Origin of the sequence: Pseudomonas sp. BNK-44-b (assembly GCF_047456245.1) — a bacterium.
Taxonomy (GTDB): domain Bacteria; phylum Pseudomonadota; class Gammaproteobacteria; order Pseudomonadales; family Pseudomonadaceae; genus Aquipseudomonas; species Aquipseudomonas machongensis.
Genome location: NZ_CP179908.1, coordinates 5454934 through 5566105, shown reverse-complemented (window position 1 = coordinate 5566105; position 111172 = coordinate 5454934). Strand labels below are relative to the sequence as shown.

106 protein-coding genes and 1 tRNA gene (2 of these 107 running past the window's edge) are annotated in these 111172 nt (G+C 64.0%); 56 read left to right on the top strand and 51 right to left on the bottom strand.

Annotated features, from left to right (window positions below; translation table 11 throughout):
* The 4 genes from ACMGGG_RS25250 to ACMGGG_RS25235 form a co-directional block, all read left to right on the top strand.
* Positions 1-293, top strand: partial view of a Tex family protein gene (locus ACMGGG_RS25250; protein WP_414154625.1) — the 3' portion only. The gene continues 2032 nt to the left of window position 1, outside the view; only the last 293 of its 2325 coding nucleotides appear in the window; its start codon lies off the left edge, out of view; the stop codon is at positions 291-293.
* Positions 293-676, top strand: a complete 384-nt coding sequence (locus ACMGGG_RS25245; protein ID WP_054891671.1) for a PaaI family thioesterase — start codon at positions 293-295, stop codon at positions 674-676. Before ACMGGG_RS25250 ends, ACMGGG_RS25245 begins: the two co-directional genes overlap by 1 nt.
* A gap of 271 nt (positions 677-947) precedes the next feature.
* Positions 948-2525 (top strand): glutamate--cysteine ligase, encoded by a 1578-nt coding sequence (gene gshA, locus ACMGGG_RS25240; RefSeq protein WP_414154624.1) that lies wholly within the window; start codon positions 948-950, stop codon positions 2523-2525.
* Complete coding sequence (locus tag ACMGGG_RS25235; RefSeq protein ID WP_414154623.1) at positions 2525-3157, top strand: TetR/AcrR family transcriptional regulator; 633 nt, start codon at positions 2525-2527, stop codon at positions 3155-3157. The genes gshA and ACMGGG_RS25235 overlap by 1 nt, the downstream gene beginning before the upstream one ends.
* 90 nt (positions 3158-3247) lie before the next feature.
* Here the strand turns inward: ACMGGG_RS25235 and ACMGGG_RS25230 are convergent, their stop codons facing one another.
* The 8 genes from ACMGGG_RS25230 to ACMGGG_RS25195 form a co-directional block, all read right to left on the bottom strand.
* Positions 3248-3463: a TOBE domain-containing protein gene (locus ACMGGG_RS25230; RefSeq protein ID WP_003255829.1), complete on the bottom strand. Its 216-nt coding sequence runs from the start codon at positions 3461-3463 to the stop codon at positions 3248-3250.
* Positions 3464-3493: 30 nt separating this feature from the next.
* Positions 3494-4306, bottom strand: coding sequence for an aliphatic sulfonates ABC transporter ATP-binding protein (ssuB, locus tag ACMGGG_RS25225; protein WP_063542212.1), 813 nt, complete (start codon positions 4304-4306; stop codon positions 3494-3496).
* Entirely contained in the window at positions 4303-5100 is a 798-nt protein-coding gene (ssuC, locus tag ACMGGG_RS25220) for an aliphatic sulfonate ABC transporter permease SsuC (RefSeq protein ID WP_414154622.1), read from the bottom strand. The genes ssuB and ssuC overlap by 4 nt, the downstream gene beginning before the upstream one ends.
* A gap of 10 nt (positions 5101-5110) precedes the next feature.
* Entirely contained in the window at positions 5111-6259 is a 1149-nt protein-coding gene (gene ssuD, locus ACMGGG_RS25215) for an FMNH2-dependent alkanesulfonate monooxygenase (protein ID WP_112897126.1), read from the bottom strand.
* Positions 6260-6319: 60 nt separating this feature from the next.
* Positions 6320-7285 carry a sulfonate ABC transporter substrate-binding protein gene (locus tag ACMGGG_RS25210; protein WP_414154621.1) on the bottom strand — a complete coding sequence of 322 codons (966 nt, stop codon included), beginning with the start codon at positions 7283-7285 and terminating at the stop codon, positions 6320-6322.
* A gap of 95 nt (positions 7286-7380) precedes the next feature.
* Positions 7381-7974 carry an NADPH-dependent FMN reductase gene (gene ssuE, locus ACMGGG_RS25205; protein ID WP_054891664.1) on the bottom strand — a complete coding sequence of 198 codons (594 nt, stop codon included), beginning with the start codon at positions 7972-7974 and terminating at the stop codon, positions 7381-7383.
* Between the two features lie 254 nt (positions 7975-8228).
* Positions 8229-8867, bottom strand: a complete 639-nt coding sequence (locus tag ACMGGG_RS25200) for a peroxiredoxin (RefSeq protein ID WP_054891663.1) — start codon at positions 8865-8867, stop codon at positions 8229-8231.
* 165 nt (positions 8868-9032) lie between these two features.
* On the bottom strand, positions 9033-10385 hold the full coding sequence (locus ACMGGG_RS25195) for an OprD family porin (RefSeq protein ID WP_054891662.1): 1353 nt from the start codon (positions 10383-10385) through the stop codon (positions 9033-9035).
* Positions 10386-10869: 484 nt separating this feature from the next.
* Between ACMGGG_RS25195 and tauA the strand changes: the two genes are divergently transcribed.
* The 4 genes from tauA to tauD all read left to right on the top strand — a co-directional run bounded on the left by tauA (position 10870) and on the right by tauD (position 14483).
* Positions 10870-11841 carry a taurine ABC transporter substrate-binding protein gene (tauA, locus tag ACMGGG_RS25190; protein ID WP_414154620.1) on the top strand — a complete coding sequence of 324 codons (972 nt, stop codon included), beginning with the start codon at positions 10870-10872 and terminating at the stop codon, positions 11839-11841.
* Between the two features lie 58 nt (positions 11842-11899).
* Positions 11900-12691: a taurine ABC transporter ATP-binding subunit gene (tauB, locus tag ACMGGG_RS25185; protein ID WP_414154619.1), complete on the top strand. Its 792-nt coding sequence runs from the start codon at positions 11900-11902 to the stop codon at positions 12689-12691.
* A complete protein-coding gene (tauC, locus tag ACMGGG_RS25180; protein WP_054891659.1) occupies positions 12688-13527 on the top strand; it encodes a taurine ABC transporter permease TauC in 840 nt (279 codons plus the stop codon). The genes tauB and tauC overlap by 4 nt, the downstream gene beginning before the upstream one ends.
* Before the next feature lie 122 nt (positions 13528-13649).
* The gene (gene tauD, locus ACMGGG_RS25175; protein WP_063542204.1) at positions 13650-14483 is read left to right on the top strand and encodes a taurine dioxygenase; all 834 of its coding nucleotides are present in this window, start codon (positions 13650-13652) and stop codon (positions 14481-14483) included.
* Between the two features lie 69 nt (positions 14484-14552).
* On the opposite strand, the gene betT is transcribed toward tauD, so the two are convergent.
* Together betT and epsC are read right to left on the bottom strand one after the other, a co-directional pair.
* Complete coding sequence (gene betT, locus ACMGGG_RS25170) at positions 14553-16514, bottom strand: choline transporter BetT (protein ID WP_176717885.1); 1962 nt, start codon at positions 16512-16514, stop codon at positions 14553-14555.
* 312 nt (positions 16515-16826) lie between these two features.
* The gene (epsC, locus tag ACMGGG_RS25165) at positions 16827-17765 is read right to left on the bottom strand and encodes a serine O-acetyltransferase EpsC (protein ID WP_054891656.1); all 939 of its coding nucleotides are present in this window, start codon (positions 17763-17765) and stop codon (positions 16827-16829) included.
* Positions 17766-18048: 283 nt separating this feature from the next.
* Between epsC and tcyJ the strand changes: the two genes are divergently transcribed.
* From tcyJ to ACMGGG_RS25120, 9 genes are all read left to right on the top strand, one after another.
* A complete protein-coding gene (tcyJ, locus tag ACMGGG_RS25160) occupies positions 18049-18843 on the top strand; it encodes a cystine ABC transporter substrate-binding protein (protein WP_414154618.1) in 795 nt (264 codons plus the stop codon).
* Positions 18840-19508, top strand: coding sequence for a cystine ABC transporter permease (tcyL, locus tag ACMGGG_RS25155; protein ID WP_054891654.1), 669 nt, complete (start codon positions 18840-18842; stop codon positions 19506-19508). The genes tcyJ and tcyL overlap by 4 nt, the downstream gene beginning before the upstream one ends.
* A gap of 2 nt (positions 19509-19510) precedes the next feature.
* Positions 19511-20272 (top strand): L-cystine ABC transporter ATP-binding protein TcyN, encoded by a 762-nt coding sequence (gene tcyN / locus ACMGGG_RS25150; protein WP_065864450.1) that lies wholly within the window; start codon positions 19511-19513, stop codon positions 20270-20272.
* A gap of 331 nt (positions 20273-20603) precedes the next feature.
* Positions 20604-21845, top strand: coding sequence for an SfnB family sulfur acquisition oxidoreductase (locus ACMGGG_RS25145; RefSeq protein ID WP_414154617.1), 1242 nt, complete (start codon positions 20604-20606; stop codon positions 21843-21845).
* 161 nt (positions 21846-22006) lie between these two features.
* Positions 22007-23188 (top strand): SfnB family sulfur acquisition oxidoreductase, encoded by a 1182-nt coding sequence (locus ACMGGG_RS25140; RefSeq protein WP_414154616.1) that lies wholly within the window; start codon positions 22007-22009, stop codon positions 23186-23188.
* Positions 23188-24576 (top strand): LLM class flavin-dependent oxidoreductase, encoded by a 1389-nt coding sequence (locus ACMGGG_RS25135; RefSeq protein ID WP_054925365.1) that lies wholly within the window; start codon positions 23188-23190, stop codon positions 24574-24576. The genes ACMGGG_RS25140 and ACMGGG_RS25135 overlap by 1 nt, the downstream gene beginning before the upstream one ends.
* Positions 24569-25369 carry a MetQ/NlpA family ABC transporter substrate-binding protein gene (locus tag ACMGGG_RS25130; protein WP_112897119.1) on the top strand — a complete coding sequence of 267 codons (801 nt, stop codon included), beginning with the start codon at positions 24569-24571 and terminating at the stop codon, positions 25367-25369. The genes ACMGGG_RS25135 and ACMGGG_RS25130 overlap by 8 nt, the downstream gene beginning before the upstream one ends.
* 1 nt (position 25370) lies before the next feature.
* Positions 25371-26480 (top strand): methionine ABC transporter ATP-binding protein, encoded by a 1110-nt coding sequence (locus ACMGGG_RS25125; protein WP_414154615.1) that lies wholly within the window; start codon positions 25371-25373, stop codon positions 26478-26480.
* On the top strand, positions 26470-27114 hold the full coding sequence (locus ACMGGG_RS25120) for a methionine ABC transporter permease (protein ID WP_054891647.1): 645 nt from the start codon (positions 26470-26472) through the stop codon (positions 27112-27114). The genes ACMGGG_RS25125 and ACMGGG_RS25120 overlap by 11 nt, the downstream gene beginning before the upstream one ends.
* 15 nt (positions 27115-27129) lie before the next feature.
* On the opposite strand, the gene dibA is transcribed toward ACMGGG_RS25120, so the two are convergent.
* On the bottom strand, positions 27130-29025 hold the full coding sequence (gene dibA / locus ACMGGG_RS25115; RefSeq protein ID WP_063542190.1) for a phosphodiesterase DibA: 1896 nt from the start codon (positions 29023-29025) through the stop codon (positions 27130-27132).
* 252 nt (positions 29026-29277) lie between these two features.
* On the opposite strand from dibA, the gene desA reads away from it, so the two are divergent.
* Both desA and ACMGGG_RS25105 read left to right on the top strand, forming a co-directional pair.
* The gene (desA, locus tag ACMGGG_RS25110) at positions 29278-30462 is read left to right on the top strand and encodes a delta-9 fatty acid desaturase DesA (RefSeq protein WP_063542188.1); all 1185 of its coding nucleotides are present in this window, start codon (positions 29278-29280) and stop codon (positions 30460-30462) included.
* A gap of 140 nt (positions 30463-30602) precedes the next feature.
* Positions 30603-31592 (top strand): GGDEF domain-containing protein, encoded by a 990-nt coding sequence (locus ACMGGG_RS25105; protein ID WP_054891729.1) that lies wholly within the window; start codon positions 30603-30605, stop codon positions 31590-31592.
* Between the two features lie 10 nt (positions 31593-31602).
* Here ACMGGG_RS25105 and ACMGGG_RS25100 read toward each other — a convergent pair whose 3' ends face one another.
* Positions 31603-32928, bottom strand: coding sequence for a response regulator (locus tag ACMGGG_RS25100; RefSeq protein ID WP_063542186.1), 1326 nt, complete (start codon positions 32926-32928; stop codon positions 31603-31605).
* Positions 32929-33173: 245 nt separating this feature from the next.
* Here ACMGGG_RS25100 and ACMGGG_RS25095 point away from each other — a divergent pair, with 245 nt between their 5' ends.
* Positions 33174-37925 carry a dermonecrotic toxin domain-containing protein gene (locus ACMGGG_RS25095; protein WP_414154614.1) on the top strand — a complete coding sequence of 1584 codons (4752 nt, stop codon included), beginning with the start codon at positions 33174-33176 and terminating at the stop codon, positions 37923-37925.
* 67 nt (positions 37926-37992) lie between these two features.
* On the opposite strand, the gene gabT is transcribed toward ACMGGG_RS25095, so the two are convergent.
* From gabT to ACMGGG_RS25075, 4 genes are all read right to left on the bottom strand, one after another.
* On the bottom strand, positions 37993-39270 hold the full coding sequence (gabT, locus tag ACMGGG_RS25090) for a 4-aminobutyrate--2-oxoglutarate transaminase (protein WP_063542182.1): 1278 nt from the start codon (positions 39268-39270) through the stop codon (positions 37993-37995).
* Positions 39271-39449: 179 nt separating this feature from the next.
* On the bottom strand, positions 39450-40892 hold the full coding sequence (gene gabD / locus ACMGGG_RS25085; RefSeq protein WP_054891643.1) for an NADP-dependent succinate-semialdehyde dehydrogenase: 1443 nt from the start codon (positions 40890-40892) through the stop codon (positions 39450-39452).
* A 332-nt stretch (positions 40893-41224) separates the two neighbouring features.
* Complete coding sequence (locus ACMGGG_RS25080) at positions 41225-42901, bottom strand: aryl-sulfate sulfotransferase (RefSeq protein WP_414154613.1); 1677 nt, start codon at positions 42899-42901, stop codon at positions 41225-41227.
* 17 nt (positions 42902-42918) lie between these two features.
* Positions 42919-45258: a TonB-dependent receptor gene (locus ACMGGG_RS25075; RefSeq protein ID WP_414154612.1), complete on the bottom strand. Its 2340-nt coding sequence runs from the start codon at positions 45256-45258 to the stop codon at positions 42919-42921.
* Positions 45259-45450: 192 nt separating this feature from the next.
* Between ACMGGG_RS25075 and ACMGGG_RS25070 the strand changes: the two genes are divergently transcribed.
* The gene (locus tag ACMGGG_RS25070) at positions 45451-46365 is read left to right on the top strand and encodes a LysR family transcriptional regulator (protein WP_414154611.1); all 915 of its coding nucleotides are present in this window, start codon (positions 45451-45453) and stop codon (positions 46363-46365) included.
* An 86-nt stretch (positions 46366-46451) separates the two neighbouring features.
* Here ACMGGG_RS25070 and ACMGGG_RS25065 read toward each other — a convergent pair whose 3' ends face one another.
* Both ACMGGG_RS25065 and ACMGGG_RS25060 read right to left on the bottom strand, forming a co-directional pair.
* Entirely contained in the window at positions 46452-47357 is a 906-nt protein-coding gene (locus ACMGGG_RS25065) for a TauD/TfdA dioxygenase family protein (RefSeq protein WP_054891639.1), read from the bottom strand.
* A gap of 21 nt (positions 47358-47378) precedes the next feature.
* On the bottom strand, positions 47379-48419 hold the full coding sequence (locus ACMGGG_RS25060) for an ABC transporter substrate-binding protein (RefSeq protein WP_414154610.1): 1041 nt from the start codon (positions 48417-48419) through the stop codon (positions 47379-47381).
* Positions 48420-48717: 298 nt separating this feature from the next.
* Between ACMGGG_RS25060 and ACMGGG_RS25055 the strand changes: the two genes are divergently transcribed.
* Entirely contained in the window at positions 48718-50298 is a 1581-nt protein-coding gene (locus ACMGGG_RS25055) for an ABC transporter permease (RefSeq protein WP_414154609.1), read from the top strand.
* Positions 50295-51158, top strand: coding sequence for an ABC transporter ATP-binding protein (locus ACMGGG_RS25050; RefSeq protein WP_200603132.1), 864 nt, complete (start codon positions 50295-50297; stop codon positions 51156-51158). Before ACMGGG_RS25055 ends, ACMGGG_RS25050 begins: the two co-directional genes overlap by 4 nt.
* A gap of 88 nt (positions 51159-51246) precedes the next feature.
* On the opposite strand, the gene ACMGGG_RS25045 is transcribed toward ACMGGG_RS25050, so the two are convergent.
* From ACMGGG_RS25045 to ACMGGG_RS25010, 8 genes are all read right to left on the bottom strand, one after another.
* Entirely contained in the window at positions 51247-51522 is a 276-nt protein-coding gene (locus ACMGGG_RS25045) for a DUF971 domain-containing protein (protein ID WP_054891636.1), read from the bottom strand.
* Positions 51522-52487, bottom strand: coding sequence for a HEAT repeat domain-containing protein (locus ACMGGG_RS25040; RefSeq protein ID WP_414154608.1), 966 nt, complete (start codon positions 52485-52487; stop codon positions 51522-51524). Before ACMGGG_RS25040 ends, ACMGGG_RS25045 begins: the two co-directional genes overlap by 1 nt.
* Positions 52484-53341, bottom strand: coding sequence for an ABC transporter ATP-binding protein (locus tag ACMGGG_RS25035; RefSeq protein ID WP_414154607.1), 858 nt, complete (start codon positions 53339-53341; stop codon positions 52484-52486). The genes ACMGGG_RS25040 and ACMGGG_RS25035 overlap by 4 nt, the downstream gene beginning before the upstream one ends.
* The gene (locus ACMGGG_RS25030; protein WP_065861707.1) at positions 53341-54123 is read right to left on the bottom strand and encodes an ABC transporter permease; all 783 of its coding nucleotides are present in this window, start codon (positions 54121-54123) and stop codon (positions 53341-53343) included. The genes ACMGGG_RS25035 and ACMGGG_RS25030 overlap by 1 nt, the downstream gene beginning before the upstream one ends.
* A gap of 24 nt (positions 54124-54147) precedes the next feature.
* Positions 54148-55554 (bottom strand): ABC transporter substrate-binding protein, encoded by a 1407-nt coding sequence (locus ACMGGG_RS25025; protein WP_063542164.1) that lies wholly within the window; start codon positions 55552-55554, stop codon positions 54148-54150.
* Between the two features lie 120 nt (positions 55555-55674).
* Positions 55675-55920: a ferredoxin family protein gene (locus ACMGGG_RS25020; protein ID WP_008096634.1), complete on the bottom strand. Its 246-nt coding sequence runs from the start codon at positions 55918-55920 to the stop codon at positions 55675-55677.
* A 156-nt stretch (positions 55921-56076) separates the two neighbouring features.
* The gene (locus tag ACMGGG_RS25015) at positions 56077-57801 is read right to left on the bottom strand and encodes a fumarate reductase/succinate dehydrogenase flavoprotein subunit (RefSeq protein ID WP_054891631.1); all 1725 of its coding nucleotides are present in this window, start codon (positions 57799-57801) and stop codon (positions 56077-56079) included.
* Positions 57798-58547: a GntR family transcriptional regulator gene (locus ACMGGG_RS25010; RefSeq protein ID WP_054891630.1), complete on the bottom strand. Its 750-nt coding sequence runs from the start codon at positions 58545-58547 to the stop codon at positions 57798-57800. The genes ACMGGG_RS25015 and ACMGGG_RS25010 overlap by 4 nt, the downstream gene beginning before the upstream one ends.
* 634 nt (positions 58548-59181) lie before the next feature.
* On the opposite strand from ACMGGG_RS25010, the gene ACMGGG_RS25005 reads away from it, so the two are divergent.
* From ACMGGG_RS25005 to ACMGGG_RS24985, 5 genes are all read left to right on the top strand, one after another.
* On the top strand, positions 59182-59430 hold the full coding sequence (locus tag ACMGGG_RS25005) for a hypothetical protein (protein WP_414154606.1): 249 nt from the start codon (positions 59182-59184) through the stop codon (positions 59428-59430).
* A gap of 10 nt (positions 59431-59440) precedes the next feature.
* Positions 59441-59686 (top strand): DUF3077 domain-containing protein, encoded by a 246-nt coding sequence (locus ACMGGG_RS25000; protein ID WP_153772492.1) that lies wholly within the window; start codon positions 59441-59443, stop codon positions 59684-59686.
* Between the two features lie 131 nt (positions 59687-59817).
* A tRNA-Arg gene (locus tag ACMGGG_RS24995) sits at positions 59818-59894 on the top strand.
* Between the two features lie 156 nt (positions 59895-60050).
* Positions 60051-61781 (top strand): dipeptidase, encoded by a 1731-nt coding sequence (locus ACMGGG_RS24990; protein WP_414154605.1) that lies wholly within the window; start codon positions 60051-60053, stop codon positions 61779-61781.
* Positions 61782-61937: 156 nt separating this feature from the next.
* A complete protein-coding gene (locus ACMGGG_RS24985) occupies positions 61938-62375 on the top strand; it encodes a CBS domain-containing protein (RefSeq protein WP_054891626.1) in 438 nt (145 codons plus the stop codon).
* A gap of 9 nt (positions 62376-62384) precedes the next feature.
* Here ACMGGG_RS24985 and ACMGGG_RS24980 read toward each other — a convergent pair whose 3' ends face one another.
* The 5 genes from ACMGGG_RS24980 to ACMGGG_RS24960 all read right to left on the bottom strand — a co-directional run bounded on the left by ACMGGG_RS24980 (position 62385) and on the right by ACMGGG_RS24960 (position 66734).
* Positions 62385-63023 carry a hypothetical protein gene (locus ACMGGG_RS24980; protein WP_054891625.1) on the bottom strand — a complete coding sequence of 213 codons (639 nt, stop codon included), beginning with the start codon at positions 63021-63023 and terminating at the stop codon, positions 62385-62387.
* A 70-nt stretch (positions 63024-63093) separates the two neighbouring features.
* The gene (locus ACMGGG_RS24975; RefSeq protein ID WP_054891624.1) at positions 63094-63336 is read right to left on the bottom strand and encodes a DUF2789 domain-containing protein; all 243 of its coding nucleotides are present in this window, start codon (positions 63334-63336) and stop codon (positions 63094-63096) included.
* Between the two features lie 134 nt (positions 63337-63470).
* Positions 63471-64103: a LysE family transporter gene (locus ACMGGG_RS24970; protein ID WP_054891623.1), complete on the bottom strand. Its 633-nt coding sequence runs from the start codon at positions 64101-64103 to the stop codon at positions 63471-63473.
* Positions 64104-64236: 133 nt separating this feature from the next.
* Positions 64237-64824, bottom strand: a complete 588-nt coding sequence (locus ACMGGG_RS24965) for a mechanosensitive ion channel domain-containing protein (protein ID WP_063542150.1) — start codon at positions 64822-64824, stop codon at positions 64237-64239.
* Positions 64824-66734 (bottom strand): ATP-binding cassette domain-containing protein, encoded by a 1911-nt coding sequence (locus tag ACMGGG_RS24960; protein WP_414154604.1) that lies wholly within the window; start codon positions 66732-66734, stop codon positions 64824-64826. The genes ACMGGG_RS24965 and ACMGGG_RS24960 overlap by 1 nt, the downstream gene beginning before the upstream one ends.
* A gap of 70 nt (positions 66735-66804) precedes the next feature.
* Between ACMGGG_RS24960 and ACMGGG_RS24955 the strand changes: the two genes are divergently transcribed.
* On the top strand, positions 66805-67287 hold the full coding sequence (locus ACMGGG_RS24955; RefSeq protein WP_414154603.1) for a TIGR02444 family protein: 483 nt from the start codon (positions 66805-66807) through the stop codon (positions 67285-67287).
* Here the strand turns inward: ACMGGG_RS24955 and ACMGGG_RS24950 are convergent.
* Complete coding sequence (locus ACMGGG_RS24950) at positions 67263-68390, bottom strand: AlgP family protein (protein WP_414154602.1); 1128 nt, start codon at positions 68388-68390, stop codon at positions 67263-67265. The two genes, ACMGGG_RS24955 and ACMGGG_RS24950, sit on opposite strands and share 25 nt — an antisense overlap.
* Positions 68391-68615: 225 nt before the next feature.
* Between ACMGGG_RS24950 and ACMGGG_RS24945 the strand changes: the two genes are divergently transcribed.
* The gene (locus tag ACMGGG_RS24945; protein ID WP_414154601.1) at positions 68616-69281 is read left to right on the top strand and encodes an FKBP-type peptidyl-prolyl cis-trans isomerase; all 666 of its coding nucleotides are present in this window, start codon (positions 68616-68618) and stop codon (positions 69279-69281) included.
* 9 nt (positions 69282-69290) lie between these two features.
* Here the strand turns inward: ACMGGG_RS24945 and rsd are convergent, their stop codons facing one another.
* From rsd to ACMGGG_RS24910, 7 genes are all read right to left on the bottom strand, one after another.
* Positions 69291-69761: a sigma D regulator gene (rsd, locus tag ACMGGG_RS24940; protein ID WP_414154600.1), complete on the bottom strand. Its 471-nt coding sequence runs from the start codon at positions 69759-69761 to the stop codon at positions 69291-69293.
* 221 nt (positions 69762-69982) lie between these two features.
* Positions 69983-70483, bottom strand: coding sequence for a disulfide bond formation protein B (locus tag ACMGGG_RS24935; RefSeq protein WP_153772498.1), 501 nt, complete (start codon positions 70481-70483; stop codon positions 69983-69985).
* Positions 70484-70750: 267 nt separating this feature from the next.
* Complete coding sequence (locus ACMGGG_RS24930; protein WP_414154599.1) at positions 70751-71992, bottom strand: heme biosynthesis HemY N-terminal domain-containing protein; 1242 nt, start codon at positions 71990-71992, stop codon at positions 70751-70753.
* Positions 71989-73089 carry a uroporphyrinogen-III C-methyltransferase gene (locus ACMGGG_RS24925; protein WP_414154598.1) on the bottom strand — a complete coding sequence of 367 codons (1101 nt, stop codon included), beginning with the start codon at positions 73087-73089 and terminating at the stop codon, positions 71989-71991. The genes ACMGGG_RS24930 and ACMGGG_RS24925 overlap by 4 nt, the downstream gene beginning before the upstream one ends.
* 46 nt (positions 73090-73135) lie before the next feature.
* Entirely contained in the window at positions 73136-73903 is a 768-nt protein-coding gene (locus ACMGGG_RS24920) for a uroporphyrinogen-III synthase (RefSeq protein WP_414154597.1), read from the bottom strand.
* Entirely contained in the window at positions 73900-74841 is a 942-nt protein-coding gene (gene hemC, locus ACMGGG_RS24915; RefSeq protein ID WP_414154596.1) for a hydroxymethylbilane synthase, read from the bottom strand. Before hemC ends, ACMGGG_RS24920 begins: the two co-directional genes overlap by 4 nt.
* A gap of 115 nt (positions 74842-74956) precedes the next feature.
* Positions 74957-75697 (bottom strand): LytR/AlgR family response regulator transcription factor, encoded by a 741-nt coding sequence (locus ACMGGG_RS24910; RefSeq protein ID WP_054891613.1) that lies wholly within the window; start codon positions 75695-75697, stop codon positions 74957-74959.
* A gap of 310 nt (positions 75698-76007) precedes the next feature.
* On the opposite strand from ACMGGG_RS24910, the gene argH reads away from it, so the two are divergent.
* Entirely contained in the window at positions 76008-77402 is a 1395-nt protein-coding gene (argH, locus tag ACMGGG_RS24905) for an argininosuccinate lyase (protein ID WP_414154595.1), read from the top strand.
* A 117-nt stretch (positions 77403-77519) separates the two neighbouring features.
* Here the strand turns inward: argH and ACMGGG_RS24900 are convergent, their stop codons facing one another.
* A complete protein-coding gene (locus tag ACMGGG_RS24900) occupies positions 77520-78179 on the bottom strand; it encodes a glutathione S-transferase (protein WP_125931013.1) in 660 nt (219 codons plus the stop codon).
* Between the two features lie 146 nt (positions 78180-78325).
* On the opposite strand from ACMGGG_RS24900, the gene ACMGGG_RS24895 reads away from it, so the two are divergent.
* From ACMGGG_RS24895 to ACMGGG_RS24885, 3 genes are all read left to right on the top strand, one after another.
* Positions 78326-78631, top strand: a complete 306-nt coding sequence (locus tag ACMGGG_RS24895; RefSeq protein WP_054891610.1) for a hypothetical protein — start codon at positions 78326-78328, stop codon at positions 78629-78631.
* Between the two features lie 47 nt (positions 78632-78678).
* On the top strand, positions 78679-78924 hold the full coding sequence (locus ACMGGG_RS24890; protein ID WP_054891609.1) for a TIGR02647 family protein: 246 nt from the start codon (positions 78679-78681) through the stop codon (positions 78922-78924).
* A gap of 226 nt (positions 78925-79150) precedes the next feature.
* Complete coding sequence (locus tag ACMGGG_RS24885) at positions 79151-82009, top strand: class I adenylate cyclase (RefSeq protein ID WP_112897098.1); 2859 nt, start codon at positions 79151-79153, stop codon at positions 82007-82009.
* Positions 82010-82019: 10 nt separating this feature from the next.
* Here the strand turns inward: ACMGGG_RS24885 and rnk are convergent, their stop codons facing one another.
* From rnk to cyaY, 3 genes are all read right to left on the bottom strand, one after another.
* On the bottom strand, positions 82020-82430 hold the full coding sequence (rnk, locus tag ACMGGG_RS24880; protein WP_414154594.1) for a nucleoside diphosphate kinase regulator: 411 nt from the start codon (positions 82428-82430) through the stop codon (positions 82020-82022).
* A gap of 131 nt (positions 82431-82561) precedes the next feature.
* A complete protein-coding gene (locus tag ACMGGG_RS24875; RefSeq protein WP_054891606.1) occupies positions 82562-82783 on the bottom strand; it encodes a DUF1289 domain-containing protein in 222 nt (73 codons plus the stop codon).
* Between the two features lies 1 nt (position 82784).
* Complete coding sequence (cyaY, locus tag ACMGGG_RS24870; protein WP_054891605.1) at positions 82785-83117, bottom strand: iron donor protein CyaY; 333 nt, start codon at positions 83115-83117, stop codon at positions 82785-82787.
* A gap of 211 nt (positions 83118-83328) precedes the next feature.
* Here cyaY and lptM point away from each other — a divergent pair, with 211 nt between their 5' ends.
* From lptM to ACMGGG_RS24840, 6 genes are read left to right on the top strand one after another with little or no spacing between them, the layout of a single operon-like run.
* Positions 83329-83532 (top strand): LPS translocon maturation chaperone LptM, encoded by a 204-nt coding sequence (lptM, locus tag ACMGGG_RS24865; protein WP_054891604.1) that lies wholly within the window; start codon positions 83329-83331, stop codon positions 83530-83532.
* Positions 83533-83541: 9 nt separating this feature from the next.
* A complete protein-coding gene (gene lysA, locus ACMGGG_RS24860) occupies positions 83542-84789 on the top strand; it encodes a diaminopimelate decarboxylase (protein ID WP_414154593.1) in 1248 nt (415 codons plus the stop codon).
* A 4-nt stretch (positions 84790-84793) separates the two neighbouring features.
* Complete coding sequence (gene dapF / locus ACMGGG_RS24855; RefSeq protein ID WP_063542120.1) at positions 84794-85624, top strand: diaminopimelate epimerase; 831 nt, start codon at positions 84794-84796, stop codon at positions 85622-85624.
* A gap of 13 nt (positions 85625-85637) precedes the next feature.
* The gene (locus ACMGGG_RS24850; RefSeq protein WP_112897095.1) at positions 85638-86348 is read left to right on the top strand and encodes a DUF484 family protein; all 711 of its coding nucleotides are present in this window, start codon (positions 85638-85640) and stop codon (positions 86346-86348) included.
* Positions 86348-87247 (top strand): tyrosine recombinase XerC, encoded by a 900-nt coding sequence (xerC, locus tag ACMGGG_RS24845; protein WP_063542116.1) that lies wholly within the window; start codon positions 86348-86350, stop codon positions 87245-87247. Before ACMGGG_RS24850 ends, xerC begins: the two co-directional genes overlap by 1 nt.
* A complete protein-coding gene (locus ACMGGG_RS24840; protein WP_200603147.1) occupies positions 87244-87939 on the top strand; it encodes an HAD family hydrolase in 696 nt (231 codons plus the stop codon). Before xerC ends, ACMGGG_RS24840 begins: the two co-directional genes overlap by 4 nt.
* Positions 87940-88030: 91 nt before the next feature.
* On the opposite strand, the gene sutA is transcribed toward ACMGGG_RS24840, so the two are convergent.
* The 3 genes from sutA to glnK all read right to left on the bottom strand — a co-directional run bounded on the left by sutA (position 88031) and on the right by glnK (position 90519).
* Positions 88031-88360 (bottom strand): transcriptional regulator SutA, encoded by a 330-nt coding sequence (sutA, locus tag ACMGGG_RS24835; protein WP_054891598.1) that lies wholly within the window; start codon positions 88358-88360, stop codon positions 88031-88033.
* A gap of 438 nt (positions 88361-88798) precedes the next feature.
* Positions 88799-90133, bottom strand: a complete 1335-nt coding sequence (locus ACMGGG_RS24830; RefSeq protein ID WP_054891597.1) for an ammonium transporter — start codon at positions 90131-90133, stop codon at positions 88799-88801.
* Positions 90134-90180: 47 nt separating this feature from the next.
* Complete coding sequence (gene glnK, locus ACMGGG_RS24825) at positions 90181-90519, bottom strand: P-II family nitrogen regulator (RefSeq protein WP_002555808.1); 339 nt, start codon at positions 90517-90519, stop codon at positions 90181-90183.
* 411 nt (positions 90520-90930) lie between these two features.
* Here glnK and ACMGGG_RS24820 point away from each other — a divergent pair, with 411 nt between their 5' ends.
* Entirely contained in the window at positions 90931-91194 is a 264-nt protein-coding gene (locus ACMGGG_RS24820) for an accessory factor UbiK family protein (RefSeq protein WP_063542112.1), read from the top strand.
* Positions 91195-91576: 382 nt separating this feature from the next.
* Here the strand turns inward: ACMGGG_RS24820 and ACMGGG_RS24815 are convergent, their stop codons facing one another.
* Complete coding sequence (locus ACMGGG_RS24815) at positions 91577-91759, bottom strand: hypothetical protein (protein ID WP_414154592.1); 183 nt, start codon at positions 91757-91759, stop codon at positions 91577-91579.
* Between the two features lie 335 nt (positions 91760-92094).
* Between ACMGGG_RS24815 and mgtA the strand changes: the two genes are divergently transcribed.
* From mgtA to ACMGGG_RS24800, 3 genes are read left to right on the top strand one after another with little or no spacing between them, the layout of a single operon-like run.
* Positions 92095-94809: a magnesium-translocating P-type ATPase gene (gene mgtA, locus ACMGGG_RS24810; protein ID WP_414154591.1), complete on the top strand. Its 2715-nt coding sequence runs from the start codon at positions 92095-92097 to the stop codon at positions 94807-94809.
* A gap of 20 nt (positions 94810-94829) precedes the next feature.
* Entirely contained in the window at positions 94830-95216 is a 387-nt protein-coding gene (locus ACMGGG_RS24805; RefSeq protein ID WP_063542109.1) for a DUF2493 domain-containing protein, read from the top strand.
* On the top strand, positions 95206-95376 hold the full coding sequence (locus ACMGGG_RS24800) for a hypothetical protein (RefSeq protein WP_186667362.1): 171 nt from the start codon (positions 95206-95208) through the stop codon (positions 95374-95376). Before ACMGGG_RS24805 ends, ACMGGG_RS24800 begins: the two co-directional genes overlap by 11 nt.
* Before the next feature lie 237 nt (positions 95377-95613).
* On the opposite strand, the gene ACMGGG_RS24795 is transcribed toward ACMGGG_RS24800, so the two are convergent.
* Positions 95614-96123: a hypothetical protein gene (locus tag ACMGGG_RS24795; RefSeq protein WP_414154590.1), complete on the bottom strand. Its 510-nt coding sequence runs from the start codon at positions 96121-96123 to the stop codon at positions 95614-95616.
* A gap of 422 nt (positions 96124-96545) precedes the next feature.
* Between ACMGGG_RS24795 and ACMGGG_RS24790 the strand changes: the two genes are divergently transcribed.
* From ACMGGG_RS24790 to ACMGGG_RS24755, 8 genes are all read left to right on the top strand, one after another.
* The gene (locus tag ACMGGG_RS24790) at positions 96546-96794 is read left to right on the top strand and encodes a hypothetical protein (protein ID WP_054893665.1); all 249 of its coding nucleotides are present in this window, start codon (positions 96546-96548) and stop codon (positions 96792-96794) included.
* A gap of 27 nt (positions 96795-96821) precedes the next feature.
* Positions 96822-97073, top strand: a complete 252-nt coding sequence (locus ACMGGG_RS24785) for a DUF3077 domain-containing protein (protein ID WP_054893666.1) — start codon at positions 96822-96824, stop codon at positions 97071-97073.
* Between the two features lie 314 nt (positions 97074-97387).
* The gene (locus ACMGGG_RS24780) at positions 97388-97852 is read left to right on the top strand and encodes a hypothetical protein (protein ID WP_054893667.1); all 465 of its coding nucleotides are present in this window, start codon (positions 97388-97390) and stop codon (positions 97850-97852) included.
* A 93-nt stretch (positions 97853-97945) separates the two neighbouring features.
* Positions 97946-98716, top strand: coding sequence for a hypothetical protein (locus tag ACMGGG_RS24775; protein WP_414154589.1), 771 nt, complete (start codon positions 97946-97948; stop codon positions 98714-98716).
* Between the two features lie 72 nt (positions 98717-98788).
* Positions 98789-99490, top strand: a complete 702-nt coding sequence (locus ACMGGG_RS24770) for an ABC transporter ATP-binding protein (protein ID WP_414154588.1) — start codon at positions 98789-98791, stop codon at positions 99488-99490.
* Positions 99483-100697: an ABC transporter permease gene (locus ACMGGG_RS24765; RefSeq protein WP_414154587.1), complete on the top strand. Its 1215-nt coding sequence runs from the start codon at positions 99483-99485 to the stop codon at positions 100695-100697. Before ACMGGG_RS24770 ends, ACMGGG_RS24765 begins: the two co-directional genes overlap by 8 nt.
* A gap of 28 nt (positions 100698-100725) precedes the next feature.
* Positions 100726-102168: a TolC family protein gene (locus ACMGGG_RS24760; RefSeq protein WP_414155843.1), complete on the top strand. Its 1443-nt coding sequence runs from the start codon at positions 100726-100728 to the stop codon at positions 102166-102168.
* Positions 102161-103420 carry an efflux RND transporter periplasmic adaptor subunit gene (locus ACMGGG_RS24755; RefSeq protein WP_186710900.1) on the top strand — a complete coding sequence of 420 codons (1260 nt, stop codon included), beginning with the start codon at positions 102161-102163 and terminating at the stop codon, positions 103418-103420. The genes ACMGGG_RS24760 and ACMGGG_RS24755 overlap by 8 nt, the downstream gene beginning before the upstream one ends.
* A 177-nt stretch (positions 103421-103597) precedes the next feature.
* Here ACMGGG_RS24755 and leuA read toward each other — a convergent pair whose 3' ends face one another.
* Positions 103598-105295, bottom strand: a complete 1698-nt coding sequence (leuA, locus tag ACMGGG_RS24750; RefSeq protein WP_414154586.1) for a 2-isopropylmalate synthase — start codon at positions 105293-105295, stop codon at positions 103598-103600.
* Between the two features lie 365 nt (positions 105296-105660).
* Between leuA and ACMGGG_RS24745 the strand changes: the two genes are divergently transcribed.
* The 4 genes from ACMGGG_RS24745 (at position 105661) to ACMGGG_RS24730 (ending at position 110603) form a co-directional block, all read left to right on the top strand.
* Positions 105661-107148 carry a YifB family Mg chelatase-like AAA ATPase gene (locus tag ACMGGG_RS24745; protein ID WP_414154585.1) on the top strand — a complete coding sequence of 496 codons (1488 nt, stop codon included), beginning with the start codon at positions 105661-105663 and terminating at the stop codon, positions 107146-107148.
* A gap of 143 nt (positions 107149-107291) precedes the next feature.
* Positions 107292-107546 (top strand): DUF2790 domain-containing protein, encoded by a 255-nt coding sequence (locus ACMGGG_RS24740; protein WP_414154584.1) that lies wholly within the window; start codon positions 107292-107294, stop codon positions 107544-107546.
* Between the two features lie 33 nt (positions 107547-107579).
* Positions 107580-108596 (top strand): alpha/beta hydrolase, encoded by a 1017-nt coding sequence (locus ACMGGG_RS24735; protein ID WP_153772508.1) that lies wholly within the window; start codon positions 107580-107582, stop codon positions 108594-108596.
* A 219-nt stretch (positions 108597-108815) separates the two neighbouring features.
* Positions 108816-110603, top strand: a complete 1788-nt coding sequence (locus tag ACMGGG_RS24730; protein ID WP_112897087.1) for a monovalent cation:proton antiporter-2 (CPA2) family protein — start codon at positions 108816-108818, stop codon at positions 110601-110603.
* 90 nt (positions 110604-110693) lie between these two features.
* Here the strand turns inward: ACMGGG_RS24730 and ACMGGG_RS24725 are convergent, their stop codons facing one another.
* Together ACMGGG_RS24725 and ACMGGG_RS24720 are read right to left on the bottom strand one after the other, a co-directional pair.
* Positions 110694-110978 (bottom strand): HigA family addiction module antitoxin, encoded by a 285-nt coding sequence (locus ACMGGG_RS24725; protein ID WP_414154583.1) that lies wholly within the window; start codon positions 110976-110978, stop codon positions 110694-110696.
* Between the two features lie 11 nt (positions 110979-110989).
* On the bottom strand, positions 110990-111172 hold the 3' portion of the coding sequence (locus ACMGGG_RS24720) for a type II toxin-antitoxin system RelE/ParE family toxin (protein ID WP_414155842.1). The gene runs 96 nt beyond the window's last position; 183 of the gene's 279 nt are visible here — the last part of the coding sequence; its start codon lies beyond the right edge, outside the window; its stop codon occupies positions 110990-110992.

The following is a 111172-nucleotide window of genomic DNA, read 5'->3' as shown; positions in this document are numbered from 1 at the left end:
TCTCGGCGCTGTCGGAGAAGTTCGTCAAGGATCCGCGCGAAGCGGTCAAGGCCGGCGACGTGGTCAAGGTCAAGGTCATGGAAGTGGACATCCCGCGCAAGCGCGTAGGCCTGTCCATGCGCATGAGCGATACCCCAGGCGAGAAGGTCGAAGGCAACCGTGGCGGCCCACGCGGCAACGGCGGCAACCGTTCGCAACAGGCACCACGCCCGCGCGAAACCGCCACCGCCGTGCCGGCCAACAACGCCATGGCCGCGCTGTTCGCCAACGCCAAGCAGTTGAAGAAGAAGTGATGGACGTCCCGAAGGAATACGTCGAAAGCGCCTTCAGCCAGCTCCTGGGCTGCCGCCTGCAACGCCTGGACACAGGCGTTGCCGAGGTGGCCCTGGCGCTGGAACCACACCTGCGCAACCGTGGCCAGAAACTGCACGGCGGGGCGATCTTCAGCCTGGTGGACATCGCCATGGGCCTGGCCTGCTCGGCCAGCCATGGCTTCGACCAGCAAAGCGTGACCATCGAATGCAAGATCAACTACATGCGCGCTGTCAGCGACGGCGAAGTGCTGTGCACCGCCCGGGTGATACACGCAGGGCGGCGCACGCTGGTGGTCGACGCCGACGTGCTCCAGGGCGACAAGCTGGTGGCCAAGGCACAGGGAACCTTCGCGGTTCTCTAGCTGCCCGAGTGATAACTGCGGTATTTTTGCCGGTATTGGTCGGGCGCTGTCACTGACCCTATCGCGGGACAAGCCCGCTCCCACAGGTGCCTCGGTGCTTTTGTGGGAGCGGGCTTGTCACGCGATGGGTTCGGCAAGGCCCCGAAGTATCTGCGCTACCAGCACCGGAACCGCGTAAACCAGGCGACAACGCCAGTTCCTTTGTCCCTACCCTTGTAGACCGTCATTTCTACCCCCATATTGGGGCGACTGACGCGTGAAGGAATCCATCTTGAGCGACCTCCTCAATCGCCGCCTGAGCTTGCTCGGCGCCAATCTCTCCCTGCTCAAGCAGTGCCTGCACGGCATTGAGCGCGAATGCCTGCGAGTGACCGACGAAGGTCGGCTGGCCCAGACCCCACACCCCGAAGCCCTGGGTTCGGCACTGACCAACGAGCAGATCACCACCGATTACTCCGAATCGCTGCTGGAGTTCATCACCCCGGCCCTGCCTGATCCGGCCAAGGTGCTCGAGAACCTCGAGGAGATCCACCGCTTCGTCTACACCAAGCTCGGCGACGAATACCTGTGGAGCCCGTCGATGCCGTGCGCGCTGCCCGCCGAGGAAGACATTCCGATCGCCGAGTACGGCAGCTCCAACATCGGCAAGCTCAAGCACGTGTACCGCAAGGGCCTGGCCCTGCGCTACGGCCGCACCATGCAGTGCATCGCCGGCATCCACTACAACTTCTCGTTGCCCGAGGCCCTCTGGCCCTTGCTGCGTGAAGCCGAAGGCAGCGAACAGGACGACCGTGACTATCAGTCGTCGGCCTACATCGCGCTGATCCGCAACTTCCGCCGCTACAGCTGGCTGCTGATGTACCTGTTCGGCGCCTCGCCAGCGCTGGACAAAGGCTTCCTGCGCGGCCGCCCGCACCAGCTCGAAGAGCTGGACGCCGACACCCTCTACCTGCCCTACGCCACCAGCCTGCGCATGAGCGACCTGGGATACCAGAGCAACGCCCAGGCAGGCCTGACGCCCTGCTACAACAATCTGTCCAGCTACACCGACAGCCTGCGCAAGGCCGTTGGCACGCCTTACCCACCCTATGTCGAAGTGGGTACGCACAAGGACGGCGAATGGGTGCAGTTGAACACCAACATCCTGCAGATCGAGAACGAGTACTACTCGAACATTCGCCCCAAGCGCGTGACCTACACCGGCGAACGTCCGATCCAGGCCTTGATCTCGCGCGGCGTGCAGTATGTCGAGGTGCGCTGCCTGGACATCAACCCGTTCCTGCCGGTGGGCATCGACCTCACCGAGGCGCGCTTCCTCGACGCCTTCCTGCTGTTCTGCGCGCTTGATGAGAGCCCGTCGCTGGACAACGGCGAATGCGGCCAGTGCACCAGCAACTTCCTCACCGTAGTCAAGGAGGGGCGCCGCCCAGGCCTGGAGCTGCAGCGCGATGGCCAGCCGGTCACCCTGCGCGAATGGGCCAGCGAGCTGATCGCCCGCATCGGCCAGCTGGCCGGACTGCTTGACCAGGCGCAAGGTGGCGACGACCACGCCAAGGCCCTGGAGGCGCAGCAAGCCAAGGTCGACGACCCTGAGCTGACACCTTCTGCACAGGTCCTGGCGCGCATGACCGAGCACGACGAAAGCTTCGTCGCATTCTCGCTGCGCCAGAGCAAGCTGCACGCCGAAACCTTCCGCGAGCAAGCGCTGCCTGGCGAGCGCCAGCACGCCTTCGAAACCCTCGCCCGCGACTCTCTGGCCGAACAGTCGCGCCTGGAGCAGCAGGAAGTCGGCGACTTCGACCTGTTCGTCGGTGCCTACCAGGCCAGCATCCTGGCGATCAGCAACTGATGAGCCGCACGCCCTCGCCGCGCAAGCCACGCGCCAGTAGCCAGGCCAGGATCGAAGCGATCCTGGCGGCCGCTCGCGAGCTGCTGGCAGGCGAAGGTGTGGCAGGGCTGTCGATCTACAGCGTGGCCGAACGGGCGCAGATCCCTCCGTCCTCGGTCTATCACTTCTTCGCCAGCGTTCCGGCGTTGCTCGAAGCTCTGACCGCAGATGTGCACCGCGCTTTTCGCGAGGCGCTGAGCGCGCCGATCGACGCCCACGCCTTCAGCACCTGGCAGGGCTTGTCACGTCTGATCGAGCAGCGCACGCTGGAGATCTACCGCCAGGACACCGCCGCCCGGCAGTTGATCCTTGCCCAGCATGGGCTGAGTGAAGTGGCGCAAGCCGACCGCCAGCACGACCTGGAACTCGGCAAGCTGATGCACAGCTTGTTCGACCGGCATTTCCAGTTACCCAGCATGCCCACCGACGTGGATGTGTTTGCCCTGGCGATGGAACTGAGCGACCGGGTCTATGCCCGGTCGATGCAGTTGCACGAACAGATCACGCCGCGCATGGCGGAGGAAGGGATGCGGGTCTTCGAAGCGTATCTGGGGCTTTACCTGCCGCCATTCCTGGCCAGACGCCCAAACTGAAACCTTCGCGGGCAAGCCCGCTCCTACGGGGAACCGTGGGAGCGGGCTTGCCCGCGAAGGCCTTCACAAGGGCCTGGGAGTCGAACGCCATCACAGCTTGGCGATAGACACCTCGGTCGATTTCACGAAGGCAATCACTTCACTGCCAACCTGCAGTTCCAGCTCGCGCACGGAACGGGTGGTGATCACCGAAGTGACGATGCCGGAGGCGGTCTGCACGTCGATTTCCGACAATACCGGGCCTTCGAGGATTTCTTTGACGGTGCCTTTGAACTGGTTGCGGACGTTGATCGCTTTGATGGTCATGGCTTGATTCCTTTGGTTGGCTTCGCAGATTCAGTGGGCCCAACGCAGTTGCGTGGGCAAAGGGGCTACAGGCTCCGGCTCGGGCGGGGTGCCAGGGACGGACAGGACACGGTTGAGCACTTCGCTTTCCAGCGCAGCCAGGCGGTGCGAACCACGCGCCCGCGGCCTTGCCAGGTCGACGGTAAGGTCCAGGCCGACCTCGCCGTCCTCGATCAGGATCACCCGGTCGGCCACGGCGACGGCTTCGTTGACGTCGTGGGTGACCAGCAGAACGGTGAAGCCGTGTTCGCGCCACAGGCGCTCGATCAGTTGCTGCATTTCGATCCGGGTCAGGGCATCCAGCGCACCCAGCGGCTCGTCGAGCAGCAGCAGGCGCGGTTGGTGGATCAGCGCTCGGGCCAGGGCGACGCGCTGCTTTTGTCCGCCGGACAGCGCAGCAGGCCATTCGTTGGCTCGATCGGCCAGGCCGACCTCCTCCAGCGCTTGCACCGCGCGCGGCCGCCAGTCACCGGACAAGCCCAGGCCGACGTTGTCGATCACCTTCTTCCAGGGCAGCAGACGGGCGTCCTGGAACATCAGGCGGGTTTCCTCGCGCGCATCGGCCAGCGGCGCAGCACCGGCGAGCAAATCACCGGCACTGGGTTGGTCCAGACCGGCCAGCAAGCGCAGCAAGGTGCTCTTGCCGCAGCCGGAGCGGCCGACGATGGCAACGAACTGACCGGCCGGGATGTGCAGGTCGATACCACGCAGCACTTCACGCTTGCCGAACGTCTTGCGCAGGCCGTTGGCGGCCAGCGGGATGCCACGCAGCAGGCGCGGCGGTTGTTCCTTGAGCACGGTCATGCGCCCTCCTTCTTCGCCACCTGGTAGGCGGGGTGCCAGCGCAGCCAGACACGCTCCAGGCCACGGGCGGCGAGGTCGGCGAGCTTGCCGAGCACGGCGTACATGACGATGGCCAGGACCACCACGTCGGTTTGCAGGAATTCACGGGCGTTCATCGCCAGGTAACCGATGCCGGCATTGGCCGAGATGGTCTCGGCAACGATCAGGGTCAGCCACATGAAGCCCAGGGCGAAGCGCACACCGACCAGGATCGACGGCAACGCACCGGGCAGGATCACCTGGCGGAACAGCGAGAAACCGGACAGACCATAGCTGCGCGCCATTTCCACCAGGGCCGGGTCTACATTACGGATGCCGTGGTAGGTGTTCAGGTAGATCGGGAACAGCGTGCCCAGCGCGACCAGGAAGATCTTCGCCGACTCGTCGATGCCGAACCACAGGATCACCAGCGGGATCAGCGCCAGGTGCGGCACGTTGCGGACCATCTGTACCGAGCTGTCGAGCAGGCGTTCGCCCCAGTTCGAAAGGCCGGTGATGAACCCCAGCAACAGGCCGATGCTGCCGCCAATCAGAAAGCCCACACCGGCGCGCCAGCCGCTGATCGCCAGGTGCGTCCAGATCTCGCCGCTGCGCACCAGCTCGACACCGGCGCTGACCACCGCGCTCGGTGCCGGCAGGATGCGCGTGGACAACCATCCAGCGCTGACCGCCAGCTGCCACACCGCCAGCAGCAACACGGGCAAGGCCCATGGCGCCAGGCGCTGTGTCAGGGTGGAAGAAGTTGCACGACTCATGGCCTGACCCTCAGCTCTGCGACACGGACTTGGGCAGGATGTCGTTGGCGACCATTTCACCGAACGGGCTCACATAGCCCCCGGTCTTGGCCTGCTCCGGGCGCTGCACGTCCAGGTGCGGGAACAGCAGCTCGGCGACGCGATAGGACTCTTCCAGGTGCGGATAACCGGAGAAGATGAAGGTATCGATGCCCAGGTCGGCGTATTCCTTGACGCGTGCCGCGACCGTCGGGCCATCGCCCACCAGTGCGGTACCGGCGCCGCCTCGCACCAGGCCGACGCCCGCCCACAGGTTGGGGCTGACTTCGAGCTTGTCGCGGTTGCCGTTGTGCAGCGCTGCCATGCGTTGCTGGCCAACCGAATCGAAGCGCGCCAGCGAGGCCTGGGCGCGGGCAATGGTGTCGTCGTCCAGGTGCGAAATCAGGCGATCGGCGGCAGCCCAGGCTTCTTCGTTGGTTTCCCGCACGATCACGTGCAGGCGGATACCGAAGCGCACCTCGCGGCCTTGCGCAGCGGCTTTCTCACGCACTGCGGCAATCTTCTCCGCTACGGCAGCCGGTGGCTCACCCCAGGTCAGGTACAGCTCGACCTGCTCGGCGGCCAGATCCTGTGCGGCCTCGGACGAACCGCCGAAATACAGCGGCGGACGCGGCTGCTGGATCGGCGGATAGAGCAGCTTGGCGCCCTTCACCTGGATGTGCTTGCCGTCATAGTCGACCACTTCGCCTTCCAGCACCTTGCGCCAGATGCGAGTGAACTCGACCGAGGCTTCGTAGCGCTCCTGGTGGTTCAGGTGCAGACCATCACCGGCCAGCTCGTCCGGATCGCCACCGGTCACCAGGTTGAACAGCGCACGGCCATTGGACAGGCGATCCAGGGTCGCTGCCTGGCGAGCGGCCACGGTCGGCGAAATGATGCCCGGGCGCAGCGCAACCAGGAACTTCAGGTTCTGGGTCACCGGAATCAGTGATGCCGCAACCAGCCAGGAATCCTCGCAGGAGCGACCGGTAGGGATCAGCACGCCACCGAAACCCAGGCGATCGGCCGCCTGGGCGACCTGGGTCAGGTACCCGTGATCGACGGCGCGTGCGCCTTCGGTGGTACCCAGGTACTTGCCGTCACCGTGGGTGGGGAGGAACCAGAAAATGTTAAGGCTCATTGGAGTTGTCTCCTCAAGGGTGGCTCAAGCCGCAGCGATGCTGCGGCGCAGGCGAATCGTTCAAGGTGCGCTGGCGACCTTGGCCGGTGGGGTCCAGATCACGTCCTTGATGCTCAAGGGCTTGGGAATCAGCTTCAGAGCCTGGAAGGTGTCGGCGATCTTCTGTTGCGCGGCGATCACTTCGGGCGTCAGCGGCGCAGCGCCGTAGCCCTGGCGCTTGACCGAGGTCAGGGTGATGTCGGCCGGCAAGCCGAGCAGCGGCGCGACCTGGTCGGTCACTTGCTGCGGGTTGGCCTGGGACCACTCACCCACGGCGCGCACCTCGTCGATCAGGGCGCTGATCACCGCCGGGTGCTGGGTCGCGTAGCTGCGGGTGGCCAGGTAGAACTGGTGGTTGTCGACCAGGTCCTTGCCATCACGCAGGGTACGGGCCTGCAACTGCTGTTCGGCGGCAGCCTGGTACGGGTCCCAGATCACCCAGGCATCGACGCTGCCACGCTCGAAGGCGGCGCGGGCATCGGCAGGCGGCAGGTACACGGGCTGGATGTCGCTGTATTTCAGGCCGGCGTCCTCAAGGGCGCGGACCAGCAGGTAGTGCACGTTGGAGCCTTTGTTCAGCGCGACTTTCTTGCCTTTGAGCTCCTTCACCGACTGGATCGTCGAGCCCTTGGGCACGAGGATCGCCTCGCTGTGCGGCGCAGGCGGCTCATAGGCCACGTAGAGCAGGTCGGCACCGGCGGCCTGGGCGAAGACGGGTGGCGTTTCGCCGGTGACACCGAAATCGATCGAGCCGACGTTCAGCCCTTCGAGCAGCTGCGGGCCACCGGGGAACTCGGTCCACTGCACGTCGATGCCCTGTTCCTTCAGGCGCTTTTCCAGCGAGCCCTTGGCCTTGAGCAGCACCAGGGTGCCGTATTTCTGGTAACCGATGCGCAGGCTCTCGGCCTGGGCTTGGGTGATGGCGCCGAAGGACACAGCCGCCGCAAACAGGGCGACCAGACCACGACGCAAGAAGACTGTGCGCATGGCGCTCTCCTGTGCGAATGAGGTTCGGGTTGCACCTGCTTGCCTCGTTGTCGGGCGAGTAAGGTGGAAAAACGGTGACGCATGTGCGGGGTCGTTCAGATGCTCCAGCGAGCACTGATCAGGCGTTCGTTGAGTACACCTGGAGCGACCGGCTTGGGCCGACGCGCCAGGGCACTGTGGAAGGTTTCCAGCGAGTCCAGCAGGCGGGCCTCCAGGGCCTCGGCCAACTGTGCCGGGCGATTGCCTTCGGCGTAAGCGACCTGGCTGTCGTCGGCGAAGATCCCTTGAAGGGTCTCCTGCGCCTTGAGTGCCGACAGCACAGGCTTCAATGCGTAATCGACCGCCAGCATGTGGGCGATGCTGCCGCCGGTCGCGATCGGCAGGACCACCTTGTGTTCCAGCGCGCGCTCGGGCAGCAGGTCGAGCAACGTCTTCAGGGCCCCGGCGAACGATGCCTTGTACACCGGGGTCGACACCACCAGCCCATCAGCCTGGGCTACCAGTTGCTGGAAGTGCTGCACCTGCGGGCTGTCGAAACGTGCGTGGAGCAGGTCCTCTGCCGGAAACTCGCGCACCTGGAAGGTCACCACCTCCACACCACGATCCTGCAACCACTGGCGCGAACGCTCGAGCAGCACGCCGGAGCGTGAACGGGTACTGGGGCTACCACCTATCGAAACAACCAGCATTGCAGCGCTTCCTTCAATTCGGTTCCGGGGTGTGGCCCCTGTGAATGACTCCGACATTAGCAGCTCGCCACATATATCTAGAAATCATATTTTTTCATTTGTTTATTCGTTATGGAGATATAGCTTTTCACCCTGAAGCGCGCCCTCTCATTCGCTTCACGGGGCAAGCCTGCCTGCACGAAGAGCAGGCATAAAAAAGGGCCGTCGAAACGGCCCGAAATCCCTGCTATGGCTAAGAGCAATGCAACGAGGATTCAACGATTGGGTTGCGGGGTGAGGCGCAGATAGGGTTTGACTGCCCGATAACCTTTCGGGAAGCGCTGCTTGATCTCGTCCTCATCCTTCAGCGAAGGCACGATCACTACCTCGTCGCCGTCCTGCCAGTTACCCGGGGTGGCGACCTTGTAGTTGTCGGTCAGCTGCAACGAATCGATCACCCGCAGGATCTCGTTGAAGTTGCGCCCGGTGCTGGCTGGATAGGTGATGGTCAGGCGTACCTTCTTGTTCGGGTCGATCACGAACAGCGAGCGTACGGTAAGCGTGTCGTTGGCGTTGGGGTGGATCAGGTCGTACAGGTCGGACACCTTGCGATCGGCATCGGCGATGATCGGGAAGTTGACCACGGTGTTCTGGGTCTCGTTGATGTCATCGATCCACTTGTGGTGCGAGTCGACCGGGTCCACCGACAGTGCGATAGCCTTGACGCCGCGCTTGGCGAACTCATCCTTGAGCTTGGCGGTCAGGCCCAGTTCGGTGGTGCACACCGGGGTGAAGTCGGCCGGGTGGGAGAACAGCACGCCCCAGCTGTTGCCCAGCCACTCATGGAAACGGATCTTGCCGGCGCTGGAATCCTGTTCGAAGTCGGGGGCGATGTCGCCGAGTTTGAGGCTCATGGAAGCGGCTCCTGTGCTGTGTCTGGCCTTGTGGGATTCAATGTGCCTGCTTCCGATTAAAAACAAAAAGAATAAATACTGATTTATTTATAACCGGAAGGAATACGGATTCGCAGGCACAAAAAAGCCTCGCACCAGGCGAGGCTCTTTCGTTGCAGCTACGACTTACATGAAGTTGTAAGTGTAGTTGAAGATCAGACGAGTCTGATCGGCATCGTTGATGCTCTCGCCGCCGCCACGGTAGGTGCCGTGACGCAGGCTGACGCCCAGGCCCTTGAGGGTGCCTTCCTGCAGTACGTAGTCGATACGCGCGTCGCGTTCCCACTCGCTGTAGGTGCCGCTGGTGCGGGCGTTCTTGATGTCATCACCGCGCAGGTAGGCCACGGATGCCTTCAGGCCCGGTACGCCCAGACGTGCGAAGTCATAGGAGTACTGACCGAAAGTGGTGTTCTCGCCAGCACGGGCGAACTGGTTGATCATGCTGTCGGTGAACAGGTAGAAGCTCGAGCCACCGTTGCCTTCCAGCGGCGAGGTGCTGCCGTCCTTGCGCACGTTACCCTGGTTCAGCCAGACGAAACCGCCGTCGTCGCCAACCTGTTGGTGACCCAGCATGATTGCGTGGCCGCCGATGGTGTAGGTGAACATCGCGGACCAGGTCTTGTTGTCGACCTCGCCTGCGTTCTTGGCGTAGCCACCGTTGTTGTTGAAGGTGTAGCCGGCTTCGCCGTTCTTGCCGTCGCTGCTGCTCTTGAACCAGCGCAGGTCGGTCTTGAACGACTGATCGTTGGCGATCTGGTAGACGTGGGTCAGACCCAGGAAGTGCTGCTTGTAGAAGTCTTCCAGGTTCGAGTAGTAGTACTGCAGGGTCAGGTCTTTGGTGACCTTCCAGTCGCCGCCGGCGAACTGGAACTTGTTGCTGTCGCGGTAAGCGCCGCCAACGGACAGGCCGGTGCGGTTGCTCGAGGCACGACCCATGGCGTGGGTCAGCTGACCCGCGTTGAGGGTAACGTTGTCGATTTCCTTCGACTGGACGGTACCGCCCTCGAAGGTTTGCGGCAGCAGACGACCATCGTTGGAGACCAGGATCGGCAGGTTTGGCGCCAGGGCGCTACCGTAGTGGACTTCGGTCTTGGAGAAGCGAGCCTTGGCGTTACCACCGATGCGAGCCCACTGGCTCACGGCAGAGCCGTCGCTGTCGCTTGGGAAGAAGGTGTTGTTATCCGGGTGACGGCCACGGCCGCCATCGAGGTGGATACCCCAGAGAGCTTGAACGTCGACACCGAAACCAACGGTGCCTTGGGTGAAGCCGGACAGGTAGTCGAGCTTGAAACCTTGGGCGGTTTCGCGCTGGTCACCGTTACGACCCTGAGCGTTCGTGCGAACTTCATGGTCGTCGTTGTTGAAGTACATGGTGCGCGAGCTGATGGATACCTTGCTGTCTTCGATGAAGCCAGCGGCGCCCGCTTGTTGGGCGAGAACCCCCAGTGCCACGGCCAGGGCCAGGCTAGACTTGTACATGCTTTGCTCCTCTACGTTCTAATTTTTGTACTCTCAAGGCGGAGGGATCTGCTGCCCCCCTCGCCACGGGTAAGCGATTTAGCACCAAAGTGTGACTGGTAAGTCAATCGTTACCAGAAATTTCACGACTTTGGTCTAATGCACCTGCGCTACAGGATAATGACAATCCTATAAATCCAAAATGACCGTTTTATGAAATCGTCAGATTTTTCCGGAATAACTACGGAACCTTAAGCGTCATTTGGTGTATGCACATCCTTCGCTCATAGCTTCCGGTTATCTGCACCCCTTTGCCAGAGGGCGCTCCGTGAAAAGTTGTGAAAGCGTAGCCTTTCACAAAAATTTCACAACCCTTCCTCTGACGGCGCCGATTTCTAAGCGTTTTGTCTCCTAAGCTAATTCTGAAAAGTTATTTATTTTGTAATTCTTAGATCATTTAGTCTTCACGTCATTCATCACCCGATGCCTGACGAGAGGTTCGATCATGATCCCCCACGCCCCCCTGCGCCTGTTCGCCGCGCTGACCCTGGCCAGCGCCAGCTGGTTCGCCCAGGCCGCCGACCTGACCGTGGCCTACCAGACCACCGTGGACCCGGCCAAGGTGGCCCAGGCCGATGGCAGCTACGAAAAAGCCAGCCACGCCAGCATCGACTGGCGCAAATTCGACAACGGTGCCGACATCATCGCCGCCGTCGCCTCCGGCGACGTGCAGATCGGCTACCTGGGCTCCAGCCCGCTGGCTGCCGCGACCACCCGCAAGGTGCCGGTGGAAACCTTCCTCATCGCCACCCAGATCGGTGCCGGTGAAGCGCTGGTCGCGCGCGACAGCATCAAGAGCCCACAGGACCTGATCGGCAAGAAAGTCGCCGTGCCCTTCGTCTCCACCGGGCATTACAGCCTGCTGGCGGCGCTCAAGAGCTGGAACATCGACCCGTCCAAGGTGCAGATCCTCAACCTCGCGCCACCGGCGATCATCGCCGCCTGGAAACGCGGCGACATCGACGCCACCTACGTCTGGGACCCAGCGCTGGGCGTGGCCAAGGAAAACGGCAAGGTGCTGATCACTTCTGGCGAACTGGCAAAGAAAGGCGCCCCGACTTTCGATGCCTGGATCGTGCGCAAGGACTTCGCCGAGAAGCACCCGGAGATCGTCAAATCGTTCGCCAAGGTCACCCTTGACGCCTACGCCGACTACCGCAAGGACCCGAAAGCCTGGTTGGCCAATCCAGACAACGTGAACAAGCTCGCCAAGCTGTCCGGCGCCAAGACCGGCGACATCCCGGGCCTGCTGGAGGGCAACGTCTACCCGTTGGCCTCCGACCAGACCGCGGCACTGGGCGCGCCCACCACCCAGGCACTGACCGACACCGCGACGTTCCTCAAGGAGCAGGGCAAGGTCGAGGCGGTGCTGCCGGATTACTCGCCGTACGTAACGGCCAAGTTCCTGCCCAACTGAAGCACCCGCCCAACCGATCGAACCCAGGGGCGCCCTGCGCCCCGAACCGGAGCCCATCATGGCCTTGCTCGAGCTGGAGCGCATCAGCGCACAGTACCCCGGCGCCACCACCCCGGTGCTGGATGACATCAACCTGACGCTGGGGCCACGCCAACTGCTGGTCGCCCTCGGGCCCTCCGGCAGCGGCAAGACCTCGCTGCTCAATCTCATCGCCGGCTTCGTCGCCCCCAGCGGCGGGCGCATCACCCTTGACGGCGCGCCCGTGCAAGGCCCAGGCGCCGACCGCGGCGTGGTGTTCCAGGATGACGCCCTCCTGCCCTGGCAGGACGTGCTCGGCAATGTCGCTTTCGGCCTGGAGCTGGCCGGCGTACCTCGCTCACAGCGTGAAGCCAAGGCGCGTGAGATGCTGGCACTGGTCGATCTGGCCGGGTTCGGCGACCGGCGCATCTGGCAGCTTTCAGGCGGACAGAAGCAACGCGTGGGCCTGGCCCGCGCCCTGGCTGCCGACCCCCGCGTACTGCTGATGGACGAACCCTTCGGCGCCCTCGATGCCTTCACTCGCGAGCAGATGCAAGAGCTGCTGCTGCAGGTCTGGCAGCGCACCGCAAAGCCGGTGTTCCTGATCACCCACGACATCGAGGAAGCCGTATTCCTGGCCAGCGAACTGGTGTTGCTGGCACCGAATCCGGGGCGCGTGGTCGAGCGCCTGCAACTGGACTTCGGCCAGCGCTATGCCGCGGGCGAACCGGCGCGGGCGATCAAGTCCGATCCACGTTTCATCGAAACCCGCGAGCATGTGCTGTCGCGAGTCTTTTCCCAACGTGCCGCCCGCCGCGAGGAGTCCGCATGAGCAGCCTGGACTTGCCGGTCGCCGGCAAAACCGACACCCGCACCGCGTCGGCGATCAAGGCCCGCCGCCCGCTGCCGACCCGCTGGATCAGCGCCCTGACCCTGGGCAGCCTGCTGCTGGCCTGGTGGCTGGTGACCGCTGCCGGCTGGGTCGAGCCACTGTTTCTACCCGCCCCCGGCGACATCGTGGCCAAGGCCTGGGTGCTGCTGACCCAAGGCTATATGGACGCCAGCCTCTGGCAGCACCTGGGCGCGAGCCTGGGCCGTATTGGCGTGGCGTTGCTGGCGGCAACCCTGACCGCGATTCCGGTCGGCATCGCCATCGGCTATAACCGCGTGGCCCGCGGCATCCTCGATCCACTGATCGAGTTCTACCGGCCGATCCCACCGCTGGCCTACCTGCCGCTGATCGTGATCTGGTGCGGGATCGGCGAGTTGTCGAAGGTGCTGCTGATCTACCTGGCGATCTTCGCCCCGATCGCCATCGCCACCGCCACCGGCGTGCGCACCGTCGACCCGGCCAAGCTGCGCGCCGCGCAGTCGCTGGGAGCGAGCAAGGTACAACTGATTCGCCATGTGATCCTGCCCAGCGCCTTGCCCGACATCCTCACCGGCATTCGCATCGGCCTCGGGGTCGGCTGGTCGACCCTGGTCGCCGCCGAACTGATCGCCGCTACCAGCGGCCTGGGCTTCATGGTCCAGTCAGCCGCGCAGTTCCTGGTCACCGATGTGGTGGTGCTGGGCATCTTGCTGATCGCGCTGATCGCCTTTGCCCTGGAGATGGGCCTGCGTGCCCTGCAGCGCCGTCTCGTGCCTTGGCATGGACAGAGTCACTGACCTTTCCGGCCTCATCGCGGGCAAGCCCGCTCCTACAAGTTCACAGAGCTACCTGTAGGAGCGGGCTTGCCCCGCGATGAGGCCCGCAACGACACCGCCAACCGCCCCCATTCGAGACCGACATGAGCCTGACCATCACCCCCCTCAGCCCGGCCCTCGGCGCGCAGATCAGCGGCGTCGACCTGTCCCGCGACATCACCGATGCACAGCGCGACGCCATCGAGCAGGCGCTGCTCGAGCACCAGGTGCTGTTTTTCCGCGAACAATCGATCGACCCCGCCCAGCAGGCTCGCTTCGCTGCGCGCTTCGGCGACCTGCACATCCATCCGATCTATCCCAACGTGCCGGAAACCCCGCAGGTGCTGATTCTCGACACCGCAGTCACCGACGTGCGCGACAACGCGATCTGGCACACCGACGTTACCTTCCTGCCGACCCCCGCACTGGGCGCGGTGCTCAGCGCCAAGCAACTGCCCGCCTACGGCGGTGACACCTTGTGGGCCAGCGGCATCGCTGCGTTCGAAGCCTTGTCGGCGCCCCTGCGCACCCTGCTCGACGGCCTCACGGCCACCCACGACTTCACCAAGTCGTTCCCGCTCGAGCGCTTCGGCACCACTGCCCAGGACCTGGAGCGCTGGGAAACCACCCGCCGCAACAACCCACCGCTGTCGCACCCGGTGGTGCGCACCCATCCGGTGAGCGGGCGCAAGGCGTTGTTCGTCAACGAAGGGTTCACCACGCGGATCAACGAGCTTGCCGACCACGAGAGCGAGGCGCTGCTCAAGCTGCTGTTCGCCCATGCCACACGACCGGAATTCAGCATTCGCTGGCGTTGGCAAGAGAATGACGTGGCGTTCTGGGACAACCGCGTGACCCAGCATTACGCGGTGGACGACTACCGGCCGCAGCGGCGCGTGATGCACCGGGCGACGATTCTCGGCGACGCGCCGTTCTGAAAGCATTCGCGGGCAAGTCGGAGCGGCGGTTCGGTGCTCCGACTTGCCCGCGAATGAAAGCGCCGCGCGTTACCTGACCAGGTGCAGGAACTGCATGTGCCGCTCGTACTGGTCGAGGATGTCGTTGATGATCTGCTCCTTGCTGTAGCCGACCAGATCATAGTTCTGGCTGCCTTCGGCCAGGTGCACCTCGGCGCGGTAGTAGCGGCGGTTCTTCAGCTCCTGCGTACCCAGCCCACCCAACGCGAACGACGGGGTGAAGTAGCCACGCATCTGCACCTGGTAGATGAACGGCTGCTCCTCGCCATGGCCGATCTTCAGGCTGACGTTGTCGTGGCTCGGGTCGTCCTGGGTGATCAGCGCCAGGCCCTTCTGCTCGAACACCTCGGTCACGTCGGCAATCGCCGGGCGCACCACGTCATCCATGAAGCGATACACCTCGTCGCGTGATGGGAAGTGCACGGCCTGGCTCAAACGCTGGCGCCAGCCACCGCGTCCGCGGCGGGACTGGGCGAACGGTGCCAGCGAATGCATCTGCGCGATCTGCCGCTGGCTCTCCAGGTAGAACGCCTTGTGCAAGCCCCACATCATGCACAGCAAGATCAGCGAGAATGGCAGCGACGTCAGCACCACCGCCGATTTCAGCGAATCAATGCTGCCAGCGAACAGCAAGCCGCTGGTGACCAGCGCAGTCATCGCGCCCCAGAAGATCCGCAGCCAGTTCGGCCCGTCCTCGTCGGCGTCGCCGCCTTTGGCAGAAAGCGTCGACAGCACCACGGTGCCGGAGTCGGCGGAGGTGACGAAGAACACGAAGCTGATGAACACGGTGACGGCAATCACCGTCTTGCTCCATGGATAGGTCTCCAGCAGCAGGTACAGGCTCATCGACGGGTTGTCCAACGCCGACTGCCCCAGCGCGGTCATGCCGTGGTTGATCACCTGGTCCAGCGCACTGTTGCCGAAGATCGACATCCACGCGAGGGTGAAGCCCAGCGGGATCAGCAGCACGCCGAAGACGAATTCGCGAATGGTGCGGCCACGCGAGATGCGCGCGATGAACAGCCCGACGAAGGGCGACCAGGCGATCCACCAGGCCCAGTAGAACACCGTCCAGCCGCCCAGCCAGTCGCGATTCTCGCCATAGGCATACACGTCGAAACTCTTGCGCGGCAGGGCGCCGAGGTAGTCGCCAAGGTTCTGGATCAGGGTGTTGAACAGGTGCTGCGTGGGGCCGGCGAAGAGCACGAACAACAGCAGCGCGCAGGCCAGGAACAGGTTGATGTCGCTCATCACCCGCACGCCCTTCTCCACCCCGGCAACTGCAACGGCCACCGCTGCACCCATCATCAGGGCGATCAGCAGCACCTGCACCCACTGGCTGTGATCGATGCCGAACAGGTAGTCGAGGCCGGCGTTGAGGTGCAGCACGCCAAAGCCCATGTCCGCACCCAGGCCGAACACCGTGGCGATGATGCCGAAGCCGTCCACTGCGTAGCCGATCGGCCCGTTGATGCGTTTGCCGATCAGCGGGTACAGCGCCGAGCGCAATGCCAATGGCAGGTTGTGGCGGTAGGCGAAGTACGCCAGGGCCATGCCGACGAAGGCGAACACGCCCCAACCATGCAGGCCCCAGTGCAGGAACAGGATCTGCATCGCCTGGCGCCCGGCCTCGGCCGTGCCCGCCTCGCCCTGGGGCGGCTGGAGCATATGGGTCAGGGGTTCGGAGACGCAGAAGAAGAACAACGTGATGCTGATGCCGGCAGCGAACAGCATGCCGGCCCAGGACAGGTAGCTGAACTCGGGCTCGTCATGGTCGGCGCCGAGCTTGATCTTGCCGTAGCCGGACACCGCAGTGACCACCACGAACACCAGGTACAGGGTCATGGCCAGCATGTAGTACCAGCCGACCGTGTTGGCCGCCCAGTTCTGTGCAGCCAGCAACCAGTCGCCCGCCGCTTGCGGGTTGGCGATGACCACCAGGCCGAAGATGAGGATGAAACTTGCCGCGAAGTAGAACACCGGGGGGTTCATGCGGATCTTGCCATTGGCAAGGGAAGGCGTCGGTGCACTCATGAAACGGGCACCTCTACAGCAGTGAAAAGGCTCGGATTGAACGGGTTCAGCAAAGGGAATCCTCCTGTTGAACACCGGCAGCGGACCAGCGTTTTAATTTGAACAAGCGTTCAAGTTAAACATGGATCGGATTTCAATGCGACCTGTGGTCGCTGGCGGGCGACCAGTTGACCTTTGCTCTTTGCCAGCAGTTCCGGCCCTATCGCGGGACAAGCCCGCTCCACTCTGTGGGAGCGGACTTGTGCTGCGATAGGACCCGCCGGGCCTACCTCACTGTTTGTCCTGGCAATCGAGTTGCAGGTTCGCCTGGGTGATGTTGCTCTCGGCCGGCACGCTGCGCGTCAGCCAGACATTGCCGCCAATGGTCGAACCCTTGCCGATGGTGATGCGCCCCAGAATGGTCGCACCGGCATAGATGACCACGTCATCCTCGACGATCGGGTGGCGCGCCAGGCCCTTGTGCAAGGTGCCCGACTCGTCCGACGGGAAGCGCTTGGCGCCAAGGGTCACCGCTTGATAGATGCGCACGCGCTCGCCGATGATCGCCGTCTCGCCGATCACCACGCCTGTGCCGTGGTCGATGAAGAAGCTCTGGCCGATCTGTGCGCCGGGGTGGATGTCGATGCCGGTGGCCGAATGCGCCAGCTCCGAGCTGATTCGCGCCAGCAGCGGCAGCCCGGCCTGGTAGAGGTGATGCGCCAGGCGGTGGTGGATGATCGCCAGGATGCCGGGATAGCACAGCAACACCTCGTCGACGCTACGCGCCGCGGGGTCACCGTGGTAGGCCGCCAGCACGTCGGTGTCGAGCAGTACGCGCAACCCTGGCAAGGCTTTGGCAAAGCCTTGGATCAAACCCAGTGCGTGGGCATCGACGTCCTTGGGCTCGACCTCGGTGTTGCCGTGCCGCGCGGCGTAGCGCAGTTCCAGGCGCGCCTGGTCGAGCAGTGCGGTCAGCGCCGCATCCAGGGTGTGGCCGACATAGAAATCCTCGCCCTCCTCACGCAGATCCACAGGCCCCAGGCGCATGGGAAACAACGCTCCACATAATTGCTCGAGGATCTCGCGCATCGCCTCGCGCGAGGGCAGTTCGCGCCCGCCCTGCTTGTTGCTGCAACGGCCATTGCGACTGCGCCACTGGTCACGGGCCTGGCGCAGTTCACTGACGATGCCCGGCAATTGCCAATGGCCGGTCGATGGATGTTCGCTCACGGTGTTCTCCTGGCTTGCGACGGTGTCGGTAGGTAGAGCCGCCACTTGTAGGAATTACTCTACGGCAAATTCTTCCCTTGGAAAAAACAACGCTTTATTCCATCCTGCACTAAGTCGGGCATAAGCAGCGATGACGGGGACCCGGTTCACGGCTACCCTCAAAACTGCGCTTCAGGGATGAAATAACAGAAAGGAATAATAGATAATTTTTTATTATTTCCTGAGCTATACAGCCCACCCTATAGTCGCCACCCACTACTTAAAACAAAGCGCGGGGACAGCCATGACCAAATTCACCAAGCCACTTCTCAATGCCAGCCTGGCCATCCTGCTGGGCACCGGCCTGTTCAGCCACGCCTTTGCGGGTGAGCAGCTCAAGACCATCCAGGAAAAAGGCGTGATCAACGTCGGCCTGGAAGGCACCTACCCACCCTTCAGCTTCGTCGACGAAAACGGCAAGCTGACCGGTTTCGAAGTGGAACTCTCCGAACTGCTGGCCAAGGAGCTGGGCGTCAAGGCCAAGGTCCAGCCAACCAAGTGGGACGGCATCCTCGCCGCGCTGGAATCCAAGCGCCTGGACGTGTTGATCAACCAGGTGACCATCTCCGAAGAGCGCAAGAAGAAGTATGACTTCTCCGAGCCCTACACCATCTCCGGCATCCAGGCGCTGATCCTGAAGAAGAAGGCCGAGCAGCTGAACATCAAGACCGCGCAGGACCTGGCGGGCAAGAAGGTCGGTGTGGGCCTGGGTACCAACTACGAGCAGTGGGTCAAGCAGGACGTACCCAAGGCCGACGTGCGTACCTATGAAGACGATCCGAGCAAGTTCGCTGACCTGCGCAACGGCCGTATCGACGCCATCCTGATCGACCGCCTGGCCGCCCTTGAATACGCCCAGAAGGCCAAGGACACTCAACTTGCCGGCGAAGCCTTCTCGCGCCTGGAAAGCGGCGTTGCCCTGCGCAAGGGCGAACCTGAGCTGCTCGCAGCAGTGAACAAGGCGCTGGACAAGCTCAAGGCTGACGGCACCCTGGCCAAGCTGTCCGAGAAATACTTCGGTGCCGACGTCACCAAATGATCTCTGAAAGCCTGCAACTCGTTATCGACTCTACGCCCTTCCTGCTCAAGGGCGCGGGTTACACGGTACTGCTCAGTGTCGGCGGCATGTTCTTCGGCCTGGTGCTGGGCTTTGCCCTGGCACTGATGCGCCTGTCGAAGATCCTGCCGCTGGACTGGCTGGCGCGGATCTACGTGTCGTTCTTCCGCGGCACGCCGCTGCTGGTGCAACTGTTCGTGATCTACTTCGGCATGCCACAGATCGGCATCGAACTCGATCCGATCCCCGCCTCGTTGATCGGCCTGTCACTGAACATGGCGGCGTACATCTGCGAAATCCTGCGCGCGGCGATCTCCTCGATCGACCGCGGCCAGTGGGAAGCCGCAGCCAGCATCGGCATGACACGTACCCAGGCCATGCGCCGGGCGATCCTGCCCCAGGCCATGCGCACCGCTCTGCCGCCGCTGGGCAACAGCTTCATCTCGCTGGTCAAGGATACCGCCCTGGCGGCGACCATCCAGGTGCCAGAGCTGTTCCGCCAGGCACAGTTGATCACCGCACGGACCTTCGAAGTCTTCACCATGTACCTGGCCGTGGCCGTCATCTACTGGATTCTCTGCAGTATCCTGGCGCACTTCCAGAACCGCATGGAAGCGCGGGTCAACCAGCATGACCAGGAGCACTGAAGATGATCGTAGTAGAAGGCCTGACCAAGCAGTTCAAGGGCCAGACCGTGCTCAAGGGCATCGACCTGACGGTCGAGGCCGGTGAAGTCGTCGCCATCATCGGCCCCAGCGGCTCGGGCAAGACCACCTTCCTGCGCTGTCTGAACCTGCTGGAAACACCCGATGCCGGGAAAATCCGCATCGGCGATATCGACATCGACGCCGACCGCCCGCTCGGCGGCCAGCAGAGCGCGATCCGCCGTCTGCGCCAGCAGGCCGGGTTCGTGTTCCAGAACTTCAACCTGTTCCCGCACCGCACCGCCCTGGAGAACGTCATCGAAGGGCCGGTGATCGTCAAGAAGACCCCGCGCGACCAGGCCCTGGAGCTGGGCCGCAAGCTGCTCGCCAAGGTCGGCCTGGCCGGCAAGGAAGACGCCTATCCACGGCGCCTTTCCGGCGGCCAGCAGCAGCGCGTGGCCATCGCCCGTGCCCTGGCGATGGAGCCTGAAGTGATCCTCTTCGACGAACCGACCTCCGCGCTCGACCCCGAGCTGGTCGGCGAAGTGCTGGCGACCATCCGCGGCCTGGCCGAAGAGAAGCGCACCATGATCATCGTCACCCACGAGATGAGCTTTGCACGTGATGTGGCGAACCGGGTGATCTTCTTCGACAAGGGCGTGATCGTCGAGCAGGGCGAGGCGAAGGCGCTGTTCGCCGATCCGAAGGAGGAACGCACCCGGCAGTTCCTGCGCAAGTTCCTCGGGACCACTGCTTCGCAAGACTGAAAAGCTCGGCTGGATCTTCGCGGGCAAGTCCCGCTTCCACAGGAGCCGCACCGGTGATGAAGCCTGTGCGGTTCTCTGTGGGAGCGGGCCTTGCCCGCGAAGAGTCCGGCACAGCCAGATAAATGCCTCTCTTCTATTCATATTCCAAAGAGTTAGTTCATAAACTTTTTATAAGCACATAAGGTATATAGACCGGACCACCGGACCCGCATACATCCGTCGCGACCAGCTGTAGCGACGCATCTACTTCGTGAGGTTCAGGAATGGTCAGGAACACAATCACCCCAGTGCGTAACGCCAGGGCATTGAGTGCAGCCAAGGAGCGGCACTGATGTCCAGCCAACCCAATACCCAATTCCACAGCGATATCGACAGCTCGCCCCTGCTGCTGCCGGCCAAGGTGTTGCGCAATGACGCCGAGGCCCTGCAAGCGGCCCGCGAACTGGCCGAAGTCGCGCGCCAGCAGGCTTCGCGCCGCGACCAGCAACGCAAGCTGCCGTGGGCCGAGATCGAGCTGTTCACCCGCTCGGGGCTTGGCAGCATCAGCGTGCCCAAGGCCCATGGCGGCCCGGATGTATCGTTCGCGACCATCGCCGAAGTCTTTCGCCTGATCAGCGCCGCCGACCCGGCGTTGGGGCAGATCCCACAGAATCAGTTCGGCCTGCTGCAACTGCTGCGCCTGACCGCCAGCGAGGCGCAGCAGGCGCTGATCTTCCGCTCGGTGCTGGACGGCTGGCGCATCGGCAATGCCGGCCCCGAACGCAGCACCAAAGACACCTTGACCCTCAAGGCACGCATCACCCGCGACGGCGACACCTACCGCATCAGCGGCGAGAAGTTCTACTCCACAGGCGCCCTGTTCGCCCACTGGGTGGCGGTCAAGGCCCTGGACGACGAAGGTCGCCAGCGCCTGGCCTTCGTACGCCGTGGCAGCCCTGGGCTGCGCATCGTCGACGACTGGTCCGGCTTCGGCCAGCGCACCACCGCCAGCGGCACGGTGCTGCTCGACCAGGTGCCGGTGGACGTGGACCTGGTGATCGACAACTGGCGCCAGGCCGACCAGCCCAATATCCAGGGCGCGGTCTCGCAACTGATCCAGGCTGCCATCGACGCCGGAATCGCCGAAGCGGCCATCGACGACGCCATCGCCTTCGTGCGTGACAAGTCGCGGCCGTGGATCGATGCCAAGGTCGAACGGGCCAGCGATGATCTCTACGTGATCGCCGACATCGGCCGTCTCAAGCTCGAGCTGCACGCCGCCGAGGCGCTGCTGCGCAAGGCCGCGCAGGTGCTGGACGAAGTCAATGCGGCGCCCATCGATGCCGCTGCGGCGGCGCGCGCCTCGATTGCCGTGGCCGAGGCCAAGGTGCTCACCACCGAGATTTCGCTGCAGGCCAGCGAGAAGCTGCTCGAACTCGCCGGCAGCCGCGCCACCCTCGCCGAATTCAACCTCGACCGCCACTGGCGCAACGCCCGGGTGCACACGCTGCACGACCCGGTGCGCTGGAAGTACCACGCGGTCGGCGCCTATTACCTCAACGGCACGCTGCCTGCGCGGCATTCCTGGATCTGAATTTTTGTCGGGGGCTGCTGTGCAGCCCAATCGCGGGACAAGTCGCAGCGGCGAACCGCCGCTCCTACAGGGACAGCACAGGTCTGTGGGACCGGCGGTTCGCCGCTGCGACCTGTCCCACGATTGGGCCGCATGGCGGCCCTACGGCCCCGGAGAACAACATGACAACATCCGTGATCACCAGCGACGCGCAGGCCATTGCCGTCGCTGAAGACATCGCCCGGCAACTGCAGCGCGACAGCGCCCTGCGCGACCGCGAGCGCCGCCTGCCGCACGCCGAACTGGAACTGTTCACCCGCTCCGGCCTGTGGGCGATCAGCGTACCCAAGGCCTTCGGCGGCGCCGAAGTATCGAACGTCACCCTGGCCAAGGTCATCGCCCGCATCGCCCAGGCCGACGCCTCGCTCGGGCAGATTCCGCAGAACCACTTCTACGCCCTCGAAGTGCTGCGCGTGAACGGCACCCTCGAACAGCAACAGCGTCTCTACGCCGAGGTGCTGGCTGGCAAGCGCTTCGGTAACGCCCTGGCCGAACTCGGCACCAGGACCTCCAGCGACCGTACTACCCGCCTGACCCGCGACGGCGACGGCTACCGCATCAACGGCCGCAAGTTCTACGCCACCGGCGCGATCTACGCCCAGCGTATCCCCACCTCGGTGGTCGATGACGAGGGCGTGCAGCAACTGGCGTTCGTGCCCGCCAACAGCCCCGGTGTGCAAGTGATCGACGACTGGAGCGGCTTCGGCCAGCGCACCACCGGCAGCGGTTCGGTGCTGTTCGACAATGTCCGTGTCGAGGCTACCGACCTGGTGCCCTTCCAGGCCGCGTTCGAACGCCCGACAACAGTCGGCCCATTGGCCCAGATTCTCCACGCTGCCATCGACACCGGCATCGCTCGCGCCGCCGTCGAAGACGCCCTGCACTTCGTGCGCAACCACAGCCGCCCATGGATCGACGCAGGTGTCGACCAGGCCTCGGCCGATCCACTGACACTCAACAGCTTCGGTCGCCTGAGCATCCGCCTGCACGCCGCCGAAGCACTGCTCGAGCGGGCCGGCGAAATCCTCGACCAGGCCCAGCGCGACAGCAACGCCAGCAGCGTGGCCGCCGCCTCCATCGCCGTCGCCGAGGCCCGCGCGATCAGCACCGAGATTTCCCTGTCCGCCGCCAGCACCCTGTTCGAGCTGGCCGGCAGCCGCGCCACCCTGGCCGAACACAACCTCGACCGCCACTGGCGCAACGCCCGGGTCCACACCCTGCACGACCCGGTGCGCTGGAAGTTCCACGCCATCGGCAACTACTACCTCAACGGCGAAAACCCACCGCTGCGAGGGACCATCTGATGAGCAAGCAGATCCTGCTCAACGCTTTCAACATGAACTGCATTGGCCATATCAACCACGGCCTGTGGACCCATCCGCGCGACACCTCGACCCGCTACAAGGACATCGAGTACTGGACCGACCTCGCGCGTCTGCTGGAGCGCGGGCTGTTCGACGGGCTGTTCATCGCCGACATCGTCGGCACCTACGACATCTACGGCGACTCGGTCGACGTCACGCTCAAGGAATCGATCCAGCTGCCGGTAAACGACCCGCTGCTGCTGGTCTCGGCCATGGCCGCGGTGACACGCAACCTGGGCTTCGGGCTGACCGCCAACCTCACCTACGAGCCGCCGTATCTGTTCGCCCGCAGGCTCTCGACCCTCGACCACCTGAGCAAGGGCAGGGTCGGCTGGAACATCGTCACCGGCTACCTCGACAGCGCGGCCCGTGCCATGGGCCTGGAACAACAGCCCGAGCACGACCGGCGCTACGACCAGGCCGACGAATACCTGCAGGTGCTGTACAAGCTGCTCGAAGGCAGTTGGGCGGACGATGCCGTGGTCGAAGACCGCAAGCAGCGCGTCTATGCCCGGCCCGACAAAGTGCGCAAGGTCGAGCACCGAGGCGAGTTCTACAAGGTCGAGGGCTATCACCTGTGCGAACCCTCGCCGCAGCGTACACCGGTGCTGTTCCAGGCGGGCAGCTCGGCACGCGGCCTGGCATTTGCCGGCAACCACGCCGAGTGCGTGTTCATCGGCGGCCAGACCCACTCAGGCACCCGTGCCCAGGTCGACAAGGTGCGCGCAGCCGCCCTCGCCGCAGGCCGAGACCCTCAGGCAATCAAGGTGTTCATGGGCATCACCGTGATCGTCGCACCCACCGAGGAGCAGGCCCGCGCCAAGCACGCCGAGTATTTGCGTCACGCCAGCGCCGAAGCCGGTGTGGCGCACTTTGCCGCCTCCACCGGCATCGACTTCGCTGCCTTCGACCTCGACGAGCCGATCAACGCAGGTCAGGGCAATGCGATCCAGTCCGCCACCAAGCTCCTGCAGGACAACGCCTGGACCCGCCGCCGCCTGCTGGAACAACACGCCCTGGGCGGACGCTACGTGACCCTGGTCGGTGCGCCTGATCAGGTCGCCGAGCAACTGATCGGCTGGATCGACGAGACCGGCCTGGACGGCTTCAACCTGGCACGCACCGTCACCCCGGAAAGCTACGAAGACTTCATCGACCTGGTGGTCCCCGAACTGCAACGCCGCGGCCGCTACAAGACCGCCTACGCCGAGGGCAGCCTGCGCCAGAAGCTGTTCGCCAGCCCTAGCGCACATCTGCCCGCCGACCATCCCGGCAGCACCTACCGCACCCCGACCAACGCCCCCACCGGAGCCGCGCATCATGCTTGAGAAACTCTATCGGCCCGTCGCGGCCGCCCTGCTGTCCCTGGGCCTTGCCGGCGCCGCGCTGGCCGCCGAACCCCTGAAGATCGGTACCACGGCCGCCTTCGCCATTCCGCTCGAAGCGGCCGTGGCAGAAGCGCACAAGCAAGGCCTGGAGGTAAAGCTGATCGAGTTCAGCGACTGGATCGCCCCCAACGTCAGCCTCAACAGCGGCGACATCGACGTGAACTACTTCCAGCACATTCCTTTCCTGGAAAACGCCAAGGCCGCAGCAGGCTTCAACCTGGTGCCCTATGCACCGGGGATCATCAACAACGTCGGCCTGTATTCGAAGAAGTACAAGCGCTTCGCCGAACTGCCCGAAGGCGCCAGCGTGGCCATCGCCAACGACCCGATCAACAGCGGGCGCGGCCTGCAGTTGCTGGCCAAGGCCGGGCTGATCACGCTCAAGCCTGGCGTGGGTTACAAGGCCACCGAAGACGACATCGTCGCCAACCCGAAGAAGCTCAAGATTCTTCAGGTCGAGGCCGTGCAACTGGTGCGGGCCTACGACGATGCCGACCTGGTGCAGGGCTACCCGGCCTACATTCGCCTGGCCAACAGCTTCGATGCCACCTCGGCGTTGCTGTTCGACGGCCTGGAGAACAAGGAGTACGTGATCCAGTTCGTGATCCGCCCGCAAAGCAAGGACGACCCGCGCCTGGCCAAGTTCGTCGATATCTACCAGCATTCGCCGGCCGTGCGTGAAGCCCTGAACAAGGCCCACGGCAGCCTGTACCAGGCTGGCTGGGAGGGCTGAGATGAGTAGCGCCAGCGCCCTCAGGGCGCCCGTCCCCCACGCCACGCCGGCCCCGGCGCGCGAGCAGGTATTGCGCCCGGAGGTGAACGAGGCTCATGTACGCTTCATCGGGTTGGGCAAGACCTACCCCGGGCAAGCTCACCCTGCCCTGCACGGCATCGACCTGAACATCCGCCGCGGCGAGATCTTCGGCATCATCGGCCGCAGCGGCGCCGGCAAGTCGTCACTGCTGCGCACCATCAACCGCCTGGAGCAACCCAGCGAAGGGCGCGTGCTGATCGACCAGGTCGACATCGCTCCGTTCGACGAGGATCGCCTGGTGTCGCTGCGCCGGCGCATCGGCATGATCTTCCAGCACTTCAACCTGATGTCGGCCAAGACCGTGTGGCAGAACGTCGAGCTCCCCTTGAAGGTCGCCGGCGTGGCCAAGGCCGAGCGTCAGCGCAAAGTGCGCGAGTTGCTGGAACTGGTAGGCCTGGAACAGAAGCATCACGTCTATCCGGCGCAGTTGTCCGGCGGTCAGAAGCAGCGTGTCGGCATCGCCCGCGCGCTGGTGCACGATCCGCAGATCCTGTTGTGCGACGAAGCGACCTCGGCACTGGACCCTGAAACCACCGCCTCGATCCTCAACCTGCTGCGCGATATCAACCAGCGCCTTGGCCTGACCATCGTGCTGATCACTCACGAGATGGCGGTGATCCGCGACATCTGCCAGCGCGTGGTGGTGCTCGAACGTGGCGAAGTAGTCGAGCAGGGCGAGGTCTGGCAGGTATTCGGCGCGCCGCGCCACGAAGTGACCCGCACCTTGCTCGCCCCCTTGCAGACCAAGCTACCCGCAGCCTTGCAGGCCAATTTGCGGGCTCAACCGGTCAGCCAGGACGCTGCCGTGGTGTTGCGCCTGCAACTGGTCGGCGAGCCGGAGCTGTCGGCATTGTTCACCGATCTCGGTGGGCGTGTGCGTCTGCTCCAGGGGGGTGTCGAGACCATTGGCGAGCACGCCTTGGGCCAACTGGTCCTGGCCGTGCGCGGCTCCGCGCTTGGGGCTCATCAACTACTCGAACGCGCCCGGCGCTGGGCTGCCGATGTGGAGGTGCTGGGTTATGTGGACTGAACGCCTGCTGCAAGGCCTGATCGATACCCTGCTGATGGTGGGGGTGTCTTCGTTGATCGCGCTGCTGGTGGGGATTCCGATGGCGGTGCTGCTGGTCACCAGCGGCAAGGGCGGCATCTACGAAGCGCCGCTGCTCAACCGCGTGCTTGGCGCCTTCGTCAACCTGTTCCGCTCGATCCCCTTCCTGATCCTGATGGTGGCACTGATCCCCTTTACCCGGCTGATCGTCGGTACCACCTATGGCGTCTGGGCGGCGGTGGTGCCGTTGACCATCGCTGCCACGCCATTCTTCGCCCGAATCGCCGAAGTCAGCCTGCGCGAGGTCGACCACGGCCTGATCGAAGCGGCGCAGGCCATGGGCTGCCGACGCTGGCACATCATCTGGCATGTGCTGCTGCCTGAAGCGCTGCCAGGGATCGTCGGCGGTTTCACCATCACCTTGGTGACCATGATCAACTCCTCGGCCATGGCCGGCGCGATCGGTGCCGGTGGTCTGGGTGACATCGCCTACCGCTATGGGTACCAGCGCTTCGACAGCCAGATCATGCTGACGGTGATCGTCATGCTGGTGGCCTTGGTGGCGGTGATCCAGTTGGGCGGGGATCGGTTGGCCAAAGGCTTGAACAAGCGCTGAGCTGAAATCGAGTTCCTACGACCAGCGCAGGTTCTCGGCCGCGACGGGCCGTCCGAACCAGTAGCCCTGCCCCAGGTCGCACTGCTGCTCCAGCAGCAGCCGCGCCTGCTCGGCCTGCTCGATCCCCTCGGCATGCACCTGCATCCCCATGCTCCGCGCCAGGGCGATGATCACCCGCACGATGGCGATGTCGTCTTCGTCATTGGGCAATCCGGCGACGAAGCCCTGGTCGATCTTCAGCTTCTGCACCGGCAGGCGCTTGAGCCGCAACAGTGACGAATAGCCGGTGCCAAAATCGTCGATCGCCAGGCGCAAGCCCAGTTCGCGCAGACGGTGTAACTGCTCCAGCGCCACCTCCGGGTCCTCCATCACCGCACTCTCGGTCACTTCCAGCTCCAGCAGCGCCGGGTCCAGGCCGGTCTCGTCCAGCACCTCGGCCACTTGTCGATACAGGCCACGCTGGCCGAACAGGCGACTCGACAGGTTCACCGCGACGAAGTCCAGCACTCGCCCCTCGGCTTGCCACTGCACCATCTGCCGACAGGCCTGGCGCAGCACCCAGGCATCGATATCGACGATCAGCCCGGTGCGCTCGGCGATCGGGATGAACTCGCCCGGCGGCACCAGGCCGCGCTCGGGATGCTGCCAGCGCACCAGCGCCTCGACCCCGACCATGCTCCCGGTGAACAGGTCGTGCACCGGCTGGTAGAAGACGCGCAACTCTTCCTGGGCCAGGGCCCGGCGCAGTTCACCGGCGGTCTCGACGCGATGCTGGGCGTGGGCGGTAAGTTCTTCGGTGTACAGCGCATAGCAGGCGCGACCATTGCTCTTGGCCTTGAACAGCGCCGAGTCGGCATTGCGCAACAGTTGCTCGGCGCTCAGCGCGTCGCTGGGGAACAGGCTGATACCGATGCTCGCACCGATGAACAGCTGCTGCCCTTCGAACGCGAACGGCTGGCGAAGGCGTTCGAGGATGCCCTGTGCAGTAGTCGCCGCCTGGGCGACCTGCTGGCACCCCTCGAGCAGTACCGCGAATTCGTCGCCGCCCAGGCGCGCCAGGGTCACGCCGCTACCCAGCTGCTCCTGCAAACGCTCGCCCACCAGCTTGAGCAACTGGTCGCCAATGGTGTGCCCCAGGCTGTCGTTGATGCTCTGGAAGTGGTCGAGGTCGAGCAGCAGCAAGGCGCAGCCACGCTTGTTCGCCTGCGCCGCCGCCAACGCCTGCTCGGCACGGTCGCTGAACAGCAGTCGGTTGGGCAGGCCGGTCAAGGGGTCGTGATGGGCGAGGTAGGCCAGCTCTTGCTCGGAATGCTTGATCGCACTGATGTCGCTGAACACCGCAACGTAGTGGCTCAGCTCACCGCTGTCGTCGCGAATCGCGCAGATCGTCTGCCATTGCGGATAGATCTCGCCACTCTTGCGGCGATTCCAGATTTCCCCGCTCCACTCGCCTTTTTCGGCCAGGGTCGCGTAGATCTGCTGGTAGAAAGGCGCCCCATGGCGTCCCGACTTGAACTTGCTCGGGCGCTGGCCCAGCACTTCGTCCTGGTGATAACCGGTGATGCGCATGAAGGCGCGGTTCACATGCACGATCAGGCCGTTGCGATCGGTCACCAGCACGCCTTCCAAGGTGCTGTCGAAGACCGCTGCCGCCATGCGCAGGCGTTCGCGATCCTCGCTGCGCAGACGCGCACCCACGCCGATGAAGTTGAGCAGCCGGGCCCGTGACACGAAGATCAGCAAGGCGCTGAGCAGCACCCAGACCACCACGTTGATCTGCCGCCCGACGGTCAGCGCCAGGTCGTTGTCGGTCATGCCACGCAGCACCCACTCCGACAGCACCAGCCAGAGGAACGACAACACAACGTAGAGCGCAGCCATGCGCAAGGCGTCGCGAACAGAAACAGACATGTCGGGTGCATCAGTCCATGGAAAATAATGGCGCAGTATAAAGGTTGAAACATGCCGTGACTTTAAATCCCGGCTCATAAATAAGTCGCGGTTCCCGCCGCCCTGGCCCGTCCAGCCTGCCTTGGCGACACCCTCGCCGACGGCAAGGTGACCGGCGGTGACGATCCCGGCGAAAGCACGACTGGTTTTATTTCCCCGTCAAGGGATAATGCGCCCGTTGTTTCCCCTGATTTCCCGAGGGTCTTTCCAACTATGTGGTACAACGGTCTGCTCGACCTGTCGGCCTGGCAACTGGTCGCGGTCACCCTGCTGATGACCCATGTGACCATCGTCAGCGTCACGATTTACCTGCATCGCTACTCGGCGCACCGCTCCCTGGAGCTCAATGCCGGGCTCAAGCATTTCTTCCGCTTCTGGCTGTGGCTGACCACGGCGCAGAACACGCGTGAATGGACAGCGGTCCATCGCAAGCACCACGCCAAGTGCGAAACCCCCGACGACCCGCACAGCCCGGTGTACAAGGGCCTGGGCACGGTCCTGCGCAAAGGCGCGGAGCTGTACCGGGAAGAGGCGCGCAACGAGGAAACCCTGCGCATCTACGGCAAGAACTGCCCGGATGACTGGATCGAACGCAACCTCTACTCGCGCTACAAAATGGGCGGCATCGCCCTGATGGCCGTGCTCGACCTGCTGCTGTTCGGCACCATCGGCATCACCATCTGGGCCATCCAGATGATGTGGATTCCGTTCTGGGCCGCCGGCGTGGTCAATGGCCTGGGCCATGCGGTCGGCTATCGCAACTTCGAATGCCGCGACGCCGCCACCAACCTGGTGCCCTGGGGCATCATCATCGGCGGCGAAGAGCTGCACAACAACCACCACACCTACCCCAATTCGGCCAAGCTGTCGGTGCGCCGCTGGGAGTTCGACATGGGCTGGATGTGGATTCGCCTGCTGTGCCTGCTGCGCCTGGCCAAGGTGCAGCGCGTGGCGCCGATCGCCCACCGAGTCGAAGGCAAGGCCTCGTTGGACATGGACACCGCCATGGCGATCCTCAACAACCGCTTCCAGATCATGGCCCAGTACCGCAAACTGGTGATCGGCCCGCTGGTCAAGCAGGAGCTGGAAAAGGTCGACACCTCGGTGCGCCACCACTTCCGCCGTGCCAAGCGCCTGCTGTCACGCGAGACCAGCCTGCTGCAGGATCGCCACCACGTACGCATCGAATCGATGCTGACGCACAGCCAGACGCTCAAGACCATCTACGAGAAGCGCCTGGCGCTGCAACAGATCTGGGCGCGCACCAGCGCCAACGGCCATGACATGCTGGCGGCCATGAAAGACTGGGTACACGAGGCCGAAGCCAGCGGTATCCAGTCGCTGCGTGACTTCGCCGCACAGCTCAAGACCTACTCCCTACGCCCTACCGGCGCCTGACTGCCGTTGATCGGCATGCCCCGTCCAAGGGCATGCCGACCGGAACTTCACCCCCCTGCTCGACTCAAAATCGGCATATCGCCCGCGTGGCGGGCCGAGTCGTGGCCGCACGCACATTCGTCGAGATCCGATCCGTGCACATGGCCAAAGAACGTCACCCCTCGATCCAGGCCGGTCCGCCCCGCCCCGAAGCTGCCCAGACCCTGCTCGCCCTGCTGCATGCCCAGGGTGAAGTGGCGCGCCTGAGCGAGCGCGAGCAGCTCTACAGCTCGCTGCTCGACAGCGTCAACGCCGTGCTCTGGGCCTTCGACTGGGAAACCCGCCAGGTGCTGTACGTCAGCCCCGCCTACGAGCGTATTTTTGGCCGCCCGGCCAGCCTGGTGATGGCCGACTACAACGAGTGGCGCGATGCAATCCACCCCGACGACCTCGACTACGCCGAGCGCAGCCTGGCCCAGGTACTGCTCCAGGGCACCGTCGAGGACCGCGAATACCGCATCATCAACGGCGCAGGCGAAGTGCGCTGGCTCAGCGACAAGTGCTACATCAACCAGCAGCGCGAAGGCGAGCGGGTGATCATCGTCGGCATTGCCGAGGACATCACCGAGAAGAAACAGCTCGAAGGCGAATTGCAGCGCCTTGCCACCACCGACGTCCTGACCCAGAGCAGCAATCGTCGGCACTTCTTCGAATGCGCCCAGCAAGCCTTCGACCGCGCCCGCGAAGACGGCACGCCAATGGCATTCCTGCTCCTGGACATCGACGACTTCAAGCACATCAACGACAGCTACGGGCATCCGGAAGGCGACCAGGTGCTACAGCGCATCGCCGACAGCGGCAAGGCAGTGCTGCGTCGGGGCGATCTGTTCGGCCGTATTGGCGGCGAGGAATTCGCGGCGGTATTCCCAGGCTGCACGGCACAGGTCGCCGAGCAGATCGCCGAGCGCTTGCAGCGAGAAATCCAGCGCCTGAGCTTCACCTACGGCCAGCAGACCTACGGCGTGACCGTGAGCCAGGGGCTGACCGAGCTGAGCGATCAGGACACCGACCTGGACAACCTGTTCGGTCGCGCCGACGCGGCGATGTACCAGGCCAAGCGCCAGGGCAAAAACCAGATCGTGCGCGGATGAGCGGTAGCGCTCACGGTTTTTCCGTGGCGCTGTCTTCGTCGGTGTTCGGGGCCTGAGGCATCTCTTCCACAACCTCAGCTTCAACGGTCGCGGCTTCGACCTCAGGCGTTGTGATCACCGCCGGCGGCGCGGGTGGCTCGCGCAGGCGGTTGAGCTCAGGCAGGCCGAGCTTGAGCAGGCGTGCGGTCTTGCTGCTGGCGATCTTCTCGTTGCCCTGGGTCGGCAGCGCCCGCGACAACTGGCCGGCCAGGTTCATCGCCAGAATCTCTCGCGAATACACGCCACCACCCAGCTGATAGATCGCAGCGATCAGCTCGCGCAGGTTCAGCGGCAGGCGCCAGCGGGTGCGCAGGGCCGAACCGAATGGCGCGCCAAACTCATTGAGCGACAACTGCACCTGGTCTTCGTCCAGCTCGCCACCGGCCAGACGCCACTCCTGCAGGGTACGCAACACGGCCAGGTCACCCAGGCAATGCAGCAGACCCGCGCAGTAGCAGCGCTCCTGGTCCAGCTCGAGCATGCGTGCCAAGGTACGCGCGAATTCAGCGGTATGCAGCGAGATGTTCCAGAAGCGCGCGGCATGCTGCGCCAGCAGCGGGTCGCTCAAGCGTGCGCTGCGCTTCAGCGTGAGGCCCAGGATCAGGTTCATGCTCTGGGTGCTGCCCAGCTTGTTCAGCGCCTGCAGCAGGGTCTGCACCGGCGCATCGCTATGCATGGCGGCACTGTTGGCCGCGGCGATGAGTACCCCGGTAATCTGCGGGTCATTGCGCACTTCCTCTTCCAGCACACGCAGGTTCAGGCCCTGCGGGTTGAGGGCGCGCTTGATCGCCACCTGTACATCGGCAAACAGCGGGCCGCCATCGGCAGTAGCGCGGCGCTGCTCGAGGTAGGCCGGCAGGCTGGCACCCGGCTGAAGGGGCGGCACGGGGCAGGCGATCTGCTCGCCGACTTCGAGCAACAGGTTTTCCAGGCGTTTGCGCAGGTTGTCCAGGTTCAGCGGTTTGCTCAGGTAGGCGGTGGGATGCAGCGGCAGCGCTTCTTTCACACTGGCGCTGTCGGTGCGTTCGCTCATGAGGATGAACGGCAGCCCAGGCTTGTCGCTCTTGGCGCGCACCTTGCGCAACAGGTCGAGGCCATCGACACCGGACAGCTCTCGGGCGGCGATGATCAGGTCGGGCTTGCTCGACAGCGCCGTCAGGGCCTGGGAGCCATCGGCGCAGACTTCCAGACGGGCATCGCAGCGCACGCTGAGCAGCATCTCGCGAAGCATGTCGCGCACCCAGGGATCGCTCTCGGCGATCAGCACGCGGGGTGGGAGGGGGTCTGCAGCGCTCATGGGCAACTCCTGAATAATCCTGACACGCAGTCCATCGCGGCTTCCAAACACGTCCATCGGTTAACCATAGCGCCACCTGCCGCGAATTGGCATAAAAAAACCCGCGATGGCATGCAGTTCACAGTTTGTTCATCTTCGTCGCAGCATCCGTGCATGCATTAACTACCACCTCGCCCAGCGCCCGCCTGGCTCTAGTGATGCCCCCATCACAAAGCCGTACAACACGCACGGCCAGCGAGGAGCTCATGACGCTCAACCTTTCATCCGTCACCCAACACGCCCTTTCGACCCTGCGCACCCGCATCGACCAACGCCTTGAGGAGCACCCCTCGCTTGAGCGCATAGGGCTCGCCAATCTGGACCAGGCACTGACAGACGCAGAAGCTGCGAGCATCGAGCTGACGATCAGGAGCACCCTGCACGACTACTGGGAGTCGCTCGAAAAGCCCGCCATGACGAGGCGCCAGTGTCACATCGAAGATATCGAGGCCACGCTGCGCCAATTGCTCGATGTCCAGATCGCCGCCGGCAGGATCCACCCGATCTATGCCACCTGCCTGCCCGCTTCGCTCGATCAGAATGACCTGACCATCAGCACCCTGAGCCTCAAGCTCGAGGCAAGCCGCACAGCCACACTGCATGGCTGCCTGATGTTCAACCTGGACAGCGGCCCGACCCTCGTGTGGCTGGCAGGCCGGCAATGGGCCGCCTTCGCCACGCGCGACCTGGCACTCGCAGCGCTGACCGCGCTGATGAACCAGCCGGTGGCCAGGGCCAGCATCACCGATACCCTGCCCCGCACGCAGCGCCTCGCAATGACCCGGGCATCGGCAGTGCAAACCTACGAACAGCGCCACTGGGTGATCAGGCCCGCACCGCGCAAGGCCTTTGCCGAGCTGCATCGACAACTGCGCAGCCTGCAACTGCACGATATCAAGCACGCCCTGCAGGCGGGGCTGGTGCCTGGTGAATCCCGTTCCGGGCGCGTCGAGGATGCCCTGCGCCTGCCGCTTGCCCTCGGGCCAGGCAGCGCGCTCGACGCCGCCCTCGACGAAGCGCTCAAGACACCGCCCAAAGCACCCGACTGGCTGCGATACGCGCCCGAGGACCAGGCCAATCAATGCCTGAAGGCACTCCAGGAATACGACCACGCGCGTGCCGCCATGCTCAGTGCGCTGGGCGGCTGCGACAGTATCGAAAGCTTCGCCGCGACCTCTCTGCGCAGCAGTATCGCCAACGACCTGGGCCTGGATCTGGACCCCGAGCAGATCATGCTGGTGACCAAGCGTACGCTGCCCGAAACCGCCGCCCCCTACGAGATCCGGCGCAGCCTTGTACACCTGGCGTTGCAGGGCCTGCACGACGGCGACGACCAACCGGCGTCGGAATTCATCACCGCCACGCGCTTCGAGCAACAAGACCGGCCACTGCCTGAGGCGTACGCCACACTCACGCCCGCTTATGTCTGCAAGCTGATCGAAACACTGGCGCTGCACGGCAAGTTCGCCCCCGCTCAGAGAGCCGCACACAAGCAGGACAGCAGCCGGTCGCTGATGAACGCCGCGCTCTTGCAGCAGATCGCGGCCCAAGCCTGGTGCGCACGCCTGCAAGGCCAGATCAAGCCAGAAGACCAGCAAACACTGGCAACCTTCGAGGCCGGAAGCGGCACGGGCTACGACAGGTTGTCCAGTGCCAACCTGCTCCTGGCCGACCAGTACCTGCTCAGCGACGCGCTGCTGGTGCGCCAGGAGGACGCCGAGGGCGCCCTGCAACGCCTGCTGCTCTGCTGCCCGCATCATCCGCACAAGCCGGTGCTGGGTTTCGACAGCGAACGGCAGTTGCTCGTCGAGGTGGTGGGCTGGTTCGCAGAAGCGGACACGCGGGCCTACCTGCTGCAGAACGTGATAGCCCAGCAGCGCACCTCGTTCGCCGCCCTGATCACTCAGATCGCCAACAAGCCATTCCCGCAAACACAGCAACAGCCAGCCAGCACCGAGACGCAGGTCTGGGACACCTGGTACCTGGATATCTACGGGCAGTCTCAGCAGATCCCTACTCCGGAAAAGCTCTACGAGCAGTTCTTGACACTGGTGCGCTTCACTGGCCAGGAGGGGGTCAAAGCCCTGACCCAGAACCGCATCGAGGTTGCCGAGGCCAACACAGCCGCGCGCGCGCCCGCCTGGTTGCTGGCGGCCAGTGCCTCCCAGCGTGGCCAGCTGACACGCCTGGAAGACCAGATCCAGGCTGCAGAGCAGCAGTATGCCAAGGCCAAGCATGCGCAACTGCCGGATTTCGAGGCGTATGTCCACGCCCAGGCCCAGGACAAACTCAAGCAGTTGCTCGGCAACAACGACGACAGCATCGATCCGGACAGCGTGATCATCAAGTCACCCAGGGAGACCCTTACCTACACCCAATTGCTGCGCAACGGCTATGACGACAGCCTGGGCCTGTTCACGGCCACAGCCGATACCACGGCAACCCTCGAAGGCCCCGACGGGGTTGATCTTTCGGCGTTGACGCCGCAGTCGGTCACAGGCTCCGTACGCGGTCAGTGGGTATCCGACCGCTACGTCAGCCTGATCGAGGAGACCCTGCTCTCCCCCAGACACACCGGCTACGCCTGGCGTCGTCGGCAGAGCGTGTTGATCGTACAACTGCAGATGCAACTGGCGGCGCTGCGCAGCCTCCTGCAAGGGCATCTGGATGCCGACCAGTACGCTTGGGTGCTGGCGAGCATCCAGAGCATGCACCAGACTGCCGACACCCAGCGCAAGCGTCATGCGTTCTACCGATTGGTAGTGCGTATCGACAACGAGTTCCTGGCCGACGAGCCGGCAATCGGCAAGTTGTTCAACGCGCTCTACCGGATCATGGACAAGACCCCGCCCTACCGCGAAGAAATCATCCACGGTTGCTACCTGCTCAAGTCGCCGGAAGGGCAACCCTCGCAGACGTTGCTCTACACTCCCGCGGCTGCAGACGGCATCGACTTTCGGCCCTTCAGCAGCTTCGTCCAGTCGCTCGCCACCCCAGGCATGATCGACTACTACAAGGACCGCAGTCGCAGGCAAGCCGGGCAACTGCTGGCCTTCCTGTTCAAGGACCTGCGCGAGGGCGGGGCGAGCCCGGTGCCAAGCGTGCCCGAAGCCCCCACGGACGACCTGCGCATCCTGTGCTACGACGATGGGCTGCGCCAGCGCATCGTCGATGTACGCGATGTCACCAAGGGTCGCGCCGATATGATCGCGAGCATCGTCTGGAACACGCTGGAAACGGTGGCCCAGATCGTGACGCTGCCCTTCCCGCCCGCTGCCTTCACAGTGGGCGCCGCACTTGCCCTGCGCGACTATGTCGGCGCACTGAGCGCATTCATCAATCGCGATGCCGGCACCGCGAGCCTGTACCTGTTGTCTTCGCTGCTCAACGGCGCAGGCGCCTATGGTGACCTGGCGCACGGCATGAAAGGTTTTGGCAGCCTGCTGCGCAATGCCGAGCGGCTGCCCAGCCAACCACGGCGCTGGGCAGACACGAAAACAGCAGTGCTGGGCCTCACCGAGCGTGAGCTCAAGCCCGTCGAGCTGAAGGGCCAGTCGGTACTGCTCGGCCCCCCTTCTACCCAGGGTTTGGCGCGGATCGCCAGGCGTAACGGGGGCGGTGAACTGCTCGACACCGGACGTTACGCCAGGCAGGACAAACTGGGCGACTGGACCCCGGTGGAGCACGCGGAAAACGCTGTAGTTCAGCCAGCCCCCGACAAGCACGCCGTCGCCATCTCGCTGGAAGGTGGCACACCGGCCAGTGGCACACACGCGCAAGGCATCACCCGGGTCAATGGCCGCCCCTACGTGCAGATCGACGACCAGGTGTTCCAGGTGCAATTCGATGCGCATACCGCACAATGGTCGATAATCGACCCGGACAATCCCTTCGCCTTCTTCGGACGCCAGCCATTGGCGCGCCAGGCGGACGGTACCTGGAAGCGCGTCGACAGTGGTGGGTTGCGGGGAGGGAACCCTGGCGATAACAACCTGGTACCCCCGCCTGAAACCGTAACCCCACCTGTGGCGGGTGGCGACAACGTCGTGAGCCTGCCCAGCGATCGCTCGAGCTTCTGGGATACCCACATGAAAGAGGACGCGGCACAAAGCGAACTGCTCTCGAACCAGGCCCAGGCCCGCCATCGCGCGCTGCTGGACGATACAGACATCGCCCGCCTGGAAGATGGCGAAGATGCGCACATGGATGAACTTGACTTCGAGTGCCTGCAAACCGACGAAGGGATTACCTACACCTACAAGGAAGACGAAGACTACGTAAACCGCCTCATCGGCAACTACACGGATGAAAGCTCGCAAATCAACAGCTACCTGCGCCGCGGGGTGCATGAGTTCCCGTTCTGCGACTCGGACACGTTCGTCGACAAGCTGGTGGACTCGCTGGAAACCCTGCCCAAGAGCAACACGGTCGCTCTCTACCGCGGAGGCAACGGAACGAGAAGCACATCGGGCGCGCACTTTCGCAGCGGAAAACTCAAGAAGGGCGACGTACTGGTCAACTCGGACCTGACGTCCTTTACCGAAAATCCCTACGTGATACGCGCTTTCGCCAGCGATGAGCTGTCCTCGCCGGACATCGTGAAGGGCACGTTCGACGACACATCGGTGGTTTTCGAGATACCCGCGGGCCAATACCAGAGCGGGGTGCCCATAGCCCCACTGTCATGGACAGCAACAGAGGCGGAAACCCTGTTCCCGCCAGGGTGCCGTTTCGAGATCGAAGACATCGGCGAGGTCGTGGGTGACGACTTCCGCTTCGTCAATGTGAAGCTCAAGGAGATCCCGAGCACAGCGCCCGTGGTGCACCCGGTATACGATCTGCGCACTGGCAACCCGTTCAAGCGCGACGAGTACGCCGCCATGCTCAAGAACGACGCCCTGGTCGAACGCTTCTTCCCTGCTGCCGACTGGACACCTCCCAGCCCTTCGAGCACCTGATCCTCAGGTTGAAAAAAAACGCCCAGGCAATGCCTGGGCGTTTTTTATCGGCTACGCGGATCGGCGATCAAGCCAGTTCAGCAAAGCACTCTTCGATGATGGCCAGGCCTTTGTCCAGCAGGGCGTCTTCGGCGGTCAGCGGAACCAGGATCCGCAGGACGTTGCCGTAGGTGCCGCAGGACAGCAGGATCAGACCCTTGTCACGGGCCTTGGCGACCACTTGGGCCACGGCGGCAGCGTTCGGGGTGTGGGTGCCCTTCTCGAACACTTCCACGGCGATCATCGAACCCAGACCACGGACGTCACCGATGATCGAGTGCTTCTTCTGGATTTCACGCAGGCCGGCGGTCAGGCGCTCGCCAACGGCCTTGCTGCGGTCCAGCAGTTTCTCTTCCTCGAACACCTGGATGACGGCCAGGGCCGCGGCGCAGGCGATCGGCGAACCGGCGTAGGTGCCGCCCAGACCACCTGGGGCGATGGCGTCCATGTATTCGGCCTTGCCGCACACACCAGCCAGCGGGAAGCCGCCAGCGATGGACTTGGCGAAGGTGGTCAGGTCAGGCGCGACGCCCATCTGCTCCATGGCGAAGAAGGTGCCGGTACGGCCAGCGCCGGTCTGCACTTCGTCGGCGATCAGCAGGATGCCGTGCTGGTCGCACAGGGCGCGCAGGCGCTGCATCAGCTCTTTCGGCGCTGGCAGGAAACCGCCTTCGCCTTGTACTGGCTCGAGGATGATCGCAGCGATGTCGCGTGGCTCGGCGTCGTTCTTGAAGATGCGCTCGACCGACGCGATGGCGTCATCGACGCTCACGCCGTGCAGCTCGCTCGGGAACAGGGCACGGAACACGCCGCCTGGCATCAGGCCCATGCCTGCGGAGTACGGCACGACCTTGCCGGTCAGGCCCAGGGTCATCATGGTGCGGCCGTGGTAGCCACCGGTGAAGGCGATCACACCGGCACGGCCAGTGGCGGCACGGGCGATCTTCACGGCGTTTTCAACGGCTTCGGAGCCGGTGGAAACCAGCAGGGTCTTCTTGTCGAAGTTACCCGGAACCAGCTTGTTGATCTTCTCGCACAGCTCGACATAAGGCTCGTAGGCCAGCACCTGGAAGCAGGTGTGGCTGACCTTGGTCAGCTGCTCTTGAACGGCAGCGACCACTTTCGGGTGCAGGTGGCCGGTGTTCAGTACTGCGATGCCGCCGGCGAAGTCGATCAGTTCGCGGCCTTCAACGTCGATCACCGTGGAGTTCTTCGCCGACTCGACGAAGATCGGGTGGATCTGGCCAACGCCACGTGGGACGGCGGCGACACGGCGTTGCATCAAGGATTCGTTGGTCTTGCTCATAATGCCCTCATTCGCGCCGACTCTGACGGCGCTGTTATTCGGGGGTGGCTGGGTGTGCCTGCGAACAGTATTCGTTGATCGACTGTCACCGGCGCCCTGGCCACCAGGTACTGCATGTCAAAAAAACCAGCGAGACGTCGCTCTCGCGCCCCGCTGGCAGAGGTAAAGCCCTTAGCGCATCAAACGCTGATGCACAGGTATTTGATTTCGAGGTAGTCCTCGATGCCGTACTTGGAACCTTCGCGGCCCAGGCCCGAGGCTTTGATACCGCCGAACGGCGCGACTTCGTTGGAGATCAGGCCGGTGTTGATACCGACCATGCCGTATTCCAGGGCCTCGGCGACGCGGAACACGCGGCTCATGTCGCGGGCATAGAAGTAAGAGGCCAGGCCGAACTCGGTGTCGTTGGACATGGCGATGACTTCGGCCTCGTCCTTGAAGCGGAACAGCGGCGCGAGGGGGCCGAAGGTCTCTTCCTTGGCGACGGCGGCAGTCTTCGGTACGTCGACCAGGATGGTCGGCTCGAAGAAGTTGCCTTCGATCAGCTTGCCACCGGACAGCACCTTGGCGCCCTTGGAGACGGCGTCCTCGATGTGCTCCTGGACCTTGGCGACCGCCTTGTTGTCGATCAGCGGGCCAGTGGTGGTGCCTTCTTCCAGGCCGTTACCGATCTTCAGCTTGCCAACGGCAGCCTTGAGCTTCTCGGCGAACGCGTCGTAGACGCCGTCCTGCACGTAGATACGGTTGGCGCAGACGCAGGTCTGGCCGTTGTTGCGGTACTTGGAGATGATCGCGCCCTCGACCGCCTTGTCCAGGTCGGCGTCGTCGAACACGATGAACGGAGCGTTGCCGCCCAGCTCCAGGGAAACCTTCTTGATGTCCTTGGCGCACTCTTCCATCAGCTGGCGACCGATTTCGGTCGAGCCGGTGAAGGACAGTTTGCGTACCAGGGAGTTGCCAGTCAGCTCGCCGCCGACTTCGCCGGCGCTGCCGGTAACAACGCTCAGCACGCCAGCCGGGATACCGGCGCGGGTGGCCAGCTCGACCAGGGCCAGGGCGGAGTAAGGGGTCTGCGAAGCAGGCTTGAGCACCATGGTGCAGCCAGCGGCCAGGGCCGGGCCGGCTTTACGGGTGATCATCGCCGCCGGGAAGTTCCACGGGGTGATGGCCGCGGTGACACCGATCGGCTGCTTGATGACGATCAGGCGCTTGTCTGGCTGGTGACCCGGGATGGTGTCGCCGTAGACGCGCTTGGCTTCCTCGGCGAACCACTCGATGAACGAGGCGGCATAGGCGATTTCGCCCTTGGCTTCGGCCAGCGGCTTGCCCTGCTCGGTGGTCATCAGGCGAGCCAGGTCGTCCTGGTTCTCGATCATCAGCTCGAACCAGCGGCGCAGCTTGTTCGAACGCTCCTTGGCGGTCAGGGCACGCCAGGCCGGCAGGGCCTTGTCGGCGGCTTCGATGGCGCGGCGGGTTTCCGCAGCCCCCATCTTCGGCACGGTACCGATGACTTCGCCGGTGGCCGGGTTGGTCACCTTGATGGTCTGACCGCTGTCCGCATCCAGCCATTCACCGTTGATGAAGGCTTGCTGGCGGAACAACTGAGCGTCTTTGAGCTGCATGTCGGCTTCCCTTGACCGCGCCGCGCTGGCACGGAACGTCTTGTTGATTGTTGAAAGGCGCCCCTGGTGGGGCTGCCGTCAGGAATTCTGGCACCCAAACGAGCCAAGTGTTCAATATTGGGCATCGAGCGTTTGAAATCTCAAACGAATGCTAAGCGGGTGCTGGGGTGTTGGACAATAGGCTGTTCGAAAAAAAGAACGAATGGTCTTTAGACAGCGCTGGCCCTATCGCGGGACAAGCCCGCTCCCACAGGTTGTGGGAGCGGGCTTGTCCCGCGATAGGGCCAGCAAAGATTAGACGATCGAGCTGACGAAAATGTGATGCCGCTCTATCAGAAGGCCTTGTCCAGCTCGATCACCAAAGCCCGATACCCCACACTTCCCGGCTGACGGCTGTGCACCTTCAACTCCACCAACACCTCCTGGGTCCCCCGGCGCACCTCATTGAGCACCGTAGTGGTGAGCTTCTCCGGCGTCAGGTAGCCCACCGAGGCGGAATAGATGAACTGGGTATCGGTCTCCGGACGGTAGGCCACCACCGAAGTGATGGGGCTATACCACTCGTCGCCTCGCTCCTTGCCGTACTCCCACACCTGCTCGACCGTGCCCTCGGCCTCATCGATCCGGTATTCCACCGCGCGACTGTAGTTGCCGCTGAGCTTGGTCGGCGCAAAATCGCGGCCCCAGCCGTTGTCGAACACGGTCAGCGTGCCCTTGCCGGTGAGCCAGGCGGTGTGCTGCGTCCACGACCAGTCGAAGCCATCGCCGCCAACTGGTGTCAGCACCTTTGCCTTCAGCCGCACGGGCCAGCCCTGGGGCGAGGCGAGGATCCACTTCACCTGCTTGTCACGCCCGATCTTCACCACCCCTTGATGACGCGCTGAAACGATGATGCTGTCGTCATCGGCGTCGTAGTCGATGGCATTGACATGCGCCCAGTTGCGCCCGGTGCCGACGCCGGGAGTGTCGCCGAACGGCAGGTCGCCTTCGGCCAGCTCGTTGGCCAGGCGCTCGTCCTGCTTGTGCACGCCCGCCGGCAACTGGATCGCCGCCTTGCCGAGGGTTTCCAGCAGGTCGCCGCGGTAGGGGTCGAGGATCTGGTTGAGGTCCCAGAAGTCCAGGACATCCCCCGCCTCGTCAACCTCGATGATGTGGTCGCGGATCGAGCGCACGCGCTTGCCGTCCGGTCGCCGGTAGTCGCTGGTGCCCACCCGCAGCAGGTAGGTGCCCTGTGCCGTTTCGCGGATCTCGTGGGAGAAGTCGGCGAACTTGTCCGGCAGGTTGCGCTGCCAGATACGCCGCCCCAGCAGGTCGAACTTGGAGTAGGTCTGGCCCTGGCCCCAGATCAGCTTGCCGTCGCGGGTCTGCTGGAAGCCCATGGTCCCCCCCAGGCCATCGCGGCGGTTGGAGTCGTGGATCTGCTCGATATCCAGGTACCAGCGCACATCGCCATTGCTGTCGGCGATCCAGTTGTTGCCGACCTGATCCCACTCGGCAGCACCGCCCAGGCCGTTCCACTTGAAGGCACGGCCACCGGGGATCTCGCCCAGCAGGTGGTTGAACAGGTAGAGACGTTTCTCGAAGCCCGGCGCCACCTTGATCGGTTCGACCAGCGGCAGCGCCGCCGTCTGTTTCGCCACTACCGGCAGGCGCACGGCCGGGGCGTAGATTTCATAACGCTCACGCACGCGCTCACCGTCGAGCTTGTAGCTGACCTCGACCTGGTTGACGTGGTCCGGGTAGAGCCCGAACACCGGGATGCCGCCGTAAGTCCACAGCGAGCGGTCGGAGACGTCATAGGCAATGTCCACACCCCGCTCACCACGGCCCAGCACACGCACATGGGCGTTACCGATGGTGCGCCCGCCGTCGCGGATGATCGCGGTCAGCGGCGCCAGGCGGTAAGGGTTGACGACGATGTCCCCGAGCAGCGCCTGGTCGTCGGTGGGCACTTTGGCGGTGATGCAGGCGCCCTCGGGCAGTGCGGGGGTTTCGGTCTTGGCGTTCATGGCAAAGCTCCTTGTCCTCAGAAGTCGTAGCGGGCGGTGGCGCCCACGGTGCGCGGCGTGCCGAGCACGCCGGCATAGCCGCCGTTGGCGGAATTCCACAGGCTGGTGAAATAGGTCTTGTCGCCGGCGTTCTTCACCCACAGCGACAGGTCGAGCACGCCGTCGCCCTGGTCCAGGCGCACGCCGGTGGAGAGGTTGACGATGGCGTAGCTGGGGATCTGGCCGTAGTCCGAGTCGTCGATGGTGCCCACTGCGCGAGAGCGGAAGGCGTAGCTGGCGGTGACATAGGGCTCGATGCGCTCGGCCAGTTGCCACTTGTACTGGGCGTTGAGGTTGGCGATGTACTTGGAGGCACCGACCACCTGGTGGCCGGACAAGTCGCAAGTCGCGGCGGCGTTGACCAGGCTGACCTCCGGCGGGCACGGGGCGTCCTTGTACTCGGTGTAGCGCACGTCGTTCCACGAGCCGTTGAAGTTCAAGGTCAGGCCGCGCAATGGCACGGCCGTGGCCTCGAATTCGAAACCACGCGAGCGCACGCTGCCGGCGTTGGCCAGGTACTGCACGCGATTGACCTGGTCGTAGACGTTGGCCTGGTAGCCATGTACTTGCGCCCAGAACAGGTTGGCATTGAGTTGCAGGCGGTTGTCGAGCAGCGTGCTCTTGACCCCGAGCTCGGCGTTGTTGATCCGCTCGGTGCCGACCTGCAGCGAGTCGGTGCCCAGGCGCGGGGCGGCGCCGACGGTCAGGTTCACGCCACCCGACTTTTCGCCGTGCGAAAGGCTGGCGTAGCCAAGCACCTCGTCGTTGAAGCGGTAACTCAGGCTCAGCAGCCCCGACGGCGCGAAACTGTACTGGCTGAGGTCGCCCGAATCGTAGGCCCCCACCCGGCCCTGACGTGCTGTCGCTGCTGCACCGGTGACCGCGGCACCGCCAAAGGGATCGTCGCGGGTCACCCAGGCATTCTTCTCTTCATAGGTGCCGCGCACGCCTGCGGTGAAGTCCAGGCGCTCGGTCAGGTGCCAGGTGCCCTGGGCGAACAACGCATAGCTGTCGGTATCGATATGGCCGTTGCCGAGGCTAGTGACGTTGGCCAAGGCACCGGCCGGGGTGGCGTTCCAGATGTCTGCCTGGGGGCCGTAATAGGTGAACGACTTGTTGTCCAGGTCCTGCTTGAAGTAGTAGGCCCCCAGCACGTAGTCGAAGAAGCCGCCGGTGGGCGAGGCCAGGCGCAGTTCCTGCGAGTACTGCTTGTCGCGCACCGACACGCCCGCGTTGTAGGCGGCGGGCACGTTGAGGCCGTCGTCGTTGCGTGGCGTGAAATCCCACCAGCGGTAGGCGGTGATCGAGGTCAGGGTGAAGTCGTTGGGCAGCGTCCAGTTGGCCTCGACCGAAGTGCCGCCCTGGAACACCTTGACCATCTGGTCGGCATCGAAGTTGACCTTGCGCTTCTTGCCCGACACCAAAGTGGCGCCAGCCTGGCTGGCCAGGCTTTCGTAGCGGTTGACGCCGTTGATGGTCGGGCCGGTGCTGTAGAGACTGAGGATGCCGTTGTTGGAGTCCTCTTCGTTGTACTCGCCGATCCAGCGCAGGTTGAAGGTATCGCTGGGCTTGAACAGCAACTGGGTGCGAAAACCCTGGCGCTTGCCACCGTTGAGATCGTCGCCGTTGTAGAGGTTCTTCACATAGCCGTCGTCCTCGGTGCGGTAAGCGCTGATGCGCCCGGCGAGGGTGTCGGTGATCGGGCCGGAGAAACTGCCTTGCGTTTGCCAGTAGCCGTCCTCGCCCAACGACGACTGCACGCTGCCCTCGCGCTGGAAGGTTGGCTTGCGTGTGGTGATGTTGAGTACCCCGGCCGTGGTGTTCTTGCCGAACAGCGTGCCCTGCGGGCCACGCAGCACTTCGAGCTGCTCCACGTCGAGCAGGTCGAACACGGCCATGCCGGGGCGCCCAAGATAGACGTTGTCCAGATACACCCCGACGCTGCCTTCGAGGCCATCGCTGGCCGGGTTGTTGCCCAGGCCGCGGATCGAGATGCTCGACTGGCGCGCATGGACGTAGGCGACATTGGTGCTGGGCACCAGCTGCTGCAGGTCCTGCACTCGGTAGATACGCTGGGTTTCCAGGGTTTCGCTGCCCAGCACGCTGATGGGCGTGGGCACGCTCTGCGAGGTTTCCTCGCGGCGCCGGGCATTGACCGTGACGGTGCCAAGCTTGGCGTCCTGTTCGACGGTGGGCGCAGCGTCGGCAGGCGCCGGCTCGGCGAGGACATGACCGGCGGTCGCCAACAGCACACCAGCGGCCAGGGGTTGCAGGGTGAACAGCGACGCACGCGTCGGCCAACGGAAAACTCGCGACATGCAGATGCTCCTTGAGGCATGGGCCCTGGCGAGCATTTCCGTTGACGGAACCGAATCGCAGTCAGAGGGGCTTATATTCTTTTAAGAGATATAAATATTTGCATTTCATATTTTGTGGAATAAGTAACTGCATTTATAAGGTTCACAACCCTTGTCAGCAATTGCATTTCACCGAAAGTTTTCATGTAGAAAATGCATATCGATCTCCGTCAGCTTCGCCACTTCATCGCCCTGGTCGAGCATCGCAGCTTCGTCGCCGCCGCCGCGGCCGTGAACCTGTCGCAATCGGCCTTCAGCCGCAGCATCCAGACGCTGGAGCACAACGTCGGCTGTCGCCTGGTCGACCGCGCCAGCAAGGAGCTGGCACCGACCCGCCAGGGCCAGTTGGTACTGGAGCATTCGCGGCGCCTGGTGCATGGCGCGCACAACCTGGTCAACGAGATCAACCAGTTCAATGGCGCGACGACCGGCATGGTGCGCTTCGGTTCGGGGCCGGCGCCTGCCGGTGGGCTGGTGCCACGCGCGGTGGCGCGCTTCGTGACCGAGTTTCCGGCGGCGCGCACCTGCTTCCAGGTGGATAACTGGCAGGCGTTGAACCGCAGGCTGATGGCCGAGGAGATCGAGTTCTTCGTCGCCGACACCCGTCAGTTCGAAGCCGACCCGGACTACCGGGTGCACAAACTCACGCCGCAACGCTGGTACTTCTGTTGCCGCGCCGGGCATCCGCTGACCGAGCGCAACGAGGTGCGCGCGCGTGACCTGTTCGACTACCCGATGGCCACCACCTTGCGCCCGCCGAACATCCGCAAGGTGCTCAGCGAGATGAGCGGCCGCCAGGACTTCCTGCCCAACGTGGAGTGCGAGCATGGCTATGCGCTGCTCAACGTGGTGATGCAGTCAGACACCATCGGCATCGCCTGCCGGGGCAACTTGCGGCCTTATCAGGACAAAGAGCGGCTGGTGGCGCTGGAACTGGTGGATCTGACGGCGGAACAGGAAGAGGCTTGCCATACCCGCTACGGCATCGTCAGCCGGGTGGGCTATGGGTTGTCCCCATTGGCGCAGGGGTTGGTGCGGCAGTTGATTGCTTGTGACGGGGAAGGTTAGGGATCGGTGGTGGACTTTTCGCGGGCAAGCGCGATCCCACAGGGAGCGGACTTGCCCGCGAAGAAGCCGACACACCCGCTACAGGATCACCCCTTGCGCGTGGTCCGACTCAACTGCCCATCCACCCCCACCGGCACCTCACCGGCCAGGGTCACCCGCCGCACGATCCGCGGCTGGGTGCCGTAATCGTCCACCGCATAGTGCTGCGTCGCGCGGTTATCCCAGATCGCCACGTCCCCCGCCTGCCAGCGCCAGCGCACGGTGTTCTCCAGACGCGTCACATGCCCCTGCAGCAAGTTGAACAGGTGGTTCGAATCCGCCTGTGAATACCCCTTGATGCGCTTGACGAAGTGCCCCAGCTGCAACACCCGTTCACCGCTGATCGGGTGCACGCGCACCAGCGGATGCTCGGTCTCGTACACGGTCGAGGTGAACACCTTGCGATAGCGCTCCAGCCGCTCGGGGTCCACATCCGGCTTGGCGCCGGCATAGTCGTACTCGTTGCTGTGCACGGCCCAGAGCTTGTCGGCCAGCTCGCGCAGTGGTTCAGGCAGCTCTTGATAGGCGCTCGCGGTGTTGGCCCAGACCGTGTCGCCACCGGAGGCTGGCGCCACCACGCTGCGCAGGATCGACGCCTTGGGGTAGGCGTCGACGAAGGTCACGTCGGTGTGCCAGGAGTTGGCGCGCTGGCCCTCGGCACCGTCGAGCTGCAACAGGTAGCGGGTGCCATCGACCACCGGCACGGTGGGGTGGGCGATCGGCTCGCCGAGCCGCTTGGCGAAGGCTTCCTGGCCCTGGTCGTCGAGGTGGGTCTGGTTACGGAAGAAGATCACCTTGTACCGCACCAGCGCCGCCTGGAGGGCGTCGACGGTGGCAGTGTCCAGATCAGCGGACAGCTTCAGGTTGCGGATTTCGGCACCGATGCGGCCGGCGACCGGATGGATATCGAGTTCCAGGGCTTGTGGCGCGGCGGCCAATGCGGCGTTGCTCATGTCGTGCTCCTTACGATGGATTCAGCGGGCGGCCTGGACGGCCTGTTCCTGTTGCAGGGCGGTATCGATGAAACGGGGGTCGATCCAGTCGGATACCTGGAAGCTGCGGCGAATCAGGCGCTCCTTGGCGGCAAGGTCGACGCCCTGCTGCAGCAGGCCGACAAATTCGCCATCCAGGCGCGGATCGAAATAGTGGGCGAGGTTTTCCTGGGCCAGGTCGTCGCTGAGCACGCTGCGCGGCCAGTTGGCGGTGCTCGACACCAGATCCAGGTACGCCTCGCGGTTGCGCTCGTCACGCAGCCAGTTCACCGCCTGCTGCTGGGTGCTGACCAGGCGCTGGACCAGGTCCGGGTGCTGGCGGATGAACTCGCCCGTGCCTACCAGTACCGACTGGGTACTGCCAGCGCCTTTGAGATCGCGCGAGTTGACCGGCAGCTCGACCAGCCCGCGGTCACGCAGCGACAGCAGGTTCGACAGGCCCCAGGTGGCGTCGATCTGCTTGGCGGCGAGCGCCGCGTTGGACGCGTTGAAGTCCAGGTTGATGACTTTCAGGTCGCGCTCCGAGAGGCCCTGGCTGGCCAGGGCGCTGGCAAACGACAGCTGGTTGGCGGTGCCACGGAACACCGCCACGCGCTTGCCCTTCAGATCCGCCAGGCTGCGGATGCCGGAGCCCGGCACCACCCCCAGGTAGCTCTTCACCCCACGCACCCCGGCCGCCAGCACATGGGTGTCCAGGCCGCTGGACTTGCCGATGATCGCGGCCAGGTCGCCCAGGTAGGCGAAGTCTGCCTGGCCGTTGGCCAGAGCTTCGTTGACTGCAGGCCCGGCACCCTTGAAGAAGCGCCAGTCGATGCGAATGCCATCCTGGGCGAAGGCTTTTTCCAGCAATTGCTGATCACGCAGCACATCGACCACGCCCCCGGCGCTGGGTTTGCTGCCAGCGCTCAGGTCAGGCACGGCGATACGGATGACCTCGGCCCTGGTGCTGTCAGCGGCCTGAGCGGCCAGCGGCAGGACGCTGCACAGCGCGGCGAGCAATAGGTGGCGGAACGGGGTTTTCATGGCATGGCTCCTTGGCAGGCTGCCGCCGGCGATGTCCGGCGCGTTGGCCAAACGCTAGGCCGCCTCGCTTAGAACCGGCAAAGACCGAAAACTCATGCTCAAGTAACCGAAAGCTATAAATGAGCAAAGACGCGGCTCTGCGCCCGGCTTGCGCAGGACGCATCGCAAATATGAGCAAAACGCAATGTCCGGGGGCTTCCCGATGCACAGGATGCATGCTCTTATTTCTTTGATATTGGCATTGAATATTTTTTATTCCTTTAGCGCATAAGCTTGAAACGCTTCAAGAGAGGGATCGATGAGCGAGAGCACGACAGCGTTGAGCCAGGGCGGTTGGCGGATATCCTTCGCGAGGCGCGGCTGGGCAGACAAGGCGATCCCTTGGGTGATCCCGGTCGCCGTGGCGCTTTTGTGGTGGGTGGCCAGCCAGCGGCACTGGATGAGCGAGCAGATCCTGCCGGCTCCGTCATTGGTCTGGCAGACGGCCCTGGAGTACGGCTCGGGCGAGCTCTGGGGCCACCTGTGGATAAGCCTGCAGCGCCTGCTCTGGGGTCTGCTCGCCGGGATCGTCAGCGGCCTGTTGCTCGGCACCTGGCTGGGCAGCTCCCGCCGCGCCCAAACCTTGATGCTACCAACCTTCATCGCCCTCGCGCAGATCCCGACACTGGCCTGGATCCCGCTGTTCATGCTGTTCTTCGGCATCGGTGAATGGCTCAAGCTGGTGGTGCTGGTCAAGGCCGTGGTGGTACCGGTCACCCTGCACACACTGGTCGGTATACGCGACGCCCAGCCCCGGCTGCGCGAGGCCGCCGCCGTGCTGCGCCTGCCGCCACACCTGTTGTTCCTGCGGCTGTTGCTGCCCGCCGCCCTGCCCGCGTTCCTGGCCGGCGTGCGCCTGGGCCTGGCAACCGGCTGGACCTCATTGCTGGCAGTGGAACTGCTGGCCTCCAGTGAAGGCATCGGTTACCTGATGGTCTGGGGCCGGCAGTTGTTCATGCTCGACCTGGTGTTTCTCTGCATCCTGCTGATCGGTGTGGTCGGGGCCGGCATGGAACACGGCTTCTCGCACCTGGAGCGCCGGCTGCTGTACTGGCCGCAATCGGCGACCGGCGAACAACGCCTGCGTGATACCTCGCGCGCCTGGCAGGGATGGCTGCTGCCGCTGGCGTTGCTGGCGTTGTGGCAGGCCAGCAACAGTTTCGGTTGGGTCGACGGCAATATCCTCACCTCACCGCTCGAGGTGCTGCGCAGCCTGATTGGCGGCCTGTTCGATGGCTCGCTCCCCGACGCCATGGCGCGCAGCCTGCAGCGCACCCTGCTCGGCCTGCTGCTCGGCGGGGGCGCAGGCTTTGCCGTGGGCCTGGTGCTGGGATTGTCGCGCACCGGCGAGCGCCTGTTCGGGCCAAGCCTGTCGGCGCTGCGCCAGGTCGCGCTGTTCGCCTGGGTGCCGCTGCTGACCGCCTGGTTCGGCCTGGGTGAAGGGTCGAAGCTGGTGTTCGTCGGGCTGGCAGCGTTCTTCCCGTTGCTGATCGCCACCCAGCGTGGCATCGCCAGCCTGTCGCCGCAGCTTGGGGAAGCGGCACGCACACTGCGCCTGGACCTGCCCCATCGCCTGCGCCTGCTGGTGTTGCCCGGCGCCGCCCCGGCTATTTTCGCCGGCCTGCGCCTGTCGTTGATCTACGCCTGGCTGGGCACCATCGGCGCGGAATACTTCATGCCTTCGGACGGCGGTATCGCCAGCCTGATGCTGGGCGCTCAACAGCTGTTTCGCATGGACCAGGTGATGGCCGCGATGGTGCTGATCGGCCTGGTCGGTGCCCTGCTCGGCAACCTCGGACAACGCCTCGAATCGCGCGCCACGCGCTGGAGAACCGCATGAACGCCTTCAACACCTCGGCCCTGCACGCCGCCAATCAACCCGACGCCACCCCGCCGCTGGTCAGCTTCGAAAACGTCGGTAAGACCTTCAGCGTCGACGGCCAACCGTTCGAAGCCATTCGCGGCTTCGACCTGTCGATCAACGAAGGTGAATTCATCGCCATCGTGGGCGCCTCTGGCTGCGGCAAGTCCACCCTGTTGCGCCTGCTGGTGGGGCTGGACAACGACTTCAACGGCAGCATCCGTATCGACGGCCAGCCGGTGACCGGCATCGGTGGTGAACGCGGCATCGTGTTCCAGGAGCATCGCCTGTTCCCTTGGCTGACGGTCGAGCAGAACATCGCCCTGGGCCTGGTCAACGACCCGCTCACCCAGGGCGAGCGCGCGCGCAAGGTGCATGAGTTCGTGCAACTGGTGGGGCTGACGGGGTTCGAGTCGGCCTATCCGCACCAGCTATCCGGAGGCATGGCACAGCGCGTGGCGATCGCCCGCGGGCTGGTGGCAAGCCCGCGCATCCTGCTGCTGGACGAGCCCTTCGGCGCACTGGATGCCTTGACCCGGCAGCAGTTGCAGGACGAATTGCTGGCGATTCGCGAACGGTCGGGGGTGACCATCTTGCTGGTCACCCATGATGCCGAAGAAGCCACGTATCTGGCCGACCGAGTGGTGGTGCTGGAGCCACGGCCAGGGCGGATCAAGGCGGTGGTCGAGATCGAGCTGCCGCATCCGCGCTTGCGCACGGGCGTGGCCTTGCACGGCCTGCGGGAAAAGGTGCTGCAGCAGATCACCGGAGCGGGTGACCACCTGAGGCCCGCGCCGAGCCGGGTGGAGGGGTTGCGGCCGGAGCTGATTGCGCTGTGAGTGCTTCGCGGGTAAGCCTGCTCTTGGAGGCTTGGGTTCGCGTGCAGCTTCTGTGGGAGCGGGCTTGCCCGCGAAGCAGCCTGCCCGGTCACTGCAGCTCGCGCAAATACGCCCAGGGATAGATCCCTCGATCATGCCCATCGCTGAACATCAGTTGCAGGCCATATCCCTGCAGCTCGATGCGCTCTATCCGCACACCTTCCGCCACCAGGCTGATACCCCCGCGCAATCGCGCCGCACGGCACTGCGAGCAAGGGCAGGCACCGCGCAGGCGAGCATGGCTGATCACCTGGCGCACCTCGCCCCATTGCAGCGCCAGCTCGCCCTCGCTGCGCTGGTTCGACACGCCACTGGGCACATCCATCACGCCACACCCTGCAACTGCGCCAGGGCGATACGTATTGCCTTGCGCACTTCGGGGTCGCTGTCGTCTTCGCCCCCCCGCAGCACCGCCAAAGCCCGCGCATCGCCCAGCTCGCCCAGGGCCAGGGCTGCCTCCTTGCGCAGGTTGGCGATGCCATGGCCGAGCAGCACGGCCAAGCCATCCAGCGCTGGGCGGTGGCGCAGGCGGCCAAGCGCCCGGGCGGCCCGCAGACGCACTTGCCAATAGCTGTCATTCAACGCGGCAATCAGTGCATTGCCCGCCTCCGCCTCGCCCACCTTGCCCAAGGTCGTGGCAGCTTCTTCGCGCACCTGCCAGGCGGGGTCGCCCAGCGCGGCAATCAACGCCGGCAATACACTGCCGTCACGGGCCAGGCCCAGCGCGCCGATGGCCGCGCGGCGCACGTCGGTATCCACCTCTTCACCAGCCAGCCGCGCCAAGGCCGGCAAGGCTGGCTCATGCTTGAGCCAGCCAAGAATCCCCACCGCCTCACGGCGCACCGCTGCCTCGCCATCGCCCAGCGCCAGCAACGCAGGTGCGGCAGCTTCTTCCAGGCGCAACTCGCGCAGGGCGCGCAGGGCACTGGCACGCACGAAAGGCTCGGCGTGGTTGACCCACGGCAAGATCAACAGCCCTGCCTCCAAGCTCTTAAGCTCACTCAAGCTCTGCGCCGCCGCCAGGCGCACGGGTTCGGCGGCATCGGCCAACGCCGCACACAGGGCCTGCACCACTTCGGGTTCCTCCCAGGCCTCCAGCAGGCGCGCGGCCTCGGCGCGCACTTCGGCGTGGGTGTCGACCAGCAGCGCATCGGTCAGCCAAGGCAGGCTTTCGGGGTCTTCGAGATCGGCCAGCTCGATCAGCGCGATGCGCCGTACGCCAGCGTCGCCATCGCCCAAGCGTGGCAGCAGGTCGAGGATGTCGGGGTTGTCGGTGATTCGATCAGTCATAGGGCGATCCGTAGCGCAGGAGGGTCGGAGTCGGGCAGGCCCAACGGTGTCAGGCGCGGCAGTTCGCGGCCTTCTTCATGGCGCAGCAGCGCCAGGCAGTGACGCTTGAGGTGGGTGAACGCCGGGCTGGTCAGCAGGCTCGCGCGACGCGGGCGGGCGAAGTCCAGCCGCAGGTCTTCGATGAAGCGCCCAGGGCGCGGGCTCATCACCAGGATGCGGTCGGCCAGGAACAGCGCTTCGTCGATATCGTGGGTAACGAACACCACGGTGGTGCGGATGCGCGTCCAGATATCCAGCAGCAACTCCTGCATGCGCGAGCGGGTCTGTGCGTCGAGGGCACCGAAGGGTTCGTCCATCAACAGCAGGCGCGGATGGTTGATCAGCACCCGGGCAATCTCGGCCCGTTGCTGCATGCCGCCAGACAACTGGCTGGGCCAACGCTCGGCGAAGTCGGCAAGCCCCACGAGTTGAAGCATTTCATGGGCGCGGCGCTGGCGTTCGGGCTTGGCCACCCCCTGCATCTTCAGGCCGAAAGCGACGTTGTCGAGCACGCTGCGCCAGGGCAGCAGGGTATGGTGCTGGAACACCATGCCGCGCTCGGGCGACGGGCCGTCGATGGGCTGGCCATCGACGTGCAACTGGCCGCCGGCCGGCATCAGGTGGCCGGCCAGGGCACCGAGCAGAGTAGACTTGCCACACCCGGAGGGGCCAAGGATGCACACGAATTCGCCCGGGGCGATGGTAAAATCCAGCGCCTGCACGGCCTCGAACGCCTCGCGGCCCTGCCCCAGACGTATCGACACGCCCTGCGCCTCGATACGCCCCGGCGTTGGCGCCTGTTGATAACGGCCCATCACGAACTCCTCCGCGCGCGGTACCAGGGCGTGGCCAGCGCACCGAGGCGCTTGACCAGGGCACTACTGCCCATGCCCAACAGGCCGATCAGCAACATCCCGACGATGATGTCCGGGTAGTTCTGCAAGGTGTAGGACTCCCAGGTGTAGTAACCAATGCCGAACTGCCCGGAGATCATCTCGGCGGTCACCAGGCAGAACCACGAGGTGCCCATGCCGATGGCCAGGCCCGTGACGATGCTTGGCAATGCACCAGGCAGCACCACTTCCCGCAGGATCGCCCAGCGCCCTGCTCCCAGGCTGCGCGCCGAGGCGACCAGCCGTGGGTCGACCGCCTCGACGCCATGCACGGTGTTGAGCAGGATCGGGAACAACGCGCCGGTGAAGGTGATGAACACCATCGACAGCTCCGAGGACGGAAACATCAGGATCGCCAGGGGAATCCACGCCACCGCCGGGATCGGCCGCAGCACTTCCAGCGGCGGTAGCAGGGTGTCTTCGGCCCATTTCGAGCGACCGATCAACAGCCCCAACACCACCCCCAGCACTGCTGCGGCCAGATAGCCAGCGAATACCCGCGACAGGCTGCTACCCAGGTGCGCCAGCAGCGCATTGGAGGCCAGCAGCTGCCAGGCCGCATCGAGCACCGCGCCGGGCGTCGGCACATAGGTGAAGGTGAACAGGCCGAAGTTCAGCTTGTGGCTGGCCGCCACCTGCCAGAACAGCAGGCAGGCCAGCAACGAAGCCAGGCGCAACGGCCAGCGCGCGAGGGAACGGCTCATGTGGATTCTCCCGGCTCCATTCACTCAGCGCTGAGCGATAAGCTTGCGGTTGGCGTCACCGAAGTCCAGCGCTTCGCCGCCGTGGGCCTTGGCGTACTGCTCGGCCTGGTCCTTGAGCAGGAAGGCTGACAGCTCGCCCTTGGCGTTGCGCACGAACCACGCCTGGTTGGCCAACAGCTTGATGCCGCTGTCGGCGGCCTGGGCGTAAATCGCGCGGATATCCTTGCCCTCCTGCTCGAGCTGGGCGAGGGCGGTAAGGGCGGCTTCCGGCGAGGCGTAATGACGGACCTTGTCCTCGCCGCGCACCCAGATCTGCGCCAGGCGGCTGAAGTCGGTGATCGGCTTGCCGGTCAAGGCGTCATTGGCATTCAACGGCGATGGGGCATAGTTCTTGAGTGCCTTGTCGTAGTCCAGGCCAGCCTGCTTGAAAGCGGCGCGGAGGTACTGGTCGTCGATGAAGCGGTCGGTGTCCAGGCCGCGATCGGTCTTTTTCAGCAGCTTGAGGGTGTCGATCGAGGTGGCGACGGCCTGGCGATACTCGGGCTTCCAGGTCAGATCGCGGGTCTGCAGGCCGAGGGGGCCGTGGAACAGGTAATTGACCTCGGCCTCGATGCCGGTGACCTTCTCGATCAGCTCGCTGTATTTTTCAGGTTCGGCCGCGATCAGGCGATCGGCTTCAAGGCTGGCGCGCAGGTAGGCGGTGACCACCTCCGGGTATTTCTTCGCATAGTCCGCATCGACCAGTGCGCCGTGGAAGGTCGGCGCGTTGGCCTGGGAGCCGTCGTAGATCTTGCGAGCGAAGCCGCGGTTGGGAAACAGCTCGGCAAAGGGCACGAAATCGGCGTGGGCTTCAATGCGGTTGCTGCGCAGGGCAGAACCTGCAATTTCCGGGGCCTGGGCGATGATCCGCACATCCTTCTGCGGGTCCCAGCCCTGGGCGGCGATGGCGCGCAGCAGCATGCCGTGGGCGGTGGAGGCGAAGGGCACGGAGATGGTCTGGCCCTTGAGTTCGGCCAGCGACTGCACGCTGGAGGCGGCGGGTACCACGATGCCGTTGCCGCTGCCATGCACGCTGCCCGACAGCACGCTGATGAACAGGCTGCGCTTGCCGGCATCGAGGTGGGCGACGCCGTTGAACGAGCCGGGGAAGTCGGCCATGGCGCCGAAGTCGAGCTTGCCGGCGACCATCTCGTTGGTCAGCGGCGCGCCGCTGGTGAAGTTCTTCCACTCGACCTGGTAGGTCGCGTCCTTGTACTTGCCGTCGTGGGGCAGGTACTTCTCCAACAGGCCCAGCTCACGGATCAGCAGGCCGCCAGTGGCGCAGTTGATGGTGGTGTCCTGGGTGCCGATGGCCACACGGATGGTTTCGGCGCTGGCGTTCAGGCCAGTGATCGCCAGCGCGAGGCCGGCCACGGTTGCTGCAAGGCGCATGGGTGTTTCCCCTCGAATCGTCTAGGTATTGGAATCGTCTCCGCCACCAGGCTTGGGTGGTGGGAAACGAGGGGCATTGCAAAGGGGCGTCCGGTGGTTCGCCGGATGGCGGGGGTGTTTTCAGCGCAGCAGGTAGGGGATATCCACCTTCACGGCGCCGGTCGGGCAGTCTTTTTCGCAGGGCATGCAGTACCAGCACTCGTCGAAGGCCATGTAGGCCTTCTGCGTGGCTGGGTTGATGGCCAAGAGGTCCATCGGGCACACCTCGACGCAGACGGTGCAGCCTTTTTCGGCGATGCACTTGTCTTCGTCGATGGTGACCGGGGCGCTGCTGCGAAAGAAGATTTCCTGGGGTTGGTAGGCCATTTCACGGGGTCCTCGGGGCCTTTGGCCCTCTATCTCTGTAACGGTGTCCACGGCCCCCTGTAGGAGCGGGCTTGCCCGCGAAGAAGTCACCGCGGGTATGGCCAGGGCTTCGCCCTGGTTCGCGGGCAAGCCCGCTCCCACAGGGTTTGCGGCGCTCTAAGCGGCGTCGGCCTTCACCCGCAGTCGGTCGTAGGCACTCTGCTCCTCGGCATCCAGGGCAATCAGGTACGGCTCCACCGGCTTCTTGAAGCTGGTCATCTCGCCGTCCTCACCCTTCTTCAGATGGCAGTGGCAGAACCACTCGGCATCGTTGCGCTCGGGGAAATCGACCCGGTGGTGGTACAGCCCCCAGCGGCTCTCCTGGCGGAACAACGAGGCCCGCGCCGCCATCTCGGCGCAGTCGCGGATCACGCTCACTTCCATGGCTCGCATCAGTTCATGGGGGTTGCTGGCCTTCATCTGCTCGAGGTCGCGCTCGATCTCGGCGAAACGGGTCAGGCCGATCTCCATTTTCTTGGTCACTTTCGGCGGCTGCAGGTAGTCGTTGACCATGCGCCGCAGCTTGTACTCGACCTGCGCCGGCGGCAGGCCGTGCTCGCGCTGCAGCGGCGCGAACACCCGCGCCTGCTCGCGCTCGACCTGGGCCACATCGACCTCGGCCAGCTCGCGCCCGGCGACGTAACGCGCGGCATTGATCCCGGCGAACCAGCCGTAGGTGAAGGCACCGAGCATGTAGTTGTGCGGCACCGCTGCCATGTCACCGGCGGCATACAGGCCCTTGACGCTGGTCTCGGCCTTCTCGTTGACCCACACCCCCGAGGCCGAATGCCCGGAGCAGAAACCGATTTCGGAGATGTGCATCTCGACCATGTGCTGGCGATAGTCGGTGCCGCGCCCGGCATGGAACTGGCCACGGCTGGGGCGCTCGTTGCTGTGCAGGATCTCTTCGATGTTCTGGATGGTTTCCTCGGCCAGGTGATCGAGCTTGAGGAACACCGGGCCGTTACCGCCTTCGAGCTCCTGGTGGAACTCCCACATCATCTGCCCGCTCCAGTAGTCGCACTCGATGAAGCGCTCGCCCTTGCTGTTGGCGGTGTAGCCGCCCAGGGGGCCGGTGACGTAGGCGCAGGCAGGGCCGTTGTAGTCCTTGATCAGCGGGTTGATCTGGAAGCACTCGAGATTCGCCAGCTCAGCACCGGCGTGATAGGCCATGGCATAGCCGTCGCCGGCGTTGGTCGGGTTCTCGTAGGTGCCCATCAGGTAGCCCGACGAGGGCAGCCCGAGGCGCCCGGCCGCGCCGCAGGCGAGGATCACCGCCTTGGCACGGACCACGCGGAATTCACCGCTGCGGCAATCGAAGCCCAGCACTCCAGCCGCAGCGCCTTCAGCGTCAAGCAGCACGCGGGTGCAGACCATGCGGTTGCTGATCTCCACACGTGCGCGCTTGAGCTGGCGGTACAGCACCTTCTTGATGTCGTGGCCTTCGGGCATCGGCAGCACGTAGGCGCCCATGTGGTGGACCTTCTTCACCGCGTAGTCGCCGGTCTCGTCCTTCTCGAACTTCACGCCCCAGCGGTCGAGCTGCTCGATGGTCTCGAAGCTCTTGGTGGCATAGGCGTGCACCGTGGCCTGGTTGACGATGCCATCGTTGGCGACGGTGATTTCCTTGGTGTACTGCTCAGGGGTGGCGTGGCCGGGAATGATCGCGTTGTTCAGGCCATCCATGCCCATGCTGATGGCGCCACTGCGCTTGACGTTGGCCTTGTCGAGCAACAGCACGCGCAAGGACTTGTCGTGCTCCTTGGCCTTGATCGCCGCCATCGGCCCGGCGGTGCCGCCGCCGATGACGATGATGTCGTAGTCCTGGGTCTGGATGCTCATGCCTTGCCCCCTTTCTGGCGGTCGATGCGCAGGCGGTACTGGAAGGCATCGCCGCGGTAATAGAGGTGTTCGAAGTCCAGCGGCGTGCCGTCGGCGGCGTGGGTCAGGCGCTCGATGCGCATGATCGGCGAGCCCTCTTCCACTTCCAGCGCCTGGGTCAGGTCGCTGTCGGCGAGTACCGCGTCGATGGCAAGGTCGGCATGGCCCAGGGCGATGCCGCAGTCGTTTTCCAGCAGCAGGAAGATGTCGCGGGTGACCAGGTCGGCCTTTTCCAGCTTTTCGCCGACATGCTTGGGCAGCCAGGTCAGCTCCAGCGAGATCGGCTCGCGGTTGATCAGCCGCACCCGGCGAATCTCGGTGACCAGGCTGCCCTCCTCGACCTGCAAGCGCGCCGCCACCAGCGCAGTGGCCGGCACATGGCGAAAGCTGCGCAGGCGGTTGAGCACTTCATAGCCCATCTGCGTCATCGACTCGGCAAGGCCCTGCAGGGTGCTGACGTTCTGGAACGCCTTGGGCTTGGCGACGAAGGTGCCCTTGCCATGGATCTTGAAGATCAGCCCCTCTTTCTGCAGATCACCCAGCGCCTGGCGCACGGTGATACGACTGACCCCGAACGCCTTGCCCAGCTCGCTTTCCGACGGCATGCGGCTGTGCGGCGGGTAGGTGCCATCAAGGATGCGCTCGCGCAGCAGTTCCTTGAGCTGGGTGTAGAGCGGTACCGGGGACAGGGGGAGCAGTTCGGCCATGGGTCTCTTCGCTAGTCGGCTGACTTGTTATAACAAGTTGTGACCAGAGGATAGGGGTATAAGTGGGATTGGGGGAAATATCGATATGGCATATGGATAGTTTGGATCGTGATGTGCTGGAAAGACTCACGAAAATTTCCACCCCAGAAACGAAAAAACCGGCTCGAGGCCGGTTTTTTCACCTCAACGGCCAGCGAACTTAATCGCTGCGTACGAGGCTGAGTAGTACTGCGATAATCGGTCATCCGAGAAGGAATTTCGAGCTTTCTTTTGCATTTTTCGACAATGAAGCCTGGCCCTGGGCAAGTCCTACATCAGATTTTCCCCATTGCGCGTAGTCCATTTCCCAAAGACACTTTTGCCGCACTCAAGCCATTGCGAGAGGCCTACGGCGCGCCCTAGGCTCGCCCGGTCGTTGCCAAATCAACGATCGGGTTTAGCCACTCGGATCAAAGACGGTCGCACCTCGCCTCCACTATTCCAGAGTATTGCTCTGGTGCTTCATGGCGGCTGTGCGTGGGGCACCTTCGGGTGCGCCGGGTGCCGTCTTCCCGGTTGGCTAACCCGCGTACAGCTGCCACCTATTCGTTTAGCCACGGATCTGCGGCAGCTCTAACAAGACGGAGCTGTAGCCATGAAAAAACGCGTCCCCGACCCACCCCGCCTCACCCCCATCACCAATCCCGCCTTCTCCATCCAAACCGACATGATCGCCCCCGACGCCCTGGCCCACGCCAGCGCACTGCTGCTCGGCGTTGCCGAAACCATCGACGAGCATTGCCGCGCCTGCGCCGGTGCGCCCGGCCTGAACATGCTGGCCAACGCTGCCCAAAGCGCCGAAACCGCGCGGGCACTGGTTGAACATGCCTTGAACCGGATCTGAGGGAATGTCCATGGACGATCAATCGAATCACTACACCACTGCCGGCATCGCCACATTCCTGGACATGTTCAGGGTGCAGCCCGGCGTACCGCTGGAACGGGTGCTGGAGGAAGTCTCGGTCGTGCTCGGCTGCATCCGTGACCTGAGCGACCAGGAAGACGCGCGCCCTGCCGCAGTAACGGCACTGCACTACCTCAGCGCCCTGGCCAAGGGGTTGATGAATGATCTGGAGATAGCGCGCAACAGCGTGCATTGAGCCATCCAGTACTCTGGTGACCTCTTCGCGGGTTTGCCCGCGAAGCAGGCAGCGCCGGTCCCCCGGGAAAAACACCCACGGATCAAGGCGATGGACGCCACCGGCGCAGATGGGTATCATTGCGCCGCGTTGCACTCGTAGCTCAGCTGGATAGAGTACTGCCCTCCGAAGGCAGGGGTCGTGGGTTCGAATCCCGCCGAGTGCGCCATCTCCGAAAGCCCCGGGAAATCTCCCGGGGCTTTTTCGTTTGTGCGCCATGTCGCGTCCCGCCACTCCCCCGACACCGTCCATTGGTGTTAGCGTGGGCATGTTTCCTACCAATGGACATCCCTTTCAAACCCTTCGCGAAGGAATGCGCTTACCCATGCCCTTGCCCAAGCTTTCTGCCGTCTCCGTAATGCTCGCCAGCCTTGCGCTGTTCGCCATCCCAGCCCACGCCAACCTCAACCCGCAACAGTCTGCCGCCATCCTCAAGGCCTACGATGGCAGCGACCCGGCCGACTTCAAGCAATTCATCGACAAGCTGGCCAACAGCGAACTGGCCAAGGCCGACAAGCTCGACGAAACCCTCAAGGCCTATCTCGCCGGCAAACCGCTCGCCGCCGAGCAGCAGAACGAAATCAACCGCCTGCTGGGCCTGTACACCCGCATCAAGTACGGCAAGGCCGCCACCCAGACCCTGCGCGAGCTGGTAGAGATCCCGACCTTCCAGGTCGAGGGCCTGCCACAGCATGAGAACCCCGAGTTCCACAAGATCGCCGACAAGATCAAGGCACTGGCCGAAAGCTTCGGCCTTGAGTTCCGCAACATCGACAACCGCGTCTACGAGATCACCCTCGGCGAAGGCAAGGAAGTGATCGGCATCCATGCCCACGCCGACGTGGTGCCGGTCAATCTGGACAACTGGAAGCTGGAGGACGGCACGCGCCTCGATCCGTTCAAGGTCACCCTGGTGGGTGATCGCATGTACGGCCGTGGCACCGAGGATGACAAGAACGGTATCGTCGTCGCGCTCTACGCACTGAAGGTCGCCAAGGACGAGAAGCTGCCACTGGCGCGTCAGTTCAAGCTGTTGGTGGATACCACCGAAGAAACCTCCGGCGACGCCATTCCCTACTACTTCGCCCGCAACGCCACACCGGACTACAACCTGGCGCTGGATGGCGGCTACCCGGTGGTGATCGCCGAGAAGGGCTATGGCACCGTCATGGCCAGCTTCAGCAAGCGCGCGGGTGAAGGCAAGGGCGCAGAGGTGATCAACCTGACAGGCGGCCTGGCCACCAACCAGATCCCCACCACCTCGGTGGCGACGCTGATCGGTGACCATCCGGCCGATCTGGCCCGGCGTCTGAAAAAGGCTGGCAACGAGTACCGCAAGGCCAACGGCAAGGACTTCAAGATCGACACCGTGGTCTCCGGCAAGCAGGTGATCCTGACCGTGACCGGCGTCTCCGCGCACTCCTCCTCGCCACAGTCAGGGGTCAACCCGGTGGCACGCATGCTCGACTTCCTCAACGGCCTGGGCGATCGCGTGCCGCTCAAGCACAACCACATCACCGATGCCGCCCGCTACGCCGCCGACAACTGGGGGCTGGACTATCTGGGCACCAAACTGGGGGTCGGTTTCAAGGACGATTTCATGGGGCCGCTGACCGCCTCGCTGACCTACGTCGGCCTGGACCAGAAAGCCCTGAAGCTGGCGGTGAACCTGCGCATCCCGAAAGGCAAGCCGATCGACACGATCAAGGACGAATTGGCTGACAAGCTCGGTGATTGGGCGCGTACCAGCCACACCTCGGTGGCCTTCGAGTACACCCTGGACGAGCCGATGTACCGCAACCCCGAAGGCGAGTGGGTGAAGGCGCTGCTGGATGTGGCCACCGAGAATCTCGGCCTGCCCCATGAGTTCGGCACCTCTGCTGGCGCCACCTCGGTGCACGACTTGCCCAACGGCGTACAGTTCGGCCTGTCGATGCCCGGCGTGAAGTACACCGGCCACAACGACAATGAGTTCAAGACCGTGGAGCAGTTCATGCTCGACCTGCAGGTGATCAGCGAGATGGTCGCGCGGATCGGGCAAATGCCCAAGCTCTGAGCGAATCCCGGCGAGGGCCGCCCGTCGGCCCTCGTGCGCTGCGACCAATGACGTTTTTCAATCGCCTCGATGCCGTTTCCTGCATTGCCGTGCAGAGCGCGGTCCCGGATGCTTTATTTAATCCAGGACAGCGCTTTTTCCACCCACGAGGCCCTCATGAAGAACGTCGAACAGATACTCAAGACCAAGTCCCAGCACCAGACCGTCTACACCATCGGGCCTGACGACTCGGTGCTCGACGCGCTGAAGCTGCTGGCAGAAAAGAACATCGGCGCGCTGCCCGTGGTGGAGAACAAACAAGTGGTGGGCATCGTCAGCGAACGCGACTATGCGCGCAAGCTGGTGCTCAAGGGCCGCTCGTCGGCAGCCACGCCCGTACGCGAGATCATGAGTTCGCCGGTGGTCACCGTCGATCCCAAGCAGAACCTCGAGTACTGCATGAACCTGATGACCAACCGTCACCTGCGCCACCTGCCGGTGGTCGACAATGGCCAACTGCTGGGCCTGCTGTCGATCGGCGACCTGGTCAAGGAAACCATTGCAGAACAGGCCAACCTGATCCTGCAACTGGAACAGTACATCCGCGGCGAATGAGCCGCCGGTTCAGTGGTAGGCGCGCTCCAGCTCGTCCAGCTGATGGTCGAAGCTGCGCAGACGCGCCGACCAGGTGTACACCAACACCTCCAGGTCACGATTGAGCACCGCGGTATTACCACCGTCACGCCCCTGCGGGTCGCACAGGTCGAGCTGATACCGCTCGCGCGCCATGGCCGTGGCCACGCTCGACAGGTCGCGGGCATTGGCCAGCCAGTGGTGATGGTGATCGTGCACCTCCCGGTCCAGCGCTCGACATTGGCGCTTGAGCGCGTCAAGGCACTGATCCAGCGGCGTGCCCTTGAGCTCGCCCATGACCTCCTCGAAGGTGCGTCCGGAATGCCAGTAGCTGCCCCAGAAATAGCGGTCGAACACCGTCTCGACCCGACGCAGGGCGACCTTGGTGTTCCAGATGGCCACCAGCGTTCGGCCCTGGGCCACTTCACGCTTGTTCAGGTGCAACTGCTGCCAGGCGATCCACGCCAGGCCGCAGAGGGCCACCGCCGCGGTGACCGCAGCGGCGGCATACAGGAACTGCACCGCCTGGTTCATCTGATGGGTGTGCCGGATACCGTAGAAGTAGCCAGCCGTCAGGGTGCCCAGGATCATCACGGTGCACCAGAAGCCTGGTGCGTAGGGATCTTTCATCGCGCTATCCCCTTATTGTTTTCCTGAGCATAGCAACGCTGAAATCAACCATCAGGTGCCGCTCGGCGCTTTATTGCTTGCGTGGGTGCAGCGCCTCGTTCAGTTGATCGATCATGACTATCCAATCGGAATCGGCGATGTAGTTTTCCTTGAGGAACGCGCGCTGGGAATCGTTCCAGAACGGCGCATCCACCAGTTTCACGCCATCGTCCAGCGGCGAGTGGGTAGTGATGAAACGGTCGATCTCGACCGGGTCGTCATCAAGGCCCAGTTGCTTGAAGATTTCAGAGAACGGATGAATCGGTGCGTCCATGGTGCATGCCTCCGGCTTGGCCTGGTTTGAATTGCCTACCACTAGACAGCGTAGACCCCACCCTGACTCGATCGAATGCGCTGCACCATGAAAAAAGGGGCCGCTGTGGGCCCCTTCATGGCATGACCGGACGATCAGATCGGCGCGCGACGCAAGGTGGCGAGGAAGGTCGCCGCACCGATGAACAGCCCCGCGAAGGTACGGTTCAGGCGCTTCTGCTGTTTCGGCGTGCGCAACAGGCGCAGCACCCGCGAGGCCAAGCCGGTATAACCTGCCATCACCAGCATGTCGACGCTGATCATGGTCGCGGTGATCGCCAGGTATTGCGCCAGCAGTGGCTGGTGCGGGTCGATGAACTGCGGCAACACCGCGAGCATGAACACCAGCGCCTTGGGGTTGCTGACGTTGACCAGAAAGCCCCGGAACACCAGGCTCAATGGCTTGCCGATGGGGCGCACGGCAGACTCTTCGCTCATGTCCATCGGCAGCGCACGCCATTGCCGGTACGCCAGGTACACGAGGTAGGCGACACCGAACCACTTGATGATCTGGAAGGCAGTAGCCGATGCGGCGAGGATCGCGCCGACACCGGCGGCGATGATGGCGATCTGCACGATCAGGCCCAGTTGCAGGCCCAGGGCGTTCCAGTAGCCACGCCAGAAACCGTATTGCAGGCCGCTGGACATCGAGGCGATGGCCCCGGCCCCCGGCGACAGGCTGATGACCCAGCACGCGGCAAAGAAGGCCAACCAGGTTTCCATCGACATCACACACCTCGCTCGAACGAATGTTGCAAAACGTTAAGCTAAGGTTTTGGTGAAAAAATAACCAGTGGAATTTGTGGCGAGGCCCTGGTTTTTTCTGTGCCTTTGCCGGCCCCGCGACAGGGTTGGCAGAGGTTCAATCAGTCTCGGCCGATGTACCGTTGTTGGCGCCCTGCACCTCAGTCCCCCGCCAGCGTCGCACCGACTTCTGGAAGAACTGACTGTTGGGCACCTGCACCAGCGCCCCACCCGCCTCCGGCGTTTCCATCAGCGTGGTGTACAGCAGGTTGATAGCGATCACCCGCCCCTTCACTCCCGGCTTGTCGAGGGTATCGACCAGCTCGACCACGTCGCCAATGCGAAACGGCCCGACGGTGAAGATCAGCACCGCGCACAGCAGGTTCGACAGCACGCTCCAGATCGCGAAGAACGCCACCGCCGCCACCGCGACGAAGCCCGACAGCGCCGTCCACAACACCGTGGCCGACACGCCCATGCGCTCCAGCACGAACAGCAGCGCACTGCCCATGATCAGCCAGCGTAAACCGCCGCGCACCGGCACCAACAGCTCCGGCGGCAGCGGGTAGCGCTGGCCGAGACGGCTCAAGGTGCGGGCGACAACGCGCTGCAGCACGAAGGCCAGCGCCAGGATCAGCAGGATCTGCAAGCCCAGCCAGAACGCATCCATCCATTGCCCCGGCAACAGCGAGCGCAGCGCCTCCATCAGGACAGCGTCTCCAGCTCGGCCTGCATGCTTTCCAGCGTTTCCAGCGCCTCCATCCAGGCCTCTTCAAGCTCGCCTTCGCGCTGCTTGAGCTTGGTCTGGCGAGCCAGCAGGTCGCGCAGCTCATCCTTGCGGGCGGCGTCGTAGAGGCCACTGTCGCCCAGCGCGGTCTCGATCTCGGCCAGTTGCGCGTGCACCTGGCCCAGTTCGGTCTCCAGCTTGTCGGCGGCCTTCTTGTGCGGTGCCAGTTGCTGACGCAGGGCGGCGGCGGCCTGGCGCTGGGCCTTCTTGTCGGTCTTGTCCGGGTTGACCGGCGTGTTGCTGACCGGGGCCGTGCGCTGGCGGTAGTCGATCAGCCAGCGGCTGTAGTCGTCCAGGTCGCCATCGAAGGTGTCGACCTTGCCATCGGCCACCAGCAGGAAGTCGTTGGTGGTGCTCTTGAGCAGGTGACGGTCGTGGGACACGACCACCACGGCACCGGCGAACTCCTGCAACGCCATGGTCAGGGCCAGGCGCATCTCCAGATCGAGGTGGTTGGTCGGTTCGTCGAGCAGCAGCAGGTTCGGCCGCTCCCAGGCGATCAGTGCCAGGGCCAGGCGGGCCTTCTCGCCACCGGAGAAGTTGACCACCGGCTCGTCGATGCGATCGCCACGGAAGTCGAAGCCGCCGAGGAAGTCGCGCAGAGTCTGCTCGCGCTCTGCCGGGGCGAGGCGCTGCAGATGCAGCAGCGGGCTGGCCTTGTCGTCCAGCGAGTCGAGCTGATGCTGGGCGAAGTAGCCGACAGCGAGGTTCTCGCCACGCGCCAGGCGCCCGGACAGCGGTTCGAGTTCGCCGGCCAGGTTCTTGATCAAGGTGGACTTGCCGGCACCATTCGGGCCGAGCAGGCCGATGCGCGCACCGGGGGTGAGTTGCAGCTTGACCTTCTCGAGAATGGTCTTGTCGCCATAACCCAGGCGTCCTTCGGCGAGGTCGAGCAGGGGGCTGGAGATCTTGTGGGCTTCGCGGAAGACGAAGTCGAACGGCGAGTCGACATGCGCCGCCGACAGCTCCTCCATGCGTTCCAGGGCCTTGATCCGGCTCTGCGCCTGGCGGGCCTTGGTGGCCTGGGCCTTGAAGCGGGCGATGTACTTTTCCATGTGCGCGCGCTGCGCCTGCTGCTTCTCGTAAGCCTGTTGCTGCTGCGCCAGACGCTCGGCGCGGGTGCGCTCGAAGGCGCTGTAGCCGCCGTTGTAGAGATTGAGCTTGCGCTGTTCGACATGCAGCACATGGTCGACCACGGCATCGAGGAAGTCGCGGTCGTGGGAGATCAGCAGCAGCGTGCCCGGATAACCCTTGAGCCAGTCTTCGAGCCAGAGGATCGCGTCGAGGTCCAGGTGGTTGGTGGGCTCGTCGAGCAACAGCAGGTCGGACGGGCACATCAGCGCCTGGGCCAGGTTCAGACGCATCCGCCAGCCACCGGAGAAGTCGCCGACGCGGCGGTCCATCTGCTCGGCGGTGAAGCCCAGCCCGGCCAGCAGTTTGCGGGCGCGGGCGTCGGCGGTGTAACCGTCGGCGCTGTCCAGCTCACTGTGCAGGCGCGCCAGCGCCGTGCCGTCATGGGCCTGCTCGGCAGCGGCCAGGTCAGCCTGAACCTTGCGCAGGCGCAGGTCGCCGTCGAGCACATAGTCCACCGCCAGGCGATCGAGGGTGTCGACCTCCTGGCGCATGTGAGCGATGCGCCAATCGGCGGGGATCTGGCAATCGCCGGCGTCGGGCGACAACTCACCGCGCAGCAGGGCGAACAGGCTGGATTTGCCGGCACCGTTGGCGCCGATGAGGCCGGCCTTGTGACCGGTGTGCAGGGTCATCTCGGCGCCTTCTAGCAAGCGCTGAGGACCACGCTGTAAAGTGAGGTTGGATAGTCTGATCATGATGGTCGCGGAGTCTATCAGCTTCCGGGTGGCCCACACAGGCCACTCGATCATTGGCGCGAGTCGAATCATGCACAGCGAATTATGGAACCACGCCCTGGCCCTCTACGGCCGTCCAGGGGTCGAGAATGCCTGCCTGACCTTGCAGGCCTTGGGCGGCGATGTCTGCCTCCTGCTGTGCGGCACCTGGCTGCAGGCACGGCGGGTAGCCCCCGATGCGCGGCGGGTGGAAGCCCTACGGCAACTGGCCGGCCCCTGGCAGCAAGAGGTGGTTACACCCTTGCGCACGCTGCGTCAGGCGTGGCGTGCACAGGCACAAGGCGATCCGCACCTGGCGGCATTACGGGAGCAGGTGAAAGGCCTGGAGCTGGAGGCGGAGCGAACCTTGCTGGCGCGGTTGCAGATGTGCGCCGCAAAGTGGTCGGCGAGCCCGGACGGACACGCCGACGATTGGCTGGAGCGGCTAGCGCCGGACCAGGCCCGTGACCACGACGCGCTGCATCAGCTGCGCGCCGCGGCCAGAGCGCTTCAGGACGCCGAAGACGGCGACTGAGCCGGGGTGCTGGCCGGAGCCGATGGCGCTGGAGAAGCCGGAGTGCTGCTGGCAGCAGGAGCTGCGGGCTTGGCTTCGACAGGCTTGGCAGGAGCCTTGGTGGCAGCTGGCTTGGCGGCAGGTTTCGCAGCAGGTTTGGCTGCTGGTTTCGCAGCCGGTTTTGCCGCTGCTGGCTTCACGGCAGGTTTGGCTGCCGCTGGCTTGGCTGCTGGTTTAGCTGCTGGTTTGGCAGCCGTTGCAGGCTTGGCTGCAACCGGCTTGGCGGCGGCTTTGGCTGGAGCTTTGGCAGCAGCGGGCTTGGCAGCAGGTTTAGCGGCTGCCGGTTTGGCTGCTGGTTTGGCGGCAACCGGCTTGGCAGCAGCTGGCTTGGTCGCAGGTTTGGCCGCAGCTGCTTTGGCTGCTGGCTTGGCCGGGGCCTTGGCAGCCGCAGGTTTGGCAGCGGATTTGGCAGCAGCAGGTTTGGCCGCAGCGGTTTTCGCAGCAGGCTTGGCGGCTACCGCTTTGGCTGGAGCCTTGGCAGCGGCCGGTTTGGCGGCGGCTTTAGCAGCAGGCTTGGCAGCGGCGGTTTTCACGGGTGCCTTGGCGGCGGGCTTGGCAGCAGGAGCCTTGGTGGCAGGCTTGGCGGCCGCGACCTTGGTGGCAGGTTTTGCAGCAGGTTTTGCAGCAGGTTTTGCAGCAGCCTTGGTCGCAGGCTTGGCTGCCGCACGCAGGCCGAGTGCCTTGCCAGCGGCTTCACGCACCTTGCCAACACCCTGGGCCAGTTTCAGGCTCTCCTGGGCATCACGCTTGAGTTGCTGAATATAGGTACGCGTCTGGGTCTGGCGATCTTTCAGCGAATCGAGAAGTGCTTCAAGTTCACCGACTGCCCCTTGGGCCTTGCTTTGTGCCTTGGCCTTGCCGGCCTTGGCAGAGTCCTGCAACTTCAGGCGGGCATTGTGCAGTTTCTCCTGCGCCTTGCCGCGTTGTTTTTCCAACTTGGCGAGCAGTTTCTCTGCATCCGCCAGCGCTTGCGAGCAAGCCTCTTCCAGATGTTCGAGCAGGCTACCGGAAAGTTGCTGGAGCAGATGCAACGGCGTACTGACGGGCTTCTTTTTGGCCGACATGGCTTACCTCCTGGCTGACGAGATTGCGGCTCATACTATGCTTCTGCTGCTACCGCCGCTAGGGCATGTTGACAGTATTGTTTGCGCCGCGTTGCATGCCTGGGCAAAGTTGTTATCTTGCAGCTCGGTGCAAGTGTAGTAGTCGATTAAATGATTGCTGACATTTACACATTGGCCGACAACAAAGGCTGGCATACTTCGCCTTCATCGCCGCAGGAGTTGCCCGTGCCTCGTTATCTGATTCTCGGCTTGAGCCTGTTGGCAGCCTCTGCCCTGGCCGCCCCTCAAACGCCCCCCGCCAATGACCAGGACCTGGCCTACAGCCTGGGCGCAAGCCTTGGAGAACGCCTGCGCCAGGAGATGCCCGACCTGCAGCTCGATGCTCTGGTCGAGGGTCTGCGCCAGGCCTACCAAGGCCAGCCGCCGCGCATCGACAAGACGCGCATGCAGGCGATCCTCCAACAGCATGACGAGCAAGCCAACGCTGCCGCACAGCAGGCGCAGGTCGACAAGCTGCTGGTCGCAGAAAAACGCTTCATGGCCAACGAGCGCGCCCGCAGCGGCGTGCACGAACTGCCCGAGGGCGTGCTCTACAGCGAGCTGGCCAGCGGCAGCGGCGCGCAACCCAAGGCGGGTGGGAAAGTGCAGGTTCGGTATGTCGGCAAGCTGCCGGACGGCTCGGTGTTCGACCAGAGCCAGCAACCGCAGTGGTTCAGCCTGGACTCGGTGATCGAAGGATGGCAGGTGGCATTGCCACACATGAAGACAGGCGCCAAGTGGCGGCTGGTGATTCCGTCGGCGCAGGCTTATGGCGCCGATGGGGCGGGCGACCTGATCGCGCCCTATACCCCGCTGGTATTCGAGATCGAACTGCTGGCAGTTGGCGACTGAGACAGGCCGTCAGGCCTGTACCGCATCCTCTTCCTTGTGCGCGTTGTGCAGCACTTCGATCAGGCAGTCTTCGAGCTCGAAGCGTTCATGCAACAGGCTGCCCAGCTTGCCGAGCTTATCGGCGAAACGCTCGGTATCCGTGCACTCGCCTTTCTCGCAATGGTCATTGAAAGCCAGAGCGATCTGGGTGATGTCATTGATCCGGGGGTTGATTTCCTCGGCCAGCTTGAGCGCCTGCTCGTCGCCGAAAGCCTTTGCTTCAGTGGCCAACTGCTCGCTGACCTCGAAATGCCAGGCCGACACGTAGTCGACCAGGACCGCGCAGAAGTCGCGGTTCTTGTCCTTGTCGGCGAAGGCTGGCTTGGCATCGCGCAGTGCGCGGAAGGCCTGCACCAGTTCATGACGCTCCTTCAGCCAACGGTCGATCAGCTTGTGAACCCCGCCCCATCGTTCCTGGGCGTTCTGGCAACTATCGAGCATGGCAGTCTCATCCCTAGCTGGGCAGATGCCGCTGCACCTCGCGTCACAACTGCGCGACACAAAGGTGACATCCGCAGAGCGGCATCGAACCGTATGTTTTCAATGTGCGTGCAGGGGAGATTATTCCCGCGCGTGCTGACCATCAAGGTACGCAGTGGACTAAGTTCATACAAGCGTTTGATGCCCATGCACGGGACCATTGGTCGCGCAATTGCGCTGGGTCAACTGCCGCCAGGGTTGCGGAAACGATACGCCAGCAGGTAGTACAAGGGCAGCGCCGTCAGCAGCAGGAAGGCCATCAGGCTCCATTCGGGGAGCGTGAGGTCGAGGAAGCTCCAGCTGATCGAAACACATTCGGAGCCGCCGATCAGCAGACGCTCCAACGCCTCTGGCCAGGAGCGCTGGAGTGTATGCGCGAAAGGTTCGGGGGTAACCGCCAGCCACTCACCTTGCAGCCACACCTGTCGTGACGCCAGGGCGACACCGGCACAGGAAAAACCACCTGCCAGCCACGCATAGACACGCATGCCGGCTGCGCCCGGGGCATGCAGCATGGCGCACAGGCAGACCAGGGCGTAGAGCCCCAGCAACAGGCGCTGGGTCAGGCACAGGGGGCACGGAACCAGGCCGAGCCAGTTCTCAAGCAAACTCGCCCCGCTCAAGGTGGCGAGCGAGGCGAAGAAGGCTGCAAAGAACAAGGAGCGCGAGCGAGCCAGCGACATGAGTGATGGAAATCCCGGAAGAGCAGTAGGGGCTTGAAACGGTAGAGGAAAGAGGATCACTGTTTCAAGTTACTACAGCTGGGACAAGTCGCTGATTCAAAGGGAAAGTTTACGGATCTTGGTAGGAGATATCCGAAGCTTCGCCACTGGGCAGATACCGTCCTACCACTGCCACGGGAAATAGCCCATTGAATGTGCCCGATCGCAACACCAGGCAGCAGGTGCTGCCTGGTGTTGCGATCGGGCTACGCACTGGCCCAGGCGAGCTCAGGAAGCGTGCACACCCTCAGGCAACGGCAAGGCCAGCAAGCGCTCGTCCAGTAGGCCAAGGCCCTCCTGGAACAGCTGGTTGCTGCGCTCGGTCTCGCCCAACCCAGCCAACAACCGCGCAAGCTCGGCGCAGGTTTCCGGGTTGCGCTCCATGCGCAGGCTGCTTTCGAGGTAGTCGCGCGCCTTGCCCCATAGGCGGTTCTGCAGGCTCAGGCGACCCAGGGTAAGCAGCAAGCTGGGGTCTTGGGGATGATCCTTGAGCCAGCCTTCGGCGGTCTGCAATTGGCGCGCCGGGTCATCGCCGCGCACCAGGCCATAAAGGCGCGCCAGGTGGCTTTCGAACTGACGCTTCAGCGCAGTACGCAGCACCTGCTCGGCTTCACCCTGGGCGCCGACCTGGCGCAGTTGCTCGGCATAGGCCAGCACCAGTTGCGGCTCCTGGCGCTGGGCCGAGGTGAGCTGTTGCCAGGCGCGCTCCAGCGACTGGCGGGCGGCTTGAGCGTCCTCGCCCCGGGTTGCGGCCAGCGTCAGGTTCTGGCCCCAGGCACGCTGCTCCAGCTCGGCCAGCTCGTTGCCCGGCAGCACCTTGCCCTTGCGCAGGTCCGGCAGCAGGCGGATCAACGCCGGCCAATCACCGCGCTCGCGGTGCAACCGCTGGAGCAAACGCAGCACCTGAGCGTTGTGCGGATGCCGTGCCTGCATCGCCAGCAGGGTTTCCAAGGCACCGTCACCGTCGCCGCGGTCCATCTGCAACTGCGCATGGGTCAGGGCGATACCCAGCTCCGCCTGGGGCTGACGCTCCAAGGCGCGCTCGAGCAGGTTGTCGCTGTCTTCGGTGCGCCCCTGCTCGTTGGCCGCGCGGGCGGCGCCGAGATAGTACAGCAAGGGTTGACGCTCGGCTTCGGCGGCGCGGTGCAGGTGGCGCTGAGCGCTGGCCCAACGACCTTCGGCGAGGTCCAGTTGGCCCTGCTCGATGGCGATACGCACACGTCGGCTGCGATTGCGTCGCGACCAAGGGTTGACCACCCCGCTGGAGGCCAGCACCAGGCCGACCAGGTAACGCAGCAACAGCAGCGCCAGCACCAGCACCACCAGTGCCGCGAGCGCCGCCCACAGCCCTGACTGGTAACGGAAGCCGCCATAGGCGATCAGCACATAGCCACTGTGCTTGGCGATGGCAACGCCCAAGGCCGCGGCGATGACGATCGCCACCACCGCCAGCAGGTAGACACGCTTCATGGCTTGCCCCCTTCGCCTTCGGCCGGCAGATGGCGCCGCTGGATATAGGCCTGCACAGCGGCGAGGCTTTCGCTCAGGTCAGGCAGGACCACCGAGACGGGCTGTTCAGCCAGTGCATTGAGGCTGTCGAGCATGGCCTTGCTTTGCGGGTTGTCCGGGTTGAAGTTGGCCAGCAGCACGCTGCGCGCATCGTCCAGCGCCTGGCTGTAAACCTTGGCCTGGCCATTGAGCGCCGCCCACTGGGCCTGCTCGATGGTGAGGCTCAATGCGAGGCGCAGCTGGTTGAGCGATTGCCCGGCCAGCAACGGGCGTACGTTCTGGTCAGCGTCGAAATCGATCTGGAAGTACTTGGAAATCTCTGCCCACCACCGGGACAGGCGGCTTGCACCATCGCCGTCGGCGGTCAGCGCACCCAGGGCGTCGGCATCGCTGTTGAATTCAGGCGACTGGGCACTCAGTTGCTGTACCTGCTCGCGCTGGGCGGCGAGCTTGAGGAACAATCCGGTACGGTCGGGTTGCTGGGTGCTGTTGAGCGTCGCCAGGCTGCGCGCCAGTTGCTCGCGCGCCGCGAAGGCGCCCGGGTCGCTCTGCTCGCGCAGGATCTCGTCGGCACCTTCGACCAACGCCTTGGCACTGGCGATATCCTGCAGCGCCGACAGGCGCAGGGTGGCCAGGCGCAACAGATGCTCGGCCTCGGCCAGACGCCACTCCTTGCGGCTTTCGCCAAGCACGGTTTCCAGGCGCTGGCTGAGCCTTTGCTGGTCACTCTGCAACTGTGCCACCAAGCGGCGGCGGTCTTCGAGTTCGCTGGCTGCGGGCAAGGTCGCGAGTTGCGAGCCGAATTGCTGCTGGCGTTGTTGCAGCGCTTCGGCGCGCTGGTTCAGCGCCTCGATATGCTCGCCCTGACCCTGCTCGCTGCCTTGCAGTTGGCGCACCTGCCATGCGCCCCAGCCACCGACGGCCACACCGGCGGCGCCGATCAACAGCGCCAGCAGGGCCAGGCCATTGCCGGCGCGCTTGGCCGGCTGCTCGACGGGAGTCTGCGGCGCATCGATCGCCGAAGGTTGTTCGTTGTTGGACAAGACAGTCTCGCTCACGTATCCATCCTTTGCATGGGGGCGTCGCCGCAATCCGCTCGACGCCTTAGGAGGCAGGTGCAGCGCTGCGCTGCACGGCTGCCAGCAAGGCCGCGGCGCTCGCGCCACGGCAATCCACAACCTGTTGGGCGCCTGCCGCCCTGGCCTGTTCGGCCACGCGCGGGCTTGGCACGAACAGCGCAAGCCCCGCCAGACGCGGCCAATCCGCACCGGCCAGCTGGAGCAGGTGTTCGAAACCCTGCCCACTGCTGACCACCAGCCCGTTCAGGCGTTCCGCTTGGATCCGGCGCATCAGGCTGCCTGGGGGATAATCCGGCAGGCGACGTTCATACAGTTCCAGATAATCGACACTAGCACCTTGCTCACCAAGACGCTCGGCCAGCCATTCACGACCACCGACACCACGGACAATCAGGACGCGTGCTGTAGGAACTGCGACAGCCTCTCGCAGGACAGATAGACCGAGCAAGGCCTCGCTGTCATCACCCGCTGTAGGGAACGTCACCTGCAGATCGGCAGCCTGGAGAATGCGTGCCGTCGCCTCCCCCACAGTGAACCAGCCCTGGAGCGGCGCCGCGATGCCCTCGTCGGCAAGCCGCTCGAGCAGCAGGCGCGCTGCAGGCTTGCTCACCACGATGATCGCCTGGTACTGGCCGATGTCGGCCAGTCGCGCCTGGGCCATTTGATCCAGGGTCAGCGGGTCGATCGCCAGCAAGGGCAAGCGGCTGCTGGCGATTCCGACAGCAGCCAGGCTCTGCGCCAAAGCCGCGCACTCCTCTTCGGGGCGGGTCAGCAGCAGGCGCCAGCCGCTCACGGATGGCCGGCCTCGCCGTAGACTTCCTTGAGGATCGCCTCGGCGCCCTGCCCCAGCAGGTCTTCGGCCACCTGCACGCCCAGGGTTTCGGCGTCGGCGCGCGGAGCGCGGGCATCTGCCATCAGTAACGTCCCGCCACTGGGCTGGCCGACCAGGCCACGCAGCCACAATTGATCGCCTTCGAGCACGGCATAGCAGGCGATCGGCACCTGGCAGCCACCGTTGAGGTGCTTGTTCATCGCCCGCTCGGCCTTCACGCGGTCAGCGGTATCGGGGTGGTTGAGCGGCGCCAGCAGGGCGTGGATCTCGCTGTCGGCGCTGCGACACTCGATACCGACAGCACCCTGGCCACCGGCCGGCAGGCTGTCATCGACACTGATGCTGGAGGTGATGCGGTCTTCGAAGCCCAAGCGGATCAAGCCTGCGGCAGCCAGGATGATGGCGTCGTACTCACCGGCGTCGAGCTTGGCCAGGCGGGTATTGACGTTACCGCGCAGAAAGCGGATTTCCAGATCAGGGCGGCGCGCCAGCAACTGGGCCTGGCGGCGCAGGCTGGAGGTGCCGACGACGCTGCCGGCCGGCAGCGCCTCAAGGCTGTCGAACGTGTTGGAAACGAAGGCGTCGCGCGGGTCTTCGCGCTCGCAGATGCAATACAGGCCCAGGCCTTCGGGGAAGTCCATGGGCACATCCTTCATCGAATGCACGGCGATATCGGCTTCGTTGTCGAGCAGGGCGGTTTCCAGTTCCTTGACGAACAGGCCCTTGCCGCCGATTTTCGCCAGGGGCGAGTCGATCAGCTTGTCGCCGCGGCTGACCATCGGCACCAGGGTCACGACCAGGCCCGGATGGGCCTGCTCAAGGCGAGCTTTGACATAGTCGGCCTGCCACAGGGCCAGGGCACTTTTACGGGTAGCAATGCGGATTTCGCGAGTGGACATGTAACGCCCCGAAGCAGAGAAATGCCGCCGATGATAACAGCTCCGCCAGCCTCGCTAGCAGATCCAGGTCATCACCTGGCCCGCCATCCCTGGCAGCGGCCGGCATTCACCTCGGTCAGAGCGTCTGCATCATCTTGCGCACACCGGCCACATGCCGGCGGCTGACAGTCAGGGCATCGCCGTCGAGGCCTTTGAGAAACAGCTGGAAATGCCCCAGCGGTGTGCGCTGCAGGCGCTCGATACGCTCGCGGGCCACCAGGGCGTTGCGATGGATACGCACGAAGCGCTCGCCGAATTCGTCTTCCAGCGATTTCAGCGGCTCGTCCAGCAGCACTTCGCCAGACTCGTGGCGCAAGGTCACGTACTTGTGGTCGGCAATGAAGTAAATCACCTGGGGCAGGGGAATCAGCTCGATACCCTTGCGCGTTCGCGCACTGATATGACTGCGCGGGCCGCCTCCGCTTTCGGTGGACGGGCGGGTCAGGGCGGCGAGCTGGGTGCGGTTGGGTTTTTCCGCCTTGCGCAGGGCATCGCGCAGGGCCTGGGGCTGGGTCGTGCGACCTACATGGCTGAGGGCGCTCTGGCTGAATGCCTCCTGCTCGTCGTCATCGAGGCAGAACACCAGCGCCGGTGGCGCCTCGCGTTCGCACAGACGCGCCGCCACCTGCAGGCCATCGAGGCCCGGCATGCGGGTGTCCAGCAGGACGACATCGGGTTTGAGGCTATCGATCAGCGCCAGGGCCTCCTCGCCATTGGTGGCACTGGGCTCAAGCACCGTATAGCCCTCGAGCTCACCAAGCAGTCGGCTCAGGCGCTCGCGGGCCTGGGGTTCATCATCAACGATCAGGACATTCATAATTGCGCTGGATTCCTGAGTGAGTCTCGCAGTGGGTACAAGCGTAGACAGGAGTCGGTGACCGTTGTAACGGTCACGCTACAGACCCATGCGAAGGCCAAAGATTCACTGGTCTGGCAGAATCGCTGCCAGTCCTCTGTCCAACTGTAGACGGTCCGTGGAACACTGCCGTTCAATCGTTGAATATCCTGTGGCGCCCGCCACCCGGCGTAGACCGGCAATTTTCTCGCGACCGGCGCCCTGCTTAGCGAAGCCCAACCCTGCTATGATCGGCGCCACTTTTTCATTCACGCCTTCTATGAGTGGATCCATGAGCACCGACAAGACCAACCAGTCCTGGGGCGGCCGCTTCAGTGAGCCCGTCGACGCCTTCGTCGCCCGTTTCACCGCCTCGGTCGATTTCGACAAGCGCCTGTACCGTCACGACATCATGGGTTCGATCGCCCACGCCACCATGCTGGCGCAGGTCGGCGTACTCTCCGACGCCGAGCGCGACACCATCATCGATGGCCTGAAGACCATCCAGGGTGAAATCGAAGCGGGTCAGTTCGACTGGCGTGTCGACCTCGAAGACGTGCACATGAACATCGAGGCGCGCCTGACCGACCGCATCGGTATCACTGGCAAGAAACTGCACACCGGCCGTAGCCGCAACGACCAGGTCGCCACCGACATCCGCCTGTGGCTGCGTGACGAGATCGACCTGATCCTGGACGAGATCACCCGCCTGCAACAGGGTCTGCTGGAGCAGGCCGAGCGCGAAGCCGAAACCGTCATGCCCGGCTTCACCCACCTGCAGACCGCCCAGCCGGTGACCTTCGGCCACCATCTGCTGGCCTGGTTCGAAATGCTCAGCCGCGACTACGAGCGCCTGGTCGACTGCCGCAAGCGCGCCAACCGCATGCCGCTGGGCAGCGCGGCGCTGGCCGGCACCACCTACCCGATCGACCGTGAGCTGACCTGCAAGCTGCTGGGCTTCGAAGCCGTGGCCGGCAACTCGCTGGACGGCGTCTCGGACCGTGACTTCGCCATCGAATTCTGTGCGGCCGCCAGCGTGGCGATGATGCACCTGTCGCGCTTCTCCGAAGAGCTGGTGCTGTGGACCAGTGCGCAGTTCCAGTTCATCGACCTGCCTGATCGCTTCTGCACCGGTAGCTCGATCATGCCGCAGAAGAAGAACCCGGACGTCCCGGAGCTGGTGCGTGGCAAGACCGGCCGCGTGTTCGGCGCCCTGACCGGCCTGCTCACGCTGATGAAAGGCCAGCCGCTGGCCTACAACAAGGATAACCAGGAAGACAAGGAACCGCTGTTCGACGCCGCCGACACCCTGCGCGACTCGCTGCGTGCCTTTGCCGACATGATCCCGGCGATCAAGCCCAAGCACGCAATCATGCGTGAAGCGGCGCTGCGTGGTTTCTCCACCGCCACTGACCTTGCCGACTATCTGGTGCGCCGCGGCCTGCCATTCCGCGACTGCCACGAGATTGTCGGGCACGCCGTGAAGTACGGGGTCGACACCGGCAAGGACCTGGCCGAGATGAGCCTGGACGAGCTGCGTCAGTTCAGCGACCAGATCGAGCAGGATGTGTTTGCCGTACTCACCCTGGAAGGCTCGGTGAACGCGCGCAACCACATCGGCGGCACCGCGCCGGCACAAGTGCGTGCAGCGGTGGCGCGCGGCAAGGCGCTGCTGGCTTCCCGCTAGGCGCGTACCGAGGGCCGCGCCCTCGAATCACCACACAAGGCCGCTGCCACAGGACACCTCGAACCCTGTGGAAGCGGCCTTGTGCCGTGATGGGCCGCACAGCGGCCCTTCTTCCCATCACCGCTTGTTCTGCACCATCTCCATGAACCTTGGCATCGCCGCCTCCTTGTCCGCCACGATCCGCGCCATGTGCGGATGCTCGCGCAGCTTCCCCAACAGCGCCGCTGCCTGTGGGAAGTCCGCCAGGAAATCGATCCCCAGCACCTTCTTGCCCACCGCACACGCCAGGTCGACCGAGAAGCAGAACATCAGGTCAGCCAGGGTCAGCTTTTCGCCAGCGACATAAGGCGCGAACCTGCCATTGCGCTTGAGCGTGGCAAAACCTGCCAGCAGCTCGCTGCGCGCCCGCTCCTTGATCAGCGGCTCCACCGCCGTACCGAAGAACGCTTCGGCGTAGCAGGTACGTGCAGGCAGTTCGATGTACAGCTCGATCTCCTTGAGCAGCTCACGCACCTTGGCCTGCCCGAATGCATCACTGGGCAGCAGCGGATGCTCGGGGTGGGTCTGCTCGATGTAATCGAGGATCACGTTTGTCTCACTGAGAAAGCCGTGTTCGGTTCCCAGCACCGGAACCTTGCCACGCGGGCTGATGGCCAGCACCTCGGGCGTCTGCCCGGAAACGAACGGCACTTCCTCGAAGGGCACGCCTTTTTCCAGCAGGGCCAGCTTGACCATGTTGTAGTAGTTGCTGACCGCGAATCCGTAGAGCTTGAGCATGAACGACAGCCTCCAGGCCGTAAGGGGTTGGCCTGGCTGTTATAGCCGCCTGGCCACCCCCTGACCAGCATCATGGCGCGCGTCGATGACCGGGCATTGCCGACACAGGCATGGCACACTGTCGCTTTCATCACAGGAGTAGCGCCATGAGCGAACCCACCGACATCGAAAACGACGACGAAGAATTCGCCGAGGCGACGCTGACCCAGGCCATCGAGAACCAGATCGAGAGCGGCAATCCGCCTGCGGCCAAGGCCACCTTCAACAAGCTGACCCTGGTCGGCTACGAACGCGAAGACATCCTCAACCTCATGGCCCACGTGCTGGCCATCGAGATCGACGCGCTGCTCACCGAGGACCGCGCATTCGATACCGAGTGGTACGAAAATGCCCTGCGTGCCCTGCCCGAATTGCCACCTGAGGCAAATCAAGGCGACGACGACGAAGCCTGACTACACTCCTGACTTCCATCCTCGTCTGAGAAGTCAGGAGTCGCCCCATGTCCTTTACCCCCGAATTGGTCGCCGAACTGGAAGTCCTTGCGCTGTTCAACCTCGACAGCAGCCAGGAAGGGATCAAGATTCACGCCAATGCCTCGCCAGCCCTGGTCGCTGCGGCCAAACGCCTGCATGACAAGCAACTGACCGATCAGCCAGACGGCGGTTACCTGACCAGCCTGGGACACGATGCGGTGGAGAGCGTGCAGTTGCTGTTGAATGTTCTGAAGACCCCACAGCCTGCATAACTGCACCGGCCTCATCGCGGGACAAGCCCGCTCCCACAGGTGCAGCACCGTTTTCAAGGGTCTGGTTGGATCTGTGGGAGCGGGCTTGTCCCGCGATGAGGCCCATAAAGACACCGCACTTTCTTGGGCGCTGGAAAAATGGCGTCAAAATGCCACTCACCCTCTTATCCGACCTCGCCACTCAGGCTAAACTCGCCGGTGCTCCCCCGGCCTGTCTGAGTGCGTCATGAACCACCCCCATGAAATTCGCCCCGATCTGCACGACGGTATCGACCGCAAGGTGCTGTCGACCCTGCGCGGGCGCTTTCTCCAGCTGAACCAGGGGCGTCTCGAGCGGGCCATGGAAGGGCTGTCCAGCCGCCAGCAGCAGGTACTGACGCTGCTGCCGCTGTTCTTCCACGTCAATCATCCGCTGCTGCCGGGCTATGTGTCGGGCAGCACGCCAGCGGGCGTCTCGGGCTTCGAGCCGGACGCCGATCTGTTGGCCGAGGCCCAGCGCCTGACGCGCTCCTTCACCTACAAGGCCCGCCACGGCAACCCGCCACGGCCGATTCACGGCCTGTTCCTCATGGGCAGCCTCGGCACCCTGGCCCAGGCCGAGCAAAGCGACATGGACCTGTGGGTCTGCCATGCGCCGGGGATTGGCGAGGGCGCCCTGGCCGAGCTGCGGCGCAAATGCCAGTTGCTCGAGGCCTGGGCCGCTACCCAGGGCGCCGAGGCGCATTTCTTCCTGATCGAGCCCCAGGGCTTTGTCCAGGGCGAACGCGACAGCCAGCTCAGCTCGGACGATTGCGGCACCACCCAGCACTACCTGCTGCTCGACGAGTTCTATCGCACGGCAATCTGGCTGGCCGGACGCACACCGCTGTGGTGGCTGGTGCCGGTCTACGAAGAGCACAACTACCAGGCCTACACCCAGACGCTGCTGTCCAAGCGCTTCATTCGCGCCCAGGACGACCTCGACCTCGGCCACCTCGCGCACATCCCGCCCGGTGAGTTCGTCGGCGCCGGACTGTGGCAACTGTTCAAGGGCATCGACTCGCCCTACAAATCGCTGCTCAAGCTGCTGCTGACCGAGGTCTACGCCAGCGAGCACCCCGAAGTGCGCTGCCTGAGCCTGGACTACAAACGCGCGGTGTTCGCCAACCGCCTGGACCTCGACGAGCTGGACCCTTATGTCATGGTCTACCGCCGGATCGAGCAGTACCTGCAGCGCCGCGGCGAGCACGCGCGCCTGGAGCTGGTGCGACGCAGCCTCTACCTGAAGGTCAACAAGAAGCTCAGCGCCCTGGCCCGCACACGCAGCACCGGCTGGCAGCGCCAGCTCCTGGAGCGCCTGACCGAGGAGTGGGGCTGGGACGAGCGCCAACTGGCCCTGCTCGACAGCCGCAGCCAGTGGAAGGTCCGCCAGGTGGCGGTCGAGCGTCGCGAGCTGGTTGCCGAGCTGAACTACAGCTACCGCTTCCTCAGCCAGTTCGCCCGCGACCAGAACGCCAGCAGCCGCGCCGATCAACGCGACCTCAACGTGCTGGGTCGGCGCCTGTACGCAGCCTTCGAGCGCCGCGCCGGCAAGATCGAGGTCATCAACCCGGGCATCGCCCCGGACGTCGCCGAAGACACGCTCACCCTCGTCCAGTCGCCCAACCGCAAGGAGCCCGGCACCCACCACTGGGGCCTGTACAACGGCAACCTGGGCGTGCACGAGTGGGAACATTTCAGCCCGATCAAACGCTGCCGCGAACTGCTCGAACTGCTGACCTGGGCGCACCGCAACGGCGTCATCGACAGCAGCACCCGCCTGGCCCTGCACCCTGGTGTCAGCGACCTGAGCGAATTCGAGCTGTTCAACCTGCTTGGCAGCCTGCAGCAGACCATCGCGCTACCGCTGGAAACCGTCAGCGAAATCCGCCTGCTGCAACCAAGCGTGGCCGACGAAATCCTGCTGCTGGTCAACGTCGGCATCGACCCGCTGCGTCATCACCGCGACCTGAACATCCTGATGACCACCGAGCGCACCGACTCGCTGAGCTATGCCGGGGTGCGCGAAAACCTGGTGCTGACCTTCGACCAGATCACTCTGAACAGCTGGAACGAAGTGCTGGTGCAGCGCTACGACGGCGAGCACGCGCTGATGCGCTGCTTGCGTGATTTTCTCAACAGCCAAGGCCCACGCACGCAGCGTCCGCGGTTACGGGTGCGCTGTTTCTGCCACAACCGCGCGCAAGCGATCGCCCAGCGCGTCGAGGACATCTTCGAGACCGTGCAGTCGCTGCTGGATCAGGGCCTGAACCACCGCTACCTGCTGCAGGTGGCGCAGCACACCCATGTGCTGGACCTGGTGCCCGGCCAGGTCAGCCTGACTACCCTGGACGACCAGGATGCCGTGCTCGCCCACCTCGGCGAGGAGCGCAGCCAGTACAGTCCGCTGTACCTCGACGCCAACGCCCTGCAGGACCACGACTTGCCGCTGGTGCTGGAGCAGGGCCAGCCGGGTTGCATCCAGGTGTTCTATCGCCTGCACGAAGGCTGGGCCGAACTCTACGTACTCGACGAGTACAACGCACTCTGGCAGCAGCGGCTGCCACTGCAGGACGAAAGCCACCTGCTGCTGCCCCTGCAACGCTTTCTGCAGTCGGTCGTGGTACGCCGCGATGCCCAACTGCCGCTCGACAGCCTGCAACAGGCCGCGCTGGACATCCTCTACTACCAGCTACTGCCCAACGGCCCAGGCAAATGCCGTGCCCTGGAGCCTCGGCCCGCGCCACAGGTCGCGGGCGGCCAGCCGTACTACGAAGTGCAGGCGATTCTCCAGGCAGGCGCGGGGGATGACGTGCATGTCACGCTGTATTGCGACCAGCAGGAGTTTTCCCAGCTCGATCACGGCGACCAGCTGTATGCCGTGGTCGCCCGGCAGATTCTGCGCCAGCGCCGCAGCGCCGGGAACTACCGCTGCTACATCACCGACCTGGATCTGTCCGAACTGCTTGAGGACGAACAGGGCTCGACGGTGCTGTTCCTGCGCTACAAGCGCGAACTGGAGCAGTCGCTCAATGATGGGCTGGAGCAGCTACAGGCTGGTTTGTAGGTGATGCCGTTCAGAGGTCGAAATCACCCGCCGCTTCAGGCTGGTATTCCACCTCGAGCAGCTTGAGCTTGAGCATCTTGCCACCCGGCGCCGGCCAGTCGATCTGGTCGCCCACCGACAACCCCAGCAGCGCACAGCCGATCGGCGCCAGGATCGAGACTTTGCCTTCGGGCCCTGCATCCTTCGGGTAGACCAGGGTCAGGTGATAATCCTTGCCGGTGGCTTCCTCGCGGCAGTGCACGCGCGAGTTCATGGTCACCACGCCCGCCGGGACCTCCTCGTGGCCGACCACCTGTTCGGCGCGGTCCAGCTCGTCCTGCAGGGCGAGCACACCCGGCGTGCTTTCGTCGAGGCTGTCGAGCAGACGCTCAAGACGCTGCACGTCCAGTCGGGTGAGGATGAGGGAAGGCTTGGTGCTCATGGTCCAGTCAGACTCCTTTCAACGAAGTATTTCAAGCTGTAGATAAAGCAAAACCCCGCCCAAGGGCGGGGTTTGAGAATGCTTCTGGCGCGGCCAGTACCGGATTGACACTACCACAGCCGGGCAAATACTCAAGCCTGTGGCGTCGAAGCCCTCAGCGCGTCGGCCTCGCGGCAGATCTGCCGCCGCCGTTCGTCATCGGCCGAACGCCATTCACGGATATGCTCCACATGCCGCATGCATCCGGTGCAGACCCGACGCTCGTCGAGTCGGCAGACGCTGATGCACGGCGAAGGCACGGCCGGGCTGACGTTGCTGTAGAGCGGCTTGGGCGGCCGCGGTTGCTCGCTCATCTCAGATCTCGTCGAAGTCCAGCTTCTCGCCGACTCGCTCCCAGACGATGCGCTCGAGCATCTCACCGAGCAGTTCTTCGCTCTTCTCGCAGACCCACTTGCCACTCTCTTCGTCATAGTCGAAGTGGAAACCGCCCGAGCGGTCGGCCAGCCACAGCTGACGCAGCGGCTCCTGGCGGCTGAAGATCAGTTGGCTGCCGTTGTCGAACTTGATCGTCAGGACACCGGCGGAGTTTTCCATGTCCAGGTCCAGGTCGGTCTCATCGAACAGATCCTCCAGGGCCTGTTGGGTCGCGTCGACCAGGTCGTGGAAACGCGCTTCGCTCAAACTCATTGCAGGAACCTCGAAAATGGCTGCACACACGCAAGCCGGGCACGATACGACCGCTGGGCGCTGATTGCAAAGACTAGCGACCGGCAGCACCGAGCCCAACCCTCACAACGAGCAAGCCTGGCCCGCCCGACGGACCGGCTCTTGCATAGGCAATCCGCCGGTCGCTCGGTATACTCGGGCGCAATACTGCTTATTTCAAAGGATTTCACCCATGAAGCGCCTGATTTCCTCCATTGCGGCGCTGGTCGCTGTAGCCTGCCTCGTTTCGGCCTGCGGTCAGAAAGGCCCCCTGTACCTGCCTGAAGACGGCAAGGACGGCAAGAGCGCACGCAAGTCGTCGCACCAGCACGCGCAGCCGGCCAAGGCCGCCCCGCAAGACGAAGAATCGCTGCCCGAGCAGTCGCCAGAGCAGTAAGGAAATCCAATGGACGCATTCAACTACCGCGACGGTGAACTGTTCGCGGAAGGCGTGGCCCTGTCGGCCATCGCCGAACGTTTCGGCACCCCCACCTACGTCTACTCGCGCGCCCACATCGAGGCCCAGTACCGTAGCTACACCGACGCCCTGCAAGGTGTCGAGCACCTGGTGTGCTTCGCGGTCAAGGCCAACTCCAACCTCGGCGTGCTGAACCTGCTTGCACGCCTTGGCGCGGGCTTCGACATCGTTTCCGGTGGCGAACTGGAGCGTGTGCTGGCCGCCGGCGGCCGGGCCGACCGCGTGGTGTTCTCCGGCGTCGGCAAGACCCGTGAAGACATGCGCCGCGCGCTGGAAGTCGGCGTGCACTGCTTCAACGTCGAATCCACCGACGAACTCGAGCGCCTGCAAGTGGTAGCCGCCGAGATGGGCAAGGTCGCCCCGGTCTCGCTGCGGGTCAATCCGGACGTCGATGCCGGCACCCATCCGTACATCTCCACCGGCCTCAAAGAGAACAAGTTCGGCGTCGCCATCGCCGATGCCGAAGCCATCTACGTGCGCGCCGCACAGTTGCCCAACCTGGACGTGGTCGGTGTCGACTGCCACATCGGCTCGCAGCTGACCACCGTCGACCCGTTCCTTGACGCCCTCGACCGCCTGCTCGACCTGGTCGACCGCCTTGCCGACTGCGGTATTCACCTGCGTCACCTCGACCTGGGCGGCGGCGTCGGCGTGCGCTATCGCGACGAACAACCACCGCTGGTGGCCGACTACATCAAGGCCATCCGTGAACGCGTCGGCGCACGCGACCTGGCCCTGGTGTTCGAGCCGGGCCGCTACATCGTCGCCAACGGCGGCGTGCTGCTGACCCGCGTCGAATACCTCAAGCACACCGAGCACAAGGACTTCGCCATCATCGATGCGGCGATGAACGACCTGATCCGTCCGGCGCTGTACCAGGCCTGGATGGGCGTCAGCGCGGTCAAGCCACGTGAAGGCGAAGGCCGCGCCTACGACCTGGTCGGCCCGATCTGCGAAACCGGTGACTTCCTCGCCAAGGACCGCCAGCTGAACCTGGCCGAAGGCGATCTGCTGGCCGTGCAGTCCGCGGGCGCCTATGGTTTCGTCATGAGCTCGAACTACAACACCCGTGGCCGTTGCGCCGAAATCCTGGTCGATGGCGACCAGGCCTTCGAAGTCCGCCGCCGCGAGACCATTGCCGAACTGTTCGCCGGCGAAAGCCTGCTGCCGGAGTGAACCCATGCTGCTGCGTTTCACCAAGATGCACGGGCTGGGCAACGACTTCATGGTCCTGGACCTGGTCAGCCAGCACGCGCACATCCAGCCCAAGCATGCCAAGCAGTGGGGTGATCGCCACACCGGCATCGGCTTCGACCAGCTGCTGATCGTCGAGGCACCGAGCAATCCGGAAGTGGATTTCCGCTACCGGATCTTCAATGCCGATGGCTCCGAAGTCGAACAGTGCGGCAACGGCGCGCGCTGCTTTGCCCGTTTCGTGCTGGACAAGCGCCTGACCGCGAAGAAGCGTATCCGCGTCGAAACCAAAGGCGGTGTCATCGAGCTTGATGTGCAGAACGACGGCCAGGTCTGTGTCGACATGGGCCCGCCGCGCTTCAACCCGGCCGATATCCCCTTCGTTGCCGACCAGCAGGCGCTGAGCTATCCACTGGAAGTCGATGGACAGGTGCACTCGATCGCCGCCGTGTCCATGGGCAACCCGCATTCGGTGCTGCGCGTCGATGACGTGCGCAGTGCCCCCGTGCATGAGCTGGGCCCTAAAATCGAGCACCACCCGCGCTTCCCGCAGCGGGTCAACGCCGGCTTCATCCAGGTCGTCGACCGCCACCGTGCCAACCTGCGGGTCTGGGAGCGCGGTGCCGGCGAAACACAGGCCTGCGGTACCGGCGCCTGCGCCGCCGCCGTGGCAGCCATCGCCCAGGGCTGGATGGACTCTCCCGTGTCCATCGACCTGCCGGGCGGGCGCCTGAGCATCGAATGGGCTGGCCCCGGCAAACCGGTATTGATGACCGGCCCAGCCGTACGCGTCTACGAAGGACAGGTTCGTCTCTAAGCGAGTATCCGCCATGACCGATCAGCCACAGGTTGTACCCGAGCAAGCCGCCGACCTCGATGCCGAGGCGGTGGTCGCCTACCTGCGTGCCCACCCAACCTTCTTCTCCGAACATGACGAACTGCTCATCGAGCAGCGCATCCCCCACCAGCGCGGCGACAGCGTGTCGCTGGTGGAACGTCAGCTCAAGCTGCTGCGTGACCGCAACATCGAGATGCGCCATCGCCTGTCGCAGTTGATGGATGTGGCCCGCGACAACGACCGACTGTTCGACAAGACCCGCCGCCTCATCCTCGACCTGCTCGACGCCAGCAGCCTGGAGGAAGTGGTGATGGCGGTCGAAGACAGCTTGCGCCAGGAGTTCCAGGTGCCCTTCGTCAGCCTGATCCTGTTCGGTGAGAACGCCGCGCCGGTCGGCCGCTGGGTCAGCAGTGCCGAGGCGCAACAAGCCATCGGTGGCCTGCTGGGCAGTGGCAAGACGGTCAGCGGCAACCTGCGCGAGCATGAGCTGGCATTCCTGTTCGGCGAAGACCAGCGCAAGGACGTCGGCTCCAGTGCCGTCGCCTCGCTGGAGCATCAGGGCCTGCACGGCGTGCTGGCCATTGGCAGCCGCGACCCGCAGCACTACAAGAGCAGCGTCGGCACCCTGTTCCTCACCTACATCGCCGAAGTCCTCGGTCGCGTGGTTCCGCGCTTCACCCAGACGCTGCGCTCGGTACGCTGATGGAACGCCAGCTGGAAGCTTATTGCGCGCACCTGCGCAACGAGCGCCAGGTGTCCGAGCACACCCAGCTGGCCTACCGCCGCGACCTGGAGAAAGTGGTCGAATTCTGCAACACCCAGGGCATCGCCAGCTGGCAAGCCCTGCAGATCCAGCAATTGCGCCAGTTGATCGCACGCCTGCACCACCACGGCCAGTCATCGCGCAGCCTGGCGCGCCTGCTCTCGGCGGTGCGCGGCCTGTATCGCTACCTCAACCGTGAGGGGCTGTGCCAGCACGATCCGGCCAACGGCCTGACCCCGCCCAAGGGTGAGCGTCGCCTGCCCAAGACCCTCGACACCGACCGCGCCCTGCAATTGCTCGACGGCGGCGTCGACGACGACTTCATCGCCCGTCGCGACCAGGCCATTCTCGAACTGTTCTACTCCTCGGGCCTGCGCCTGTCGGAGCTGACCAACCTCGACCTCGAACAACTGGACCTGGCCGGCGGACTGGTCCAGGTGCAGGGCAAGGGTGGCAAGGCCCGCGTCCTGCCGGTCGGGCGCAAGGCGCGCGAAGCGCTGCAGGCGTGGCTGAAACTGCGCGGGATCAGCGCGCCACGCGACGGTGCGATGTTCGTCACCCGCCAAGGCAAGCGCCTGGGGCCACGGGCCATCCAGTTGCGGGTCAAGGTCGCCGGAGAACGCGAACTGGGCCAGCACCTGCACCCGCACATGCTCCGCCACTCCTTCGCCAGCCACCTGCTCGAATCGTCCCAGGACCTGCGCGCGGTACAGGAGATGCTCGGTCACGCCGACATCAGCACCACGCAGATCTACACCCACCTGGACTTCCAGCACCTGGCCGCCGTCTACGACAGCGCCCATCCCCGAGCCAAACGCAGCAAAGGCAGCGACTCATGAGTATCAAGCTGATCACCTTCGACCTGGACGACACCCTGTGGGACACCGCACCGGTGATCACCAGTGCCGAAACCGTCCTGCGCGACTGGCTTGCCGCCAATGCCCCAACCCTGGGCGGTGTGCCGGTCGAGCACCTGTATGCCATCCGCGAACGCCTGGTGCAGGCCGAACCGGGCCTCAAGCACCGCATCAGCGCCCTGCGCCGTCGCGTGCTGTTCCACGCACTGTCCGAGGTCGGCTACAGCGAGCAACACGCCCAGGCGCTCGCCAATGAAGCCTTCGAGGTGTTCCTGCATGCCCGGCATCAGGTCGAGGTGTTTCCCGAGGTGCAGCCGGTGCTGGAGATCCTGCGCCATCACTATGTGCTGGGCGTCGTGACCAACGGCAATGCCGATGTGCGGCGGCTGGGGATTTCGGACTACTTCCGCTTCGCCCTGTGCGCCGAGGACCTGGGGATCGGCAAGCCCGACCCTGCGCCCTTCCGCGAAGCCCTCAAGCGCGGTGAAGTGGAGGCCAGTGCCGCAGTGCATGTCGGCGATCATCCGGGTGACGACATCGCCGGGGCCCAACGCGCCGGCTTACGCGCAGTCTGGTTCAACCCCCAGGGCAAGGCCTGGGCCGGCGAGCAGGCGCCCGATGCCGAGATCCAGCGCCTGTCGCAGTTGCCCGAGGTGCTGGCACGCTGGCGCTGACGGCCCTATCGCGGGCTAAGCCCGCACGAACACCCAAATTCCACCCACAAAAAAGCCCGCAGCGACCGCGGGCTTTTTTGTATCCAGCCACTCAGATAGGGCGGCTGCCGTACTTGTTGTCCGGCTTCTTGGGCGGATCGGCGACCACGTTGGCCTCGACTTCCTGGACCTTGCCACCGCGTGCCAGGAACTCTTCCATGGCGCGCGCCAGCGCGTCGCGTTCCTTCTGCTTGGCTTCCATGCTCGGCATCTCGTCTACCGAGACTGCCGCCTTGGACTTGCCTTTGGCGGCAGGTGCAGGGCTGCTGTCGTCGTCGCCGGCGTCTTCCGCGCCGTCGTCGGATGCGGCTTCAAGGGCCTCATCACCCTCGTCTTCGTCGCCTACTTCGAGGTCATCATTTTCCAGATCGTCGTCGCTCATGTTCTACCTCATGACTTGCGAAAAGCAGGTTAGTTATAGACCAGTGATGCCGTAGACCGGCAGCCACCAGTGAAAATTCAACTGGCCGTGGGTTGGCCACTGCCTTGGATGTACGGCCCCTGGTGAGGGCGTTTCACCCAGCAGATCCCAGCTCCTGGCGGGATCTGACGAAATCCTTGAGCCACCGCTGCTGGCCTTGCGCTATTGGCAAGCCTAGCAAAGCGTGGCGAAGTGTGTGGAAGGCACTGCAAACACCCTTCCGGCGCGCATTCTAGCGCGCCGGGAGAAAAAACAAAGCTCCATCAGTACCCGCTTTTCTGTAAGTTTTCTGCCTGCGTCACGAACGTGCCGGATAAACCGTTTGCCTACCGGCGAAACGGTAAAAATCAGGCAAAAAAATGCCCGGACAAGCCGGGCAAGTTTTTTACTGCAGGGCGGTTACAGGTTGTAGCCGCGCTCGTTGTGCTGAGCCAGGTCGAGGCCGACCGACTCTTCTTCTTCGTTGACCCGCAGGCCCATTACCACGTCCAGCACCTTGAGGATTACGTAGGTGACGATGGCGGTGTAGGCCACGGTGAAGATCACGCCCTTGGCCTGGACCCAGACCTGCGCACCGATATCGGTGACCGCGCCGAAGCCGCCCAGGGCCGGTGCTGCGAACACACCGGTGAGAATCGCGCCGACGATACCGCCGATACCATGCACACCGAAGGCATCCAGCGAGTCGTCGTAACCCAGCTTGCGCTTGAGGCTGGTGGCGCAGAAGTAGCAGATAACACCCGACGCCAGGCCGATTACCAGGGCGCCCATCGGGCCGACGGTGCCGGCAGCCGGAGTGATGGCGACCAGGCCGGCGACCACACCCGAAGCGATGCCCAGGGCGCTAGGTTTGCCGTGGCCGATCCACTCGGCGAACATCCAGCCCAGCGCGGCGGCGGCGGTGGCGATCTGGGTCACCAGCATGGCCATGCCGGCAGTGCCGTTGGCCGCTGCAGCGGAACCTGCGTTGAAGCCGAACCAGCCGATCCACAGCATGGCAGCGCCGACCAGGGTGTAGCCGAGGTTGTGCGGAGCCATCGGCGTGGTCGGGTAGCCTTTGCGCTTGCCCAGTACCAGGCACGCCACCAGGCCTGCGATACCGGCGTTGATGTGCACCACGGTGCCGCCCGCGAAGTCCAGTACGCCCCAGTCCCACATCAGTGCGCCGTCACCGCTCCAGACCATGTGCGCGATCGGCGCATAGACCAGGGTGAACCACACGCCCATGAACACCAGCATGGCGGAGAACTTCATGCGCTCGGCAAAGGCACCGACGATCAGTGCCGGGGTGATGATGGCGAAGGTCATCTGGAAGGTGATGAACACCGCCTCAGGGAACAGCGCGGTGGCCGAGGTCAGGCCAGACGGCGTCACACCGGCGAGGAAGGCTTTGGAGAAGCCGCCGATGAACGAGTTGAAGTTGAGCACGCCCTTTTCCATACCGGTGGTATCGAAGGCGATGCTGTAGCCGTAGATGACCCACAGGATGCTGATCAGACCGGTGATGGCGAAGCACTGCATCATCACCGACAGCAGGTTCTTGGAGCGCACCATGCCACCGTAGAACAGGGCCAGGCCCGGGATGGTCATGAACAGTACCAACGCCGTGGCCGTGAGCATCCAGGCGGTGTCGCCGGAGTTCAGTACCGGGGCGGCTGCTTCCTCTGCCAGGGCCAGGCCAGGCATTACGAGGGACAATAGGGCTCCTAGCCCTGCGATCTTGCGCAGAGTCATTTGTTTTCTCCTGGGGCGTTTGGGTTTGGTGAGGCTTGTTGTGTCGCTTAGATCGCGTCGGTATCGGTTTCGCCGGTACGGATGCGGATCGCCTGCTCCAGATTCACCACGAAGATCTTGCCGTCGCCGATCTTGCCGGTGTTGGCCGCCTTGGTGATGGCTTCGATCACCCGGTCCAGGTCCTTGTCATCGATGGCGACATCGATCTTGACCTTGGGCAGGAAATCGACCACGTATTCGGCGCCACGGTACAGCTCGGTGTGGCCTTTCTGCCGGCCGAAGCCCTTGACTTCGGTCACGGTGATGCCTTGCACGCCGATTTCCGACAGCGACTCGCGCACGTCGTCCAGCTTGAACGGCTTGATGATGGCAGTGACTAGCTTCATGAAACTCTTCTCCCGATTTGGTGGACTTGCCCCAGGAAAACAAACCCGTCTCAAGTCTAAGCGCAGCGCCTGGCTTTGTAACGCGTCGTCGGCTCCATTCCCCCACCGACACACGTTTCGGCGGGTGGAGAGGGAGCCTTGCGGCTCCGCCTGCACACTGCCCGATCACAAGGGACTGCATCAGTGCATGGCGCACAGAGGCCTTTGCAGAAACCTTGCCAGATCCGGCAAAGGGCCAGAAAACAAGTAGTTGCACACAATGCTCGGGATTAGCCCATGGCCAGTACGCTGAAAGCTGCACGATTCTGGTGCATCGAGCCGCCAGCGGCTGCTCAAAAAGTGTGCGTCCGACCGCCGAAATGCGCCGTGCTACACTGCCCACCTTTCACACGCCACGGAACAGCCTGACCCATGCTCGCGCCCAAAGCCCTTCTCGACGCCCTGAGCGACCAGGCCTCGCGCCTGTTCAGCGGCGACACCGCGCAGCCGCGCGCCGAACTCGAAAGCCAGTTCAAGATCCTGATGCAGAGCGCGTTCAGCAAGCTGGACCTGGTCAGCCGGGAAGAATTCGACAGCCAGATGGTGGTCCTGGCGCGCACCCGCGCGCGCCTCGAAGCCCTGGAGAAGCAAGTGGCCGAGCTGGAAGCGCGCCTGGCGCCACCGGCCCAGGACTAGCCCCCCTGAGGGATATACGGCCTGCCTCCGCGCAGAGGTCGGCCGCAAACTTCAAACGCTTCCTACAAACACCAGGGAGCATTCAAACAAGATGAAACTTATTTAAAGTTCACCTCCTTGGTTGACTTCGATACTACCCTTGAATAAAGTTCGCTCGCCCTGAGAGAAGGGGCCTTTTTTCCATTCACTGAAGAATTCAATGGACACAGTATCTAGTCGCTGCCTGACCACCGCCGTACGGCCCGGTCAGGCACTTGAACCGGAACACCGGTCCCGACACCCTGGTCGGGCAAGCCGCGCCAGAGCCTGATGCTCCGCCGTGACTTGCCACAGCCGGTGTCCGCCGGTTGGAGGCAAGCTCATGAACCTCACGTCATTCGTTTCACATCGCCTGCACGCCTGCCTGGCGCGTTTGCAGGCCCGCGCCTGGCCGCCCCATGGCCCGTGCGCTCCAGCCCAGCCCCCGGCCGCCGTGCGCGGCCCGCAGTTGCGTGCCGTATGGCAGGCACACCCCTGCCACGGAAAACTCCAGTTGCGCCTGCACTGGCACCATGACGACAGCCAAGACCCTCCAGGTAGACGGGGGCCGCTGGCACGCGTTTGCGCTCGCCTGAGACCCCACACGCTCCACTGAACAACTGATATTCAACAGTAACTTTTGATCGAACTTTCAACATTGAAAGTTCGCCGGACCGTTATTGCCCAATGTTTATCAACGAGGAATACAAACATGGACTGCGCGAGTAGAAAGTTCGCTGCCGAAACAACTTCCGACTCTCGGCAGCGGACAGACAACTGTCGGAAAAACCAAGCATTTTTCTGCGACCCGACATGCCTACGTTCACCCCCTGAGTGAAACGTCTGTGTGTCGTGCCGCCGCAGCGGCAGGAGCACAGCAACATGACCGTCAAACACCGCAACACCCCACCGGCCAAGGCCGAACGCGAAACCCGCCTGTCCACCCGCGCCGCCCGTGAAGCGCGCAATGGCCTGTCCGTCACCCTCGCCAACCTCGATGCCAGCGAGCATGGCCTGACCGAACACGAAGCCGCCAAGCGCCTGCAACGCGACGGCGCCAACCAGGTGGCCCACGACCAGCAACCACACGCCCTGGTGCAACTGCTCAAGGCCCTGCACAACCCCTTCATCTACGTCCTGCTGACCCTGGCCGGGATCAGTTTCGTCACCGACTACTGGATGCCGATCAGCGCAGGTGAAGCGGACGACGCCGACCTAACCAAGGTCATCATCATCATGACCATGGTCAGCCTCAGCAGCCTGCTGCGCTTCTGGCAGGAGTACCGCTCGAACAAGGCCGCCGACGCCCTCAAGGCGATGGTGCGCACCACCGCCACCGTGCTGCGCCGCGAACAGTTCGGCCAGCCGCCGCGCCTGCGCGAAGTGCCCATGGACGAACTGGTGGCCGGCGACATCGTGCAGCTTTCGGCGGGCGACATGATCCCCGCCGACATCCGCCTGCTCGAATCACGCGACCTGTTCATCAGCCAGGCGGTGCTCACCGGCGAGGCACTGCCGGTCGAGAAGTACGACACCCTGGGCAATGTCGCGCAGAAGTCCGCCACCGATGACAGCGGCAACCAGGACAACCTGCTCGAGTTGCCGAACATCTGCTTCATGGGCACCAACGTGGTCAGTGGCCGCGCCCGCGCCGTGGTGGTCGCCACCGGTCGACGCACCTACTTCGGCTCCCTGGCCAAAGCCATCGCCGGTTCACGCAGCCAGACCGCCTTCGACCGCGGCGTGAACAGTGTCAGCAGCCTGCTGATCCGCTTCATGCTGGTGATGGTACCGGTGGTGTTCATGATCAACGGCCTGGTCAAGGGCGACTGGGGCGATGCCTTCCTCTTCGCCCTCGCCGTGGCCGTGGGCCTGACCCCGGAAATGCTGCCGATGATCGTCAGCGCCAACCTGGCCAAGGGCGCCGTGGCCATGGCCCGGCGCAAAGTGGTGGTCAAGCGCCTGAACGCCATCCAGAACCTCGGCTCGATGGATGTGCTGTGCACCGACAAGACCGGCACCCTCACCCAGGACCGGATCATCCTCGAGCACCATGTGCGCATCGACGGTGAGCGCGACAAACGCGTGCTGGAACTGGCCTGGCTCAACAGCCACCACCAGAGCGGCGTGCGCAACCTGATGGACCAGGCTGTGCTGCACTTCGCAGGCCAGGAGCGTGAGTTCCAGGCGCCCTACGCCTACGCCAAGGTCGACGAGTTGCCGTTCGACTTCATTCGCCGTCGCCTGTCGGTAGTAGTGAAGAACGCCCTGGGCGATCACCTGATGGTGAGCAAGGGCGCCGTCGAGGAAATGCTCGCCATCGCCACCCATGTGCAGGAAGGCGACAGCGTCGTGGCCCTCGATGAGCGTCGGCGCCAGCGCCTGCTGGCCAGCGCCGATGCCTTCAACCGCGACGGCTTCCGCGTGCTGGTGGTCGCCACCCGCGACATTCCGGCAAGCGAAGGCAAGGCGCAGTACCACACCGACGACGAGCGTGACCTGGTGATCCAGGGCTTCCTGACCTTCCTCGACCCGCCCAAGGAAACCGCTGGCCCGGCCATTGCCGCCCTGCGTGAGATGGGCGTGCGGGTCAAGGTGCTGACCGGCGATAACCCGGTGGTCACCTGCAAAGTGTGCCGTGAAGTGGGCCTGGAGCCCGGCCTGCCGCTGCTCGGCCAGGACATCGAGCGCATGGACGACACCACCCTGAAGATTCAGGTCGAAGAACGCACCGTTTTCGCCAAGCTCACCCCGCTGCAAAAGTCCCGCGTGCTCAAGGCGCTGCAGGCCAACGGTCACACCGTGGGCTTCCTCGGCGACGGCATCAACGACGCCGCCGCCCTGCGCGACGCCGACGTCGGTATCTCGGTAGACAGCGGCACCGATATCGCCAAGGAATCGGCAGACATCATCCTGCTGGAAAAAAGCCTGATGGTGCTCGAAGAGGGCGTGCTCAAAGGTCGCGAAACCTTCGGCAACATCATGAAGTACCTGTGCATGACCGCCAGCTCCAACTTCGGCAACGTGTTCTCGGTGCTGGTGGCCAGTGCGTTCATTCCCTTCCTGCCGATGCTGGCGATTCACCTGCTGCTGCAGAACCTGATGTACGACTTCTCCCAGCTGTCGCTGCCGTGGGACCGCATGGACAAGGAGTTCCTCAGCGAACCGCGCAAGTGGGATGCCCGCAACATTGGCCGCTTCATGCTGTGGATCGGCCCGACCTCCTCGATCTTCGACATCACCACCTTTGCCCTGATGTGGTACGTGTTCGCCGCCAACAGTGTCGAGATGCAGGCGCTGTTCCAGTCTGGCTGGTTCATCGAAGGCCTGCTGTCGCAAACCCTGGTGGTGCACATGCTGCGCACGCGCAAGGTGCCGTTCTTCCAGAGCACTGCAGCGCTGCCGGTGATCCTGGCCACGGGCCTGGTGATGGCGCTGGGGATCTACATCCCGTTCTCGCCGGTGGGTGCGATGGTCGGTCTGGTGCCGCTGCCGTGGGAATACTTCCCTTGGCTGGTCGCCACCCTGCTGGGCTACTGCGTGGTCGCACAGACCATGAAGACCCTCTACATCCGCCGCTTCGGACAGTGGTTCTGAGCCTGCAGGGAGAGCAGACCATGCGCGTACTGATCTGTGCGGGACGCAACTACGCCGACACCCGGCGCTGCCGCCAGGCCCTGGACGATGTCCAGCGCCAGCGGCCGATCCGGGTGTTGATCCACGGCGGCAGCCAGTTCCTCGGCGGCGAGATCGAAAGCTGGGCACGCGAGCACGGCGCCGACCTGGTGCGCTACCCGCCCAACTGGCAGTTGCACGGCAAGCAGGCCGAACGCCTGCGCAACCTGTTCATGTTCACCGACAGCCGCCCCGAGTTGTTGCTCGCCCTGCCCGGGGGCGACGATACCGAGGAGCTGCTGGCCAGGGCCCGCGGCGCGGGTGTGCAGGTGATCTGCGGCAGGCAACCACGACAACCCGAGCGAGAGGAGCATTGCCATGACGCCTGAAAAGCCTGATGAGAGAGCCCGTTTCTCGCTCACCCACGACCTGCCACCCGCCCAGGCCCGGGCGGCGCGGCGCAATGTGCTGTTTGTGATCGTGACCTTGGTGTTGAGTGGGGTGTTGGTGGTGTTGTTTGGGGTCGAGGCGCGGTTGTCTGGAGGTTGAGGGAGGCTGAAGGTTGAGACGTCTGTGGAAGCGGCGCCTAACCGGCTAGCGCTCGCATCCTTGCTCTTGCTTCGCCAACTGACTTAACATGGCACCTGACTACGGCGACAGCAGAAAATTTGTCGGCGGAGCTGCGTAGGCCTGGCATGCCAAGGTCATATGAAGGGAAATCGCAAGCATCTGGGTTGTTCTGCTTCAGTGCAGGAGACTCGCTTTCGAGGCCGTCCTTCCGCGTAGTCACTTGATATTCCGAATCTTGGCCTCGGTCGCGTGATACGCGGTGACCGGGGCCAAGTACTTTCTGGCGCCGTCAACGCGCACTTCTACTACAGCCACCGCGTAAAATCTGCCTCCTCCCACCACTACCTGACGCCCTGTATTGAAGACTATGGCTTGGGAATGCTTGGGCTTGTTCAACCCAATCTGGCTGTAAGCTGAGTAGGCCGCTACCAAAATGGCCAGGACTTCTGCTGCGCTGCAATTATCCTTGGACCCCCGCGAAGCCATAGGATGAGCTACAGCCTCCAGATCGATGAGGATTCCGCGCTGGTTGGGTACAGGCCAGCCTTTCAGTTGGCATATTTTCTTTACCCTATCCAATTGCTTTGGGGTTAGCAGGAAGCTGAAGGCAGGTGCATGCTTGACCTGTTTGAGCGGTATACCTGCTTCTTGCATTACGCTGACCTGTTGCATCAAGGTTCTGAAAGCGTCTTCGAGGGCCAGATCTCCTCGTTTGTCATGATGCATTGCCGGTCCTAACACTGCCTGCTTTCTCACTCACCGCTCAGCATCGCATTACCGGTGAAACTCATGCCTGTGCAACGCATGGCTGAATTTTGCGGCTGGCTTTGATCGTACGACAAGTCCGAACATGCTGCGAAAACCTTCGATTGCGCGCGACTAGGAAGTATCCTACGCGCTTTGCGGAAGCCTCTTAATTGTCGGGGAAATACCTCAGGGATAACTTCGCTGGGTCGCCCACATTGGCGACTGGGTGTGAGAAGCCCAAGTGTTTCAGGAATGGCTTCCCGTCATGGTAGCCGTGCGCGAGCAGGTTTCGACCTGGCCGTGTCCCTGGACCACGGACTTCTCACCTCGTGCACGGCTGCCACCCTAATCCGTGAGAAGGGTTCTGATGGCAGCTCCAGATGTCGTCCAGGAGTTGAACCATGAAGAAACTCGTCCCCGACCCACCCCGCCTCAAGCTCATCAACAACCCCTACTTCTCCATCCACACCGACATGACCCCTCCCGACGCCCTGGCACACGCCAGCGAGCTGTTGCGCGGTGTCGCCGAAACCATCGACGAACACTGCCGCACCTATGCCGGTGTACCCGGCCTGCACATGCTGTCGAACGCCGCGCACTCCGCCGAAACGGCTCGCGCGCTGATCGAACATGCGCTGAACCGGATGTGACCCTGAGCCCGTCAAGGAGTGATGAACATGAGCGGTAACCAATCCGGCCGCACCACCGCAGGTGTTGCCACCTTTCTCGAGATGTTTCGCGTACAGCCCGGTGTCCCCTATGAGCGCGCCATCGAAGAAATCTCAGTGCTGGTGGGCTGTACACGTGATCTGAGCGATCAGTTCACAGGGGAGGCAAACCCCGCGGCAATCACCGCCCTGCACTACCTCAGCGCGCTGGCCAAGGCGTTGTTGAATGATCTTGAAGTCAGCCGCAACGCTGGCGTCTGAAACCTCACGAGCAAGCCTCGATACCGCCTCGGCATCGAGGCCCAGGCAAATGCTGCACGAGCACGCTTCAATGAGCTGAAAGTCTCAGGCCGCGCGAGAATCCGTCACTAAAGTATTCCCTCCCTGTGCCGTTAACTGCCTCAACTGGAAGGATTTATTTAGCTGGACTTTGCGCAAGTCGAGCTAACCCATGGAAGGCACCGATGCAAAGTGACCGGAAAGGACATGCAGCTGCCGTAACGCTGCAGACCGGGCAAGGCGGACTGTTGTCCGTCGTGCGACATACGAAAATGTCAACACATGGAAAATACGCTATGCAATTCAAGAAACGGATCTTCGCGGCCCTGGCCGTTACCTCCCTGTTCGCTGCCGGTGCAGCGCATGCAGGCCCTCCCGTGCAGATCACCGTCAAGAATCTGGGCACTGCCGAAGCCAAGTACTCGATGATCGGCAACAACGAAGCCCTGACCAACGCCAGCGCAACGCCCAAGCCCAAGGATTCGATCCTGCCGAACCAGGCCTTCACCTTCGTCGTGACCGGCCCCCTGAGCCCAGACATCACCACCGCCTTCGTGCGCTACGCCATCGGCGGCAAGTCCTGCGTGTTCCGTACCTCGTTCGTCAACACGATTGCCCCGGGCGGGCTGGGTGGCACCATCACCAAGATCCCGAAATGGACCAAGGATGCCGATGCCAGCGGCGGCGCTCGCTGCACCGCAACCATCACCTCGACCAGCCTGTCGAACTATTCGTGGAACGTCGAATTCACGATCAAGTAAGTCGCTGAACGTTCTGCCCCGGAGCGATCCGGGGCAGAACGGGTCCAAAGTAGACGCAGCATCCCCGCTGCCCAGAGAGATACGGAGACGATCATGGATGGTGTCAACAGCCTGCCGGCGTCACAGGTAAAAACCCTCAACGCAACTCAAGGCACTGGCAAGCCAGATGAAAAGCCTGACGCCACGGCCTCGGTCGCGGCGCCCCAGAAAACGGGCAGCTCGGATAACGCCAGCATCTCGCCACTGGCGCAGTTGCTCAGCGACGCAGCAGCACGGGCGGCAAAGCGCGACGCCAGCACTGACCGTAGCGGCCTGAAAGCCATCGCCGAGCAGGTAACCCGCGCTATTCACAGCCCGGCGTTCGAGCAGTCCAAGGTCGAACGCGATGCCGAAACGCCCGCTTCGGACGACCCACAGCGCCTCGAGCAAGCACGTCAGGCAACCGCCTTCCTGAACAACAAAGGTTCCAACCCGTTCGCGGGCATGTCCATGGAACAACTCTCTCTAGTCGTGCATGACGACAGCGGTGCATTTACAGTCAACGAACGGCGCGCAGCGCTGGTGGAGACCGGTGCACAAGAAGAGGCTTGGTCCAGGGCGGTTTCGCAGAAGTTGATGGACGAGTACAACCGCGACGGGCACATGTCACCTAAAACCCTTCAAGGCATCCTGGATTATTACAAGGGCCTGCCGCCGATCATGGAAGCCCAGCTTCCCGACAACTACGAACACGATTTGAACAAACTCATCCAGTACGCCGAAAAAGAACAATCGCACAGCAAGGATCAACTGCAATCGCTGCTCGATCTGGTCTTGGCAAAACGCCTTGAATACACCGACAAGACAGCAACGCAAGACACCTGAATTTATTCAACCAGGTGCCCATCGTATTGAGTGGGAATACCTGAACAGATTCCCAAGGATCGTGGGCAATGGATGCCTGAGTCACCCAACCAGACGCTGATTCGCCTGCAAGGCGTGACGCATGCGTACAGCTCCCATAGCGCCGCGCGGCCCGTGCTGCGTGATGTCTCGTTGTCGGTCGAGGCCGGCCAAAGTTGCGCCATCGTTGGCGCCTCGGGCTCGGGCAAGAGCACCTTGCTCAGCCTGATCGGTCTGCTCGACCAGCCCACCCAAGGACACCTCCACCTGGCAGGCCGCGACATGACCCTGGCAACCGATGGCGCCCGCGCAGTGATGCGCAACCAGCACATCGGCTTCGTTTTTCAGGGCTTCAACCTGCTGCCGCGTCTGGATGCCCTCGACAATGTCGCCTTGCCGCTGCTTTACCGTGGCGAGCCACGCAACTCGGCACGGGAGGCGGCGCGCCAGCAGTTGCTGCGGGTAGGCCTCGGCGAACGGCTGCACCACCGCCCGGCAGAGCTCTCCGGGGGCCAACGCCAGCGAGTGGCCATTGCCCGCGCCCTCGTCGGTGAGCCACAACTGCTGCTCGCCGACGAGCCCACCGGCAACCTCGATGGCCAGACTGCACAAGACATCATCGAACTGCTGCTGGCTCTCAACCGTGAGCAGGGCGTCACCCTGATCATCGTCACCCATGACCTGGGGATTGCCCGTCGTCTGCAACGCTGCCTGCAGGTTGTCGAGGGCTGCATACGCGAGGTCGTGCATGGTTAGCACGCGAGCCTACGGCCCATCCCTCGCTCAGCGCCTTTCTGAACCATTCGATAGCCTCCAGCGCCTGGGACGCCGGGCCATTCTGGCGTTGCTCGGTATCGCAGTCGGCTGCGCAGCCGTGGTTGCGCTGCTGAACATTGGGCACAACGCCCAGCGCCAGGCGATGGCGGTGTTCAAGGGCATGGGCAGTGACCTGCTGGTCGCCGACGTGCAATGGCCTGCAGGCGCCCACTTGTCGGCACAGGCAACGCAGCCCTTCGACGCCCAAGCCGTGCGCGAAGCCGAGCCGGGACTGCGTGCAATCAGTCCGCTGAGCCTGTCGTCGGTACGCGTGAGTCTGCACGGACGAACACACGACGCGCTGCTAGCCGGGGTAGATCCGCAACTGGCCGAAGTACTCGGCCTGAGATTGATAGAGGGGCGTTTCATCAGCCCTTACGACAGCCGCAGCACCCATGCGGTACTGGGCGAGCGTCTTGCCGCCGATCTGGCCGCACAGGGCATGCCGGTCATGCCTGGCGCACAGCTACAGATCGCAGGCTACGTGTTTCAGGTGATCGGCGTATTGCACGGCATCGGACAAAATCCACTGCTGCCGCTGTCGATCGACGACAGCTTGCTGATCCCGCTCGAAGGTATGCGACGGCTGGTCAGCGCACCTCAGGTGGGTACCGTTCTGGCGCGCACTGCCGACGGTGCCGACCCACTTGCCGTCGCCCCTCGCCTGCAGGCGCGGTTGCAGACCGCACTGCCCGGTCGCACGATCGATGTCCAGGCTCCCCAGCAGTTGCTCGCCGGTATCGCCCAGCAGTCGCGGCTGTTCTCCTGGCTGCTGGCAGGGCTGGGCGGCATTGCCCTGCTGGTGGGCGGTGTCGGGGTGATGAACGTGATGCTGATGAACGTCTCCGAACGCCGCCGCGAGATCGGCGTGCGCATGGCACTAGGCGCCCGCCCGCAAGATATCGCCTGGCTGTTTCTCCTCGAAGCGGTGGTACTGGCCGTGACCGGCGCAGCTTGCGGTGCAGTGCTGGGCGTGGGCGCGGGGTGGCTGTTTACTTTGCTGTCTGGCTGGGCCGACTTCAGCCTCGCCCCCCTGTCGTTGCCACTTGGCATCGGAGGCGCAGTCCTCACCGGGCTGTTCTTCGGCTTGAGCCCGGCGCTGTCTGCCGCCCGCCTGCAACCGGTACAGGCGTTGCGCGATGATTGAGCGCTGCCTGGCCTTGCTACTGCTGATCATGAGCACCGGGCCTGCCCTGGCCAGCGTGGCGCTCGCGCCTTCCCAGGCGACCCGGTCGAGCGCACCTTCGCCAGCCGTTTCCAGCCTCTCGCTGAAGGCACAGCGCATTGATTTGAGCCTAAGCGACGCGATCTACCTCGGTCTGCGCGACAACCGCGGGATCCGCAGCGCTTATCTGGATCGAATTGCCCAGAAGTTCGACCTGCGGGTGGCCGAGGATCGTTTCAGCCCAAAGCTGCTCATCCGCGGCAACTACCTGTCCAATCACAACCAGGCCGACCGCTATCGCCAAGGGGATATCACACCCACTACGACCCTGCTGACTCCTTACGGCACCCGCCTGAGCCTGGGCTGGACCTATCGTCACACCGAGGCCGATCTGGCCGGGCTGACCCGTAACGACGGCGCCAACATCACGGTCATCCAGCCGCTGCTGCGCGGTGCCGGCAGGGATGTCGCCAGGGCACCGGTGCAACTGGCCCGCCTGGGCGAGCAGGTCAACCGGCTGGCGTTGAAAGACACCGTGGCGCAGACCATCACCCGAATCATCATCGGTTATCACACTCTGCTGCAGACCCAGGAGCAGTTGCAGATTGCCCGCGACGCGCTGCAGCGGGCCAATCAATTGCTCGAGGTGAACCAGGCAATGATCGCTGCCGGTCGCATGGCAGCCTTCGAGATAGTCCAGACCGAAGCCGAAGTCGCCACCCAGGAGCTCGGACTGGAAGACGCCCGCAATCAACAGCAAGCCGCGCGCCTGGCTCTGTTGCAGATGCTGGCGCTGGATCTCGATACCCCCATCGTCGCCAGCGACACGGTCCATGCAGACGCGATCGATGTCGACACCTCCTTGGCCCTTCAACAGGCTCAGGCCCTGCAACCGACCTACCTCATCGAACTGATTGCCGGCGAGCAAGCAACGATCAACCTGACGGTGGCGCGTAACGAGCGCCTGTGGGACGTCTCTCTGGTCGGTGGTGGCGCCCAGGTACGTGAACGCAACAACCTCAACGGCAGCGCGCGCAGTTGGGAGAATTATGTGGGTGTTCAAGTGGAAATTCCGATCGGTGACCTGAGTACCCGTCAGGCTGAAGTACATGCGCGTGTCGGGGTGGAAACCCAGGAAGTCCGGTTGCAGGAAGCACGTCAGCAACTCCAGCGGGACGTGACCAATGCCGTGCGTGACATCGGCGTGCGCTGGCGCCAGTACCAGATTGCCCTGCGCGCGCAGGAATTGTCGCAACGCAAACTAGCGATCGAACGAGAAAAACTCACCGTCGGCCGATCAAGCAACTTCCAGGTTCTGAGTTTCGAGAACGACCTGCGCACGGCGCAGAATACGCGCCTGGGTGCGCTCATCAGCTACATGAACGCCCAGGCCGAACTGGACCAGACCCTGGGCACCACGCTGGACAGTTGGGACATTGCACTGAATGACTAGGTTTTGCTCGATCACTGGCGGCCGCGCGCTACTGGTGCTGGCCCTCGCCAATCTGCCGGGCTGCTACGGCGATGCGGATGAGCAGCCGGGCGCTTCCCCGCAAGCGCAGTGGGTGCAGGTAGCACCGCGCCTGCTGGAAAATCGCCTGGGCCTGGTAGGCCACCTGCAGTCAATGGACCACATCACCCTCGCTGCACCTTTCGATGGGCTGATCGCCGACGTGCGCGTACAGGAGGGCCAGCACGTCGAGAAAGGCCAGGTGCTGGTGACGCTGGACCCTGCGCAGCTGCAAGTGCAATTGCGCCAGGCACAGGCTGAGCTGCTCAAGGCCCGTCGAGAGGCGCAACGCCTGGAACGTTGGAGCTCCAGCCCGGAAGTCGCCCGCGCACGGCGCGCAGTGGCGGCCGCGAACCAGAACCTATCCCGCAGCGAGAATAGCCTGCGCGATACCCAGGCGCTGTTCGAGCGCGGCATCGTCGCGAGAATGGAGGTCGAAAGCCTGGCTCAGCAGGTGAACACCCAGCGCCAGGACCTGACCGCCGCCAACGAGGATCTGCTTACAACACTTGCGCACGGCCACGGCGAGGAGCTCAGCATCGCGGCAATGGAACTGGCCAACGCCCAAGCGCGCCATCAGGCCCTCGAGCAGTTGTATGCACGACGCGAACTGCTCGCTCCGCTGGCCGGGTATGTGGTTCGCCCGGCCCCTCAAGAGGGCGGAAAATCCGTTCCCCTGCAAACGGGTGTCGCCGTTACCCAGGGGGTACCGCTGCTCGGCGTGATAGGCCAGGAGCGCTTCCAGGCCTTGAGCCGGGTGGAAGAGACCGACCTGCGCCTACTGCACGAAGGCATGCCGGTGCAGATCAGTGGCGACGGCTTTTCCGGTGAACTGAGCGGCCGCCTGACCGCCATCGGTATCCAGAGCGAGACGGCTGATACGCAAGGCGCCGGAGCCCAGTACCCAGTGAAGGTGTCGATCGACCTGCCAGCACAGCCCTTGCAGCACCCCATGCGCGCGGGGATGAGCGCACGCCTGTCGATCATTCTGCAGCGTGACGAACAGGGTATCGCCATTCCCCCGCACGCATTGCGCGATGATGGCCAGGGGGGACGCTACGTGGTGTATCGAGCGACGCCACAGGCTGCGGTCGAGCAGATTCCGGTGACGACCGGTGCAGCGGTGCCCGAGGGCGTGATGGTGCGGGGGCTGGAGGCTGGGCTGGTGGAGGTGCAGGAGCGCACGCCTGACTGAAGAACTGCCACGTTCGAAGACCAAAATCCGGAAACCAGGATGATCTGACAGTGTTCAATGCGTGAACTGAGCTGCAAGGTCCGCATGTATACATCGCCTTCCATGCGGACCTCGTGGCTGGCCACCACCGCACCATGCCCGCAGTCTGTGCCCAAGGCTTCCAATGCCGATATCGCCTCAGGCCGTGACGATGGTATTGCCCAAGGGCTCGAGCAGGCCCTGGCGAGTAGCCCTGCACACGGCACTGACCAAAGCCTGCAGCGAAGCCTGGAGAATGCTGCTGTCTTTACCAACACCGAAAAGCAGCTGGTTGTTGACGCGAATTTCCACATAGGCGATCGCCTCGGCCTGGGCGCCATCACGTACCGCATGCTCATGGTAGTCGGCGATGTCGAAATTCAGGCCAAGTGCGGCAAAGGCGTTGACCAGCGCGGCGAGCGGCCCGTTGCCCTTCCCGGTCAATGGCAGGCGGCCACCGTCAACGAGCAGTTGAGCATTCACGTAGTTGCTTGCTTGGTCACTGGTGAGCATGGGCTGGGTCAGGGTGTAGGGCCTGCCCTGCTGCAGATAGGTTTCAGTGAAGCAGGCCAGGATCATATCGCTGGTCACTTCCTGGCCTTCGGCATCGGCAACCCGCTGCACCACGCCGCTGAACTCCATTTGCAGACGCCGCGGCAGCACGATGCCCTGCTGCTCCAGCAGATACGCCACGCCTCCCTTGCCCGACTGGCTGTTGACCCGGATCACCGCCTCATAGCTGCGCCCCATGTCGGCAGGGTCGATCGGCAGGTAGGGGATTTCCCAATAACCGTGAGGGTTTGCGCGGCGGCGCGCGAAGCCTTTCTTGATCGCGTCCTGATGAGAACCGGAGAACGCAGTGAACACCAACTCACCGGCATAGGGATGACGAGGATGGGTAGGTAACTGGTTGCAGTACTCGACCTCACGCTGAACGTGGGTGATGTCCGAGAAGTCCAGCTCAGGGCTGATGCCGCTGGTATACAGATTCATGGCCAAGGTCAGGATATCGACGTTGCCGGTGCGCTCGCCATTGCCGAACAGCGTCCCCTCGACCCGTTCGGCACCCGCCAGGCACGCCTGCTCGGCAGTTGACACCCCGGTGCCGCGGTCATTGTGTGGGTGCACGCTGATGATCACGCTGTCTCGCTGGCTCACATGCCTGCAGAACCATTCGATCTGGTCGGCGAACACGTTGGCCGTCGACACCTCGACGGTTGTGGGCAGATTGAGAATCATCTTGTTGGACGGCGTTGGCTGGAACTCGGCGATGACCGCGTCGCAGATTTCCAGGCCGAAGTCCAACTCGGTGAAGCAGAACGTTTCCGGCGAATACTGGTAGGTCCACTGGGTTTGCGGATTGGCCTGCATCAACGCCTTGATCTCACGGGTGGCCTGGGTGGCAATGTCGATACAGCCAGCGCGGTCGACACCGAACACGACTTCGCGGAACACAGGGGCCGTGGCGTTGTAGACATGCACAATGGCCCGCGGCACGCCCTTGAGCGCCTCGAAGGTGCGCTCGATCAGGTGGGTACGCGCCTGAGTCATGACCTGGATGGTGACATCGTCAGGGATTGCGCCGCTTTCGATAAGCTCACGGACGTAATCGAAATCAGTCTGCGAAGCCGCCGGAAAACCTACCTCGATCTCCTTGAACCCGACCTTGACCAGCAGATCGAAGAAGCGGCGCTTGCGCTCGGCGTTCATCGGTTCTATCAGGGCTTGGTTGCCGTCGCGCATATCAACGCTGCACCAGACCGGTGCGGCTTTCTGTACCTGGCCAGGCCAGGTGCGGTCCGGCAGATCAACCACGTTGAAATGGCGGTATTTAGTGGAAGGGTTCTTCAACATCATGGTGGCGTTCTCCTTGGCCTGTAAGCGATCGTGCTGGCGCTGGGTGAGGTGAGCGTATATCTGATATTGGATCCAATTTATGCTGAAAGCGCTTAGTCTGGATTGCGTTCTGTTTACCCAGAAACAGGGTTATGTTTTTTAAAATTGCTGAGAAATCAATTTTCTTAGTGAATACTTGCCATATGACATAAAAAGTATCTTCACGCTGCTGCGCCACGGTGGGCCTGACGGACTGTGTCCACTCAACAAAAAAACGCCATGCCTCGGCAAAATCCCGTCGCACTCTTCACCCGCCACTGCCCACGCCCCTGGCTATCCTTGCCCCTGCCGCAGGACGCGGCATCCCCAGTGACCAAGGAGTGTCCATGTCTCTCGCCCTCGTCCACAGCCGCGCCCAGGTCGGGGTGCTGGCGCCGGCAGTCAGCGTCGAAACCCACCTGGCCAACGGCCTGCCCAACCTCACCCTGGTCGGCCTGCCCGAGGCCACGGTCAAGGAAAGCAAGGACCGGGTACGCAGTGCCATCGTCAATTCCGGCCTCGAATACCCGGCCCGACGCATCACCCAGAGTCTCGCCCCCGCCGACCTGCCCAAGGATGGCGGGCGCTACGACCTTGCCATCGCCTTGGGCATCCTCGCCGCCAACGGCCAGGTGCCGGTGGCGACCTTGGTCGATTTCGAATGCCTGGGCGAGTTGGCGCTATCCGGGGCATTGCGCCCGGTGCAGGGCGTGCTGCCAGCGGCGCTGGCGGCGCGGGAGGCCGGGCGGGCACTGGTGGTGCCGCGGGAGAATGCCGAGGAGGCGAGTTTGGCCAGTGGGCTGGTGGTGTATGCGGTCGGGCACCTGCAGGAGCTGGTAGCACATCTCAATGGCCAGGCACCGCTGCCAGCCTATGCCGCCAATGGCTTGATGCTACGCGCGCGCCCCTATCCGGACCTGAGCGAAGTACAGGGGCAGATCGCGGCCAAGCGCGCCCTTCTGGTCGCGGCGGCGGGGGCGCACAATCTGCTGTTTACCGGGCCACCCGGCACTGGCAAGACCTTGCTTGCCAGCCGCCTGCCAGGCTTGCTGCCGCCGCTGGACGAGCACGAGGCGCTGGAGGTTGCGGCCATCCAGTCGGTCAGCGGCAAGGCACCGATCGACTGCTGGCCACAGCGGCCGTTTCGCCACCCTCATCACAGCGCGTCGGGCCCGGCACTGGTCGGTGGCGGCAGTCGGCCACAGCCTGGAGAAATCACCCTGGCCCATCATGGGGTGCTGTTTCTTGACGAACTGCCCGAGTTCGAACGGCGTGTGCTGGAGGTGCTGCGCGAGCCGCTGGAGTCTGGCGAGATCGTGATTTCACGGGCCAGGGACCGGGTGCGCTTTCCTGCGCGCTTTCAACTGGTAGCGGCGATGAACCCCTGCCCCTGCGGCTATCTGGGCGACCCGGCAGCCCGCTGCCGGTGCAGCCCTGAGCAGATCCAGCGCTACCGCAACAAGCTCTCGGGCCCGCTGCTCGACCGCATCGACCTGCACCTGACGGTCGCACGCGAAAGCACCACCCTCAGCCACCAGCCCAGTGGCGAGACCAGCGCCAGCGTCGCCGCCCAGGTCGCCCAGACCCGCGAGCGGCAACAGCGTCGTCAGGGTTGTGCCAACGCGTTTCTCGATATGCCAGGCCTGCGCAAACATTGTGATCTGAAAGCCGCCGACCAGTCATGGCTGGAGGGCGCGTGCGAGCGACTCAACCTTTCGTTGCGCGCCGCTCACCGTCTGCTCAAGGTCGCCCGCACCCTGGCCGACCTTGAACAAGCCGAGCGCATCGCCCGCCCCCATCTGGCTGAGGCCCTGCAATACCGCCCCGGTAGTTGACCCGACGTCCGCACAACCACCGATTACCCCACTCAATCTTCTCCATAGCGGAAATATATTTTGCGCGCTAAATATTTGCGCGCAATATTCACTTCAAGCAGCAAGCAGTCGCTGACCCCTTACCGAACCCTTGGAGAACGATCATGACCACTCTTCGCAAAGCCTTCGCCATCGCCACCCTGACCCTCGGCACCACTGCAGGCGCCTTCGCCCAGTCCATCGAGGCCACGCCGTACCACTACGGCATGGACCTGGACATCGCCCAGGTCATCGCGGTCGATGCCCCGAACAGCACCCGCAGCCATGCCTCGGCCGCCACCCTCACCTACCGCGACAGCAGCGGCCAGGTGCAGAAGGTCAGCTACATCCACCCCACCACCGCCGCCAACCAGAACTGAACACCACGGCCCGACACCAGAGGAGCTTGAACCATGAAACTGTCCCGCACCCTGACCACCGGCCTGCTGGCCCTCGCCGTCAACAGCGCCTTCGCCGCCGGTAGCCCCGGCGTCGAGCACACCACCCAGGGCTTCCTCGACGCGCTGGCCGCCGGTGGCGGCAAGCCGCTGGAAACCTTGGCGCCCAAAGACGCACGGGCAGTGCTCAGCGGTGCGCAGGCCAGCGTCAAGGTCGACCTCTCGGGTATCGAGGTCGAGCGTCGCACCCTGCAGATCGACGGCAAGCCGCTGGACATCCGCGTGGTGCGCCCGCAAGGCGCGAAGGGTGAGCTGCCAGTGTTCATGTTCTTCCACGGCGGCGGCTGGGTGCTGGGCGACTACCCGACCCACGAGCGGCTGATCCATGATCTGGTGATCGGCTCCGGCGCCGCGGCGGTCTATGTCGACTACACGCCATCGCCAGAAGCCAAGTTCCCCACCGCGATCAACCAGGCCTACGCCGCGACCCGCTGGGTAGCCGAGCACGGCAAGGAAATCGGTGTGGATGGCAGCCGACTGGCCGTGGCCGGCAACAGCGTCGGCGGCAACATGGCGGCGGTGGTGGCGATCAAGGCCAAGGAAGCAGGTACGCCCAAGTTGCGGTTCCAGGCGCTGTTGTGGCCGGTCACCGATGCCAACTTCAACAATGCGTCGTACAACCAGTTTGCCGAAGGGCACTTCCTGACCCGCAACATGATGCAGTGGTTCTGGGACAGCTACACCACCGACCCGCGCCAGCGTGACGACATCCATGCTTCGCCGCTGCGGGCCAGCCTGGATCAACTCAAAGGCCTGCCACCAGCACTGGTGCAGACTGCCGAGATGGATGTACTGCGTGACGAAGGCGAAGCCTACGCCCGCAAGCTCGATGCTGCCGGTGTGCCGGTGACTGCCGTGCGTTACAACGGCATGATCCATGACTTCGGATTGCTGAACGTGCTGGGACAGGTGCCCGGAACTCGTAGCGCGATGGGCCAGGCGGCGCAGGCGCTGAAGGAACATCTGCAATAACGATGGTGGCCTCACGGGCCTCTTCGTGGGCAAGCCCGCTCCCATTTGTAGGAGCGGGCTTGCCCGCGAAGAGGCTCGTGAGGGCTACAAAGGCTCCAGATCCTGAACGCTGCTTCCCACCCCCGACGGTTGCCCCCTCCCCCCGCCGAGACGAAAATGCCTACCGTCCCCGGCGCCTGCTCACACAGCGCTTCATCCAAGCCTCCTGGAGTTCTACCCATGCCACATGAAGGCAGCATCCTGCAGACCGCAGTGATCTTCCTGCTTGCCGCCGTCGTCGCCGTGCCCCTTGCCAAGCGCCTGCAACTGGGTGCCGTCATCGGCTACCTGCTCGCCGGCGTGGCCATCGGACCACAAGCACTGGGCCTGATCCGCGACACCGAGAGCGTGGCGCACATTTCTGAACTGGGCGTAGTCCTGCTGCTGTTCATCATCGGCCTCGAACTTTCCCCACGACGCCTGTGGCTGATGCGCAAGGCGGTGTTCGGCGTAGGCCTGGCACAAGTGGTGCTGACTGGCGCGATCATCGGTGCCATCGCCCTGTTCGGCTTTGCCCAGTCCCTGCCAGCAGCCGTGGTGCTCGGCCTGGGCCTGGCGTTGTCATCCACCGCGCTGGGCCTGCAGAGCCTGGCCGAAAGCAAGCAACTGAACGCCCCCCATGGGCGCCTGGCCTTTGCCATCCTGTTGTTCCAGGACATCGCGGCAATCCCGCTGATCGCGCTGGTGCCCTTGCTGGCGGCCAGCGGCCCGGACACCAGCCACGGTGACAGCATCGAACATGGCCTGCGGGTGTTCGGCAGCATCGCCATCGTCATCGTCGGTGGGCGCTACCTGCTGCGCCCGCTGTTCCGCATCGTCGCCCGTACCGGCCTGCCGGAGGTGTCCACGGCCACCGCGCTGCTGGTGGTGATCGGCACCGCCTGGCTGATGGAGGAAGCCGGCATTTCCATGGCACTCGGCGCGTTCCTCGCGGGCCTGCTGCTGGCCGACTCGGAATACCGGCACGAGCTGGAGTCGCAGATCGAGCCGTTCAAGGGCCTGCTGCTGGGGCTGTTCTTCATCAGCGTTGGCATGGGCGCCAACCTTGGCCTGCTGCTGGAGGCACCCGCGCTGTTGCTGGGCCTGACCTTGCTGCTGGTAGCGGTGAAACTGCCACTGCTGATGCTGGTCGGGCGTGCGGTGGGCGGCCTGAGCAACCTGAGCGCGCTGCGCCTGGGGCTTGTGCTGGCGGCGGGCGGTGAGTTCGCTTTCGTGGTGTTCAAGCTGGGCAAGGACCAGAACCTGTTCGACACCTACACCTACGATCTGCTGCTGATGACCATCACCCTGTCGATGGCCCTGACGCCGATGTTGCTGCTGGCCAGCTCGCGCCTGATCAAGCGCCCGGCGCCAGCCCGCGAAGTGCCAGAGCAATACCGCACGATTCAGGCCGACGCCCCGCGCGTGGTGATCATCGGCATGGGCCGCATGGGGCAGATCGTGGCGCGTATCCTGCGGGCCCAGAAAGTCTCCTTCATCGCCCTGGACACCTCGGTCGATGCCATCGAGATGACCCGCAGCTTCGAACAGGCCCCGGTGTTCTACGGCGACCCGATGCGCCCCGAGGTGCTGCATGCGGCCAAGGTCGGCGAGGCCGAGTACTTCGTCATCACCACCGACGACCCGGAAGCGACCATCCGCATCGCCGAGCGGGTCAAGCATGAGTATCCGCACCTGAAGGTGATCGCCCGGGCGCGTAACCGCCAGCACGTGCACAAGTTACTCGACGTCGGCGCCGAGCCGATTCGCGAGACCTTCTACTCGAGCCTGGAGATGACCCGCCTGACCTTGATCGGCCTTGGCCTGAGCGAGGCCCAGGCGGCAGACCGCATCCAGCGCTTCACCGAGCATGACCAGCAGGTGCTGGAAGCACAGGGGCGGGTTCGCGATGACCGGGCGAAGGTGATGCAGACGGCCAAGGAGGCCAGGGTGGAGCTGGAGCGGTTGTTCGAATCGGATAGCGACTGAGCTGTATGCCGCAGGGGCCTCCATGCAGCCCCTGCGGCGACACGGCACCTGCTCGACGCCGTGCCAGGAAGGGTCAAAATCAGCTTCGGCTCAAGCAAATCCCAGCCGCGCGATAGGCGGGTGCTCACGATGAGCAGCCTGCCATAGATCATACGCCGCCTGCTCTGCCAGATATTGGCGGGCACTGCCCAGACCAGCCAATTCAAGCCGGTACGCAAGATCGGCGGAGATAGCTGCGCGCCCGTTCAACACAGTGGACAGTTGACCTCGGGAATAACCGAGATGACGAGCAAGCGCAGAGACACTCAGGCCAATCGCCGGCAGGACATCCTCGCGCAACGCTTCACCCGGATGGGGGGGGTTATGCATGGGCATGACAGTACCTCCTAGTGATAGTCCAGATAGTCCACAAGCTCTGCATCAGTGCCGACAAAGCGAAACACCAGCCGCCAATTTCCCGATACGTTGACAGCCCAATACCCCTCCAAATGTCCGCGCAGGGGATGAATACGGTTTCCCGGACGCTCCATATCGCGCGGGCCCTTCGCGATCTCGAGTGAGGCCAAGAG

What these genes read in the sequence shown, in the direction of transcription:
- ACMGGG_RS25245 (WP_054891671.1), top strand. Translation starts at nt 293, where the DNA reads ATGGACGTCCCGAAGGAATACGTCGAAAGCGCCTTCAGCCAGCTCCTG.
- ACMGGG_RS25235 (WP_414154623.1), top strand. Translation starts at nt 2,525, where the DNA reads ATGAGCCGCACGCCCTCGCCGCGCAAGCCACGCGCCAGTAGCCAGGCC.
- ACMGGG_RS25230 (WP_003255829.1), bottom strand. Translation starts at nt 3,463, where the DNA reads ATGACCATCAAAGCGATCAACGTCCGCAACCAGTTCAAAGGCACCGTC.
- ssuB (WP_063542212.1), bottom strand. Translation starts at nt 4,306, where the DNA reads ATGACCGTGCTCAAGGAACAACCGCCGCGCCTGCTGCGTGGCATCCCG.
- ssuC (WP_414154622.1), bottom strand. Translation starts at nt 5,100, where the DNA reads ATGAGTCGTGCAACTTCTTCCACCCTGACACAGCGCCTGGCGCCATGG.
- ssuD (WP_112897126.1), bottom strand. Translation starts at nt 6,259, where the DNA reads ATGAGCCTTAACATTTTCTGGTTCCTCCCCACCCACGGTGACGGCAAG.
- ACMGGG_RS25210 (WP_414154621.1), bottom strand. Translation starts at nt 7,285, where the DNA reads ATGCGCACAGTCTTCTTGCGTCGTGGTCTGGTCGCCCTGTTTGCGGCG.
- ssuE (WP_054891664.1), bottom strand. Translation starts at nt 7,974, where the DNA reads ATGCTGGTTGTTTCGATAGGTGGTAGCCCCAGTACCCGTTCACGCTCC.
- ACMGGG_RS25200 (WP_054891663.1), bottom strand. Translation starts at nt 8,867, where the DNA reads ATGAGCCTCAAACTCGGCGACATCGCCCCCGACTTCGAACAGGATTCC.
- ACMGGG_RS25195 (WP_054891662.1), bottom strand. Translation starts at nt 10,385, where the DNA reads ATGTACAAGTCTAGCCTGGCCCTGGCCGTGGCACTGGGGGTTCTCGCC.
- tauA (WP_414154620.1), top strand. Translation starts at nt 10,870, where the DNA reads ATGATCCCCCACGCCCCCCTGCGCCTGTTCGCCGCGCTGACCCTGGCC.
- tauB (WP_414154619.1), top strand. Translation starts at nt 11,900, where the DNA reads ATGGCCTTGCTCGAGCTGGAGCGCATCAGCGCACAGTACCCCGGCGCC.
- tauC (WP_054891659.1), top strand. Translation starts at nt 12,688, where the DNA reads ATGAGCAGCCTGGACTTGCCGGTCGCCGGCAAAACCGACACCCGCACC.
- tauD (WP_063542204.1), top strand. Translation starts at nt 13,650, where the DNA reads ATGAGCCTGACCATCACCCCCCTCAGCCCGGCCCTCGGCGCGCAGATC.
- betT (WP_176717885.1), bottom strand. Translation starts at nt 16,514, where the DNA reads ATGAACCCCCCGGTGTTCTACTTCGCGGCAAGTTTCATCCTCATCTTC.
- tcyJ (WP_414154618.1), top strand. Translation starts at nt 18,049, where the DNA reads ATGACCAAATTCACCAAGCCACTTCTCAATGCCAGCCTGGCCATCCTG.
- tcyL (WP_054891654.1), top strand. Translation starts at nt 18,840, where the DNA reads ATGATCTCTGAAAGCCTGCAACTCGTTATCGACTCTACGCCCTTCCTG.
- tcyN (WP_065864450.1), top strand. Translation starts at nt 19,511, where the DNA reads ATGATCGTAGTAGAAGGCCTGACCAAGCAGTTCAAGGGCCAGACCGTG.
- ACMGGG_RS25145 (WP_414154617.1), top strand. Translation starts at nt 20,604, where the DNA reads ATGTCCAGCCAACCCAATACCCAATTCCACAGCGATATCGACAGCTCG.
- ACMGGG_RS25140 (WP_414154616.1), top strand. Translation starts at nt 22,007, where the DNA reads ATGACAACATCCGTGATCACCAGCGACGCGCAGGCCATTGCCGTCGCT.
- ACMGGG_RS25135 (WP_054925365.1), top strand. Translation starts at nt 23,188, where the DNA reads ATGAGCAAGCAGATCCTGCTCAACGCTTTCAACATGAACTGCATTGGC.
- ACMGGG_RS25130 (WP_112897119.1), top strand. Translation starts at nt 24,569, where the DNA reads ATGCTTGAGAAACTCTATCGGCCCGTCGCGGCCGCCCTGCTGTCCCTG.
- ACMGGG_RS25125 (WP_414154615.1), top strand. Translation starts at nt 25,371, where the DNA reads ATGAGTAGCGCCAGCGCCCTCAGGGCGCCCGTCCCCCACGCCACGCCG.
- ACMGGG_RS25120 (WP_054891647.1), top strand. Translation starts at nt 26,470, where the DNA reads ATGTGGACTGAACGCCTGCTGCAAGGCCTGATCGATACCCTGCTGATG.
- dibA (WP_063542190.1), bottom strand. Translation starts at nt 29,025, where the DNA reads ATGTCTGTTTCTGTTCGCGACGCCTTGCGCATGGCTGCGCTCTACGTT.
- desA (WP_063542188.1), top strand. Translation starts at nt 29,278, where the DNA reads ATGTGGTACAACGGTCTGCTCGACCTGTCGGCCTGGCAACTGGTCGCG.
- ACMGGG_RS25105 (WP_054891729.1), top strand. Translation starts at nt 30,603, where the DNA reads ATGGCCAAAGAACGTCACCCCTCGATCCAGGCCGGTCCGCCCCGCCCC.
- ACMGGG_RS25100 (WP_063542186.1), bottom strand. Translation starts at nt 32,928, where the DNA reads ATGAGCGCTGCAGACCCCCTCCCACCCCGCGTGCTGATCGCCGAGAGC.
- ACMGGG_RS25095 (WP_414154614.1), top strand. Translation starts at nt 33,174, where the DNA reads ATGACGCTCAACCTTTCATCCGTCACCCAACACGCCCTTTCGACCCTG.
- gabT (WP_063542182.1), bottom strand. Translation starts at nt 39,270, where the DNA reads ATGAGCAAGACCAACGAATCCTTGATGCAACGCCGTGTCGCCGCCGTC.
- gabD (WP_054891643.1), bottom strand. Translation starts at nt 40,892, where the DNA reads ATGCAGCTCAAAGACGCTCAGTTGTTCCGCCAGCAAGCCTTCATCAAC.
- ACMGGG_RS25080 (WP_414154613.1), bottom strand. Translation starts at nt 42,901, where the DNA reads ATGAACGCCAAGACCGAAACCCCCGCACTGCCCGAGGGCGCCTGCATC.
- ACMGGG_RS25075 (WP_414154612.1), bottom strand. Translation starts at nt 45,258, where the DNA reads ATGTCGCGAGTTTTCCGTTGGCCGACGCGTGCGTCGCTGTTCACCCTG.
- ACMGGG_RS25070 (WP_414154611.1), top strand. Translation starts at nt 45,451, where the DNA reads ATGCATATCGATCTCCGTCAGCTTCGCCACTTCATCGCCCTGGTCGAG.
- ACMGGG_RS25065 (WP_054891639.1), bottom strand. Translation starts at nt 47,357, where the DNA reads ATGAGCAACGCCGCATTGGCCGCCGCGCCACAAGCCCTGGAACTCGAT.
- ACMGGG_RS25060 (WP_414154610.1), bottom strand. Translation starts at nt 48,419, where the DNA reads ATGAAAACCCCGTTCCGCCACCTATTGCTCGCCGCGCTGTGCAGCGTC.
- ACMGGG_RS25055 (WP_414154609.1), top strand. Translation starts at nt 48,718, where the DNA reads ATGAGCGAGAGCACGACAGCGTTGAGCCAGGGCGGTTGGCGGATATCC.
- ACMGGG_RS25050 (WP_200603132.1), top strand. Translation starts at nt 50,295, where the DNA reads ATGAACGCCTTCAACACCTCGGCCCTGCACGCCGCCAATCAACCCGAC.
- ACMGGG_RS25045 (WP_054891636.1), bottom strand. Translation starts at nt 51,522, where the DNA reads ATGGATGTGCCCAGTGGCGTGTCGAACCAGCGCAGCGAGGGCGAGCTG.
- ACMGGG_RS25040 (WP_414154608.1), bottom strand. Translation starts at nt 52,487, where the DNA reads ATGACTGATCGAATCACCGACAACCCCGACATCCTCGACCTGCTGCCA.
- ACMGGG_RS25035 (WP_414154607.1), bottom strand. Translation starts at nt 53,341, where the DNA reads ATGGGCCGTTATCAACAGGCGCCAACGCCGGGGCGTATCGAGGCGCAG.
- ACMGGG_RS25030 (WP_065861707.1), bottom strand. Translation starts at nt 54,123, where the DNA reads ATGAGCCGTTCCCTCGCGCGCTGGCCGTTGCGCCTGGCTTCGTTGCTG.
- ACMGGG_RS25025 (WP_063542164.1), bottom strand. Translation starts at nt 55,554, where the DNA reads ATGCGCCTTGCAGCAACCGTGGCCGGCCTCGCGCTGGCGATCACTGGC.
- ACMGGG_RS25020 (WP_008096634.1), bottom strand. Translation starts at nt 55,920, where the DNA reads ATGGCCTACCAACCCCAGGAAATCTTCTTTCGCAGCAGCGCCCCGGTC.
- ACMGGG_RS25015 (WP_054891631.1), bottom strand. Translation starts at nt 57,801, where the DNA reads ATGAGCATCCAGACCCAGGACTACGACATCATCGTCATCGGCGGCGGC.
- ACMGGG_RS25010 (WP_054891630.1), bottom strand. Translation starts at nt 58,547, where the DNA reads ATGGCCGAACTGCTCCCCCTGTCCCCGGTACCGCTCTACACCCAGCTC.
- ACMGGG_RS25005 (WP_414154606.1), top strand. Translation starts at nt 59,182, where the DNA reads ATGAAAAAACGCGTCCCCGACCCACCCCGCCTCACCCCCATCACCAAT.
- ACMGGG_RS25000 (WP_153772492.1), top strand. Translation starts at nt 59,441, where the DNA reads ATGGACGATCAATCGAATCACTACACCACTGCCGGCATCGCCACATTC.
- ACMGGG_RS24990 (WP_414154605.1), top strand. Translation starts at nt 60,051, where the DNA reads ATGCCCTTGCCCAAGCTTTCTGCCGTCTCCGTAATGCTCGCCAGCCTT.
- ACMGGG_RS24985 (WP_054891626.1), top strand. Translation starts at nt 61,938, where the DNA reads ATGAAGAACGTCGAACAGATACTCAAGACCAAGTCCCAGCACCAGACC.
- ACMGGG_RS24980 (WP_054891625.1), bottom strand. Translation starts at nt 63,023, where the DNA reads ATGAAAGATCCCTACGCACCAGGCTTCTGGTGCACCGTGATGATCCTG.
- ACMGGG_RS24975 (WP_054891624.1), bottom strand. Translation starts at nt 63,336, where the DNA reads ATGGACGCACCGATTCATCCGTTCTCTGAAATCTTCAAGCAACTGGGC.
- ACMGGG_RS24970 (WP_054891623.1), bottom strand. Translation starts at nt 64,103, where the DNA reads ATGTCGATGGAAACCTGGTTGGCCTTCTTTGCCGCGTGCTGGGTCATC.
- ACMGGG_RS24965 (WP_063542150.1), bottom strand. Translation starts at nt 64,824, where the DNA reads ATGGAGGCGCTGCGCTCGCTGTTGCCGGGGCAATGGATGGATGCGTTC.
- ACMGGG_RS24960 (WP_414154604.1), bottom strand. Translation starts at nt 66,734, where the DNA reads ATGATCAGACTATCCAACCTCACTTTACAGCGTGGTCCTCAGCGCTTG.
- ACMGGG_RS24955 (WP_414154603.1), top strand. Translation starts at nt 66,805, where the DNA reads ATGCACAGCGAATTATGGAACCACGCCCTGGCCCTCTACGGCCGTCCA.
- ACMGGG_RS24950 (WP_414154602.1), bottom strand. Translation starts at nt 68,390, where the DNA reads ATGTCGGCCAAAAAGAAGCCCGTCAGTACGCCGTTGCATCTGCTCCAG.
- rsd (WP_414154600.1), bottom strand. Translation starts at nt 69,761, where the DNA reads ATGCTCGATAGTTGCCAGAACGCCCAGGAACGATGGGGCGGGGTTCAC.
- ACMGGG_RS24935 (WP_153772498.1), bottom strand. Translation starts at nt 70,483, where the DNA reads ATGTCGCTGGCTCGCTCGCGCTCCTTGTTCTTTGCAGCCTTCTTCGCC.
- ACMGGG_RS24930 (WP_414154599.1), bottom strand. Translation starts at nt 71,992, where the DNA reads ATGAAGCGTGTCTACCTGCTGGCGGTGGTGGCGATCGTCATCGCCGCG.
- hemC (WP_414154596.1), bottom strand. Translation starts at nt 74,841, where the DNA reads ATGTCCACTCGCGAAATCCGCATTGCTACCCGTAAAAGTGCCCTGGCC.
- ACMGGG_RS24910 (WP_054891613.1), bottom strand. Translation starts at nt 75,697, where the DNA reads ATGAATGTCCTGATCGTTGATGATGAACCCCAGGCCCGCGAGCGCCTG.
- argH (WP_414154595.1), top strand. Translation starts at nt 76,008, where the DNA reads ATGAGCACCGACAAGACCAACCAGTCCTGGGGCGGCCGCTTCAGTGAG.
- ACMGGG_RS24900 (WP_125931013.1), bottom strand. Translation starts at nt 78,179, where the DNA reads ATGCTCAAGCTCTACGGATTCGCGGTCAGCAACTACTACAACATGGTC.
- ACMGGG_RS24895 (WP_054891610.1), top strand. Translation starts at nt 78,326, where the DNA reads ATGAGCGAACCCACCGACATCGAAAACGACGACGAAGAATTCGCCGAG.
- ACMGGG_RS24890 (WP_054891609.1), top strand. Translation starts at nt 78,679, where the DNA reads ATGTCCTTTACCCCCGAATTGGTCGCCGAACTGGAAGTCCTTGCGCTG.
- ACMGGG_RS24885 (WP_112897098.1), top strand. Translation starts at nt 79,151, where the DNA reads ATGAACCACCCCCATGAAATTCGCCCCGATCTGCACGACGGTATCGAC.
- rnk (WP_414154594.1), bottom strand. Translation starts at nt 82,430, where the DNA reads ATGAGCACCAAGCCTTCCCTCATCCTCACCCGACTGGACGTGCAGCGT.
- ACMGGG_RS24875 (WP_054891606.1), bottom strand. Translation starts at nt 82,783, where the DNA reads ATGAGCGAGCAACCGCGGCCGCCCAAGCCGCTCTACAGCAACGTCAGC.
- cyaY (WP_054891605.1), bottom strand. Translation starts at nt 83,117, where the DNA reads ATGAGTTTGAGCGAAGCGCGTTTCCACGACCTGGTCGACGCGACCCAA.
- lptM (WP_054891604.1), top strand. Translation starts at nt 83,329, where the DNA reads ATGAAGCGCCTGATTTCCTCCATTGCGGCGCTGGTCGCTGTAGCCTGC.
- lysA (WP_414154593.1), top strand. Translation starts at nt 83,542, where the DNA reads ATGGACGCATTCAACTACCGCGACGGTGAACTGTTCGCGGAAGGCGTG.
- dapF (WP_063542120.1), top strand. Translation starts at nt 84,794, where the DNA reads ATGCTGCTGCGTTTCACCAAGATGCACGGGCTGGGCAACGACTTCATG.
- ACMGGG_RS24850 (WP_112897095.1), top strand. Translation starts at nt 85,638, where the DNA reads ATGACCGATCAGCCACAGGTTGTACCCGAGCAAGCCGCCGACCTCGAT.
- xerC (WP_063542116.1), top strand. Translation starts at nt 86,348, where the DNA reads ATGGAACGCCAGCTGGAAGCTTATTGCGCGCACCTGCGCAACGAGCGC.
- ACMGGG_RS24840 (WP_200603147.1), top strand. Translation starts at nt 87,244, where the DNA reads ATGAGTATCAAGCTGATCACCTTCGACCTGGACGACACCCTGTGGGAC.
- sutA (WP_054891598.1), bottom strand. Translation starts at nt 88,360, where the DNA reads ATGAGCGACGACGATCTGGAAAATGATGACCTCGAAGTAGGCGACGAA.
- ACMGGG_RS24830 (WP_054891597.1), bottom strand. Translation starts at nt 90,133, where the DNA reads ATGACTCTGCGCAAGATCGCAGGGCTAGGAGCCCTATTGTCCCTCGTA.
- glnK (WP_002555808.1), bottom strand. Translation starts at nt 90,519, where the DNA reads ATGAAGCTAGTCACTGCCATCATCAAGCCGTTCAAGCTGGACGACGTG.
- ACMGGG_RS24820 (WP_063542112.1), top strand. Translation starts at nt 90,931, where the DNA reads ATGCTCGCGCCCAAAGCCCTTCTCGACGCCCTGAGCGACCAGGCCTCG.
- mgtA (WP_414154591.1), top strand. Translation starts at nt 92,095, where the DNA reads ATGACCGTCAAACACCGCAACACCCCACCGGCCAAGGCCGAACGCGAA.
- ACMGGG_RS24805 (WP_063542109.1), top strand. Translation starts at nt 94,830, where the DNA reads ATGCGCGTACTGATCTGTGCGGGACGCAACTACGCCGACACCCGGCGC.
- ACMGGG_RS24800 (WP_186667362.1), top strand. Translation starts at nt 95,206, where the DNA reads ATGACGCCTGAAAAGCCTGATGAGAGAGCCCGTTTCTCGCTCACCCAC.
- ACMGGG_RS24795 (WP_414154590.1), bottom strand. Translation starts at nt 96,123, where the DNA reads ATGCATCATGACAAACGAGGAGATCTGGCCCTCGAAGACGCTTTCAGA.
- ACMGGG_RS24790 (WP_054893665.1), top strand. Translation starts at nt 96,546, where the DNA reads ATGAAGAAACTCGTCCCCGACCCACCCCGCCTCAAGCTCATCAACAAC.
- ACMGGG_RS24785 (WP_054893666.1), top strand. Translation starts at nt 96,822, where the DNA reads ATGAGCGGTAACCAATCCGGCCGCACCACCGCAGGTGTTGCCACCTTT.
- ACMGGG_RS24780 (WP_054893667.1), top strand. Translation starts at nt 97,388, where the DNA reads ATGCAATTCAAGAAACGGATCTTCGCGGCCCTGGCCGTTACCTCCCTG.
- ACMGGG_RS24775 (WP_414154589.1), top strand. Translation starts at nt 97,946, where the DNA reads ATGGATGGTGTCAACAGCCTGCCGGCGTCACAGGTAAAAACCCTCAAC.
- ACMGGG_RS24770 (WP_414154588.1), top strand. Translation starts at nt 98,789, where the DNA reads ATGCCTGAGTCACCCAACCAGACGCTGATTCGCCTGCAAGGCGTGACG.
- ACMGGG_RS24765 (WP_414154587.1), top strand. Translation starts at nt 99,483, where the DNA reads ATGGTTAGCACGCGAGCCTACGGCCCATCCCTCGCTCAGCGCCTTTCT.
- ACMGGG_RS24760 (WP_414155843.1), top strand. Translation starts at nt 100,726, where the DNA reads ATGAGCACCGGGCCTGCCCTGGCCAGCGTGGCGCTCGCGCCTTCCCAG.
- ACMGGG_RS24755 (WP_186710900.1), top strand. Translation starts at nt 102,161, where the DNA reads ATGACTAGGTTTTGCTCGATCACTGGCGGCCGCGCGCTACTGGTGCTG.
- leuA (WP_414154586.1), bottom strand. Translation starts at nt 105,295, where the DNA reads ATGATGTTGAAGAACCCTTCCACTAAATACCGCCATTTCAACGTGGTT.
- ACMGGG_RS24745 (WP_414154585.1), top strand. Translation starts at nt 105,661, where the DNA reads ATGTCTCTCGCCCTCGTCCACAGCCGCGCCCAGGTCGGGGTGCTGGCG.
- ACMGGG_RS24740 (WP_414154584.1), top strand. Translation starts at nt 107,292, where the DNA reads ATGACCACTCTTCGCAAAGCCTTCGCCATCGCCACCCTGACCCTCGGC.
- ACMGGG_RS24735 (WP_153772508.1), top strand. Translation starts at nt 107,580, where the DNA reads ATGAAACTGTCCCGCACCCTGACCACCGGCCTGCTGGCCCTCGCCGTC.
- ACMGGG_RS24730 (WP_112897087.1), top strand. Translation starts at nt 108,816, where the DNA reads ATGCCACATGAAGGCAGCATCCTGCAGACCGCAGTGATCTTCCTGCTT.
- ACMGGG_RS24725 (WP_414154583.1), bottom strand. Translation starts at nt 110,978, where the DNA reads ATGCCCATGCATAACCCCCCCCATCCGGGTGAAGCGTTGCGCGAGGAT.